Annotated in this window: 100 protein-coding genes and 1 riboswitch (2 of these 101 cut by a window edge); of the genes, 53 read left to right on the plus strand and 47 right to left on the minus strand. The window is 53.2% G+C overall.

From position 1 onward, the window contains the following. A protein-coding gene (hrpB, locus tag FCH32_RS07620; protein ID WP_174360712.1) for an ATP-dependent helicase HrpB crosses the window boundary here: on the minus strand, positions 1-1,519 show its 5' portion. It extends 911 nt beyond the left edge of the window; 1,519 of the gene's 2,430 nt are visible here — the first part of the coding sequence; its start codon is at positions 1,517-1,519; the stop codon falls past the left edge of the window. A 73-nt stretch (positions 1,520-1,592) separates the two neighbouring features. Here hrpB and thpR point away from each other — a divergent pair, with 73 nt between their 5' ends. The 16 genes from thpR (at position 1,593) to FCH32_RS07700 (ending at position 15,953) form a co-directional block, all read left to right on the plus strand. After that, positions 1,593-2,126 (plus strand): RNA 2',3'-cyclic phosphodiesterase, encoded by a 534-nt coding sequence (thpR, locus tag FCH32_RS07625; protein WP_096758260.1) that lies wholly within the window; start codon positions 1,593-1,595, stop codon positions 2,124-2,126. Between the two features lie 12 nt (positions 2,127-2,138). Beyond that, positions 2,139-2,843, plus strand: a complete 705-nt coding sequence (sfsA, locus tag FCH32_RS07630) for a DNA/RNA nuclease SfsA (protein ID WP_117342293.1) — start codon at positions 2,139-2,141, stop codon at positions 2,841-2,843. Between the two features lie 178 nt (positions 2,844-3,021). Then, positions 3,022-3,477, plus strand: a complete 456-nt coding sequence (gene dksA, locus FCH32_RS07635) for an RNA polymerase-binding protein DksA (RefSeq protein ID WP_003829221.1) — start codon at positions 3,022-3,024, stop codon at positions 3,475-3,477. Between the two features lie 72 nt (positions 3,478-3,549). Continuing rightward, a complete protein-coding gene (gluQRS, locus tag FCH32_RS07640) occupies positions 3,550-4,446 on the plus strand; it encodes a tRNA glutamyl-Q(34) synthetase GluQRS (RefSeq protein WP_117342439.1) in 897 nt (298 codons plus the stop codon). A gap of 71 nt (positions 4,447-4,517) precedes the next feature. After that, positions 4,518-5,915, plus strand: a complete 1,398-nt coding sequence (gene pcnB, locus FCH32_RS07645; protein WP_207119307.1) for a polynucleotide adenylyltransferase PcnB — start codon at positions 4,518-4,520, stop codon at positions 5,913-5,915. A gap of 110 nt (positions 5,916-6,025) precedes the next feature. Continuing rightward, complete coding sequence (gene folK, locus FCH32_RS07650) at positions 6,026-6,517, plus strand: 2-amino-4-hydroxy-6-hydroxymethyldihydropteridine diphosphokinase (protein WP_174360816.1); 492 nt, start codon at positions 6,026-6,028, stop codon at positions 6,515-6,517. Between the two features lie 120 nt (positions 6,518-6,637). Further along, positions 6,638-7,429 carry a 3-methyl-2-oxobutanoate hydroxymethyltransferase gene (panB, locus tag FCH32_RS07655; protein WP_117342296.1) on the plus strand — a complete coding sequence of 264 codons (792 nt, stop codon included), beginning with the start codon at positions 6,638-6,640 and terminating at the stop codon, positions 7,427-7,429. 11 nt (positions 7,430-7,440) lie between these two features. Continuing rightward, entirely contained in the window at positions 7,441-8,295 is an 855-nt protein-coding gene (gene panC / locus FCH32_RS07660) for a pantoate--beta-alanine ligase (RefSeq protein ID WP_115259425.1), read from the plus strand. Between the two features lie 95 nt (positions 8,296-8,390). Continuing rightward, a complete protein-coding gene (gene panD / locus FCH32_RS07665; RefSeq protein WP_023178331.1) occupies positions 8,391-8,771 on the plus strand; it encodes an aspartate 1-decarboxylase in 381 nt (126 codons plus the stop codon). Between the two features lie 291 nt (positions 8,772-9,062). Continuing rightward, complete coding sequence (locus FCH32_RS07670; protein WP_137361987.1) at positions 9,063-9,647, plus strand: fimbrial protein; 585 nt, start codon at positions 9,063-9,065, stop codon at positions 9,645-9,647. 59 nt (positions 9,648-9,706) lie between these two features. Beyond that, a complete protein-coding gene (locus FCH32_RS07675; protein ID WP_135912571.1) occupies positions 9,707-10,429 on the plus strand; it encodes a fimbrial chaperone in 723 nt (240 codons plus the stop codon). A gap of 45 nt (positions 10,430-10,474) precedes the next feature. Further along, positions 10,475-13,030 carry an outer membrane usher protein gene (locus FCH32_RS07680; protein WP_174360713.1) on the plus strand — a complete coding sequence of 852 codons (2,556 nt, stop codon included), beginning with the start codon at positions 10,475-10,477 and terminating at the stop codon, positions 13,028-13,030. Positions 13,031-13,052: 22 nt separating this feature from the next. Continuing rightward, positions 13,053-13,634 (plus strand): fimbrial protein, encoded by a 582-nt coding sequence (locus FCH32_RS07685; RefSeq protein ID WP_135912573.1) that lies wholly within the window; start codon positions 13,053-13,055, stop codon positions 13,632-13,634. A gap of 22 nt (positions 13,635-13,656) precedes the next feature. Next, on the plus strand, positions 13,657-14,214 hold the full coding sequence (locus tag FCH32_RS07690; protein WP_115259430.1) for a fimbrial protein: 558 nt from the start codon (positions 13,657-13,659) through the stop codon (positions 14,212-14,214). Between the two features lie 21 nt (positions 14,215-14,235). After that, positions 14,236-14,853: a fimbrial-like protein gene (locus FCH32_RS07695; protein WP_228758163.1), complete on the plus strand. Its 618-nt coding sequence runs from the start codon at positions 14,236-14,238 to the stop codon at positions 14,851-14,853. A 14-nt stretch (positions 14,854-14,867) separates the two neighbouring features. Next, positions 14,868-15,953 (plus strand): fimbrial protein, encoded by a 1,086-nt coding sequence (locus tag FCH32_RS07700; RefSeq protein ID WP_137399700.1) that lies wholly within the window; start codon positions 14,868-14,870, stop codon positions 15,951-15,953. 2 nt (positions 15,954-15,955) lie between these two features. On the opposite strand, the gene FCH32_RS07705 is transcribed toward FCH32_RS07700, so the two are convergent. The 4 genes from FCH32_RS07705 to FCH32_RS07720 form a co-directional block, all read right to left on the minus strand. Next, on the minus strand, positions 15,956-17,185 hold the full coding sequence (locus FCH32_RS07705; protein WP_135912575.1) for a polysaccharide deacetylase family protein: 1,230 nt from the start codon (positions 17,183-17,185) through the stop codon (positions 15,956-15,958). Between the two features lie 61 nt (positions 17,186-17,246). After that, a complete protein-coding gene (locus FCH32_RS07710; RefSeq protein WP_115259434.1) occupies positions 17,247-17,687 on the minus strand; it encodes a PTS sugar transporter subunit IIA in 441 nt (146 codons plus the stop codon). Positions 17,688-17,790: 103 nt separating this feature from the next. Continuing rightward, on the minus strand, positions 17,791-18,561 hold the full coding sequence (locus FCH32_RS07715) for an ABC transporter permease (protein ID WP_096758268.1): 771 nt from the start codon (positions 18,559-18,561) through the stop codon (positions 17,791-17,793). Beyond that, on the minus strand, positions 18,558-19,484 hold the full coding sequence (locus tag FCH32_RS07720; protein ID WP_096758269.1) for an ABC transporter ATP-binding protein: 927 nt from the start codon (positions 19,482-19,484) through the stop codon (positions 18,558-18,560). Before FCH32_RS07720 ends, FCH32_RS07715 begins: the two co-directional genes overlap by 4 nt. A gap of 101 nt (positions 19,485-19,585) precedes the next feature. Here FCH32_RS07720 and can point away from each other — a divergent pair, with 101 nt between their 5' ends. Continuing rightward, positions 19,586-20,248, plus strand: a complete 663-nt coding sequence (can, locus tag FCH32_RS07725; RefSeq protein ID WP_096758270.1) for a carbonate dehydratase — start codon at positions 19,586-19,588, stop codon at positions 20,246-20,248. A gap of 72 nt (positions 20,249-20,320) precedes the next feature. On the opposite strand, the gene hpt is transcribed toward can, so the two are convergent. From hpt to cueO, 3 genes are all read right to left on the minus strand, one after another. After that, positions 20,321-20,857, minus strand: a complete 537-nt coding sequence (gene hpt / locus FCH32_RS07730; protein WP_003018658.1) for a hypoxanthine phosphoribosyltransferase — start codon at positions 20,855-20,857, stop codon at positions 20,321-20,323. 247 nt (positions 20,858-21,104) lie between these two features. Continuing rightward, the gene (locus FCH32_RS07735) at positions 21,105-21,629 is read right to left on the minus strand and encodes a hypothetical protein (RefSeq protein WP_096758271.1); all 525 of its coding nucleotides are present in this window, start codon (positions 21,627-21,629) and stop codon (positions 21,105-21,107) included. Positions 21,630-21,754: 125 nt separating this feature from the next. Then, positions 21,755-23,365 (minus strand): multicopper oxidase CueO, encoded by a 1,611-nt coding sequence (gene cueO, locus FCH32_RS07740; protein ID WP_117342305.1) that lies wholly within the window; start codon positions 23,363-23,365, stop codon positions 21,755-21,757. Between the two features lie 153 nt (positions 23,366-23,518). Here cueO and FCH32_RS07745 point away from each other — a divergent pair, with 153 nt between their 5' ends. Continuing rightward, complete coding sequence (locus FCH32_RS07745) at positions 23,519-23,866, plus strand: YacC family pilotin-like protein (RefSeq protein WP_096758273.1); 348 nt, start codon at positions 23,519-23,521, stop codon at positions 23,864-23,866. On the opposite strand, the gene FCH32_RS07750 is transcribed toward FCH32_RS07745, so the two are convergent. Then, positions 23,859-24,872 carry a LacI family DNA-binding transcriptional regulator gene (locus FCH32_RS07750; protein WP_115259437.1) on the minus strand — a complete coding sequence of 338 codons (1,014 nt, stop codon included), beginning with the start codon at positions 24,870-24,872 and terminating at the stop codon, positions 23,859-23,861. The genes FCH32_RS07745 and FCH32_RS07750 overlap by 8 nt on opposite strands. Before the next feature lie 233 nt (positions 24,873-25,105). On the opposite strand from FCH32_RS07750, the gene FCH32_RS07755 reads away from it, so the two are divergent. Further along, positions 25,106-26,509 carry a sugar porter family MFS transporter gene (locus tag FCH32_RS07755; protein WP_115259438.1) on the plus strand — a complete coding sequence of 468 codons (1,404 nt, stop codon included), beginning with the start codon at positions 25,106-25,108 and terminating at the stop codon, positions 26,507-26,509. A gap of 18 nt (positions 26,510-26,527) precedes the next feature. Then, positions 26,528-28,579 carry a glycoside hydrolase family 36 protein gene (locus FCH32_RS07760; RefSeq protein WP_174360714.1) on the plus strand — a complete coding sequence of 684 codons (2,052 nt, stop codon included), beginning with the start codon at positions 26,528-26,530 and terminating at the stop codon, positions 28,577-28,579. A gap of 32 nt (positions 28,580-28,611) precedes the next feature. Here FCH32_RS07760 and yacL read toward each other — a convergent pair whose 3' ends face one another. Both yacL and acnB read right to left on the minus strand, forming a co-directional pair. Next, complete coding sequence (gene yacL, locus FCH32_RS07765) at positions 28,612-28,974, minus strand: protein YacL (protein ID WP_096758276.1); 363 nt, start codon at positions 28,972-28,974, stop codon at positions 28,612-28,614. Positions 28,975-29,148: 174 nt separating this feature from the next. Further along, positions 29,149-31,746, minus strand: coding sequence for a bifunctional aconitate hydratase 2/2-methylisocitrate dehydratase (acnB, locus tag FCH32_RS07770; protein ID WP_174360715.1), 2,598 nt, complete (start codon positions 31,744-31,746; stop codon positions 29,149-29,151). Positions 31,747-32,179: 433 nt separating this feature from the next. Between acnB and FCH32_RS07775 the strand changes: the two genes are divergently transcribed. Together FCH32_RS07775 and FCH32_RS07780 are read left to right on the plus strand one after the other, a co-directional pair. Beyond that, positions 32,180-33,784: a DUF3300 domain-containing protein gene (locus FCH32_RS07775; protein WP_174360716.1), complete on the plus strand. Its 1,605-nt coding sequence runs from the start codon at positions 32,180-32,182 to the stop codon at positions 33,782-33,784. A 10-nt stretch (positions 33,785-33,794) separates the two neighbouring features. Beyond that, positions 33,795-34,589 (plus strand): DUF2950 family protein, encoded by a 795-nt coding sequence (locus FCH32_RS07780; RefSeq protein ID WP_174360717.1) that lies wholly within the window; start codon positions 33,795-33,797, stop codon positions 34,587-34,589. 119 nt (positions 34,590-34,708) lie between these two features. Here the strand turns inward: FCH32_RS07780 and lpdA are convergent, their stop codons facing one another. From lpdA to pdhR, 4 genes are all read right to left on the minus strand, one after another. Further along, on the minus strand, positions 34,709-36,133 hold the full coding sequence (gene lpdA / locus FCH32_RS07785; protein ID WP_096758280.1) for a dihydrolipoyl dehydrogenase: 1,425 nt from the start codon (positions 36,131-36,133) through the stop codon (positions 34,709-34,711). Positions 36,134-36,308: 175 nt separating this feature from the next. Further along, positions 36,309-38,198, minus strand: coding sequence for a pyruvate dehydrogenase complex dihydrolipoyllysine-residue acetyltransferase (gene aceF / locus FCH32_RS07790; RefSeq protein WP_174360718.1), 1,890 nt, complete (start codon positions 38,196-38,198; stop codon positions 36,309-36,311). Between the two features lie 14 nt (positions 38,199-38,212). Further along, on the minus strand, positions 38,213-40,876 hold the full coding sequence (aceE, locus tag FCH32_RS07795) for a pyruvate dehydrogenase (acetyl-transferring), homodimeric type (RefSeq protein ID WP_096758282.1): 2,664 nt from the start codon (positions 40,874-40,876) through the stop codon (positions 38,213-38,215). Positions 40,877-41,039: 163 nt separating this feature from the next. Continuing rightward, on the minus strand, positions 41,040-41,804 hold the full coding sequence (gene pdhR, locus FCH32_RS07800; RefSeq protein WP_096758283.1) for a pyruvate dehydrogenase complex transcriptional repressor PdhR: 765 nt from the start codon (positions 41,802-41,804) through the stop codon (positions 41,040-41,042). Between the two features lie 564 nt (positions 41,805-42,368). Here pdhR and aroP point away from each other — a divergent pair. The 3 genes from aroP to FCH32_RS07815 all read left to right on the plus strand — a co-directional run bounded on the left by aroP (position 42,369) and on the right by FCH32_RS07815 (position 46,254). Continuing rightward, the gene (gene aroP, locus FCH32_RS07805; protein ID WP_115259442.1) at positions 42,369-43,742 is read left to right on the plus strand and encodes an aromatic amino acid transporter AroP; all 1,374 of its coding nucleotides are present in this window, start codon (positions 42,369-42,371) and stop codon (positions 43,740-43,742) included. A gap of 155 nt (positions 43,743-43,897) precedes the next feature. After that, positions 43,898-45,304, plus strand: coding sequence for a glycoside-pentoside-hexuronide (GPH):cation symporter (locus FCH32_RS07810; protein ID WP_115259443.1), 1,407 nt, complete (start codon positions 43,898-43,900; stop codon positions 45,302-45,304). After that, the gene (locus FCH32_RS07815; RefSeq protein WP_115259444.1) at positions 45,304-46,254 is read left to right on the plus strand and encodes a glycoside hydrolase family 43 protein; all 951 of its coding nucleotides are present in this window, start codon (positions 45,304-45,306) and stop codon (positions 46,252-46,254) included. The genes FCH32_RS07810 and FCH32_RS07815 overlap by 1 nt, the downstream gene beginning before the upstream one ends. Before the next feature lie 81 nt (positions 46,255-46,335). Here the strand turns inward: FCH32_RS07815 and ampE are convergent, their stop codons facing one another. Both ampE and ampD read right to left on the minus strand, forming a co-directional pair. Continuing rightward, on the minus strand, positions 46,336-47,190 hold the full coding sequence (ampE, locus tag FCH32_RS07820) for a beta-lactamase regulator AmpE (RefSeq protein ID WP_096758287.1): 855 nt from the start codon (positions 47,188-47,190) through the stop codon (positions 46,336-46,338). Then, entirely contained in the window at positions 47,187-47,750 is a 564-nt protein-coding gene (gene ampD, locus FCH32_RS07825) for a 1,6-anhydro-N-acetylmuramyl-L-alanine amidase AmpD (RefSeq protein WP_096758288.1), read from the minus strand. Before ampD ends, ampE begins: the two co-directional genes overlap by 4 nt. Before the next feature lie 87 nt (positions 47,751-47,837). Between ampD and nadC the strand changes: the two genes are divergently transcribed. The 4 genes from nadC (at position 47,838) to hofC (ending at position 51,987) form a co-directional block, all read left to right on the plus strand. Next, positions 47,838-48,731, plus strand: a complete 894-nt coding sequence (nadC, locus tag FCH32_RS07830) for a carboxylating nicotinate-nucleotide diphosphorylase (RefSeq protein ID WP_115259996.1) — start codon at positions 47,838-47,840, stop codon at positions 48,729-48,731. Positions 48,732-48,962: 231 nt separating this feature from the next. Further along, the gene (ppdD, locus tag FCH32_RS07835; protein ID WP_115259446.1) at positions 48,963-49,400 is read left to right on the plus strand and encodes a prepilin peptidase-dependent pilin; all 438 of its coding nucleotides are present in this window, start codon (positions 48,963-48,965) and stop codon (positions 49,398-49,400) included. 9 nt (positions 49,401-49,409) lie between these two features. Continuing rightward, positions 49,410-50,795 carry a type II secretion system protein GspE gene (gene gspE, locus FCH32_RS07840; RefSeq protein WP_137362002.1) on the plus strand — a complete coding sequence of 462 codons (1,386 nt, stop codon included), beginning with the start codon at positions 49,410-49,412 and terminating at the stop codon, positions 50,793-50,795. Then, a complete protein-coding gene (gene hofC / locus FCH32_RS07845; protein ID WP_174360719.1) occupies positions 50,785-51,987 on the plus strand; it encodes a protein transport protein HofC in 1,203 nt (400 codons plus the stop codon). The genes gspE and hofC overlap by 11 nt, the downstream gene beginning before the upstream one ends. Positions 51,988-52,096: 109 nt before the next feature. On the opposite strand, the gene FCH32_RS07850 is transcribed toward hofC, so the two are convergent. Next, positions 52,097-53,140 carry a GMP reductase gene (locus tag FCH32_RS07850; protein ID WP_115259449.1) on the minus strand — a complete coding sequence of 348 codons (1,044 nt, stop codon included), beginning with the start codon at positions 53,138-53,140 and terminating at the stop codon, positions 52,097-52,099. A gap of 225 nt (positions 53,141-53,365) precedes the next feature. On the opposite strand from FCH32_RS07850, the gene coaE reads away from it, so the two are divergent. From coaE to yacG, 3 genes are read left to right on the plus strand one after another with little or no spacing between them, the layout of a single operon-like run. After that, the gene (coaE, locus tag FCH32_RS07855; protein WP_135912586.1) at positions 53,366-53,986 is read left to right on the plus strand and encodes a dephospho-CoA kinase; all 621 of its coding nucleotides are present in this window, start codon (positions 53,366-53,368) and stop codon (positions 53,984-53,986) included. Continuing rightward, a complete protein-coding gene (zapD, locus tag FCH32_RS07860; RefSeq protein WP_115259451.1) occupies positions 53,986-54,729 on the plus strand; it encodes a cell division protein ZapD in 744 nt (247 codons plus the stop codon). Before coaE ends, zapD begins: the two co-directional genes overlap by 1 nt. A 9-nt stretch (positions 54,730-54,738) precedes the next feature. Continuing rightward, on the plus strand, positions 54,739-54,933 hold the full coding sequence (yacG, locus tag FCH32_RS07865; protein ID WP_115259452.1) for a DNA gyrase inhibitor YacG: 195 nt from the start codon (positions 54,739-54,741) through the stop codon (positions 54,931-54,933). A gap of 101 nt (positions 54,934-55,034) precedes the next feature. On the opposite strand, the gene mutT is transcribed toward yacG, so the two are convergent. The 23 genes from mutT to leuO all read right to left on the minus strand — a co-directional run bounded on the left by mutT (position 55,035) and on the right by leuO (position 82,288). Further along, entirely contained in the window at positions 55,035-55,424 is a 390-nt protein-coding gene (gene mutT / locus FCH32_RS07870) for an 8-oxo-dGTP diphosphatase MutT (RefSeq protein ID WP_115259453.1), read from the minus strand. Between the two features lie 56 nt (positions 55,425-55,480). Further along, a complete protein-coding gene (secA, locus tag FCH32_RS07875; protein ID WP_137399712.1) occupies positions 55,481-58,186 on the minus strand; it encodes a preprotein translocase subunit SecA in 2,706 nt (901 codons plus the stop codon). A 60-nt stretch (positions 58,187-58,246) separates the two neighbouring features. Further along, a complete protein-coding gene (secM, locus tag FCH32_RS07880; protein WP_115259455.1) occupies positions 58,247-58,753 on the minus strand; it encodes a secA translation cis-regulator SecM in 507 nt (168 codons plus the stop codon). 281 nt (positions 58,754-59,034) lie between these two features. After that, positions 59,035-59,952 carry a UDP-3-O-acyl-N-acetylglucosamine deacetylase gene (gene lpxC, locus FCH32_RS07885; protein ID WP_045439825.1) on the minus strand — a complete coding sequence of 306 codons (918 nt, stop codon included), beginning with the start codon at positions 59,950-59,952 and terminating at the stop codon, positions 59,035-59,037. A gap of 100 nt (positions 59,953-60,052) precedes the next feature. Continuing rightward, positions 60,053-61,204 carry a cell division protein FtsZ gene (gene ftsZ / locus FCH32_RS07890; RefSeq protein WP_003018753.1) on the minus strand — a complete coding sequence of 384 codons (1,152 nt, stop codon included), beginning with the start codon at positions 61,202-61,204 and terminating at the stop codon, positions 60,053-60,055. A 185-nt stretch (positions 61,205-61,389) separates the two neighbouring features. Then, on the minus strand, positions 61,390-62,652 hold the full coding sequence (gene ftsA / locus FCH32_RS07895) for a cell division protein FtsA (RefSeq protein WP_003018755.1): 1,263 nt from the start codon (positions 62,650-62,652) through the stop codon (positions 61,390-61,392). After that, positions 62,649-63,485 (minus strand): cell division protein FtsQ, encoded by an 837-nt coding sequence (gene ftsQ / locus FCH32_RS07900; protein ID WP_096758299.1) that lies wholly within the window; start codon positions 63,483-63,485, stop codon positions 62,649-62,651. Before ftsQ ends, ftsA begins: the two co-directional genes overlap by 4 nt. A gap of 1 nt (position 63,486) precedes the next feature. After that, positions 63,487-64,407 (minus strand): D-alanine--D-alanine ligase, encoded by a 921-nt coding sequence (locus FCH32_RS07905; RefSeq protein ID WP_117342314.1) that lies wholly within the window; start codon positions 64,405-64,407, stop codon positions 63,487-63,489. Continuing rightward, on the minus strand, positions 64,400-65,875 hold the full coding sequence (gene murC, locus FCH32_RS07910) for a UDP-N-acetylmuramate--L-alanine ligase (protein WP_115259457.1): 1,476 nt from the start codon (positions 65,873-65,875) through the stop codon (positions 64,400-64,402). The genes FCH32_RS07905 and murC overlap by 8 nt, the downstream gene beginning before the upstream one ends. A gap of 51 nt (positions 65,876-65,926) precedes the next feature. Then, positions 65,927-66,994, minus strand: coding sequence for an undecaprenyldiphospho-muramoylpentapeptide beta-N-acetylglucosaminyltransferase (murG, locus tag FCH32_RS07915; protein WP_174360720.1), 1,068 nt, complete (start codon positions 66,992-66,994; stop codon positions 65,927-65,929). Next, the gene (ftsW, locus tag FCH32_RS07920) at positions 66,991-68,235 is read right to left on the minus strand and encodes a cell division protein FtsW (protein WP_135912587.1); all 1,245 of its coding nucleotides are present in this window, start codon (positions 68,233-68,235) and stop codon (positions 66,991-66,993) included. Before ftsW ends, murG begins: the two co-directional genes overlap by 4 nt. After that, positions 68,235-69,551 (minus strand): UDP-N-acetylmuramoyl-L-alanine--D-glutamate ligase, encoded by a 1,317-nt coding sequence (murD, locus tag FCH32_RS07925; RefSeq protein WP_115259459.1) that lies wholly within the window; start codon positions 69,549-69,551, stop codon positions 68,235-68,237. Before murD ends, ftsW begins: the two co-directional genes overlap by 1 nt. Positions 69,552-69,553: 2 nt before the next feature. Continuing rightward, positions 69,554-70,636, minus strand: a complete 1,083-nt coding sequence (mraY, locus tag FCH32_RS07930) for a phospho-N-acetylmuramoyl-pentapeptide-transferase (protein ID WP_096758305.1) — start codon at positions 70,634-70,636, stop codon at positions 69,554-69,556. Continuing rightward, entirely contained in the window at positions 70,630-71,988 is a 1,359-nt protein-coding gene (gene murF, locus FCH32_RS07935) for a UDP-N-acetylmuramoyl-tripeptide--D-alanyl-D-alanine ligase (RefSeq protein ID WP_115259460.1), read from the minus strand. The genes mraY and murF overlap by 7 nt, the downstream gene beginning before the upstream one ends. After that, entirely contained in the window at positions 71,985-73,472 is a 1,488-nt protein-coding gene (murE, locus tag FCH32_RS07940) for a UDP-N-acetylmuramoyl-L-alanyl-D-glutamate--2,6-diaminopimelate ligase (protein ID WP_174360721.1), read from the minus strand. The genes murF and murE overlap by 4 nt, the downstream gene beginning before the upstream one ends. Next, positions 73,459-75,225, minus strand: a complete 1,767-nt coding sequence (gene ftsI / locus FCH32_RS07945; RefSeq protein ID WP_096758308.1) for a peptidoglycan glycosyltransferase FtsI — start codon at positions 75,223-75,225, stop codon at positions 73,459-73,461. Before ftsI ends, murE begins: the two co-directional genes overlap by 14 nt. Positions 75,226-75,240: 15 nt before the next feature. After that, positions 75,241-75,606 (minus strand): cell division protein FtsL, encoded by a 366-nt coding sequence (ftsL, locus tag FCH32_RS07950; protein WP_115259462.1) that lies wholly within the window; start codon positions 75,604-75,606, stop codon positions 75,241-75,243. After that, positions 75,603-76,544, minus strand: coding sequence for a 16S rRNA (cytosine(1402)-N(4))-methyltransferase RsmH (rsmH, locus tag FCH32_RS07955; protein WP_115259463.1), 942 nt, complete (start codon positions 76,542-76,544; stop codon positions 75,603-75,605). The genes ftsL and rsmH overlap by 4 nt, the downstream gene beginning before the upstream one ends. 1 nt (position 76,545) lies before the next feature. Continuing rightward, entirely contained in the window at positions 76,546-77,004 is a 459-nt protein-coding gene (gene mraZ / locus FCH32_RS07960; RefSeq protein ID WP_005124560.1) for a division/cell wall cluster transcriptional repressor MraZ, read from the minus strand. Positions 77,005-77,618: 614 nt separating this feature from the next. Further along, the gene (gene cra, locus FCH32_RS07965) at positions 77,619-78,623 is read right to left on the minus strand and encodes a catabolite repressor/activator (RefSeq protein WP_096758311.1); all 1,005 of its coding nucleotides are present in this window, start codon (positions 78,621-78,623) and stop codon (positions 77,619-77,621) included. A 179-nt stretch (positions 78,624-78,802) separates the two neighbouring features. Beyond that, positions 78,803-79,294, minus strand: a complete 492-nt coding sequence (ilvN, locus tag FCH32_RS07970) for an acetolactate synthase small subunit (RefSeq protein ID WP_096758312.1) — start codon at positions 79,292-79,294, stop codon at positions 78,803-78,805. A gap of 2 nt (positions 79,295-79,296) precedes the next feature. After that, positions 79,297-81,021, minus strand: coding sequence for an acetolactate synthase 3 large subunit (gene ilvI / locus FCH32_RS07975; RefSeq protein WP_096758313.1), 1,725 nt, complete (start codon positions 81,019-81,021; stop codon positions 79,297-79,299). A gap of 319 nt (positions 81,022-81,340) precedes the next feature. Continuing rightward, positions 81,341-82,288, minus strand: coding sequence for a transcriptional regulator LeuO (gene leuO / locus FCH32_RS07980; protein ID WP_115259465.1), 948 nt, complete (start codon positions 82,286-82,288; stop codon positions 81,341-81,343). Positions 82,289-82,941: 653 nt separating this feature from the next. On the opposite strand from leuO, the gene leuL reads away from it, so the two are divergent. The 5 genes from leuL to leuD all read left to right on the plus strand — a co-directional run bounded on the left by leuL (position 82,942) and on the right by leuD (position 87,800). Next, positions 82,942-83,022: a leu operon leader peptide gene (gene leuL, locus FCH32_RS07985; RefSeq protein WP_115259466.1), complete on the plus strand. Its 81-nt coding sequence runs from the start codon at positions 82,942-82,944 to the stop codon at positions 83,020-83,022. Between the two features lie 96 nt (positions 83,023-83,118). Continuing rightward, positions 83,119-84,690: a 2-isopropylmalate synthase gene (leuA, locus tag FCH32_RS07990; protein ID WP_117342317.1), complete on the plus strand. Its 1,572-nt coding sequence runs from the start codon at positions 83,119-83,121 to the stop codon at positions 84,688-84,690. After that, on the plus strand, positions 84,690-85,781 hold the full coding sequence (leuB, locus tag FCH32_RS07995; RefSeq protein WP_115259468.1) for a 3-isopropylmalate dehydrogenase: 1,092 nt from the start codon (positions 84,690-84,692) through the stop codon (positions 85,779-85,781). The genes leuA and leuB overlap by 1 nt, the downstream gene beginning before the upstream one ends. 2 nt (positions 85,782-85,783) lie before the next feature. Beyond that, complete coding sequence (gene leuC / locus FCH32_RS08000; protein WP_137362013.1) at positions 85,784-87,184, plus strand: 3-isopropylmalate dehydratase large subunit; 1,401 nt, start codon at positions 85,784-85,786, stop codon at positions 87,182-87,184. 10 nt (positions 87,185-87,194) lie between these two features. Further along, a complete protein-coding gene (gene leuD / locus FCH32_RS08005; protein ID WP_096758318.1) occupies positions 87,195-87,800 on the plus strand; it encodes a 3-isopropylmalate dehydratase small subunit in 606 nt (201 codons plus the stop codon). Positions 87,801-87,907: 107 nt separating this feature from the next. Here leuD and FCH32_RS08010 read toward each other — a convergent pair whose 3' ends face one another. Both FCH32_RS08010 and sgrT read right to left on the minus strand, forming a co-directional pair. After that, positions 87,908-89,086, minus strand: coding sequence for a sugar efflux transporter (locus tag FCH32_RS08010; RefSeq protein WP_096758319.1), 1,179 nt, complete (start codon positions 89,084-89,086; stop codon positions 87,908-87,910). Between the two features lie 115 nt (positions 89,087-89,201). After that, a complete protein-coding gene (gene sgrT, locus FCH32_RS08015; protein WP_096758320.1) occupies positions 89,202-89,324 on the minus strand; it encodes a glucose uptake inhibitor SgrT in 123 nt (40 codons plus the stop codon). Positions 89,325-89,423: 99 nt separating this feature from the next. Here sgrT and sgrR point away from each other — a divergent pair, with 99 nt between their 5' ends. The 4 genes from sgrR to thiQ all read left to right on the plus strand — a co-directional run bounded on the left by sgrR (position 89,424) and on the right by thiQ (position 94,846). Beyond that, a complete protein-coding gene (sgrR, locus tag FCH32_RS08020; RefSeq protein ID WP_174360722.1) occupies positions 89,424-91,079 on the plus strand; it encodes an HTH-type transcriptional regulator SgrR in 1,656 nt (551 codons plus the stop codon). A 180-nt stretch (positions 91,080-91,259) separates the two neighbouring features. Continuing rightward, positions 91,260-91,437: riboswitch (TPP riboswitch) on the plus strand. A 157-nt stretch (positions 91,438-91,594) separates the two neighbouring features. Then, positions 91,595-92,578: a thiamine ABC transporter substrate binding subunit gene (gene thiB / locus FCH32_RS08025; protein ID WP_174360723.1), complete on the plus strand. Its 984-nt coding sequence runs from the start codon at positions 91,595-91,597 to the stop codon at positions 92,576-92,578. After that, positions 92,554-94,164, plus strand: a complete 1,611-nt coding sequence (gene thiP, locus FCH32_RS08030) for a thiamine/thiamine pyrophosphate ABC transporter permease ThiP (protein ID WP_174360724.1) — start codon at positions 92,554-92,556, stop codon at positions 94,162-94,164. Before thiB ends, thiP begins: the two co-directional genes overlap by 25 nt. Continuing rightward, a complete protein-coding gene (gene thiQ, locus FCH32_RS08035) occupies positions 94,148-94,846 on the plus strand; it encodes a thiamine ABC transporter ATP-binding protein ThiQ (RefSeq protein ID WP_115259473.1) in 699 nt (232 codons plus the stop codon). The genes thiP and thiQ overlap by 17 nt, the downstream gene beginning before the upstream one ends. A gap of 59 nt (positions 94,847-94,905) precedes the next feature. Here the strand turns inward: thiQ and FCH32_RS08040 are convergent, their stop codons facing one another. Both FCH32_RS08040 and araC read right to left on the minus strand, forming a co-directional pair. Continuing rightward, the gene (locus FCH32_RS08040) at positions 94,906-95,673 is read right to left on the minus strand and encodes a DedA family protein (protein ID WP_096758325.1); all 768 of its coding nucleotides are present in this window, start codon (positions 95,671-95,673) and stop codon (positions 94,906-94,908) included. Positions 95,674-95,792: 119 nt separating this feature from the next. Further along, positions 95,793-96,638: an arabinose operon transcriptional regulator AraC gene (gene araC / locus FCH32_RS08045; protein WP_117342325.1), complete on the minus strand. Its 846-nt coding sequence runs from the start codon at positions 96,636-96,638 to the stop codon at positions 95,793-95,795. A gap of 339 nt (positions 96,639-96,977) precedes the next feature. On the opposite strand from araC, the gene araB reads away from it, so the two are divergent. The 3 genes from araB (at position 96,978) to araD (ending at position 100,992) form a co-directional block, all read left to right on the plus strand. Continuing rightward, entirely contained in the window at positions 96,978-98,687 is a 1,710-nt protein-coding gene (gene araB, locus FCH32_RS08050; RefSeq protein ID WP_115259475.1) for a ribulokinase, read from the plus strand. 10 nt (positions 98,688-98,697) lie between these two features. Beyond that, entirely contained in the window at positions 98,698-100,200 is a 1,503-nt protein-coding gene (araA, locus tag FCH32_RS08055) for an L-arabinose isomerase (RefSeq protein WP_115259476.1), read from the plus strand. A gap of 96 nt (positions 100,201-100,296) precedes the next feature. After that, positions 100,297-100,992 carry an L-ribulose-5-phosphate 4-epimerase gene (gene araD, locus FCH32_RS08060; RefSeq protein ID WP_115259477.1) on the plus strand — a complete coding sequence of 232 codons (696 nt, stop codon included), beginning with the start codon at positions 100,297-100,299 and terminating at the stop codon, positions 100,990-100,992. A gap of 43 nt (positions 100,993-101,035) precedes the next feature. Here araD and FCH32_RS08065 read toward each other — a convergent pair whose 3' ends face one another. Beyond that, the gene (locus FCH32_RS08065) at positions 101,036-101,422 is read right to left on the minus strand and encodes a DUF4751 family protein (protein ID WP_174360725.1); all 387 of its coding nucleotides are present in this window, start codon (positions 101,420-101,422) and stop codon (positions 101,036-101,038) included. A 527-nt stretch (positions 101,423-101,949) separates the two neighbouring features. Here FCH32_RS08065 and polB point away from each other — a divergent pair. The 3 genes from polB to rluA all read left to right on the plus strand — a co-directional run bounded on the left by polB (position 101,950) and on the right by rluA (position 108,054). Beyond that, a complete protein-coding gene (gene polB / locus FCH32_RS08070) occupies positions 101,950-104,301 on the plus strand; it encodes a DNA polymerase II (RefSeq protein ID WP_174360726.1) in 2,352 nt (783 codons plus the stop codon). 175 nt (positions 104,302-104,476) lie between these two features. Further along, positions 104,477-107,383: an RNA polymerase-associated protein RapA gene (rapA, locus tag FCH32_RS08075; protein WP_115259479.1), complete on the plus strand. Its 2,907-nt coding sequence runs from the start codon at positions 104,477-104,479 to the stop codon at positions 107,381-107,383. Between the two features lie 11 nt (positions 107,384-107,394). After that, positions 107,395-108,054: a bifunctional tRNA pseudouridine(32) synthase/23S rRNA pseudouridine(746) synthase RluA gene (gene rluA, locus FCH32_RS08080; RefSeq protein WP_115259480.1), complete on the plus strand. Its 660-nt coding sequence runs from the start codon at positions 107,395-107,397 to the stop codon at positions 108,052-108,054. Between the two features lie 104 nt (positions 108,055-108,158). Here the strand turns inward: rluA and djlA are convergent, their stop codons facing one another. Then, a complete protein-coding gene (gene djlA / locus FCH32_RS08085) occupies positions 108,159-108,971 on the minus strand; it encodes a co-chaperone DjlA (RefSeq protein WP_096758333.1) in 813 nt (270 codons plus the stop codon). A gap of 255 nt (positions 108,972-109,226) precedes the next feature. On the opposite strand from djlA, the gene lptD reads away from it, so the two are divergent. The 6 genes in view from lptD to apaH are tightly spaced (at most 54 nt apart) and all read left to right on the plus strand, a layout consistent with a single transcriptional unit that may run on beyond the window. Then, on the plus strand, positions 109,227-111,587 hold the full coding sequence (gene lptD / locus FCH32_RS08090) for an LPS assembly protein LptD (RefSeq protein WP_174360727.1): 2,361 nt from the start codon (positions 109,227-109,229) through the stop codon (positions 111,585-111,587). Between the two features lie 54 nt (positions 111,588-111,641). Continuing rightward, positions 111,642-112,928: a peptidylprolyl isomerase SurA gene (gene surA / locus FCH32_RS08095; RefSeq protein ID WP_096758335.1), complete on the plus strand. Its 1,287-nt coding sequence runs from the start codon at positions 111,642-111,644 to the stop codon at positions 112,926-112,928. Beyond that, complete coding sequence (gene pdxA / locus FCH32_RS08100) at positions 112,928-113,920, plus strand: 4-hydroxythreonine-4-phosphate dehydrogenase PdxA (RefSeq protein ID WP_115259483.1); 993 nt, start codon at positions 112,928-112,930, stop codon at positions 113,918-113,920. Before surA ends, pdxA begins: the two co-directional genes overlap by 1 nt. After that, positions 113,913-114,734 carry a 16S rRNA (adenine(1518)-N(6)/adenine(1519)-N(6))-dimethyltransferase RsmA gene (gene rsmA / locus FCH32_RS08105; protein ID WP_096758337.1) on the plus strand — a complete coding sequence of 274 codons (822 nt, stop codon included), beginning with the start codon at positions 113,913-113,915 and terminating at the stop codon, positions 114,732-114,734. Before pdxA ends, rsmA begins: the two co-directional genes overlap by 8 nt. A 2-nt stretch (positions 114,735-114,736) precedes the next feature. Then, the gene (gene apaG, locus FCH32_RS08110) at positions 114,737-115,114 is read left to right on the plus strand and encodes a Co2+/Mg2+ efflux protein ApaG (RefSeq protein WP_096758338.1); all 378 of its coding nucleotides are present in this window, start codon (positions 114,737-114,739) and stop codon (positions 115,112-115,114) included. 10 nt (positions 115,115-115,124) lie between these two features. Further along, positions 115,125-115,343, plus strand: partial view of a bis(5'-nucleosyl)-tetraphosphatase (symmetrical) ApaH gene (apaH, locus tag FCH32_RS08115; RefSeq protein ID WP_115259484.1) — the 5' end (the start) only. The gene runs 630 nt beyond the window's last position; 219 of the gene's 849 nt are visible here — the first part of the coding sequence; the start codon lies at positions 115,125-115,127; its stop codon lies beyond the right edge, outside the window.

Consider the following 115,343-nt stretch of genomic DNA (forward strand, 5'->3'; position numbering starts at 1 on the left):
CCTGACCACGACGTCGGGCAATGCGATCGGCGAAAGCCGAAGCCAGTAACGGGGCGATCAGCGCGCTATCAGACTGCCCACCTCGAATGTTCAGGCGCTTCAGCAATTGCTGGCTACGCTGCTGCCAATTCGGCTGATTGCGTGAAAACGCCACCGTCAGATCGGTACTGCCACCGCGCGGGGGCTCTTCGAGAATCGCCGCCAGTTTTGCTGCCGTTGCCGCTTCATTGTCATCTGTGGCACGGACCAGCATCGCCGCCAGACGCGGATCGTTGCCGAGCGCCGCCATTTTCTGCCCCGCCGCACTGAGCCTGTCGCCCTCAAGTGCGCCCAGCATGTGTAGCAGCCGTTTTGCCGCCTGCAAATTGACCGTCGGCGGCCTATCCAGCCAGCTTAACTGCGCTGGGTCAGTGCATCCCCATTGCAGCAACTCCATTAGCAAGCCGGACAAGTCGCTTTGCAGCATCTCCGGCTCGCCCTGCGCCGCCGCTCTTTCGGCCTGCTCTTTCGCCAGCAGATGCAGGCAAATACCGGGTTCCAGACGGCCTGCTCGCCCGGCTCGCTGGGTCATCGACGCCTGGCTAATACGCTGGGTAATCAGGCGCGTCAAACCGGTGCGCGGGTCGTAACGCGCCACGCGCTCCTGCGCACAGTCCACCACCAGCCGGATACCTTCGATAGTTAAACTGGTCTCGGCAATATTGGTGGCCAGCACCACTTTGCGCGAGCCTGGCGGCGCGGGCAAAATCGCCTGACGCTGTTCGGTAAGCGATAACGCACCGTATAGCGGGCAAAGCAGAACATCATTACCTACGCGCGAGGTCAGCTGTTCCTGCACTCGCTGAATCTCCCCCACGCCCGGTAAAAAAAGCAGCAACGAGCCGCTTTCCTGGCGCAATAGCTCCGCCGTTGCCACCGCCACAGCTTCATCAAAGCGCTGATGCGCCGCCAGCGGCTGATAGCGTCGTTCTACGGGAAAGGCGCGGCCTTCAGAGACAATCGTCGGCGCATCGGGCAACAGCTGCTGTAAACGCCCGTTATCCAGCGTTGCCGACATGATCAGCAGTTTTAAATCATCCCGCAGCCCTTGCTGTACATCCAGCAATAGCGCCAGCGCCAGGTCAGCCTGCAAGCTGCGCTCATGAAATTCGTCGAGGATCACAAGGCTAACGCCGTTTAGCTCGGGATCGCGTTGGATCATGCGCGTGAGCACACCTTCTGTTACCACTTCGAGCCGGGTATGCGGTCCAACGCAGTGTTGAGCACGCATGCGGTAGCCCACGGTCTCACCGGTTTTTTCGTTCAGCAACTCGGCCAGACGCTGCGCCACGTTGCGGGCCGCCAGACGACGCGGCTCCAGCAGAATAATCCGCCCCTGAATGCCGTTGTGCGCAAGAAGCTGCAACGGCAGCCAGGTCGATTTCCCGGCGCCGGTCGGTGCGGTCAGCAGAACCTGCGGTGAGGTATCAAGGGCGGTAAGCAGTTCAGGCACTACGGCGGCAACGGGCAACGTCGTCACAAATGGCTCCAGAGGGTTAACATTCTTCGCGCTGCATTGTAGCATCGCGTTAATTCATAACCGAGTATCCATCATGTCTGAGCCAAAAAGGCTGTTCTTTGCCATTGAATTGCCAGCCGAGGTTCGGGAGCAGCTTATCCACTGGCGAGCCGCACAGTTCCCGCCTGAAGCGGGTCGCCCCGTCGCGGCTGACAATCTGCACCTGACACTGGCCTTTTTAGGCGAGGTCAGCGCTGAGAAGCAGCAGGCGCTGTCACAACTTGCCGGGCGTATTCGCCAGCCGGGTTTTACGCTAACACTGGATGACGCCGGACAATGGCTGCGCTCACGCGTGGTCTGGCTAGGAATGCGCCAGCCGCCACGCGGGCTGTTGCAATTGGCGAGTATGCTGCGGGCGCAGGCCGCGCGCAGCGGGTGTTACCAAAGCCCACAGCCGTTTCATCCGCATATCACACTGTTGCGCGATGCCGGCCATGCGGTCACGATCCCGCCGCCGGGTTTTTGCTGGTCATTTCCGGTCACCGAGTTTGCGCTTTACGCCTCTTCATTTGCACGCGGTCGCACACGCTACACGCCACTACAGCGCTGGACGCTTGGCGAAAAATAAAAGGACATTTCCATGGAATTTTCTCCGCCACTTCAGCGCGCGACTTTAATTCAGCGCTACAAGCGTTTTTTAGCGGATGTGATCACACCCGACGGTACAACCTTAACGCTACACTGCCCGAATACCGGCGCGATGACCGGATGCGCTACACCGGGTGACACCGTCTGGTATTCAACATCAGAAAATACTAAACGGAAATACCCGCATACCTGGGAATTAACGCAAACCCAATCCGGTGCGTTTATTTGTGTTAACACCCTGTGGGCTAACAGATTAACGAAAGAAGCTATTCAGAATGCGTTAATTTCAGAACTTTCGAACTACAGCATATTGAAAAGTGAAGTAAAATACGGCGCCGAAGGCAGCCGCATTGATTTTTTGTTACAGGCGGATTCCCGCCCTGACTGCTATATTGAAGTGAAATCAGTCACGTTGGCGGAAAAAAATCAGGGTTATTTTCCCGATGCCATCACTGAACGAGGTCAGAAACATCTTCGGGAATTGATGAGCGTAGCGGCCGAAGGCAAGCGAGCGGTGATATTTTTCGCAGTGCTGCATTCAGCCATTACACATTTTTCACCCGCGCGCCATATCGATGCAAAATATGCGCAATTATTAGTCGAAGCACGGCTTAAGGGGGTAGAAATTCTGGTATATAAAGCGGAACTTTCTGCCCACGGAATGACTCTTAAAGAGCCATTAGCCATTACGTTGTAATGGCATATACAAACGGGTTAATTAGTATTCTGGCCGCGTGCGCAAATACGCTTTTCCTCACAGGGTTGTCAAGTGTAACGTTTAGATAATTGCTATCCGGAAAAGCATCTGCTATTTATAGCGACCTGATTTTTCCCCCGAACATGGGGATCGATAGTGCGTGTTAAGGAGAAGCAACATGCAAGAAGGGCAAAACCGTAAAACATCGTCCCTGAGTATTCTCGCCATCGCTGGGGTGGAGCCGTACCAGGAGAAACCGGGCGAAGAGTATATGAACGAAGCCCAGCTGTCGCACTTCAGGCGTATTCTTGAAGCATGGCGTAATCAACTCAGGGATGAAGTCGATCGCACTGTGACTCATATGCAGGATGAAGCAGCTAACTTCCCCGATCCGGTTGACCGTGCCGCACAGGAAGAAGAGTTCAGCCTTGAGCTGCGTAACCGTGACCGTGAGCGCAAACTGATCAAAAAGATCGAGAAGACGCTGAAGAAAGTAGAAGACGAAGATTTCGGCTACTGCGAATCATGCGGCGTAGAAATTGGTATTCGCCGTCTGGAAGCGCGTCCGACAGCCGATCTGTGCATCGACTGCAAAACGCTGGCTGAGATTCGCGAAAAACAGATGGCAGGTTAATCCCGTCATTTGTACCACGTTGACTACAGGCGGGAGTTTCTCCCGCCTTCTTCTTTTATGCTATCCACCGACATGACTGACAAACGCTATATTGGCCGTTTCGCCCCATCCCCTTCCGGCGAACTGCATTTTGGTTCATTGATTGCCGCTCTCGGCAGCTACCTACAGGCTCGCGCACAGCACGGGATCTGGTGGGTGCGCATTGAAGATATCGATCCCCCTCGTGAAGTTCCCGGTGCTGCAGATACGATTCTGCGTCAGCTGGAACATTACGGACTGCACTGGGATGGCGAGGTACTGTGGCAATCTCAGCGCCATGACGCGTACCGTGAAGCGCTGGCCTGGTTACAAGAGCAGGATCTGAGCTATTACTGCACCTGCACCCGTGCCCGTATTCAGAGTATTGGCGGCATTTACGACGGTCACTGTCGCACATTACGCCACGGACCGGACCACGCGGCGGTGCGTATCAAGCAACGCCACCCGGTCATGCAGTTTAACGACCGACTGCGCGGCGAGATTCAGGCCAACCCTCAGCTTGCTCGGGAAGATTTTGTCATCCACCGACGCGATGGGCTGTTTGCCTATAACCTGGCGGTGGTGGTTGATGACCATTTTCAGGGCGTGACGGAAATCGTGCGTGGCGCGGATCTTATCGAGCCCACAGTGCGCCAAATTTCGCTGTATCAGCAGTTTGGCTGGCCGGTACCGGACTATATTCATCTCCCGCTGGCGCTCAATGAACACGGGGCTAAACTTTCTAAGCAGAATCATGCGCCTGCCCTGCCGCAAGGCGATCCGCGCCCTGTTCTCATCGACGCGTTGCGCTTCCTCGGACAAGACATAGCAATACCGTGGCAAGCGCTAAGCGTGGAAGAATTACTGCAAACTGCGGTGCAAAATTGGGTGCTTACGACGGTGCCGGGTTCAGTGAATGTAAATCCGGCATTCTCAAATGCCTCTTGCTGAGCTATGATTAGCCGCTATTTTTACACAGCAACACTTGTTCTGACTGAAGTTTGACACTACCGAGGTGTACTATTTTTACCCGAGTCGCTAATTTTTGCCGCAAGGTGCTAAGCCGCGAGGAGCGCGAGGCCGAGCTTGCCGTCGCCCGTCCACATATGACGGTAATCCCGCGTGAGCAGCACTCTATCTCCCGCAAAGATATCAGTGAAAATGCCCTGAAGGTAATGTACAGGCTTAATAAGGCTGGATACGAGGCATGGCTGGTCGGCGGGGGCGTACGCGATCTTTTGCTGGGCAAAAAGCCGAAAGACTTTGATGTCACGACCAACGCGACCCCCGATCAGGTTCGGAAACTGTTCCGTAACTGCCGTCTGGTAGGACGTCGTTTCCGTCTGGCCCATGTGATGTTTGGCCCGGAAATTATCGAAGTGGCAACCTTTCGCGGACACCATGAAGGCAGCGAAGCCGACCGTGCAACCTCACAGCGCGGTCAAAATGGTATGCTGCTGCGTGACAACATCTTCGGTTCCATCGAAGAAGATGCGCAACGCCGCGATTTCACCATTAACAGCCTTTACTATAGCGTAGCGGATTTTACCGTTCGCGATTACGTCGGCGGGATGCAGGATCTGGAAGACGGCGTCATTCGCCTGATCGGTAATCCTGAAACTCGCTATCGTGAAGATCCCGTGCGTATGCTACGCGCCGTCCGCTTTGCAGCAAAACTCGACATGCGTATCAGCCCGGAAACCGCCGAGCCGATCCCACGTCTGGCAACCTTGCTGAACGATATTCCGCCGGCACGCCTGTTTGAAGAAGCCCTTAAACTGTTACAGGCGGGCTACGGCTACGAAACTTATAAGAAACTGCGCGAGTACAGCCTGTTCCAGCCGCTGTTCCCGACCATTACCCGCTATTTCACCGAAGAAGGTGACAGCGCAATGGAACGCATTATTGCCCAGGTACTGAAGAACACCGATACCCGTATCCACAACGATATGCGTGTCAATCCGGCGTTCCTGTTTGCCGCCATGTTCTGGTACCCGCTGCTGGAAGCCGCGCAGAAAATTGCTCAGGAAAGCGGTCTGGCCTACTACGATGCTTTCGCTCTGGCGATGAACGACGTGCTGGACGAAGCGTGCCGCTCGCTGGCGATTCCTAAACGCCTGACATCGCTCACCCGCGATATCTGGCAGCTTCAGTTACGCATGTCCCGTCGTCAGGGAAAACGCGCCTGGAAGCTGATGGAGCATCCGAAATTCCGCGCAGCCTACGATTTACTGGCGCTGCGTGCCGAAGTGGAAAACAACGCCGAACTGCAGCGTCTGGCGCAGTGGTGGGGCGAATTCCAGGTTTCCGCGCCACCAGAGCAAAAAGGCATGCTGAACGAGCTGGATGAAGAGCCAGACGCACGCCGTCGCCATCGTCGTCCGCGTAAACGTGCGCCGCGCCGCGAGGGAAGTGCGTGACCCATCGCGTATACCCAACGGATTTCGGGTTGCATCAAGACGGCGACACAGCGAATGCCCTGGAGCGTACATCAGTACGTGACAGGGATGAGCGAGGAAAGCCAACACAGATGCAGCCAGAAAGACGACGGGTATATATCGCACTCGGCAGCAATTTAGCCTCTCCGCTGGAACAGGTTAATGCTGCCGTACAGGCACTGGGAGAAATCCCGGACAGCCGGATCGTCGCCGTATCCTCCTTCTACCGCACGCCACCATTGGGTCCTCAGGATCAACCTGATTACCTGAACGCTGCCGTTGCGCTGGAAACCACGCTCGCGCCTGAAGAGTTGCTCAACCACACGCAGCGTATCGAGTTGCAGCAAGGGCGAGTACGGAAAGCCGAACGCTGGGGTCCGCGCACGTTGGATCTCGACATCATGTTGTTTGGCAACGACGTGATTAATACCGACCGTCTGACCGTTCCGCATTACGATATGAAAAACCGGGGCTTTATGCTGTGGCCGCTGTTTGAAATCGCGCCGGAACTGACTTTCCCGGACGGTACCCGTCTGCATCAGCACCTCACCCTCCTTGGCGCAGAAAAACCTGCCCACTGGTAAATTTTCCCCTCCCCTTTAGCGTTTACTGCTTTCGCGCCAAACGGTTGCTTAAAACCATTGCCCCCCTGAATGTGACTGCTAGAATGCCGGTAAATATGACTTTCACACTCAGGAAATGTTATGAAACCGACGACCATTTCCTTGCTGCAAAAATGCAAGCAAGAGAAAAAGCGCTTCGCGACGATTACGGCCTACGACTACAGCTTCGCTAAACTCTTTGCCGACGAAGGCATCAATGTGATGCTGGTCGGCGACTCACTGGGAATGACAATACAAGGGCACGATTCCACCCTACCGGTCACCGTTGAAGACATCGCCTATCACACCCGGGCAGTGCGTCACGGTGCGCCAAATTGCCTGCTGCTTGCCGATCTACCGTTCATGGCCTACGCCACGCCGGAGCAAGCCTTTGCTAACGCGGCGGTGGTGATGCGCGCTGGCGCAAACATGGTCAAGATTGAAGGTGGCGCGTGGCTGGTTGATACGGTGAAAATGCTGACCGAACGTGCGGTCCCGGTGTGCGGCCATCTGGGCTTAACACCCCAGTCGGTGAATATCTTTGGCGGTTATAAAGTGCAGGGCCGTGGCGATGCTGGCCAAACGCTGCTCGACGATGCGCTGGCATTAGAAGCCGCAGGTGCGCAGCTGCTGGTGCTGGAGTGTGTTCCGGTTGAGCTGGCAAAACGCGTGACCGAAGCGCTGTCCATCCCGGTCATCGGCATCGGCGCAGGCAATGTCACCGACGGTCAGATCCTGGTGATGCATGATGCGTTTGGTATTACCGGCGGTCATATTCCGAAATTTGCCAAAAATTTCCTCAATGAAGCGGGCGACATGCGCGCCGCGGTGCGGCAGTATATTACCGAGGTTGAATCCGGCGTTTACCCGGGTGAAGAACACAGTTTCCATTAAGGAGTCAAGGTGTGCTAATTATTGAAACCCTACCGCTGCTGCGCCAGCACGTTCGTCGTCTGCGTCAGGAAGGTAAGCGCGTCGCGTTAGTTCCCACCATGGGCAACCTGCACGATGGTCATATGAAGCTGGTCGATGAAGCTCGGGCTCGAGCGGATGTAGTGATCGCCAGCATTTTCGTTAACCCGATGCAGTTTGACCGCCCGGACGATCTGGTGCGCTACCCGCGTACGCTGCAAGAAGATTGCGAAAAGCTGAACAAACGTAAAGTCGATTACGTCTTTGCTCCAGCCGTAGAAGAAATCTACCCTCAGGGTCTGGAAGGCCACACTTTCGTTGATGTTCCCGGCCTCTCCACCATGCTGGAAGGTGCAAGTCGTCCAGGTCACTTCCGCGGTGTTGCCACCATCGTTAGCAAGCTGTTCAACCTGATCCAGCCTGATATCGCCTGCTTTGGCGAGAAAGACTTTCAGCAGCTGGCGCTAATTCGCAAAATGGTGGCCGATCTGGGTTACGACATTGAGATCGTCGGTGTGCCGATTATTCGCGCCAAAGACGGTTTAGCCCTCAGCTCACGCAACGGCTACCTGACGGCTGAGCAGCGTAAAATCGCCCCAGGCTTGTACAAAGTGATGAGCCGCATTGGGGAAAAATTACAGGCCGGTGAGCGCGATCAGGAAGAGATCATTGCCATTGCAGAGCAGGAGCTGAACGAAAAAGGCTTCCGTGCCGATGACATTCAGATTCGCGATGCCGATACTTTGCTGGCGCTAAGCGAAACCAGTAAACGTGCAGTAATTCTGGTCGCTGCATGGCTGGGCCAGGCGCGTCTCATCGACAATCAAAGCGTTACATTAGCCCAGTAGACAGGGGCTAAAAATCGGGCAATACTGCCTAAAAATTTCTCAAAGCAGGTCGTTTTTGCCTGCTTTGCCAAGGTAAACGACAGGGTATAGACGTTATGATTCGCACCATGCTGCAAGGCAAGCTTCACCGCGTGAAGGTCACTCAGGCGGACCTGCATTACGAAGGCTCCTGCGCTATTGACCAGGACTTCCTCGATGCTTCCGGTATTCTGGAAAACGAAGCGATTGATATCTGGAACGTGACCAACGGTAAACGTTTCTCTACGTATGCCATTGCGGCTGAACGCGGCTCGAAGATCATCTCCGTGAACGGTGCTGCGGCGCATTGCGCTGAAGTTGGCGACATCGTGATTATCGCCAGCTTCGTGACGATGTCTGATGAAGAAGCGCGAACCTGGCGCCCGAAAGTTGCCTACTTCGAAGGCGATAACGAAATGAAACGTACTGCGAAAGCGATTCCGGTACAGGTTGCCTGATAATATAATAGCCTTGAAATATTTTTCAGGGCTATTATTCATAAAATATATAAAAAGCGCAGAATAATAAATATCACAAAATATATTATATTTTATTAATTAATCCTGTAAAACTTATTTTCGATTTTAACATATTCACCTAAGTCATTCAAACGCTCAATTCTACATTCATTATCAACAATTCTTAATTCCCCCTACAGTCCTTTCAAGAATAAAATGCCCAGACCTAAAATTCTTTAGGCTCCCTCCATTTATTGCCGGGAATATTTAATTTTATATGGATGTTAACAAATGAATAAGTTGAGCATTGCTGCGGCAGCAATTGTTTTCGCACTGGGTTCAGCATCTGCATTCGCAGATGATGTAGGTCTGATCACTTTTGATGGTGCCGTTACTGACACCACCTGCACCATCACCACTAACAACGGTGTTGACGCCAACAACGTCACCATCACCATGCCAGTGGTAAAAGTCAGCGAAGTTGAAGGGGCGACCACTGACACTGGCGGCGTTGGTTCCAAAGAATTCGAACTGCATCTGAGCGGTTGCCCGACAACGCTGACCAAAGCGTCAGCCACCTTCACCTCTCAGCAGTTCGCTGAACTGTCTAACGGTACCCTGAAAACCGATCCGAGCGTTTCTGGGCATGCCGATAACGTAAGCCTGGCGCTGTATAACAACGGTTCCAGCAACACTGACCGCATCGAGGTTGGCCTGCCGGCGAACAACACTCAGACAGCAACGCTGGACGAAGGTGTTGGCGTACTGGCTTACCGCGTGGCTTACGTTCCAAGCGCAGACTGGGTGAAAGGGACGACTGATATCACCGCCGGTAAAGTCAGCAGCAACGCTACCTTTACTATGTCCTACGAGTAATCACGCCGTAGTTGGATTATGCGCCTGCCTTTTCCGCAGGCGCATCGCAGGGAGCATATATGCATCGTTACACCCAATTGACCCTCGCTGCTCTGGTATGCGCCAGCGCTGCGTTAAGCACATTTAGCGCCAGTGCGGACATCGTTATCTCCGGCACTCGCGTTGTGTATCCACAGTCATCCAAAGACGTTACCGTCAAGATGGAAAACCGTGGCAACAAACCGCTGCTGGTGCAGTCCTGGCTGGACGACGGTCGTGATACGGTTAATCCACAAGAGCTGAAATTACCGTTTATCGTCACGCCACCGGTCTCGCGCGTTGATCCGTCAAAAGGCCAGACCGTCCGTATTACGTGGACCGGGCAGGCCCTGCCTCAGGATCGGGAATCTCTGTTCTGGTTTAACGTGCTGGAAGTTCCGCCAAAGGCAAAAGACGCCAATGCCCAGAACGTCCTGCAGCTCGCGTTCCGTACTCGTATTAAGATGTTTTTTCGCCCGGACGGTTTACAGGGCGATCCGGCCACCGCGGCGGGAAATCTGAAATGGTCACAGCAGGGCGGAACACTGGTTGCCAATAATAGCAGTCCTTATTACGTATCGATGGCAAGCGCCACTATTACGGCAAGCGGTAAGAAAATAAATGTCGATTCCCATACGATCTCACCGCTATCAAGTGAAGTTATTCCGCTAAAAAACACGCCTAATATATCAGGTGGAAAAATAGAATATGCCGCAATTAATGATTTCGGTGGGATAGAGAAGCACCAGGCCAGCATTAATTAATTACCGCGCTGAAGGATATCAGCATCCAGAAGAGATAAGGGAACTATGCTTTTTCGTCGATCATTATTGTGTACAGCTATTTATATTGCACTCCAGTCTCCAGTAATGGCAGAAGAAGCATCTCCAGTTTTAGCGGATGATGTTGAATTTAACGATCAATTTCTCTTCAATACTGGCTCAAACATCGACGTAAGTCGTTATTCAAAAGGCAACCCAGTCCCACCGGGTACCTATAAAACGCAGATCCTGCTGAATGGTCAGCGTAAATTGCTGGGCGATTTTACCTTCAACGATAATGGCACGCCACGCGCTACGCCCTGCTTCACTAGCAAGTTATTGACGCAAATTGGCGTCAAAACAGCAGGGATGGATCTCGAGTCTGCTGAATGTGTCGATCTTGCCAAACAGTTCCCGCAGTCCTCATGGAATTATGATATCGGCACTCAGGAACTGTCACTCTCCATGCCGCAGATTTACGTCCTCAAAAACCCTAACGGATACGTCGATCCTTCGTTATGGCAGGATGGTATTCCGGTGGCAATGTTTTCTTATGATCTCAACAGCTGGCATTCGGAAAACAGCGGTAGCAGCTCTGACTCGGCCTATGCCGGATTAAAATACGGTGCCAATTTTGGCGCATGGCATCTGCGTGCCAGAGGTAACGCGAACTGGGACAAAGACAACGGCAGCGAATACTCTAGCCAGGATATTTATCTACAGCGTGATATCACGGCATTGCGCTCGCAGTTTCTGGTTGGCGACTCCTTTACCCGCGGTGATGCCTTTGATTCCTTCAGCCTGCGCGGCGTTCGTTTTTATAACGATGACCGTATGCTCCCCGGCGGGGCGTCAACCTTCGCCCCGGAAATTCGCGGCGTGGCAAAAAGCAACGCCAAGGTCACGATTAAGCAAAGCGGCAGTAAAATTTATGAAACCACGGTGCCGCCCGGCCCCTTCGCTATCAACGATCTCAGTACCACCGGCTATGGCAGCAATCTGGATGTTTCTATTGAAGAAGCCGACGGCAGCGTGCGCACCTTCTCGGTGCCCTACTCCTCCGTCACACAGATGCTGCGTCCTGGCTATGGTCGCTGGGACGTTGGCGCAGGCGAACTGCACGACAATGGCTTAAAAGAGAAGCCTCGACTGGGCTACGCCAGCGGCTACTACGGCCTGAATAATACCTTCACTGTTTACACCGGTGCTCAGTACATGGACGTCGGCTATTACGCTGGCTTGCTGGGTATCGCCACCAATACGCCAGTGGGTGCCTTCGCTTTTGACGTTACGCACTCAAATACATCGGTCGACGATCTGGACACCCTCACCGGGCAGAGCTATCGCATCACCTGGAGTAAGCTGATTGAAGATTCGCAAACGTCTTTCAACATTGCCGCCTACCGTTTCTCGACTGAAAACTACATGTCGCTGCGCGATGCCGCCACGCTAAACGATAACGTGAAGCACAACGGATCGGATGCAAACAATGAGTTCAGCAATTTCCAACGCATGAAAAACCAGTTCCAAATCAATATCAGCCAGCCGGTCTCTCTGTGGGATTCCAGCAGCGGGAACCTGTATGTGAACGGGAGTTGGGAGGACTACTGGAACAAGTCGTCATCGACCTCGCAATACAGCATCGGCTACAGCGATTCCTTCTCATGGGCCAGCTACAGCCTTTCCGTTCAGCGCACCTATAACGAATACGGTGATAAAGACGACAGCGTTTACTTAAGTCTGAGTATTCCGCTGGAAAACCTGTTCGGTCGTAACAAAAGGCCGCTCGGTTTTTCCACCGTCAACATGAGCGTCAACAGTGATCTGAAGTCGAACAATAACTTCGCCACCAGCGCCAACGGTAACACTGACGACTATCGCTTTAACTATAGCGTTAACACCAGCGCCAGCCGTAGTGACAGCGGCTCAATTAACCAGGTTGGCGGCTACGGTAGCTACAACAGCTCACTGGGGCCACTCAGCGTGTCGGCTTCCGCATCCGACGATAACAGCCGTCAATATTCATTAAGTTACAGCGGCGGCATGTTGCTGCACTCCGGCGGCCTGACGCTGGCGCCGAACAGCATCGGCGATACCGACACGCTGGCACTGGTTCACGCTTCGGGTGCCAAAGGCGCGCGCTTAACCAATGGCGACGGCGAAATTAACCGCTTTGGCTATGCCATCCAGCCTTATCTGTCCGCTTACCGGGAAAATAATGTAGGCATCAATATCGACAAAATGGAACACGACGTCGAGGTGAAAAACACCAGCTCCGTGGTGATTCCGCGCAGCGGCGCCGTGGTACGGGTGGATTTCGAAACCGATGAAGGACGTTCACTGCTGCTGGAGTTGCAACGTACCGATAACGGCTTTATCCCGCTCGGCTCGGATGTGCAAAACGAAAAAGGTGAATCTATCGGGACCGTCGGGCAGGCCGGTATGGCGTACGTTCGCGGTGTCGTTGACAGCGGCAAACTGCTTGTCATCTGGGGCAGCGGCAGCGACGGACGCTGCACCGTCAACTATCAGCTCGATAGCGAGAAAGCTGAACAGAAAGTTGGCCTTACCCGTCTACTGAGTAACCAACGTTGCCAGATGTAATGGCATTATTTTTACAGGGATTATGAAGATAATGAGACTGAAAAAACTCTACCTACTGGGCTGTAGCGGACTGCTGTTCGCAACCGCATACCCAACCCAGGCGACATCACTGGATGTCACCTTTACCGCAACGCTACGCGAAACCACCTGTGATATGGCTATCGAAGGCGGCAGTGGTACTGGTCTAGACAACACCATTCCCATTGGCTCGGGAGGAACCGTCAGCCTCGATAAAATCGTCAACGGCGACAGTGCAGCACAGGCAACTTTTAAGCTGAAAATCAACGAATGCCCGGACAGCTTACAAGGGCTAAAAACCACCATAACGGGCACCAAGTCTGGCTATTCCGACTACATCATAGTTAACGGAGCAGGAACGGCTGATGCCGCAAGCTACCTCGGTCTTACTATCGCCAGGGGTTCCGCAACCGATGCGCCTTTCATCATTAACGCCACTACTGATACGGGCCGGATAGTCTGGAGCAGCGCGGAAATCAGCGCTAAAGAAGTGTCGTTAGTCGCCGCATTAGCGGAAACCAGCAAAGGCAAAGGCACCACAGGTGACTTTAGCGCCGTGGCGACCTTCAACTTCACCTACGAATAATCATCAGAAAAGGGATCTCTTGATGAAAAAATTATCATTTCTGGGCGGCGTTGCCGGTGCAGTGCTTTTTTCTGCTCACTCTTTTGCCGCAATAACCGGTACCGCCAGCGTTTCGGCAACCTTTACCACGACCGTCTCGGCAGGCACCTGTACGGCACAAATTCAGAACACCGGTGGTCAGGCTATCAGTACATTGGATTTCGGCGAGGTCTTTAAGTCAGATCTGGTCAATCAAAGCCGCAGCGAGCCGTTCAAAGTGGCCTTTACCGACTGCGCGGGCGTCAAAACCGCCAGCTATCAGGTCGTCTCCGGTACCGGGGGCGGGTGTTCAGGGCCAAGCACTAACGGAGATTCATTCTCTGCTGGTAACGCCACCGGTTTTGAAGTCTGGCAAGGCGTAGCCGGAACAGGAACGCTGCTAAGCTGCAATACCAAGCCCGCGCAAACGCTCACCATGAGCGGCAGTACGCTCGATGTTGCTTTTGCCTCCCGTATTGTTATCGCCAAGGATAGAACGATTTCCAACGTCACGGCAGGCAGCGTCAGCGCGCCGGTCACGTTTGTTGTCACCTATCAGTAAACCTAGAGGAGTAGAGCCGTCATGCCATTCAACATCCAAATACTCTCTTCACTAGGGAGAGCACTACTGATAATGGGAGTGACTGGCGGACTCTACACTGCCCCCTGCTTTGCGGATGAGGACGCGGGAGGTCTGGACGTCACTCTCACGGCTAACGTCGTGGAGAACACTTGCCAGATCTCCCTCTCAGATAACGGATTGGTTCATTTACCGATCGTTTCACGGGGTTGGTTTTACAACGGCGACGGCACAACACGTCTGCAGCCGGGCGATGCCGACAGCGGCACGCAGTTTAGTGTCAACGTTGAAAGCTGCACTAATGATACGGCAACGGTTAACGCAATGGTGTTCCGCTTTCAGCCGCAAAACGGCACCTGGCCTGCCGAGAGCCAGCAGGTATTTATCAACGACACACCCGCGGCCACTGGCGGGGCGGAAAACGTCGGCATCGTGATTTTCTCCAGCAGCGATAACCGTAACGTCGTCAATAGCGACGGCAGTTCATCCGTCGCCATTGATGTTTCAACATCAGCCAACTATCTGACCCGTTACGACTTTTACGCCCGCTACCAGAATACCGGCATCGTGAGCGCCGGAAAGATCACCAGCCATGTGCTGGTTGATGCTATTTATCAATAATCAAGGAAGATGACATGATTAAATATCTACTACTCCCGGTAGCGCTATTGGCCCTGAGTTTTAATGCCAGCGCAAGCACAGAATGCCGCCTCTCACAGAGTGGCAAAAGTGGCACTATGGCGCTGAATGGCGGAGGGACAAACCCGATTTCATTTCACTATGTGAGCGACGACGTCTCAGGCTCCATCTATGAACTCACCTATTTTGATCCCTCGCTTGACCGTGATCTCTGGACCTATTGCAATAACGGAAAGGACGGCGTGGCATTTTATATGAATACCACCGAAGCCTCGAGGGTCAATATGACCGATGGCAGAGCGCTTTATCCTACCAATGTCGACGGTATTTACTATGCGGTAAAAATGTATAGCACCGGCGGAGGCGGCGGTTATTTTCCGTCGTCTAGTGGAGGCTCGTGGGTCATGGTCGACAGCGGTAGCATAGACTACTGGGACAGCAAGCAAATGAAAGCTACCGTAACGCTATATCAGGGTAGCGGGTTTGCTGGAAATGTTAACAACGTCAGCGCGATTACACCAAAAGATTCACGCACGCTGGGGCAAATTCGCATCGGCACCGCAGATTCTGATGATAACAACCCGTGGACCATCAACGTTACGCCGACCAGCTTTAGCGTGCCGGTTTACGCAGCAACCTGCACCGCGGTATCGGCCAATAACGGCACCAATAACGTTGATTTTGGCGAGATCATGATGTCATCGCTCAGAGATGGCTACTGGCCATATCAGAATTTTACGTTGCAGATGAAGTACTGTACCAACACCGTGTGGATGCGTTTTAAACTGACTTCAACGGCCAGCACCACCAATGGCACTGGTTATATGCTCCTCAAAAACACGCTGAGTGGCAGCAATGCGGCGAAAGGGATTGGCGTTTACGTGCAAACCAATGTGATAACTCGCGAGGGAGACGGAGGCTTTAAACCCGGAGCTGAAATCTGGAGTCCAATGACGAGCGTCGCGAATAGCCTCTCCCTCGACCTGCCTTTTTATGCACGTATTTACGAGCTCGATGATGGTAGTACAGTGACCGCCGGTGAATTTAAGGCCATTGGCACCTTCACCATCGACTACTTTTGATTTTACCCCTGCGGCTGGTTACTGATCAGCCGCGACATCGTCTCTAGCGAATCCGTTCTTAAAATATAAAGCCTTTTCAATAAGAACGGATTATCCCCCGGTTTCACCTTCCCTTTCACCGTCGTCACCGCTAAGTGAAACCCCGCCTCTCCTGCCGCTGTCACCGCCGTAGCGTTATAACTGCCAAAGGGGTATGAGAGGTACAGCACATGCGGATTAAACTGCGCCAGCGCGCGCCGCGAACGGGCAAAATCAAACAGGATATTATGGTGGCTACGACTCAGCAGGATCGGCCGACGGTAACCATCTACCCGATGTAAAAAATGGGTATGTGACTGAAAGTCAAACACATCCCTGATGCCATTCAATTCAGAGACGCTCATAAACTGCAGCGATTTTGGATCCCACTTTTGCGGATGCCGCTTAATACGCGATGAGATAATAAACGCCGTTGCTTTCATGCCGTATTGTTTCAACACCGGATACGCATAGCGGCTGACCGACTTCAGGCCATCGTCAAAGGTTACCACCACCGCGCGCGCGGGCAGATTAGCGCGGTTACGCACGTAGTCTTCTAACTGGTACATCGTCAGCGTGGTGTAGCCCATATCACGCAGCCAGGTCATCTGGTTGCTGAAAGCACGTACGGAAGTGGTCGTCGAGGTATGGCGAAAACGGGTGTTCTCTTCATCACGCAGAATGTGATGGTAAGTCAGCACCGGGATCCCATTATCGGTCTGAGCATCTAAGGCGCTGATATAAGCCAGCCGGTCGCCGATACGGATTTGAAACCACGTCTGGTTCAGCCTGTCTTTCAGCTTGTTTATTATGGGATAGCGCAGATTGTCCGCCAGCACGCCAAACGGCGCACTCCCGGCGTCGGGGGCGTTATAAACCGGCGTATCTTTCCAGGTGATCAGGTTCTGATTGCTCAGGGGCTTATTGAGATCGCCCAATCCATCTTCGACCTTCTGTCGCCCCTGAACGCGCTCCAGATGGCCTTTATCGATAAATCCCTTACCGAAGCCAAAGGTAAACGCGTAATAGTCTTCGCCACCGGGAATGACCGAGAGGATCTGGCCCGCACGAATATTCCCTACCGTCACCATTTTATTGCCAACCTGCGCCCAGACAGCAGCATCTTCAGTGGTTTGCATATAGCGCGCAGGCAACGCCGCAACCGCAAAACCAGAAAACAGGAACATCAGAATAAGCAGAGCACGCATAACCATATGGGATAACCGAGGCGAAAAACCTCGGTTATTGTAGCAAAAGCATCATCAATACCAATGCTTAATACTCATACAAATCATGCTTCAACACAAAGGGGGGATTTTTCTGTTGCTGATGCCACAGGCTGGTGACATCAGGACCGCCGAGGGAAACAATTTGATTGCGAAACGCCGCGCTGCTCATCGATTCTCGCGACAAAAGCATTCGCTCAAGCAATGGATACGTCACGCCTGAGATCACTTCACACTGGGAATGTTTATGGCTCATCAATGCCGCCGCGCGATAAGGCGCAGCACCTGGAATATCCGTCAGGAATATCACACCCTCGCCAGAATCTGTGTCATGCAGGGCATCGCACATCATCCGACTTAACATATTTGAACTCAGTCCACGCCAAAACCCTACCGCCCGGCATTGCGCCTGCGAGCCGAACTTTTTTTCCAGACGATGCAGCATATCCTGTGCCGTATCGTCATGACAGGTAATCACCCAACCTAACATTGCCTACCTCCTTAGCAGACAAGTAGTTTATCAGGGTGATAAATACATAACGGTGATAAACATCAAAAGTCTTCCTCTCCCGGTCCGGGAGAGGAAGAAAGAATCAGCTACGTAACCCACGTCCGCGTTGAATCAGATACCAGCAGAGTAAATAAAAGGCGGCAATAAACACCACCAGCACGCCAAAGGTCGTGACCAGCGGTACATCATGAATGCCGAGGAAACCGTAGCGGAAACCACTGATCATGTAGACAATCGGGTTCAGGTGCGACAGTCCCTGCCAGAACGGCGGCAGCAGCGTTAGCGAGTAGAACACGCCGCCCAGGTAGGTCAGCGGTGTCAGCACAAAGGTCGGGATCAGACTGATATCGTCAAAGGTTTTGGCAAAAACCGCATTCAGCAATCCGGCCAGCGAGAACAGGACCGCCGTCAGGACGAGCGTAAGCGCCACAAAGACCCACGAATGTACCTGAAACGGCACAAAGAACAGGGAGATAGCGGTCACCAGAATACCTACGCACAGCCCGCGCGCCACGCCACCACCGACAAAACCGGTAATAATGACGTGCGTCGGTACCGGCGCGACCAGCAGTTCTTCAATGTTGCGTTGAAACTTGGCGCTGAAAAATGACGACGCGACGTTGGCGTACGAATTGGTAATGACCGCCATCATAATCAGCCCCGGTACGATGAACTGCATATAGCTAAAGCCGTGCATTTCGCCGATGCGTGAGCCAATCAAATTACCGAAGATAATAAAATACAGCGTCATGGTAATGACCGGTGGGACCAGCGTCTGGATCCAGATCCGCATAAAACGGTGGATCTCTTTCGCCCAGATGCTTTTCAGTGCGACCCAGTAAAGCTGCATCATGTGCGATCTCCTTGTTTGTCATGCACCAGAGAAACAAACAGTTCCTCCAGTCGGTTCGCCTTGTTACGCATACTCAATACCTGAACGCCCTGGGCGCTCAGCTGGGAAAACACGCTGTTTACCCCCTGCTCTCTCAGCACTTCGACTTCCAGCGTGGAAGTATCAACCAGACGGTATTGATAGCCCTCCAGTTTGGGCAACGGGCTTTTCGCTGCTAAATCGAGAATAAAGGTCTCGGATTTCAGTTTGGAAAGCAGGTTTTTCATCGACGTATTCTCCACCAGCTCACCATGCTGAATAATACCGATATTACGGCACAGCATTTCCGCCTCTTCGAGGTAGTGGGTGGTCAGAATAATCGTCGTGCCTTTGTCGTTTAAATCTTTTAAAAATCCCCACATTGAACGACGCAGTTCGATATCAACGCCCGCCGTCGGTTCATCGAGGATCAGTAGCTTCGGCTCATGCATCAAGGCACGGGCGATCATCAAACGTCGCTTCATACCGCCGGACAACATACGCGCCCGTTCGTTACGTTTTTCCCACAGATCGAGCTGTTTTAGATAAATTTCGCTGCGTTTTACCGCCTCTTTATACTCAACGCCGTAATAGCCCGCCTGGTTCACCACGATCTGCTGCACGGTTTCAAACGGGTTAAAGTTAAACTCCTGCGGCACGAGCCCAAGCTGGCGTTTAGCGTTAACCGTATCTTTTTCAAGATCGTAGCCAAAGACGCTCACCCGCCCTGAGGATTTGTTCACCAGCGAGCTGATAATCCCGATGGTGGTGGACTTTCCTGCGCCGTTAGGACCTAAAAGCGCATAAAAATCACCCGCTTCGACTTGCAAATCTATGCCGCGTAGCGCCTGAACGCCACCGGGATAAGTCTTTTTAAGTTGTTGAAGTTCCAGAGCAATGGTCATGGTTTTTTACTTACCTTACATTCTAATACTTGATATTTGGTTTTAATAAATCAGGAGTTACCCTATATTAGCGCAACGCAATTTACTGGGTTACAGCCTCCATGAAAGACATAGATACACTTATCAGCAACAATGCACTATGGTCAAAGATGCTGATAGAAGAGGACCCCGGATTTTTTGAAACGCTGACGCATGCGCAGAATCCGCGCTTTCTATGGATTGGATGCTCCGATAGCCGCGTTCCCGCGGAACGTTTAACCGGTCTTGAACCGGGCGAATTATTTGTTCACCGTAATGTTGCCAATCTGGTAATTCATACCGATCTGAACTGCCTCTCAGTGGTTCAGTATGCGGTTGATGTGCTGGAAGTGGAACACATTATTATTTGTGGGCACTACGGTTGCGGTGGCGTACAGGCCGCCATTGAAAATACAGAATTGGGACTGATTGATAACTGGTTGCTGCATATCCGCGATATCTGGTTTAAACACAGCTCACTGCTCGGGGAAATGCCGCCGGAGCGTCGTATTGATACACTGTGCGAGCTGAATGTCATGGAGCAGGTCTACAACCTGGGCCACTCCACCATCATGCGTTCAGCCTGGAAGCGTGGTCAGAAGGTCACTATTCACGGATGGGCCTACGGTATTCATGATGGCCTACTTCGCGATCTGGACGTGACCGCCACCAGCCGTGAATCCCTGGAACAGCGCTACCGACAGGGGCTGTCGAACCTCAGCCAAAAGCACAGTAACCATAAGTAACGCAACATTGCCGGGGGGCGGCTACGCCTTACCCGGCCTACAAAACGCTCACCATCAGGCACGTTCGCAGTTTTACTCGTCCAGCAGTACCACTTTGCCAACATACGGCAGATGGCGATAACGCTGGGCGTAGTCAATGCCATAACCGACAACAAACTCATCCGGAATGGAAAAGCCGATAAATTCGACTGGAACATTCACTTCACGACGGGAGGGTTTGTCCAGCAGCGTACAAATAGCCAGAGATTTCGGCTCGCGCAGGCTGAGGATTTCACGCACTTTTGACAGCGTGTTACCGGAGTCGATGATATCTTCGACAATCAGTACATCTTTACCACGAATGTCTTCATCCAGGTCTTTGAGGATTTTAACATCACGGGTAGTCGACATGCCGCTGCCGTAGCTTGAGGCGGTCATGAAGTCGACTTCGTGGGAGACATGCACTTCACGGCACAGGTCTGCCATAAACATAAATGAGCCGCGTAACAGACCAACCAGCACCATGTCACTGCCGCTGTCCTTGTAACGTTCGTTAATCTGACGCCCGAGTTCAGCAATGCGCGCTTTGATCTCCGCTTCCGGGATCATGACTTCTACAGTATGTTTCATATCTCTAACCATATGATTTAAAAACAAATCACTCAATGCTCACTCTTAATAAGACAGCATCTAAGCGCAAGGTACGAAGTATACCAGTAAAAGCCTTTATTCGCGGCATCTGTTGTCCTATGACGGTATCTTTACCCCACATCAGAACAGAGAACATGGGTCTTCCCTGGCCGCCCTGGGCAAGACTCAATAAAAATACCCGCTATTTACTGCGGGTATTTTATTGCTCTCAGATTTTTGACAACAATCACTTATCAAATTTAAGCGACATTAACGATGCTTTCGCCACATCCTGATATTGTTCAACCAAATCTTTGGTCATATTAAAAGCGACCTGCACGGCTTTATCTTTTTCCGACGTTACCAGCATCATATTCAGGATTTCGGTATCCGGCGCCTGGGAGCGGAAGGTAATTAGCCAGGCTTTATGCCCATCCACGGTCACGGCTTCCGCCTGCGGTTTGAAGTTAGTCAGCATTTTTAGCATCGCATCTTTCGCTTGATCCAACTGTGATGCGGGCAACGCGCTGCGCCCGGCGGTCATCCCTAAAGAGGCCTTGCCACGCTCGTCGCCATAAATAACCTGCGGACGATTTTCCGAAGGGTATTTAATTTTCGCCATTTCGTCGGACATTGGCGTCAGCGTTTGCGGAATTTCGATACTCAAATTGAGCTGCGGGATATTCTGGCGTTGCATTTTCATTTCGGCATGCGCTGAAATCGCCACCATCATGACAAAAGATGCGGTGAGTACCTTGCGGAAAAGATCCATTCTAACCTCATGATTTATTATTAATCATATCAGTATATCCGCCGCGCTAATGAATGGAACGGTAAATGCCCATTTTAAGAACATCCTGTTTTACCGGATGGCAAAAATGCCATCCGGTCATTTTGTTACACGGTAAAGCCGAGCATCATGCCGGTGTCTTCATGCTCTAACAGATGGCAGTGCGCCATATAGGCATGCTCTTTCGGTGCATCGTGATCAAACTTCACTAACACTTCGCTGACGCCGCCTTCAACACGAACAGTATCCTTCCAGCCCGCACGATGCGCGGCCGGTGCTTTACCGTTCTCAGACAGAATGCGGAATTGGGTGCCGTGAATATGGAACGGATGCAGCATCATGTCGCCCTGCCCGGAAATCACCCAGCGTTCGTGCTGACCTTTCGTCGCGGCAAACATCGGTTTATTCATATCAAATGCCTGGCCATTAATGCGGTTGGCATTATGGAAATCGAACGTCCCGCCGTGGTCCATGCTGCCCATATTGCCGTGATTCATATTACCGTGATTCATGTTGCCATGATTCATTTTACCGTGGCCCATCTCGCCATTATTCATATGCCCCATCATCTGCCCATGCCCCATGCCTGCCATGGCCTGGTCGCCATATTTCTGCATCAGCATCTGCATGCCCATCATGTCGAGCATCGGGTCCATAGACAGCTGCAGCCTGCGCACCGTCAGTCCTTCCAGTGAAGGCAAGGCTGGCAGGGTGGTCAACGTGTCCGGCAGCGTACCGGAAGCGGTGATACGCAATGGCTGGATGCGCATCACCGGATGCGGCTTATCAAAGGGTGCAATCGCCATCCCCATCTGACTCACCGGCAGCGTGACCAGATCAAAAGCTTTGCCATCGCTGATATCCACCAGCACTTCAAACCGTTCGCCCATCAGCATGGGCAGCTCGGAGACTTTCACCGGCTCTGCCAACAGTCCGCCGTCGCTGGCAATGACGTAAAGTGGACGGTTGTCGCTGGCCGCCACGTTAAGTGAGCGGGCGTTACAGCCATTCAGCAAACGCAGACGCAGCCAACCGCGCGGCGCGGCATGCTGCGGATACATCGCCCCGTTAGTCAGCAGCGTATCGCCAAACCACCCGACGGCGGCGGTCATCATATCCAGCTGATAGTTAATTTGTCCGTCTGCGGAGAACTGTTTGTCCTGAATAATCACCGGAACATCATCAATGCCCCACTGTTTCGGCAACAGCAGTTTGTGGATGTCCTCATCTTCAATCAGCACCAGTCCGGCCAGCCCCATCGCCACCTGACGACCGGTTTTGCCGTGCTGATGTGGGTGGAACCAGCAGGTCGCTGCCCGTTGTTCGGGCGTGAAGGTCACAGAACGTTTCCCGCCCGCCTGAATAACCCCTTGCGGTCCGCCATCGACGTCACCGGGAATTTCCAGGCCGTGCCAGTGCAGCGTCGTCTCTTCGGCCAGCTGATTATGGATATCAACGGTGACCGCTTTACCTTTCTGCAGTTTCAGCGCCGGTCCCAGTAAATTACCGTTATATCCCCAGGTGGTCGCGGTTTTACCGGCAAAGGTCGACTGCCCGGCTTGAACGATCAACTGTATACGATCGGCAGCATCTGTCGTTAACAGGTCAGGGATAGGTAACGCAGGACGCTCAGCAGCGAAAACCGAACGGCTCCAGAGAGGTAACGCTGACGCGACGCCCAGCGCCACGGAGTACTTTAAAAAGTCACGACGTTGCATAATCACTTCCTTATATTCAGCAGCTTAAGCAGGCTATCTTTTAAGCATAAGCCTTCCCCTTACGGGAAGGTCAAGTGAACCGCTGATAATAAAGGTCGTCGCTTCGCTCGCAGTGTGCTAACGTTTAAATTCCGTGATGCAGTGGTAGAAGCAATGAAGACGTTTTTCAGAACAATTTTGTTCGGCAGCCTGATGGCCGTATGCGCAAACAGCTACGCGCTCAGCGAGTCCGAAGCCGAAGATATGGCCGATTTAACGGCAGTGTTTGTCTTTCTGAAAAATGACTGTGGATACCAGAATTTGCCCAATGGGCAGATCCGTCGCGCACTGGTCTTTTTTGCCCAGCAGAACCAGTGGGACCTCAGTAATTACGACACCTTCGACATGAAATCACTCGGTGAAGACAGCTATCGCGATTTAAGCGGTATCGGGATCCCGGTTGCCAAAAAGTGCAAAGCGCTGGCGCGTGACTCCCTGAGCCTGTTGGCCTACGTTAAATAATGTGATGCCGGATGGCGTTGACCGGCAGCGTCAGCAAAACCGACTTCACCGCGTTATCCCCCTGTGTCACCCGTAGTACCGCTTCGCCCAACTGTCGCCCGACCTCTTCGTGATCGACGGTAAACAGGCAGGCGGACGACATCACCCGTGACGAAAAGTCGCTGCTCGCCGTGGCGCACAGCATCGACTTTTCATCCAGACCGCAATCAGGCAATCCAGCCAGATAATGGCAGGCGCCCATCAGCAGAAAGTCGTTAATAAAAATAATAAAGTCAGGCTTTGCATTTTGCTGCATAAACTTCTGCATGGCCTCCTCACCAGATGACTCAGCAACGGCACCAAAGAAAATCAGCCCGTCGTTCGGCGTTTGTCCACTTTCACGCATTTCCTCCAGACAGCCGTCAAGAAACTGCAGCCCATGCATGCTGTCAGCACCTAGCGTCGCAACAGCAATACGCTTTGCCCCCTGACGCAGCGCAAAACGCACGCACTGCCGCCCCATCTCTTCATGGTGGAAATCGACCCAGTTAAAATGCCCTTTCAGCACCCGACTTTGTCCCATCGTGACGAAAGGAAACCGTCGATCGTTCAGCAATAAAATCCGCTCATCATCAATACGCGTATCCGTCAGGATGACCGCATCCGCACGGTTTTGCTCAATGATTTTTTGCAACAGTTGCTGCTCCCCCTGCCGATCTGTGGTGATGTGGATGACAGGATCGATACCGCTGGCTTTCAAGCTGGACTGTAGCCCTCTGGCAATACGCATAAAAAATGATGCGGTATGAACGTTGCCGCCGTCTGCGGCAGGCAGCAGCAGCGCCACGGCCCCCACCTTACCGCTGCGCAGATGCCGGGCGGAAGCATTCGGCCGATAGCCCAGTTTTTCCGCCGCCTCCAGCACTTTTTTCCGCGTATGGTTACTGATATCGCTTTTGTTATTCAACGCCTTCGAGACCGTCGCCGTAGAAAGATTCAGAAACTCAGCAAGTTCTTTAATATTCATTTTTCCGCATGGACTAAATTGCTTCAGACAAGGATATTTCTGCAATCTAAACCATTAATTTCCCGATGACAATAAAAAATCATTTTAACACAACATGATTATGTTGAAGAGATCACAATTACGTAGGAAAAGCCATTGCTATCGTTATTTTTCAGATCTAGCATAAAATAATACGAAATCGATTAAGTATTTTTTTAAGACACCTACAAACAAAACTAACAAAGGTAATCCCTATGCAATTAGATAGCCCGCTTCCTGTTGCGGCATCCGTCAATAAAACACGGCCACAGGTGATTTGGATTTGTCTGTTAGCGGCTCTCGCCGGTTTGTTATTCGGCCTGGATATTGGCGTCATCTCCGGCGCACTCCCGCTTATCGCCAAAGAATATCATCTACTTGATAACCAACAAGAATGGATCGTCAGCTCAATGATGGTCGGTGCCGCAGCTGCAACCCTGTGCAGCGGCTTTCTGGCGTATCGATTAGGGCGTAAATATGCCCTGCTCATTGCCGCTGGCTCATTCTGTATCGGTGCCATTATCTGTACCTGTGCCGTCAGCGCGGATATGTTGATCGCCGGTCGCTTAATTCTCGGTGTTGGCCTCGGCGTCGCCTCTTACGCAACGCCGCTTTATCTTTCTGAAATCACGCCAAAAAATATCCGCGGTGCGATGATTTCCGCTTATCAGTTAATGATTGCTCTCGGAATTTTAATCGTCTTTCTGACCAATACCGCCTTCAGCTACAGCGGCAACTGGCGTGGAATGCTGCTGGTTGTGGCTATCCCATCACTGGTTTTCCTGTTTGGCGCTTTGTTCCTGCCTCGTAGCCCACGCTGGCTGATGATGCATGGCAGAGAAGAGGATGCCAGAGCCGTATTGCTGCGCCTGCGCAACAGCCGCGAAGAGGTTGAAAGCGAGCTGCAGGAAATTAAAGAACAGCTTAAAGTTAAACAACACGGCTGGCATTTATTTAAAGAAAATAAACACTTTCGCCGTAGTGTCGGATTAGGGATCGTCCTGCAAGTCATGCAACAGTTCTCCGGCGTCAATGTGATGATGTACTACGCGCCGCGTATCTTCCACGAAATTGGCTTTAGTTCTACAGCAGACCAAATGTGGGGAACGGTAATCGTTGGCCTGGTGATGACGGTGGCGACCTTTATCGCCGTCGGTTTTGTCGACCGTTGGGGACGTAAGCCTATGCTGTATGTTGGTTTTATCACCATGGGCATTGCGATGAGCGTGGTAGGCTCACTACTGGGTGGTGATGCGTTATCGGTGATGGAGAAAGGCGTCACCGTGGCGATGCTGCTACTGTTTATCGTCGGTTTTTCTATGTCAGCAGGCCCGCTAATCTGGTTATTATGCTCCGAAATTCAGCCATTAAAAGGGCGTGAATTTGGCATTACCTGTTCCACATTTACCTGCCATATCGCCGGGATGATTGTCAGTGCAACCTTCCTGTCGCTACTCAATACATTAGGTAGCGCCCACACGTTCTATCTATATGCCTTATTAAACCTTACTGCCATTATCATTATTTATTTCTTTGTTCCTGAAACAAAAAACATTTCACTAGAAAAAATTGAACAGAATCTAATGGCAGGAAAAAAATTACGCAACATTGGCCGATGATAAAATGGAGTATCGGACATGAGTTTTATAGAATTTACTGAAGATAATTTGTATATTTCTTTTTCGCTTAATGAAAAACAGCAAATTTATATTAGCCGGTTTTCAACAACCAGAGATTGCGCGGTGCACGGGGAGTTTCCGCTGGTACAGGTACATGCCAGCGGCTACAACCAAAACGATCACCATGCCCGCAAACATACCGGCAGCGAGCCGGGTTCATCGTTACGCTACCAGTCCCATTGTTTTAGCGAAAATGAGCGGGGAAAGAAGCTTGAAATCAGCCTTAACGGTGATGCGATAGCCGTAAGCTGGCACCTTCAGCATTTTCGCGACACGCGTACGGTGCGAGTCTGGTGCGAGGTACGCAATGATTCCCCTGAGCACCTCGGACTGGAATATGTCAGCTCCTTAACGCTGTTTGCCATCAATAGCCAGCAATGGGAAAAAACAGCACTTCTGCACTTGCCGCATAATAACTGGTACGGCGAGGCACAGTGGAAGAGTCGCTCACTGCCGGACCTCGGACTGGATAAAGTGAACCATTTTTCACTCGATCGTCTCTCGGTTGAGAGTACCGGAACCTGGTCCAGCATTGGCTATTTGCCCTGCGCCGCTTTTGAGGATACCGCAGCTGGCACCACGCTACTATGGCAGATTGAACACAGCGGCTCATGGCAGTGGGAAATTGGCGATTTCCGCGACCATCTCTATTTGCAAGTCAGCGGCCCCACCGAGAATGAAAGTCATTGGTGGAAAAATCTCGCTCCGGGAGAAACCTTTACTTCCGTACCGGTCGCCGTTGCGCTGGTTCAGGGAGGGTTGCAAGAAGCGCTACGGGAAATTACCCGTTATCGACGAAAAATACTACGCCCGTCGGCGGATAACCAGTGGCTCCCGGTGATATTCAATGACTATATGAACTGTCTTTCCGGCGATCCAACCACCGCGAAGCTGCTGCCACTCATTGACGCCGCCGCAAATGCGGGATGTGAGTACTTTTGTATCGACTGCGGCTGGTACTCTGATGGTGAATGGTGGGACGGGGTCGGCGAATGGCTTCCCGCACCAACACGCTTTCCCGGAGGGATCCGTGAACCGCTCGATTATATTACCGCCAAAGGCATGAAATCGGGGTTGTGGCTGGAACTGGAAGTGATGGGGATTGCCTGCCCGCTGGCGCAATCCTTACCTGATGCGTGTTTTTTCCTGCGCCACGGCAAACGGGTTATTGACCATCAGCGCTATCAGCTGGATTTTCGCCATCCTTTAGTGCTGGAGCATGCCGATCGGGTTATTTCCCGTCTGGTCGAGGAATATGGCATCAGCTATATCAAAATGGATTACAACATTAATGCGGGTATCGGGACAGAGTACGCAGCCGACAGCCCCGGCGACGGATTGCTACAGCACAATAGGGCTTATCTTAGCTGGCTGAAAAACATCATGGCTCGCTACCCGCAACTGGTGATTGAAAACTGCGGCAGTGGCGGCTTGCGCATGGACTATGCGCTTTTGCAGCAGCACAGCATTCAATCCGTTACCGATCAGACCGACTATCGCTTAATGGCCTCGATTGCCGCCGCTGCGGCCTCGGCGGTAACGCCTGAACAGGCCGCCATTTGGTCTTATCCCTTACGTGAAGGCGACCGTGAAGAAGTGGTGATGAACATGGTGAATAGCCTGCTGCTGCGGGTTCATCAAAGCGGGCATCTGGCGGAACTGAGCGAAGAGCGTTTCGAACTGGTTCAGGAAGGGATCGCACTGTATAAATCGTTTCGCCAGCAGATCCCTCACCTCGAGCCGTTCTGGCCTCTTGGCATTCCCTCTTTCGCGTCACCGTGGCTGGCATTTGGTCTGCGTAACGAAAATGAAGCCTGGCTGGCGGTCTGGCGTATGGAAAGTGAGCAGAGTTCAATCACGCTACCACTCGGTGGCGTCACGCAGGCAAGTTGCGTTTACCCGCACTTCGCCAAAGTGCTCTGTCAGCCAACGATCAACAAACATGAATTAATGATTTCACTACCGGAGAAACTGACCGCCAGATTGTTTCATCTCACTTTTGCCCACTAAATGAAAACCGCCTCCCGACAGGGAGGCAGTCATTATTTCTGCTGAACAAACTCGCGGTATGCCGCCACCACCTGCAGGAAATCTTCGACGCCGCACAGAGACAAACTCTCTTCGTCGTAGTAGTTCATCCCTTCTTCCATTTCGTCGCCCGTAAACTCCAGTTGATTGGCACGCACCATGACTTCTTCGCCATCCAGCCAGAGCGTGTACTCATGCCCTGCCCGCTGCCAGGAACGCTCACTGCCTTTTACCGCACGCGCTGCCTGTTCCACTTCATCCAGTAAGGCCAGGTTCTCTTTCACTTCTTCATTAAACCAGTGCCCTACCACTTCGTGGCCCATGGACATTCGCACTTTTACCACTCCGGTAATATCGCGCAGAAATTCGTAATCCATAATGTGTTCCTCTGCTCCCGGCAGTGCGCCAATACCGCACTGCACCTTGCTGTAATTATCGCAGCAGCGCGGCAGAAAAAAAGCGTAACGGGTATAAGGAATAGAAATAAAAATGCCCGAAGAAGCTGACCTCTCCGGGCATTGATGCGTTTTTGTGCAAAATCCGCTAGCGAATTATACCGCCGTCTGGAAAATCACGCTGTCCGCTTTCTCGGTGTACTGAGAGAGCTGGTCAAAGTTCAGATAACGGTAGGTATCCACGGCGGTTTTATCCACCTGGGCAACATAGGTCTGATACTCTTCCGCCGTTGGCAGCTTACCAATCAGCGCCGCCACGGCCGCCAGTTCCGCAGAAGCCAGATAAACGTTCGCGCCGGTACCTAAACGGTTCGGGAAGTTACGCGTTGACGTTGACACCACGGTCGCACCGTCGGCCACACGCGCCTGGTTACCCATGCACAGTGAACAGCCCGGGATCTCAATACGCGCCCCGCTCTTACCAAAGACGCTGTAATAGCCCTCTTCGGTCAGCTGTGCGGCATCCATACGGGTTGGCGGTGCCACCCACAGACGGGTCGGCAGCTGGCCTTTATGCGCATCCAGCAGCTTACCTGCGGCACGGAAGTGACCAATGTTGGTCATGCAGGAACCGATGAACACTTCGTCGATCTTCTCACCCTGCACGTCAGACAGCAGACGCGCGTCGTCAGGATCGTTCGGCGCACACAGGATTGGCTCTTTGATATCCGCCAGATCGATGTCGATCACTGCCGCATAGTCTGCGTCAGCGTCGGCTTCCAGCAGCTGTGGATCCGCCAGCCATTTTTCCATGCCCTGGATACGACGTTCCAGCGTACGGCGGTCACCGTAACCTTCGGCGATCATCCACTTCAGCAGGACGATGTTAGATGTCAGGTACTCAACGATCGGCTCTTTGTTCAGCTTAATGGTACAGCCAGCAGCAGAACGCTCAGCGGACGCATCGGTCAGTTCAAATGCCTGCTCGACTTTCAGATCCGGCAGGCCTTCGATTTCCAGGATGCGGCCGGAGAAGATGTTTTTCTTACCTTTCTTCTCAACGGTCAGCAGGCCCTGCTTGATCGCGTACAGCGGGATCGCGTGGACCAGATCGCGCAGGGTGATACCCGGCTGCATTTTGCCTTTGAAGCGCACCAGCACTGACTCCGGCATATCCAGTGGCATCACGCCAGTTGCAGCGGCAAACGCTACCAGACCAGAACCCGCCGGGAAGGAAATACCGATCGGGAAACGGGTATGCGAGTCACCACCGGTACCGACGGTATCCGGCAGCAGCATGCGGTTCAGCCACGAGTGAATAACACCATCGCCCGGACGCAGCGAGACGCCGCCACGGTTCATGATGAAGTCAGGCAGCGTGTGGTGCGTGGTCACGTCAACCGGCTTCGGATAGGCGGCGGTATGACAGAACGACTGCATCACCAGGTCTGCGGAGAAGCCCAGGCACGCCAGGTCTTTCAGTTCATCACGGGTCATTGGACCGGTGGTGTCCTGAGAACCTACAGAGGTCATTTTCGGTTCGCAGTAAGCACCCGGACGAATACCGGTAACACCGCAGGCACGCCCGACCATTTTCTGTGCCAGCGAGTAGCCGCGGTTGCTTTCCGCCACGTCTTTCGCCTGACGGAATACGTCGCTGTGCGGCAGACCCAGCGCTTCACGCGCTTTGGTGGTCAGGCCGCGACCGATGATCAGCGGAATACGGCCACCGGCGCGTACCTCGTCAATCAGCACATCGGTTTTCAGCTCAAAGGTCGCCAGCAGTTCATTGGTTTCATGGTTACGCACTTCACCTTTGAGTGGGTAAACGTCAATCACGTCGCCCATGTTCAGGTTGTTTACGTCCACTTCAATCGGCAGCGCGCCTGCATCTTCCATGGTGTTGAAGAAGATTGGCGCAATTTTACCACCGAGGCACAGACCACCGCCGCGCTTGTTCGGCACGTTCGGGATGTCATCGCCCATGAACCACAGTACGGAGTTGGTCGCAGATTTACGTGAAGAACCGGTGCCGACAACGTCGCCAACGTAGGCCAGTGGGTAGCCTTTCTTCTGCAGTTCTTCAATCTGTTTGATCGGACCAACGGCACCCGGTTGATCCGGCTCAATGCCTTCGCGGGCGTTTTTCAACATCGCCAGCGCGTGCAGCGGGATATCCGGACGCGACCATGCATCCGGAGCCGGAGACAGGTCGTCGGTATTGGTTTCGCCGGTCACTTTGAACACGGTAACGGTCATTTTCTCAGCGAGTGCTGGACGGTTCAGGAACCATTCGGCATCGGCCCAGGACTGCATTACCTGCTTCGCGTAGGCGTTGCCCGCTTTGGCTTTTTCTTCTACGTCATAGAAGTTATCGAACATCAGCAGCGTATGGGACAGTGCTTTAGCGGCAATCGGCGCCAGTTTCGCATCGTCCAGCGCGTCAATCAGCGGATGAATGTTGTATCCGCCTTGCATGGTGCCCAGCAGTTCAATGGCTTTCTCTGGTGTCACCAGCGGGGACATAGTGTCGCCTTTCGCGACGGCAGCAAGAAAACCCGCTTTAACATAAGCGGCTTCATCTACGCCAGGAGGAACGCGGTTGTTCAACAGGTCTAACAGGAATTCTTCTTCGCCCACAGGCGGGGTCTTCAGCAGCTCGACAAGTGCGGCCATTTGGGTTGCGTCTAACGGTTTTGGCACAATCCCTAAGGCGGCACGCTCAGCTACGTGCTTACGGTATTCTTCTAGCACGACGGTATCTCCTCGCTCTCATTGTCATATGCGGTAGGCGATTCTCTTCACGCTCCTGTGAGACAGCAGTTTGTAGGGTAAATGCCCGGTACCGCATAAGGCACAATAACAGGATTTTCACTAAGTGTTAATCCGTTTACAAAAAAGCAACATAAAAAATTGGCTGAATCGTTAAGAATGGTATAGCAAGGAGGCGAGGCAAATTTGTGTCCCCTCCCACTCTCTTAAAGCGATTGATTTAAAACGGCCGCATCAGAATATTTCAACGCGTTTTCAGGCATCAGATATAATTGTGTAATAAATGTTCACACTCTTTTTCCGGACATACCGGGCGGTTACCCAATAAAAGTCAAAACTGTAAAACACGGGTGAATAATACTCGCGGCAACAGAAACGCCTTACGGCACAGCGCTTGTCTCGTTGGAGTCATTTTATGAAGTTGCCCTTTAAGCCACATCTGCTCGTCCTTCTGTGCAGTGCCGGGCTGTTTGCCGCCTCTGGCGTGATGTTCGTCAAAAGCCGCACAACGGAACCCGTTGCACCGGCCCCTGTCGCACAACAACCTTCAGCACCTGCTCCAGCGCCCGTAGCTGCACCTGCCGTGCAATCCGCGCCTGCTGTCGCACCAACATACACTGCCGCACAAATCGATCAGTGGGTTGCGCCAGTCGCGCTGTACCCGGATGCATTGCTGTCGCAAATTTTGATGGCGGCGACCTATCCGGCCAACGTTATCCAGGCCGCGCAGTGGTCTAAAGACAATCCTAAAATGCAGGGTGACGCCGCTATTCAGGCCGTTGCCGGGCAGCCCTGGGACCCTAGCGTAAAATCACTGGTCGCGTTTCCTCAGTTGATGTCACTGTTAGGTGAAAATCCTCCGTGGGTACAAAGCCTGGGGGATGCTTTCCTCGCGCAACCACAGGACGTGATGGATTCGGTTCAACGCCTGCGCGCACTGGCGCAGCAAACCGGGGCATTACAATCCACACCACAGCAGACGGTCACAACTAGTGTGAAAAATGTGCCCCCACCTCGTACCCAAACTCAAGAAGGTGTAACAGTTCAATCGACGGCCCCACCGGCTCCAACGGTTATTAAAATTGAATCTGCCGATCCACAGGTGGTTTACGTTCCGACCTATAACCCGAATACGGTGTACGGCACCTGGCCAAATACCGCCTATCCTCCCACCTATCTGCCGCCATCGCCCGGTGAGCAATTTGGCAGCAGCTTCGTTAACGGTTTAGGCTTCAGTCTGGGGGTAGCGACAACCTATGCCATCTTCAGCAACATCGACTGGGATGACGACGACGACTGGGACCACCACCATAATAATGATGACTGGGATAATCATGGCGGTTATAACCGCAACGGCGATAACAACATCAATATCAACGTTGATAACTTCAATAAAATCAGTGGTCAACGGCTGACTGACGCCAACCGTACCTGGCAGCATAACCCGGCCTATCGTGAGGGTGTGCCCTATGCAAATAACCAGCTCAATAACCGCTTCCACGCCACAAACACGGCAACCGGGCTCAGTGCGACCCAGCAAAACCCGCAAAGAGCGGTCAACCGCGATAGCCAGCGTCAGGCAGCCATGAGTCAGATGGAGAAATCGACGGGTAAAACGCTTTCTCAGACCGCGCGTCCGGGAACGAAAGATGCTCAGCGCCAGGCATCAAATCAACAGTTGAAGCAGATTTCTCAGCGCAACAACTACCGTGGCTATGACACAAAACCACAAACCGCGAAGCGGACAAGCACGCAACAACGAGAGACTCGCCAGACGACCGCGCAGAGACAGGAGAAACGGGTTTCGCAACCTGCACAGCAACGCAACGTGCAACAGCGAAATACTCAACAGCGCACCAGTCAGCCGCGCGCCAATGCGCTGAGCGGTAACGATAGTCGCTCAGGCAGCTGGCAAGCACAGCAGCAGCGAGGCGCTCAGAGCAGGGAAATATCCCGCAACCAACCATCGCGCCAGGCATCCGGCGGGCGCGCTGAACACCGTGAACTCCGTCATCGTTAAGGGAACCGACATGAAAATGAAATTACTCAGTGGAATGGTGTTGTTCATGGTTTCGGCCACCGCGATGGCACAGCAATCTTTCAGTACACCAGACCAGGCAACCGACGCACTGGCCAGCGCGATAGGTGAACAAAATGAAAGTGCGATGAACAACCTGCTTGGAGAAGACTGGCGCGATTTTCTGCCGCCAGAAGGTGTCGATCCTGATGCCGTTGATCGCTTCTTGCGTGACTGGAAGGTCCATCATAATACCGTCGTCGAGGGCAATACCGCGCACCTTGTTGTCGGGGACAGCGGCTGGCAGTTGCCAATCCCGGCGATCAAAACCACATCCGGCTGGCAATTTGATATGCAGCAGGCCGCCGAAGAGATCCAGACTCGCGAAATTGGCCGCAACGAACTCGCCGCCATCGAGGCATTACACGCCTATGTGGATGCTCAGCAGACCTATTTTGCGATGAACCAGAAGTATGCGCAGAAGGTTGTCAGCACGGAAGGGAAAAAGGATGGCCTGTACTGGCCCGTTGCACCAGGCGAAGCGCCAAGCCCTCTGGGACCGGCCTTCAGCCCGCAAGAGCCTGGCACGGGTTATCACGGTTATCGTTTCCGCATCCTTCCCGACAAAACCAGCGGCTTTGCGATGGTGGCCTGGCCCGTCAGCTACGGTCATACGGGCGTGATGAGCTTTATGATTAACGGCGATGACACCGTCTACCAGGCAGATCTTGGTGAAGCATCACAAGAAAAAGCGCAGGCGTTGACCACCTACGCCCCGGATAAAAGCTGGCAACCCGTCACGCAGTAAAACCGAGTAAACCGTAGGCCGGGTCAGCGCGAGTGCTACCCGGCAGGTTATCTGAAATTACAGCTCGTTACAGGCAAAAAAAACGCCTCCGAAGAGGCGTTTCTTACAAAGTCAGAAGATTACTTCTTCTTCGCTTTCGGGTTCGGCAGGTCGGTAATGCTACCTTCAAAGATTTCTGCCGCCAGGCCCACGGACTCGTGCAGAGTCGGGTGTGCGTGGATGGTCAGCGCGATGTCTTCCGCATCACAACCCATTTCGATCGCCAGACCGATTTCGCCCAGCAGCTCGCCGCCGTTGGTACCGACAATCGCACCACCGATAACACGGTGAGATTCTTTGTCGAAAATCAGTTTAGTCATACCGTCTGCACAGTCAGAAGCGATAGCACGGCCAGAAGCAGCCCACGGGAAGGTGGCGGTTTCGTAGCTGATGCCTTTTTCTTTCGCTTCTTTCTCGGTCAGACCGACCCAGGCAACTTCTGGTTCAGTGTAGGCAATGGACGGAATCACTTTCGGATCGAAGTAGTGTTTCTTACCAGCGATAACTTCAGCGGCAACGTGGCCTTCATGAACACCTTTGTGCGCCAGCATCGGCTGACCGACGATATCGCCGATAGCAAAGATGTGCGGTACGTTGGTACGCAGCTGTTTGTCCACGCGGATAAAGCCACGGTCATCAACTTCAACGCCCGCTTTGCCTGCATCGAGGTTTTTACCGTTCGGTACACGACCAATAGCAACCAGTACGGCATCGTAACGCTGTGCTTCAGCAGGTGCTTTTTTGCCTTCCATGGAAACGTAAATACCGTCTTCTTTCGCTTCAACGGCAGTCACTTTGGTTTCCAGCATCAGGTTGAATTTCTTGCTGATACGTTTGGTGAAGACTTTTACCACGTCTTTATCGGCAGCAGGGATAACCTGGTCGAACATTTCAACCACGTCAATCTCTGAACCCAGCGCATGGTAAACGGTCCCCATTTCCAGACCGATGATACCGCCACCCATAACCAGCAGGCGTTTTGGTACGGTTTTCAGTTCCAGTGCGTCGGTGGAGTCCCACACACGCGGGTCTTCGTGCGGAATAAATGGCAGTTCAATCGGACGGGAACCCGCCGCGATGATAGCGTTGTCGAAGTTGATCACGGTTTTACCGTTTTCGCCTTCAACTTCCAGGGTGTTAGCCCCAGTAAATTTACCCAGACCGTTTACCACTTTCACTTTACGGCCTTTAGCCATACCAGCCAGACCGCCGGTCAGTTGAGTGATAACTTTTTCTTTCCAGGTACGAATCTTGTCGATATCGGTTTTCGGCTCACCGAAGACGATACCGTGATCGGCCAGTGCTTTCGCTTCTTCGATAACTTTTGCTACGTGCAACAGCGCTTTAGAAGGGATACAGCCGACGTTCAGACAAACACCACCAAGGGTGCTGTAACGTTCTACGATGACGGTCTCCAGACCTAAATCTGCGCAACGGAAGGCAGCAGAGTAACCTGCCGGGCCTGCCCCAAGTACCACGACTTGAGTTTTGATTTCAGTGCTCATCATGACCTCTTAATTTATACCCGTCGTCCACCGGGTCGTTCTATCCGCCGGTATTTTACAAAATTGTTAACAATTTTGAAACAACAAACGGCAACCGATTTGTCTTTCGCACAATAACCTCACTGACTTCATGAGATTACCAGAAAAAAGCCGGCCGTCGGGCCGGCTTTTTCGCTTACATCACCAGACGGCGAATGTCAGACAGCGTGTTGTTGATGATGGTAATGAAACGAGCACCATCAGCACCGTCAATCACGCGGTGGTCAAAGGAGAGAGAAATCGGCATCATCAGACGCGGAGTAAACTCTTTACCATTCCACACCGGTTCAATAGCCGACTTGGACACGCCAAGGATAGCCACTTCAGGCGCGTTCACAATCGGTGCGAAGTGGGTAGTCCCCAGGCCGCCGATGCTGGAGATAGTGAAGCAACCGCCCTGCATTTCGCCAGCCGTCAGCTTACCATCACGCGCTTTCTTAGAGATCACCGTCAGTTCACGAGACAGCTCGGTAATGCTCTTCTTGTTCACATCTTTAAAGACCGGAACAACCAGACCATTTGGCGTATCGACCGCAACACCGATGTTGATGTATTTCTTCAGCGTCAGCTTCTGCCCATCTTCGGACAGGGAGCTGTTGAAGCGTGGCATCTGCTCAAGAGCCGCTGCGACCGCTTTCATGATGAAGACTACTGGGGTGAATTTCACATCCAGTTTACGCTTCTCAGCTTCGGCGTTCTGCTGTTTACGGAACGCTTCCAGATCGGTGATATCGGTTTTATCGAAGTGGGTAACGTGCGGGATCATCACCCAGTTACGGCTCAGGTTAGCGCCAGAGATTTTCTGGATGCGACCCAGTTCCACTTCTTCGATTTCACCAAACTTGCTGAAGTCCACTTTCGGCCAAGGCAGCATGCCCGGGATACCGCCGCCAGCCGCAGCTGCCGGTGCAGATTCAGCGCGTTTAACCGCGTCTTTCACGTAAGCCTGAACGTCTTCGCGCAGGATACGACCTTTACGGCCAGACCCTTTCACTTTCGCCAGATTCACACCGAATTCGCGCGCCAGGCGACGAATCAGCGGCGTTGCATGGACGTAAGCGTCGTTTTCTGCGAAGTCAGATTTGCCTTCAGCTTTTGCGGCCTGAGCCGGAGCTGCGGCAGGTGCAGGTGCTGCGGCCTGAGCCGGAGCAGCCGCTTGCGCAGGGGCAGCAGCCGGTGCCGCGCCTTCAACTTCGAAGACCATAATCAGAGAACCGGTTTTCACTTTATCGCCGGTGCTGATTTTGATTTCTTTCACGGTACCCGCGAACGGTGCCGGCACTTCCATCGACGCTTTGTCACCTTCAACGGTGATCAGTGACTGCTCAGCGGCAATTTTATCGCCCACTTTGACCATCACTTCAGTGACTTCAACTTCATCACCACCGATGTCCGGTACGTTAACTTCTTTAGAGCCAGACGCTGCCGGAGCCGCTGCGGCTGCCGGTGCAGCAGCCTGAGCTGGTGCCGCGGCTGGCGCGCTACCAGCGACTTCGAAGACCATAATCAGGGAGCCAGTAGACACTTTGTCGCCGGTGTTGATTTTGATCTCTTTCACGGTACCCGCGAACGGTGCCGGGACTTCCATAGAGGCTTTGTCGCCTTCTACGGTGATCAGAGACTGCTCAGCCGCAACGGTGTCGCCGACTTTGACCATAATCTCGGTGACTTCAACTTCGTCGCCGCCGATGTCCGGTACGTGTACGTCTTTCGCTGCTGCCGCAGCAGGTGCAGCTGCCGGAGCGGCTGCTTGCTTCTCTTCTGCCGGAGCAGGTGCAGCAGCTGCTGCACCGTCGGCGGAATCGAAAATCATGATCAGTTTGCCGGTCTCAGTTTTGTCGCCAACAGAGACTTTGATCTCTTTAACGATACCCGCATGAGGGGACGGAACTTCCATAGAGGCTTTATCGCCTTCTACGGTGATCAGCGACTGTTCAGCTTCAACTTTGTCGCCTACTTTGACCAGGATCTCGGTGATTTCAACTTCATCAGCCCCGATGTCCGGTACATTGATTTCGATAGCCATGTTTCTTTTACCTCTTACGCCAGACGCGGGTTAACTTTATCTGCATCGATATTGAATTTGGTGATAGCGTCAGCAACCACTTTCTTATCGATTTCGCCACGTTTAGCCAGTTCGCCCAGTGCCGCTACAACCACATAGGAAGCATCAACTTCGAAGTGGTGACGCAGGTTTTCACGGCTGTCAGAGCGACCGAAGCCGTCAGTACCCAGTACGCGATAATCATCAGCCGGTACATAAGTACGAACCTGTTCGGCAAACAGTTTCATATAGTCAGTAGATGCTACAGCCGGTGCGTCGTTCATCACCTGAGCGATGTACGGAACGCGCGGAGTTTCCAGCGGATGCAGCATGTTCCAGCGCTCACAATCCTGGCCATCACGCGCCAGTTCAGTGAAGGACGTGACGCTATACACGTCAGAACCTACGCCGTAGTCGTTCGCCAGGATCTGCGCTGCTTCACGGACGTGACGCAGGATAGAACCAGAGCCCAACAGCTGAACTTTACCTTTCTTACCTTCGAGGGTTTCGAGTTTGTAGATACCTTTACGGATACCTTCCTCAGCACCTTCCGGCATTGCCGGCATGTGGTAGTTTTCGTTCAGCGTGGTGATGTAGTAGTAAACGTTCTCTTGTTTCTCACCGTACATACGCTCCAGACCATCGTGCATGATGACCGCAACTTCGTACGCGTAAGACGGATCGTAAGAGATACAGTTCGGAATAGTCAGAGACTGAATATGGCTGTGACCATCTTCGTGCTGCAGACCCTCACCGTTCAGCGTCGTACGACCAGAAGTCCCGCCGATCAGGAAGCCGCGCGCCTGCTGGTCACCCGCCTGCCAGCACAGGTCACCGATACGCTGGAACCCGAACATGGAGTAGTAGATGTAGAACGGGATCATCGGCAGATCGTTGGTGCTGTAAGAGGTCGCAGCCGCCAGCCAGGATGCACCAGCACCCAGTTCGTTGATACCTTCCTGCAGGATCTGACCTTTTTCGTCTTCTTTATAGTAAGCAACCTGCTCACGGTCCTGCGGGGTGTACTGCTGGCCGTTCGGGCTGTAGATACCAATCTGACGGAACAGACCTTCCATACCGAAAGTACGTGCTTCATCGGCGATGATCGGCACCAGACGATCTTTGATCGACTTGTTCTTCAGCATCACGTTCAGGGCACGAACGAAAGCGATAGTGGTGGAGATTTCTTTGTTCTGCTCTTCCAGCAGCGCACCGAAGTCTTCCAGCGCCGGCAGCTCCAGCTTCTCAGTGAAGTTAGGCTGACGAGCCGGCAGGTAGCCGTGCAGTTTCTGACGCTGAGCGTGCAGATAGGTATGCTCTTCAGAACCTTCCGGGAAGGTAATGTAAGACAGGTTTTCAACCTGCTCATCGGTAACTGGAACGTTGAAACGGTCGCGGATGTAACGCACGCCGTCCATGTTCATTTTCTTAACCTGGTGAGCGATGTTTTTACCTTCGGCGGTGTCACCCATGCCGTAACCTTTGATGGTATGGGCGAGGATTACAGTTGCTTTGCCTTTGGTTTCCTGCGCTTTTTTCAGTGCAGCGTAAACTTTCTTCGGATCGTGACCGCCACGGTTCAGCGCCCAAATCTGCTCGTCAGTCCAGTCAGCAACCAGTGCTGCGGTTTCCGGGTATTTACCGAAGAAGTGCTCACGAACATACGCGCCGTCTTTGGATTTGAAGGTCTGGTAGTCGCCGTCAACGGTTTCGTTCATCAGCTGGATCAGTTTACCGCTTGTGTCTTTACGCAGCAGCTCATCCCAACGACCGCCCCACATGACTTTGATAACGTTCCAGCCAGCACCTGCGAAGATGCCTTCCAGTTCGTTAACTATCTTGCCGTTACCGGTGACCGGGCCGTCAAGACGCTGCAGGTTACAGTTGATAACAAAGACCAGGTTGTCCAGTTTTTCACGGGTCGCGATGGTGATAGCGCCTTTAGATTCTGGCTCATCCATCTCGCCATCGCCCAGGAAGGCATAAACGGTCTGCTTAGAGGTATCTTTCAGGCCACGGTGTTCCAGATACTTCAGGAATTTAGCCTGGTAGATAGCACCGATTGGACCCAGACCCATGGATACGGTCGGGAACTGCCAGAATTCCGGCATCAGTTTCGGGTGCGGATAGGAAGACAGGCCTTTGCCATGAACTTCCTGACGGAAGTTGTTCATCTGCTCTTCAGTCAGACGACCTTCCAGGAATGCACGTGCATAGATGCCCGGAGAGATGTGGCCCTGGAAGTAAATCAGGTCGCCGCCATCCTGCTCGTTGCGTGCACGGAAGAAATGGTTGAAGCACACATCATATACCGTTGCGGAGGACTGGAAGGATGCCATGTGGCCACCCAGCTCGAGGTCCTTTTTAGACGCACGCAGTACGGTCATGATGGCGTTCCAGCGGATAGCAGAACGAATACGACGTTCCAGCTCCAGATTGCCCGGGTATTCCGGCTCATCTTCAACGGCAATAGTGTTTACATAATTGCTGGCCCCTGTACCTGCCGCTACTTTCACGCCGCCTTTGCGGGCTTCTGAAAGCAGTTGGTCGATCAGATACTGAGCACGCTCAACACCTTCTTCACGGATGACCGATTCGATCGCCTGTAGCCAGTCGCGAGTTTCGATCGGATCCACGTCATTTGGGAAACGTTCTGACATGGGGGTATTCCTTATCTATCTAATACGTTGAGTTATCTGGAACCTGTCCCATTACGTTCTCGCCAGAGAGCGTAATAAGACAGGTTCTGCGTTTAGTTGCCGCGCACTTTAAATGGCGCTTGATTTACAACATCTTCTGGTTAACTTGCTGCCAGAAAAATCACTAATTCTTTCGTTGCTCCAGGCGGCGTAAGGCGCGTTCACGACGGCTTTCCTCACGGCTTCTGTCCAGGAGAATTTCTTCGATAAACGCCAGGTGACGGTGGGACGCTTCGCGCGCCTCTTCCGGCTTCCCGGCGATAATCGCTTCAAAAATACGCGTACGGTGACTGCTTACCAACGGCAGCATATCCCGACGCGAATACAGCAATTCAAAGTTTTGACGAACGTTCTGGGCCAGCATCGGCTCCATACAACGGAGCAAATGGAGCAGTACCACATTGTGCGCCGCTTCGGTGACAGCAATTTGATACTGGAGAACGGCATCAGATTCGCCGTCAAGATCGCCGGACTGTTGGGCAAGCTCGATCGCATGGTGGAGTTCACGGATACGCGTTTTATCTTCATCCGTGCTGCGTAGTGCGGCGTAATAAGCAGCAATACCTTCCAGCGCATGGCGCGTCTCAAGCAGGTCAAACTGGGATTCAGGATGGTCGGAGAGCAACTCTACCAGTGGGTCGCTAAAGCTCTGCCACAGGCTGCTCTGAACAAAAGTGCCACCGCCCTGACGACGAAGCAGCAAACCCTTCGCTTCGAGACGTTGGATCGCCTCGCGCAAGGAGGGACGGGAGACGTCGAACTGTTTTGCCAGTTCACGTTCCGGTGGGAGTTTTTCTCCGGGGCGAAGTGTCCCCTCAAGAATTAAAAACTCCAGCTGCTGCTCAATCACATCGGAGAGTTTTGGTTGGCGGATTTTGCTGTAGGCCATGATTTCCTGTCTTAAGCCATTTGCCCGGAGTTAATTGGTCTTACCAATTTCATGTTCTTGACGCTAAAGTAACAAAGTATTCACCTTCTGTCCATACAGGTTTTGATTGAAATCAGTAAAGGAGGCATATTTTAACAACATTACAGAAATAACGTTTCAAACATGTAACTATGCACAAATGTTAAATTTACCCACCACGAGGTAGTTTTAACGTAATTGAAACGAAAAATTATCCCATCTGAACCGATTCACCTGCTTAAATATCGATTTAAAAAGCAAAATTAACGAATAAAAATTCAAAATGGAAATTTTGTGGTAGATAAACTCGCGCTTACAAATGGTTTCTTTTTATTCAACTCGTCATCCTCCCTTCATAAAGCAGGTGCATTCGCGCTCGCATAACATTATTCTGATCAAGACAAAAGTATTTAGGCAACATTTTACTAAGCATCACCGTAAACAAATTAATACAACAAACGGAATTGCAAACTTACACACGCGTCACTGCGTGGTTCAAAATATAAGTACTCGAAAGATGAAGAGTAAAACCACACACGAGGTTTCATGATGGAAAGTCAACAGCATGGCGATCAGCTAAAGCGCGGTCTTAAAAACCGCCATATACAGCTTATCGCGCTGGGTGGCGCGATAGGCACCGGGTTATTCCTCGGTAGCGCGTCCGTTATCCAGTCTGCAGGGCCAGGGATTATCCTGGGTTACGCTATCGCCGGTTTTATCGCCTTTTTAATTATGCGCCAGCTAGGTGAAATGGTGGTTGAAGAGCCGGTAGCCGGTTCCTTCAGCCACTTTGCCTATAAGTATTGGGGCGGGTTCGCTGGATTCTCCTCCGGCTGGAACTACTGGGTGCTGTACGTTCTGGTTGCCATGGCTGAGCTGACTGCCGTCGGAAAATACATCCAGTTCTGGTACCCGGAGATCCCTACCTGGGCCTCTGCCGCCGTCTTTTTCGTGGCCATCAACGCTATCAACCTGACCAACGTAAAAGTATTCGGTGAGATGGAGTTCTGGTTTGCCATTATTAAGGTTATTGCGGTCGTGGCGATGATCCTGTTCGGTGGCTGGCTGCTATTTAGCGGCAACGGTGGCCCGCAGGCCAGCGTCAGCAACCTGTGGGATCAAGGTGGCTTCCTGCCACATGGCTTCACCGGTCTGGTGATGATGATGGCCATTATCATGTTCTCCTTCGGCGGGCTGGAGCTGGTCGGAATCACTGCGGCTGAAGCGGATAACCCGGAGCAAAGCATTCCAAAAGCGACCAACCAGGTTATTTACCGTATCCTGATTTTCTATGTAGGTTCATTGGCCGTCCTGCTCTCCCTGATGCCGTGGACGCGCGTAACGGCAGATACCAGCCCATTTGTCCTTATCTTCCACGAACTGGGCGACACGTTTGTGGCTAACGCACTGAACGTCGTGGTGCTGACCGCCGCCCTGTCTGTCTATAACAGCTGTGTGTATTGCAACAGTCGTATGCTGTTCGGTCTGGCTCAACAGGGCAACGCGCCAAAAGCGCTGATGAACGTGGATAAACGTGGCGTTCCGGTGAATACCATCCTCGTCTCCGCGCTGGTCACCGCCCTGTGCGTCCTGATCAACTACCTGGCACCGGAATCTGCCTTTGGCTTACTGATGGCACTGGTGGTCTCTGCGCTGGTGATCAACTGGGCGATGATCAGCCTTGCACACATCAAGTTCCGCAAAGCGAAACAACAGCAGGGCGTCGCCAGTCGCTTTCCGGCGCTGTTCTATCCGCTGGGTAACTGGGTTTGCCTGATTTTCATGGCGGCAGTGCTGGTGATTATGCTGATGACGCCGGGCATGGCAATCTCCGTTTACCTGATCCCGGTGTGGATTGCTATTCTTGGCGTCGGTTATCTGTGTAAGCAGAAAACAGCCAGAGCGGTTAAAGCACATTAATTTTCACCCCCTGCCTGCAAAGGCAGGGGGTGTTACCTGCCTCACACTTTCCCACAGACGACTATTTCATCCATATCAGCGGCGCTATCCTGCAACGCAAAAACACGTTCACCAGACAATAATTCTCTCCATATCTTATTTATGGAGCGCAGTTGATGGAAACCAGTAAACTGTCGGTGAAAGAAAAAATCGGCTATGGTATGGGCGATGCCGGATGCAACATCATATTTGGCGCTATCATGCTGTTTGTTAACTATTTTTATACTGACATATTTGGCCTCGCCCCTGCATTGGTCGGCGTTTTATTACTCTCAGTTCGCGTTATTGATGCCGTAACTGACCCTATAATGGGCGCAATGGCCGATCGCACACGCAGTAAATATGGTCGGTTTCGTCCATGGCTTTTATGGATGGCTTTCCCCTACGCATTATTCAGCGTACTGATGTTTACCACCCCAGAGTGGACGTACAACAGCAAAGTTATCTATGCGTTTGTCACTTACTTCCTGCTGTCTATCACCTACACGGCGATCAATATTCCCTACTGCTCACTCGGCAGCGTCATCACCAACGACCCGAAAGAGCGTGTCGCCTGCCAATCTTATCGCTTTGTGCTGGTGGGCATTGCCACTCTGCTACTTTCTCTCACTTTGCTGCCGATGGCTGACTGGTTCGGTGGAGAAGACAAAGCGAAGGGCTATCAGATGGCGATGGCCGTGCTGGCCTTTATTGGCATGTGCATGTTCCTGTTTTGCTTTGCGACAGTACGCGAGCGCGTGCGTCCTGCCGTCCAGACCAACGACGATTTAAAAGCCGATCTGAAAGATGTCTGGAAGAACGATCAGTGGGTAAAAATCCTGTTGTTAACCCTGTGCAACGTCTGCCCGGGCTTTATTCGCATGGCTGCCACCATGTACTACGTCACCTGGGTTATGCAACAAAGCACGCACTTTGCCACCTTGTTTATTAGCCTCGGCGTTGTCGGCATGATGATCGGCAGTATCCTGGCGAAGGTGTTAACCGACCGCTGGTGCAAACTGAAAGTGTTCTTCTGGACCAATATCGTACTGGCGATTTTCTCTGGCGCGTTTTACTTCTTCGATCCAAAAGCTACCGTGATGATTATGGTGCTCTACTTCCTGCTCAACATCCTGCATCAGATCCCTTCTCCGCTGCACTGGTCGTTGATGGCCGATGTCGATGACTACGGCGAGTGGAAGACCGGAAAACGCATCACCGGTATCAGCTTCTCCGGCAACCTGTTCTTCCTGAAACTGGGTCTGGCGATTGCCGGGGCAATGGTCGGATTCCTGCTCTCCTGGTACGGTTACGACGCAGGTGCTAAAGCACAAAGCGAGTCCGCCATTAACGGTATCATGCTGCTGTTCACCCTTATTCCGGGCGTGGGCTATCTGATTACTGCTGGCGTAGTTCGTCTGCTGAAAGTTGACCGCGAGTTTATGCAGCAAATCCAGTCAGACCTGGAAAAGCGTCGCGCCAACTACCGTGAATTGAATGAGTATCACGACATTAAATCTCCTGAAAATGCAAGGAAAGCCTGATGAATCAGTGGCCTAACCCCTTTATCGAACAGCGTGCCGATCCGTTTATTCTCCGTGACGGCAGCCACTATTATTTCATTGCTTCTGTACCGGAATACGATCGTCTGGAGATCCGGCGGGCTGACTCCCTGGAAGGACTACGCACCGCCGCTGCGGTGGTTGTCTGGCGCAAACCAGACAGCGGCCCGATGAGCGAACTGATCTGGGCACCGGAGATCCATCATATTGCTGGCAAGTGGTACATCTATTTTGCCGCTACGCACACTCAGGCACTCGACAAGCTGGGAATGTTCCAGCACCGCATGTTCGCCCTCGAGTGTGCTGATGCCGACCCGCTAACCGGCACCTGGACAGAGAAAGGCCAGATTAAAACGCAGTTTGATACCTTCGCCCTGGACGCCACCACTTTTAACCACCAGGGAAAGCAGTGGTATCTGTGGGCGCAAAAATCCCCCGATATTGCCGGGAATTCCAATATTTATCTCGCGGAGCTGGAAAATCCGTGGACGATTAAAGGCGAGCCGGTAATGCTCAGTCATCCAGAGTACGACTGGGAGTGCCGTGGCTTTTGGGTCAACGAAGGCCCTGCCGTGATGGTGCACGGCGACAAACTGTTCATCAGCTATTCCGCCAGCGCCACCGACGAAAACTACTGCATGGGGTTACTGTGGATTGATCTCAGTGCCGATCCACTGAACCCGGATAACTGGCACAAATCTCCGCGTCCTGTCTTTACCACCAGCTACGAGAATCGTCAGTTCGGACCGGGACATAATAGCTTTACGCAAACGCCGGAAGGGGAAGATGTACTGGTGTACCATGCGAGGAACTACACCGAGATTGAGGGCGACCCGCTATACGATCCCAACCGCCATACACGTTTGAAACTCGTACGCTGGGACGAAAACGGCATGCCGGATTTCGGCATCCCGCCTGCTGATACATTCTAAAACCATTGCCCGGTGGCGCTGCGCTTACCGGGCCTACATATGGTGTAGGCCGGATAAGCGTTAGCGCCATCCGGCATAACGCTATACTAATGTCCCATAAATGGTCAGTAACGCAATAATCACCACCACCACAAACGATGTCTTTTTCGCCAGCGCCACGGCGGCTTTTGGCGTTTCGACTTTATCGGTGTGCGGTTCGCGCGCCAACGAGAACTGCGCCAGACGTGTTAACACCTGATACTGCGAAGTATGCAAATCCGCCAGAGAAGCAAACCACGCAGGCAGCGCCTTCTCACCATGCCCCAACAGCGCATAAACCACACCCGCCAACCGCACGGGGATCCAGTCCAGCACATGCAGGATCGCATCAATTCCTGACTGCAAACGCTGATGCGGTGTCTGATAGCGTGCCAGCCAGGACTGCCATGCACGTAAAAAGGCATAACCGACCAGCGTCACCGGACCCCACGCGCCGCCGACAATCAGCCAGAACAGCGGTGCCAGATAAAAGCGAAAGTTATTCCACAACAGCGCATTTTGCAGCTCGCGTAAATACTCACGCTCATTGCACTCCGGCGGGACGCCATGGATCAGCGTTAACTCACTGGCCATCGCCTCACGGGCATGGGCATCATTGCGCAACGCCGCATTCAGGTACGCATGATAATGCAGACGCACCTTACCCGCGCCGATGCACAGCACGCCAATTAAGATCCACACCACCAGCAGCGGAACGTTAAACAGCAGCCCGTACAGCGCACGCAGCAGCAGGAATGTCACCCCCATCGCTATCATTGTCATGCCAAGGGTTCGGGCCATAGAAAAATGCTTAATCCGGCGAAAAAAGGCTTCCGTTCGGTGATCGAGCTGCCAGTGTTCACCCAGCTTAAACAAGCGCTCAACGATCAGCACCAGTAATGTTGTAAACAGCGTCATGTCATCTCCTTGTGTGACGAGGGGGTGACCAGAGCGCGAAACCTTTCCCAGTCAAAAGACGCGCCAGGATCGGTCTTACGCTCGGGCGCAATATTGCAATGCCCAGTTATGTTATTGGCAATCGCCGGATAACGCTGAATCAGGACATGCGTTACAGCCGCCAACTGCTGGTACTGCGCATCGGTATAGGCCAGCGTATCCGTCCCTTCCAGCTCAATACCGATCGAAAAATCATTACAACGCTCACGTCCCTGATAGTTCGACACGCCCGCATGCCAGGCACGTTTATCAAAAGGGACATACTGGACGATTTCACCATCGCGGCGAATCAGACAATGGGCCGAAACGCGCAAATGGGCGATTTCAGCAAAAAAAGGATGGGCGTTAGGATCAATTGTTCCCGTGAATAACGCGTCGATCCACGGACCACCAAATTCACCCGGCGGCAGGCTAATATTATGCACTACCAGCAAAGAAGGGTTTTCGTCATCCGGGCGGCAATCATAATGAGGAGAAGGAACGCGTCGCGCCTCCGCCAGCCAACCCTTATCTAACAACATGCAGAATCTCCTTATTGGTGGTGCTCATATCGGGTTCAGGGTAGCATGTTTCTCTCTTATGATTCGTTAGCTATTTGGAGTTTTATCATGCCGCCTCGCCGCTATAACCCTGACTCCCGACGTGACGCGCTGTTGGAACGCATCAACCTGGATATCCCTGCCGCTGTCGCTCAGGCGCTGCGTGAAGATTTAGGCGGCGACGTTGATGCCAGGAACGATATCACTGCACAACTTTTGCCAGAGGATATGCGCTCCCACGCCACCGTGATTACCCGCGAAGAGGGCGTTTTTTGTGGAAAACGTTGGGTGGAAGAGGTCTTTATTCAACTTGCTGGCGATGATGTAAAAATCAGCTGGCACGTTGAAGATGGCGACAGCATTAAAGCGAATCAGCCATTGTTTGAACTGGACGGCCCCTCCCGCGTATTGCTGACCGGCGAACGCACTGCCCTTAACTTTGTGCAGACGTTGTCCGGCGTCGCCAGTGAAGTACGCCGCTACGTCGACCTGCTGACAGGGACAAAGACGCAGCTACTGGATACGCGTAAAACCCTGCCAGGGCTACGTACCGCGCTAAAATATGCCGTGCTGTGCGGCGGTGGCGCGAATCACCGTCTGGGACTTTCTGACGCTTTCCTGATTAAAGAAAATCACATTATTGCCTCTGGCTCGGTGCGTCAGGCCGTAGAGAAAGCCTTCTGGCTGCATCCGGACGTTCCTGTTGAAGTGGAAGTGGAAAGTCTGGATGAACTGGACGACGCGCTGAAAGCCGGGGCGGACATCATCATGCTCGACAATTTCGAGACCGACCAAATGCGCGAAGCGGTAAAACGGACCAACGGCCAGGCGCGTCTGGAGGTTTCAGGAAACGTCACCTATGAAACGCTGCGTGAATTTGCCGAAACCGGCGTGGATTTCATCTCCGTCGGTGCTCTGACCAAGCATGTGCGCGCGCTCGATCTCTCCATGCGTTTTCGTTAATTGCTCATGGTAATGCCCGATGGCGCTTCGCTTATCGGGCCTACAACCCCAGCCGGATAAAGCATTTACGCTGCCATCCGGCAGTTTCTTCGCATTCCCTCGCAAATACGTTGTCTGCTTGTGTAATTTCGTAAAAACCCTCTGAACCTGCCTTCCCGTTCTATTTTTTGCCCCTCGCCTAAGTACCTTCCGGTTTGCCACAGTAGCGTCAGCTAACTCAAGGAGCGAACTATGGACAAGCAACGAGGCTTCACGCTTATCGAACTGATGGTGGTCATTGGCATCATTGCCATTCTCAGCGCCATCGGTATTCCGGCTTATCAGAACTATCTACGTAAGGCGGCACTGACCGACATGCTGCAAACCTTTGTCCCCTATCGTACTGCTGTCGAGCTCTGCGCGCTGGAGCATGGTGGTACGGATACCTGTGATGCCGGGGCCAATGGTATTCCCTCTCCTGCCACCACGCGCTATGTCTCCGGCATGAGCGTCGAAAAAGGCGTCGTCAGCCTCACCGGGCAGGAAAGCCTCAACGGTCTGAGCGTCACCCTGACACCCAACTGGGACAATGCCAACGGTATTACCGGCTGGAGCCGTAATTGCAACATCCAAAATGACGGTGCTTTGCAGCAGGCCTGTGAAGACGTTTTCCGTTTTGATGCCAACTAAGGAACAAAGATGAATACCACGCAACTGACGGCACTATGCCAACGCTATCAAGGAATATTACTGGATGCAGACAATGACGTGGTTCACATCGCCGTCGTGGATGCGCCTTCCCACGAACTGCTGGATGCACTGCATTTTGCCACGACCAGACGCATCGACATCGTGTGCTGGACGCGCCAGCAAATGGAAGGTCATGCGCACAAACCGCGGCAAATGCTGCCAGCGGTCATCCCTGAAAGCAGCGCGACAGCAGCAGAATTACTCACACAGACGCTACAATCCGCGCTGGTAAAACGGGCATCTGATATTCACATTGAGCCCGCACAACATCACTATCGGATACGGCTACGCGTAGATGGCGTGCTGCACACGTTACCGGAGGTGTTGACGGAGAGGGGTATTGCGCTTACCGCAAGGTTAAAAGTGCTGGCCAGTCTGGACATTGCCGAGCACCGACTACCGCAGGATGGGCAATTTACCGTTGAGATTTCAGGTGCCCCCATCTCATTTCGCATTGCGACACTCCCCTGTCGCTACGGAGAAAAAGTGGTGTTACGCCTGCTGCATCAGGTTGAGCAGGCGTTGGAAATTAACGCGCTGGGTATGCAGGACGCGCAGATGGTCGCCTTTGCGCAAGCCTTACAGCAGCCTCAAGGGTTGATTCTGGTCACCGGTCCGACCGGAAGTGGCAAAACGGTCACGCTTTACAGCGCGCTACAAACCCGAAATACCCCGGAGGTGAATCTGTGTAGTGTAGAAGATCCGGTTGAGATCCCGATTGACGGGGTAAACCAGACGCAAATTCACCCACGCGCAGGCCTGACGTTTCAGGGTGTATTACGTGCACTGCTGCGCCAGGATCCCGACATTATTATGGTGGGTGAAATCCGCGACGGTGAAACAGCAGAGATCGCCCTTAAAGCCGCGCAAACCGGTCATCTGGTTCTTTCAACGCTGCATACTAACTCCACCAGTGAAACACTGGTACGCCTGCAGCAAATGGGCGTCGCCCGATGGATGATCGCCTCCGCGCTGACGCTGGTTATCGCCCAGCGATTAGTCAGAAAGCTGTGCCCCCATTGTCGGCAGCGCCTTGATGTCCCGGTCACGCTGCCAGCATCGCTCTGGCCCACGCCGCTTCCGCGCTGGCAGGCTCCAGGCTGCGAACACTGCTATCAGGGATTTTATGGCCGCACGGCGCTGTTTGAAGTTCTGCCCATCACACCCACAGTGCGCCAGCTCATCGCTAACGGTACCACTGCTGACATAGTGGAATCCGGCGCCCATCAGGCGGGAATGAATTCACTTTTCGAGAACGGATGTCAGGCGGTTGAAAGAGGGTTAACGACGTTTGAAGAGCTCATCCGTGTACTGGGCATGCCCCATGCCCGTTAAGCAACTCTGGCGATGGCAAGGCATAAACGCTCAGGGTCAGCCAGCAGAAGGGGCGCTATGGTCGGACGATCGCCCCTCGCTGGTCTATGCGCTGCAACAACTGCACATTACGCCAACTCGTATTAAGAGTATGCGTGTTAAAACCTCGCACTGGCGTAGAGAACAAAGCACGGAAGTCATACACCAGTTAGCCACATTACTGAAAGCAGGGTTGACGCTTTGCGACGGATTAACACTGCTTGCCGACCAGCATCCCAGCAATCAGTGGCAGGCACTACTGCGCTCGCTGGCTTACGACATGGAACAAGGTATGTCACTGTCCGCCTCGCTGTCGCGTTGGCAACACGTTTTTCCGCCACTTTACCAGGCGATGATTCGCACCGGAGAGCTTACCGGCAAACTGGACGTCTGCTGTTTTGAACTGGCCCGCCAGCAGACACAACAGCAGCAGCTGACCGATAAAGTTAAAAAAGCACTGCGTTACCCAGTCATCATTCTCACCATGGCGGTAATGGTCGTCATCGCGATGCTGCACTTTGTACTACCTGAATTTGCCGCCATCTATCGTACGTTCAACACCCCGCTACCGGCGTTAACGCAGGGGATTATGACCCTTGCCCATTACAGCAGTCGATGGGGATGGATGATCGGATTACTCGGCCTGGTGCTGGGGGTGACATATAGCCTGATACAGCAAAAACCGTCCTGGCTTATTCTGCGTCAGCGTTTTTTGCTGCGCTGTCCGGTTATGGGACCGCTGGTCAGGGGCCAAAAACTCACGCAGATCTTCACCGTTCTGGCGTTGACGCAAAACGCGGGAATTCCCTTTCTACAAGGTCTGGAGAGCGTAGCGGAAACCCTCGCCTGCCCTTTCTGGTCACAACGATTAGCGCAGGTACACCGAGACATCAGTGCCGGAAAACCGGTCTGGCAAGGGCTGAAAAATGCAGGAGAATTTAGTCCACTGTGTTTACAGCTGGTGAGAACCGGTGAAGCTTCCGGCTCGCTGGATGCGATGTTGCATAATTTGGCCCGGCATCATAGCGAAAACACAATGTCTCAGGCCGAGAATCTGGCTGCGCTGCTTGAGCCTGCATTGCTTGTGATTACGGGATTAATTATCGGCACGCTGGTAGTGGCGATGTATTTACCGATTTTTCATCTGGGAGATGCGATGAGCGGAATGGGGTAAATTCAGATGCCGGATGGCGGCGTAAACGCCTTATCCGGCCTACGAAAATCATGAACGTAGGCCTGATAAGCTGAGCGCCATCAGGCATTTTACAGCGTGCTATGTGTTCTTACAGGCTATTGAAAATACGGTTTTCTTGTTCCTGCACACGAATAAAGGTTGTACGTTTGGTCAACTCTTTCAGACGAGACGCGCCGACGTAAGTGCAGGCAGAACGCAGGCCGCCGAGGATATCACGGGCGGTATTCTCAACCGGACCGCGCAGTGGCAGCTTAACGGTTTTACCTTCTGCTGCACGGTACTGGGCAACACCACCCACGTGACGCGTCATGGCGGACTCAGAGCTCATACCGTAGAACAGCATAAATTTCTCACCGTTCTCTTCCACCACTTTACCGCCGCTTTCTTCGTGACCGGCCAGCATACCACCCAGCATGACGAAGTCTGCACCGCCGCCAAACGCTTTTGCCACGTCACCCGGCATCGTGCAACCGCCATCGCTGACAATCATACCGCCCAGACCGTGTGCAGCATCCGCACATTCGATAACCGCTGACAGCTGCGGATAGCCCACGCCGGTTTTTACTCGTGTGGTACAAACAGAACCAGGACCAATACCGACTTTGACGATATCCGCGCCAGAAAGCACCAGCTCTTCACACATTTCACCGGTCACCACATTACCGGCACAGATTGTTTTCGTCGGCCATGCTTCGCGTGCTTTCGACACAAACTGAACGAAATGCTCTGAGTAGCCATTTGCCACATCAATGCAAATGAAGTTCAGCGCAGGATTCAGCGCCAGAATTTGTTTGGTTTTTTCGAAATCGGTGTCAGATGTCCCAGTCGAAACCATCACGTGTTTGATGACATCAGCAGATGCATTCGCAACGAAAGCAGACCAGTCTTCTACGGAATAGTGTTTATGTACAGCAGTCAGAATGTCGAAAGAGGCAAGCGCGGTTGCCATAGCAAACGTTCCGACAGTGTCCATATTTGCGGCGATGATTGGCACGCCGGACCATTTCTGACCTGAATGTTTAAAGGTAAATTGACGTTCCAGCTCAACATCGGAACGGCTTTTGAGAGTAGAACGCTTAGGGCGGATAAGAACGTCTTTGAAACCTAACTTCAGATCTTCTTCGATACGCATGTGCGGATTCCTGGGGTTAATGGCGAAAAATCGAAACTCACAACTCCAGTGACGCTATCATACGCACTAATCAATACCGCGCAAGACTGCGAAATTCTCTTTTTTTACGCTACAATCCCATAAATTTACCTGGCGCAGAGTAGGTCAATCCTGCAGCAGCCTCGCCTTCGCATGCTTAACTTTTAACTGTTTGATAATCAAACTTAAACTCCAGGATCCGGATCTATGAGGTATACGGTAGCCTTAACTGGCGGTATTGGCAGTGGTAAAAGTACCGTTGCCAATGCGTTCGCTGACCTCGGAATAAACGTGATTGACGCCGATATTATTGCGCGTCAAGTTGTTGAGCCTGGTACGCCTGCCCTTAACGCGATTGCTGAACATTTTGGCAGTGAACTCATCGCCGCAGATGGCACGTTGCAACGGCGAATTTTACGCGAACGTATTTTTTCCGATCCTGATGAAAAATCCTGGCTGAACGCCCTGCTCCATCCACTGATTCAACAGGAAACTCAGCGCCAGTTTCAGCAAGCGACATCTCCTTATCTGTTATGGGTTGTCCCCCTGCTGGTTGAAAACTCACTGTACAAAAAGGCCAATCGCGTACTCGTGGTGGATGTTACTCCCGAGACCCAGCTCAGACGAACCATGCAGCGTGATGATGTGACACGCGAACATGTTGAACAAATTTTGGCAGCCCAGGCAACACGTGAAGCTCGTCTTGCCGTGGCTGACGATGTTATTGATAATAATGGCGCACCGGATGCCATCACCTCGGATGTCGCCCGCCTGCACGCGCGCTATTTGCACTGCGCGTCGCAGTTTGTCTCACAGGAAAAACCGTAATGCACACCCAGGTCCTTTTTGAACACCCTCTCAATGAGAAGATGCGTACATGGCTGCGCATTGAGTTTCTGACTCAGCAACTCTCCGTTAACTTACCCATTGCCGATTATGCAGGCGCACTGCATTTTTTTAGAAATATTGGGGATTTACTGGATGTATTTGAACGCGGCGAAGTCCGTACCGAACTCCTCAAGGAACTGGAACGACAACAGCGTAAACTTCAGGCCTGGGTTGAAGTTCCCGGCGTCGATCAAAGCAGAATAGATGCCCTGCGCCAGCAGTTAAAAAGCGCAGGCAGCGTTTTAATTTCAGCACCGCGTATTGGACAAACACTACGTGAAGATCGCCTGATTGGTCTTGTACGCCAGCGTTTAAGTATTCCTGGTGGATGCTGCAGTTTTGATTTGCCAACTCTGCATATCTGGCTGCATCTGCCTCAGTCGCAGCGAGATGTGCAGGTTGAAAACTGGCTTGCCAGCCTGAATCCACTGACTCAGGCGCTGACGCTGGTTCTGGATCTAATCCGTAATTCGGCACCGTTCCGTAAGCAAACTAGCCTGAACGGTTTTTACCAGGATAACGGTGACGATGCGGATTTGCTACGTTTGCATCTGCCGCTTGATTCACAGCTCTACCCGCAGATATCCGGTCATAAAAGCCGTTTTGCCATTCGTTTTATGCCGCTGGATAGCGAAAATGGCCAGGTACCAGAACGCCTCGATTTTGACCTGGCGTGCTGTTAAGGAGTAAACATGTCTGAACAAACCATCGTCAACTGCCCAACCTGTGGTAAACCCGTCGTCTGGGGGGACGTGAGTCCGTTTCGCCCATTTTGCTGTAAACGCTGTCAGTTAATCGATTTGGGCGAATGGGCCGCAGAAGAGAAGCGTATTCCCAGCTCCGGCGACTTATCAGAAAGCGATGACTGGAGTGAAGAGCAGAAGTAATTCTGCTAAAGCGTAGGCCGGATAAGGCAACGCCGCATCCGGCATTTTTATGCCATTCTGCCGGATGACGCTGCGCTTATCAGGCCTACGAATACCGTTCATTATCCCGCAATCAGCTTGTTAATCACCGGTTCATTGGCCGGCGGAAAATCCTCTGCATTCAGTGCAGACTGCGCAACCCACTGCGCCGGTTGCCCCTCTTTACCCCATGGCTCACCTTCCCAGCTGTCGACCAGCCAGAACCACAGCGTGATGTGTCGGTCCGGGAACGCGTACTCCAGCTTTTCGAACAGCGTACTATGAACGGGTGTAATCCCGACTTCTTCCTGTAGCTCTCGAATCAGCGCCTGCTCAGGGGTTTCGCCTGCTTCAATTTTGCCACCGGGGAATTCCAGCTTATTCGCCATGTGGGCATCCGCGGCACGCTGAGTAATAAAAATCTCTTTTTGCTGATTACGAATAATCCCAACGGCAATTTGCAGTATTTTCATTTTGTTTATCCATAAAAAAGGCGCAGAATTCTGCGCCTTTTCAGTGAGTTATTTGCTTAGCTCAATCGACCATGGCACTGCTTGAATTTTTTACCGGAACCGCAAGGGCACGGATCGTTACGACCGACTTTACGATCGCCGGTCTGCGCAGCAAGTTCTTCTGCTACAGCAGATTCATCATCTTTGTGGCTCAGTTGCTGCATCTGCGCTAAACGCTCAGCATCTTCGCGACGCTGCTGCTCCATTGCTTCGACTTCTTCAGGCATACGCACCTGAACTTTGCTCAGAGTACTGATCACTTCATATTTCAGCGACTCCAGCATCGATGCAAACATAGAGAAGGATTCACGCTTGTATTCCTGCTTCGGATCTTTCTGCGCATAACCACGCAGGTGAATACCCTGACGCAGGTAGTCCATTGCTGCCAGGTGCTCTTTCCACAGGGAATCGAGGGTTTGCAGCATCACGCCTTTTTCGAAGTGGCGCATCATTTCTGCGCCCACAACCTCTTCTTTACGCTGATACACTTCAATGGCGTTAGCCAGAATACGTTCACGCAGCGTCTCTTCATGCAGCTCAGGTTCTTTATCCAGCCACTCTGAAATCGGCATCTCGAGGTCGAAATCGTTTTTCAAACGTTCTTGCAGGCCCGGAATATCCCACATTTCTTCCAGCGACTGAGGCGGAATATAGGCATCAATAGTGACTTTGAAGACGTCTTCACGGATGCTGTTAATCGTTTCGCTAACGTCAGTCACATCCAGCAGTTCGTTACGCTGGGTGTAGATGGCGCGACGCTGATCGTTGGCAACGTCATCGTATTCCAGCAGCTGTTTACGAATATCGAAGTTGCGGCTTTCTACTTTACGCTGCGCGTTGGCGATGGCTTTGGTTACCCACGGGTGCTCGATCGCTTCGCCCGGCTTCATACCCAGTTTACGCATCATTCCTGACACACGGTCAGAGGCAAAAATACGCATCAACGCATCTTCCATCGACAGGTAGAAACGAGAAGAACCCGCATCCCCCTGACGGCCAGAACGACCACGCAGCTGGTTATCGATACGACGAGATTCGTGACGTTCGGTACCAATGATGTGTAAACCACCGGAGGCTAATACCGCGTCGTGACGCACCTGCCAGTCGGCTTTAATCTGCGCGATTTGCTCTTCGGTCGGGTTCTCCAGCTCGGCAACTTCTGCCTGCCAGCTCCCGCCCAGCACGATATCCGTACCACGACCCGCCATGTTGGTGGCGATGGTCACGGCTGACGGATAACCCGCCTGTGCAACGATCGCCGCTTCGTTGGCGTGGAACTTGGCATTCAGCACGTTGTGCTTAATACCGGCTTTGGTTAGCTCGTTAGAAACCACTTCAGATTTTTCGATGGAGATAGTCCCCACCAGCACCGGCTGACCGTTAGCGGTACGCTCTTTAATATCTTCAATAATAGCCTGAATTTTTTCCGCTTCAGTCATGTACACCAGATCCGGTAAATCCTTACGGATCATCGGACGGTTGGTCGGCACGACAACGGTATCCAGTTTGTAGATAGAGCTGAACTCAAACGCTTCGGTATCCGCTGTACCGGTCATACCGGCCAGTTTTTCGTACAAACGGAAGTAGTTCTGGAAGGTGATGGATGCCAGCGTCTGGTTTTCATTCTGGATATCCACGCCTTCTTTCGCTTCAACGGCCTGGTGCAGGCCATCGGACCAGCGACGGCCCTGCATGGTACGTCCGGTGTGTTCGTCGACAATGATAACTTCGCCGTCTTTCACAATGTAATCAACATCGCGAGTAAACAGGACGTGCGCGCGCAGCGCGGCGGTTACGTGATGCATCAGCATAATGTTGCCCGGAGAGTACAGTGACTCGCCTTCATCCATAATGCCTTCATTCACCAGCAGTTCTTCGATCAGTACCAGACCTCGTTCGGTCAGGTTCACCTGACGCGCCTTCTCATCGACAGAGAAGTGGCCTTCGCCCTGGAAGGTGTCAGAATCGTCTTTCTCCTGACGCACCAGATGCGGGATGATTTTGTTCACTTTTTTATACATTTCCGAGCTGTCTTCAGCCGGGCCGGAAATGATCAGCGGCGTACGCGCTTCATCGATCAGGATGGAGTCAACTTCATCCACCAGCGCATAGTGCAGTTTACGTTGAACGCGCTCTTCCGGGCTAAACGCCATGTTGTCGCGCAGGTAGTCAAAACCGTATTCGTTGTTGGTACCGTAGGTGATATCGGCGGCATAGGCTTCACGCTTAGCAGGCGCGGGCAGGCCAGACATGTTGATCCCTACGGTCATACCGAGGAACTCGAACAGTGGGCGGTTATTCTCGGCATCACGCTGTGCCAGATAGTCGTTGACGGTCACCACGTGTACGCCTTTACCGCTTAACGCGTTCAGGTATGCCGGCAGCGTCGCGGTCAACGTTTTACCTTCACCGGTACGCATCTCTGCGATGCAGCGCTCGTTGAGCACCATACCGCCCAGCAGCTGCACGTCGAAGTGGCGCATACCAAATACGCGTTTACTCGCTTCACGTACCACCGCGAATGCTTCAGGGATCAGGCTCTCAACGGTCGCGCCTTTTTCCAGACGCGCGCGGAACTCAGCGGTCTTCGCTTTCAGTTCATCATCGGAGAGTTTTTCCATCTCCGGTTCCATGGCATTGATGACGTTGACCACTTTGCGCATACGACGCAGTGTACGTTCGTTACGACTACCGAATACTTTTGTTAATAATTTGATTAGCATAATAAAATCTCAAACGCCCCGCAGCGCGGAGTCAAAAATTATAGTTGGAAGGTTCTTTTTTTAGCTGAGGCGTTGAGGACCGGCGCGGATCCCCTGCAGCTGGCTTATCCAGACAGGAACGCTAAACGCGGCTTGAGAAGTAAAATGGGCATACGTCACGCGACTTACGGTCGCCGGCGGGTTGCCTTCCTGCGTCAGCATCGCGCTGAGCGTATTCAGTAAAGCAAGATGATGCGCCTGATTCGGCAATGGATCTTCGGCAACGGGTAACGCCTGAGGAGCCATGGCAAAAGAAAGGTGGCGGATAACCGTACGAATAGCATGCTGATGCCAGTAATCGACGGTAAAATTCGGGCGACGATTGCTCGCCTCCAGCAACGCCAATTGGCTAAAATTGACCTTAGCTGATTGATCGTGATTACGGGTGGTCGCCTTGGCGGGGGTATTCGGTTCAGCGGCATTACCAATCGCGGGCAGGCCAAAACTCGCCGCGACCATCCCCAATAAGAGATGCGGCCAGAAGTACCGTCTGCCTAACTGTCGCCAGCGCGTCAGTATTCCACTCACGTTTTTGCCACCTGATATACCCTGCATTTGGGGTTATAAATTCAAAACGATTTTTGCGCACGGATCTTATCATTAAAGCGACCGCTCCACAGCAGTAATGACAACCCGCCATGGGAAAATATGCTCAACAAAGCAGCGATCGCACACTATTTTAACGTTACGGCAGGGAAAAGTTTGCGTTGAGAAAGGCTACGTTAGTGAGTATATAAAAAAAACGACTGGCTTACCTGGCCGGAGAGAGTACCAGATTTACCAGTCGAATTTTGCGACAACGGGTGTCGTTACGCCAGTACGGTCGAAGGTGCTTTGAACGCCAGCGGCAGTTCTGCATCGTCCTGGAAGGTCACAAATTCCCAAGCTTCCTGTTTTGCCAGGACAGCCTGCAACAATTTATTATTCAATGCATGACCGGATTTATACGCGGTGAATGCACCAATAATGTTGTGACCACACATGAACAAGTCACCAATCGCGTCGAGCATTTTGTGACGAACGAATTCATCTTCAAAACGCAGGCCGTCTTCGTTCAATACGCGATAATCGTCAACAACGATGGCACAATCGAAGCTACCGCCCAGGCACAGGCCACGGGACTGCAGATATTCGATATCACGCATGAAGCCGAAAGTACGCGCACGGCTAATCTGGCGCATAAACGCATCCGCAGAGAAGTTCATCGCATAGCGCTGGGTGCTGGAATCAATCGCCGGATGGTTAAAGTCGATGGTAAAGTCCAACGAGAAACCATTGTACGGTTTGAATTCAGCCCACTTGTCGCCATCTTCGACACGAACGGTCTCTTTGATGCGTACAAATTTTTTGGCGCAGTTCAGTTCTTCAATACCTGCGTCAAGCAGCAGGTAAACGAACGGAGCAGCACTGCCATCCATGATCGGGATTTCCGGGGCATTAACCTCAATAACGATGTTATCGATGCCTAAGCCCGCCAGAGCAGCGTTGAGGTGCTCAACGGTTGAAATCCGTACATCATGCTCATTGACCAGACACGTACAGAGCATGGTATCACGCACAGATTTGGCATCGGCCGGGAAATCTACCGGAGGATTCAAGTCGGTGCGACGATAGATGACCCCGGTGTTGGCCGGCGCAGGGCGTAATGTCAGGGTGACTTTTTTGCCGGTATGCAAACCGACGCCAGTCGCCTGAACGATACGTTTAAGAGTCCTTTGTTTGATCATCGTATAATCTCGCCAAATTACCTATCCAACCGAAGTGTACTATACATTCGGTGGGCCAGTTTAGCACAAAGAGGCACAATTCCCAAATTCCAGCTAATTCTTAATCAGCTTGCTTACGCAGGAATGCGGGGATATCCAGATAATCCGGCTCTTTGGTGGTCTGCGGCGTATTGTCGTTGACCACTTTTGCTACCGGTTTCTGCTCTTGCGTCAACGGCGCCATACCGTGCTGCTGGTAACGATCCATTACCGGCTGCTGTACCTGCTTGTTGGTCACCAGAGTGATTTCCGGACGCTTGTCCATACCAATTCCAGTGGCCACCACGGTGACGCGCAGTTCGTCGTTCATATCCGGGTCCAGAGAGGTACCGATAACCACGGTCGCGTTATCCGAAGCAAATGCACGGATGGTGTTGCCGACGGTTTCGAACTCATCCAGACGCAGGTCGAAGCCCGCAGTGATGTTGACCAGCACGCCGCGTGCGCCAGACAGATCGATGTCTTCCAGCAGCGGAGAAGAGATCGCCATTTCAGCGGCTTCTTCTGCACGGTCTTCACCGCTCGCCACGCCAGAGCCCATCATCGCGTAGCCCATTTCGGACATCACGGTGCGTACGTCTGCAAAGTCAACGTTCATCAGACCCGGACGGGTGATCAGCTCAGCGATACCCTGAACCGCGCCTTTCAGCACGTCGTTCGCTGCGCCAAACGCGTCCAGCAGTGAAATACCGCGACCCAATACTTTCAGCAGTTTGTCGTTCGGGATAGTGATCAGAGAGTCCACATGTTTGGACAGCTCGGTGATACCCTGCTCCGCGAATGCCATACGCTTCTTGCCTTCAAAGTTGAAAGGCTTAGTCACGACAGCAACGGTCAGAATACCTAAATCTTTTGCTACTTCAGCAACCACTGGCGCTGCACCGGTACCGGTACCGCCGCCCATACCTGCTGCGATGAACACCATGTCTGCGCCGTCAAGCGCTGCACGCAGAGCTTCACGATCTTCATCAGCCGCATTGCGACCGACTTCCGGGTTTGCACCCGCGCCCAGACCTTTGGTAATACCGCTACCAATCTGAATGGTCTGTCCAACCGCAGTCTTACGCAACGCCTGAGCGTCGGTATTCACCGCGAAGAATTCAACACCTTCGATGCGCTCGCGCACCATGTGTTCAACGGCATTACCGCCGCCGCCACCGACGCCGATGACTTTAATCACCGCGTCGTTGGTTAGTTCCATAGGTTCAAACATAGTTTCTCTCTCCGTTTTACACTTCATCCTTCAAGCCGCCTCTTTGTTGGCTGCCTTCACTCACTCCCGTCACATAGTAAACTATGCTCCAGGTGATTCGCTCAGTTGCCGCCGCGATGCAACTTGAATGATGTTGTGTATGTGCCTGTCGCCTGAGACCGTAATTGTTGCCGGTCTCATAAAAATTAAAACTCTTTTCGCAGCCAACTGTTGAGTCGTTTGATCCACGATCCAACCGATGCTGTTACACGTTTTTCAACTTCAGCCTCACCACTCAAATGGGATTCTTTCCCGTAGTGAAGCAACCCCACTGCCGTTGAATAATACGGCTCTTGGGCATAATCTGTCAGACCGGTAATGTTCAGCGGTGCACCAATTCGCACCTGCGTGTGGAACACGCGTTGAGCGCAGGCCGCAAGGCCTTCAATTTGTGCCGCACCACCGGTTAATACAATCCCCGCCGCCAGATGATGTTTCACACCCTGCTGGCGAAGCTGTTCCTGTAATTGCAAAATCTCTTCGTTGACCAGGTTGAGCAGCTCGGTATAACGCGGCTCAATCACCTCTGCCAGGGTCTGACGCTGCAGACTGCGCGGCGGACGACCGCCCACGCTTGGCACCTCAACGCTTTCATCTTTACCGACGATAGATCCCAGCGCGCAGCCATGGCGCACTTTGATGGCTTCGGCATCGCTCGGCGGCGTACCAAAGGCATACGCGATATCGCTGGTTACCACATTCCCTGCGTAAGGGATCACTTTGGTGTGGCGCAACGCGCCGCCAGTATAAACGGCGATATCCATTGTACCACCACCAATATCGACTACGCAGACACCCAGCTCACGTTCGTCTTCCGTCAAGACAGAATAACTGGCTGCCAACCCGGCAAATATGAGTTGGTCAACTTTCAGGCCACAACGTTCAACAGCTTTAACAATATTCTTCGCCATGTCGTTGTGGCAGGTAATCAGATGCACTTTAGCCTGCATGCGTACGCCGGAAAGCCCTACCGGATTTTTAATGCCTTCCTGGTAGTCAATGGCGTATTCCTGCGGAATGACATGCAGAACACGATGCTCATCGCGTACGCGTACGGATTTCGCCGTATGCACCACGTTCTCTACGTCTTCCTGTGTCACTTCCTCTTCGGAAATGGGCACCATACCAATTTCATTCTGACAGCTAATATGTTTACCAGAAAGCGCCAGATACACCGAGGAAATCTGGCAATCCGCCATCAGTTCAGCCTGGTCAATGGCGCGCTGTACGCATTTCACCACTGACTCAAGGTCATTCACCCCGCCTTTATCCATACCTCGCGATGGGCAACTGCCCACGCCAATGATATTGACCATACCGTCGGGCAGAACTTCCCCTACTAAAGCGGCTACCTTCGCGGTGCCTATCTCCAGTCCAACTACCAGTTTTCTGTCCGTCGCCTTGATCATTGTTGTTCTGCCTGTGCCTGATTCTGTTGCTGATTAGATTCCTCAGGAGGCAAGGGAACCCAGCCTACTGCCGCTCCTGAGTCATAACGCAAATCAACGTAGCTAATCCTTTTGCCATCGGTTTGCGCCTGCTGCTGTAAAACCGGGTAGAGTTCCACAAAGCGAGCCAAACGTTTTATCGTGTCGCCCCTGCCCAGATTCAGCTTAATATCGTTATTCAGCGTCAACTGCCAGGAACGACGCGCGGTCATTGCCGCTTCCTTCAGGGTGAATCTGTCCTTAGCCAGCACCTGCCCCATATCGCGGAACCCTTGCAGCACTTCACTTGCGCTACCTTCCGGGCCATACAACATCGGTAATACCTGCTTGTTGGAGCGACCCGTCGGTATGCTGAACGTATTTCCGTCTGCATCGACCATATGCTGATCATTCCAACGCGCTATTGGCACATATTCAACCAGATGAATCTTCAATTCATCAGGCCATTGCTTCCTGACGCTCGCCTGTTTAATCCATGGCAGGCGTTCAATCTGGCTCTGGATGATGTTGACATCCTGAGTCATAAAGGTTCCTGGTGCGCCCAGCGCCAGGATGGACTGACGAATATCATCGTTGCGCGTGTAGTGACGCTCGCCGGTCAAAACCAGTTTTGACAACGGCAAACGCTGCGCATCTTCCATCCATCCCAACACTACCCAGCCGCTGACAAACACGGTGCACAGCACTGTCAGCAGGAAAATAATTCCTGCAAGACGCGTTCCATTGTTGCGGCGTGAGGAGAGAGCTTCTTCTTCATCATCACCGTTTCGCGTGTTCAGCGCAGCCTGCGACATATCAGTCCGCCAACTCCAAAATTCGTACCACCAACTGCGAGAAGCTCAGGCCCGCCTGACGTGCCGCCATCGGCACCAGGCTGTGGCTGGTCATACCCGGAGAGGTATTCGCTTCCAGCAGATAAAACTGGTCATCACTGTCCAGCATGACGTCAATGCGACCCCACCCCTTACAGCCCAGCGCGGTCCATGCTTTCAGGACTAACGCCTGTAAAGCAGCCTCTTGTTCAACTTCCAGACCAGCAGGGCAGAAATATTGTGTCTCATCAGACAGATACTTCGCCTCATAATCATAGAAGGTTCCGGCCGGTTGGATACGTATTGACGGTAAAATTTCTTCGCCAAGTATTGCAACGGTAAATTCCGGGCCACTCAGCCATTTTTCAATCAGTACTTCTTCATCATGCTGAAAAGCCAATGCTAATGCAGCCTGCAAAGCATTTTCTTCTTCAACTTTTGACATCCCAACGCTGGAGCCTTCGCGGCTTGGCTTCACAATCAGCGGCAAGCCTAACGCAGAAATCTGCGTAACCACTTCATCGCTAAGCCCTTTTTCAAACTCAGCGCGGGTCAACGCCACCCATGGTGCAACGGGTAACCCTGCCCCCTGCCACAGCAGCTTGCTGCGCAGTTTATCCATTGAGATAGCGGAAGCCATCACACCACTACCGGTATAGGGCAAGCCTATCAACTCCAGCATGCCCTGCAAGGTACCATCTTCCCCACCACGGCCGTGCAGCGCAATAAACACCTTCTGAAAACCCATTGATTTCAGAAGAGTGACATCGACCTCTTTCGGGTCAACCGGGTGCGCATCCACGCCGCCTTCGCGTAAACCGGCCAGCACCGCTGCGCCTGAATTCAACGACACTTCTCGTTCTGCAGAGGTTCCGCCCAACAGGACCGCGATTTTATCAGCCATGTTGCTCTTCCTCCGGGTTTTGCGGCTTCAGTTTGATTTCAGCTAAGGAACGCGCGATTTTGCCGATATTTCCAGCGCCCTGCACCAAAATCAGATCGTTACCCGTTAACACCGATGCCAGCATTTCAGCCACCTGTGCCGGATCGGACACCAGGATCGGGTCAACCTTGCCGCGGCCACGAATGGTACGGCACAGCGAACGGCTGTCAGCCCCCGGGATCGGCGTTTCACCTGCGGCATACACGTCCAGCATCAACAGCGCGTCAACCTGTGTCAGGACGTTAGCAAAGTCATCGTACAGATCGCGGGTACGCGTATAGCGGTGCGGCTGGAACAACATCACCAGATTTTTGTCCGGCCAGCCCGCACGTGCGGCTTTGATCGTGGCATCCACTTCCGTCGGGTGATGCCCGTAGTCATCCACCAACATTGCGCTACCGGCTTTACCGTTGACGGGCTCCAGCGGGAATTCACCAAGGAAGTCAAAACGACGCCCAGTACCCTGGAAACTTTCCAGCGCGCGCAGAATAGCGTCGTCTTCAATACCCTCTTCGGTCGCTACCGCAACCGCGGCTGCCGCGTTCAGCGCATTGTGACGGCCTGGCGCATTTAACGTAACGCGCAGATCGGCCATCCCCTGACGCAACAGCGTAAAGTGACCCTGCGGGCCAATCTGCTGGTAATCTTCTATGCGTACGTCAGCATCATCGCTGAAACCATAGGTTGTGGTCTGACGACCGACGCGCGGTAGCAATTCACGGATCACCGGATCGTCAACGCACATCACTGCACGACCATAAAACGGCAGGTTATGCAGGAAATTAATAAACGTCTGCTTTAAATTTTCGAAGTCGCCCTGGTAGGTATCCATGTGGTCAGCTTCGATATTGGTGACAATCGCCACCATCGGCTGCAAATGCAGGAACGACGCATCGCTCTCATCCGCTTCCGCAATTAAATAACGGCTATGGCCTAAGCGCGCATGTACGCCCGCCGCCTTCACCAGCCCACCGTTGACAAACGTCGGATCCAGCCCTGCTTCTGCGTAAATGCTGGAGACCATCGCGGTGGTCGTGGTTTTACCGTGCGTCCCGGCAATGGCGATACCATGACGAAAACGCATTAACTCAGCCAGCATCTCTGCGCGACGAATTACCGGAATACGCGCTTCATGCGCCGCCACAATTTCCGGGTTATCCGCAGAAATGGCGCTGGACACCACCACCACGCTCGCATCACGCACGTTTTCCGGGCGATGGTTGAAGAAAATCGTCGCGCCCAGATTACTCAGCTGTTGCGTGACCGGATTCGGCGCTAAGTCAGAACCGCTGATCTGATACCCTTCATTGGCCAAAACTTCGGCAATACCACCCATACCAGCACCACCGATGCCGACAAAGTGAATGTGCCGAACGCGACGCATTTCGGGCACGATGGAACGCAGTTTTGCCAATTGTTGTGTATTCATTCTTTAGCCATTAACTTCTCAGTTCATGCGATGCAAAAGGCATCGCCACAATTACGCCCGGGCAGCCCGGCTCACTGCATTTGCAACCCATTCGGTGGAATTCGGTATGGATGCATTGCGAGCACGTTCTGCCATGGTTAATAAGGTTTCTCGCGACCACCCTTCAAGGGTGCTGGCGACGGCATCCACAGTAAACTGCGGCTGCTCTAAAATTTTGGCGGCGCCCGCTTTTTCCAGCGGCAACGCATTCCAGTACTGCTGTCGGTCTTTATGCTGGAACGGCACAAAAATCGCTGGCAGGCCCGCTGCTGCGATCTCGCTCACCGTTAGCGCGCCTGAGCGACAAACCACCACATCTGCCCACGCATAGGCGGCGGCCATATCATCAATAAATTCGGTGACCTTATGCTGCGCCTGTCCGGCATCAACATAGGCCTGTTCCACGGTCTGCTGTGCGCCTTTACCGCTCTGATGCCAGATAGTCACCGCGTCGCCAAGCTTTGCAGCAACCTGCGGCAGCGTTTGGTTCAGCACGCGCGCGCCCTGAGACCCCCCGACCACCAGCACGCGAACCGGACCTTCACGTCCAGCCAGGCGTTCTTCAGGTAATGGCAGCGCCAGCACATCGGTACGTACCGGGTTGCCCACCACTTCCGCATCCGGGAAGGCGCCGGGAAACGCCTGCATCACCGTCGTGGCAATCTTTGACAGCCATTTATTGGTTAAGCCTGCGATGCCGTTCTGCTCGTGCAGCACGACCGGAATGCCTAACGACCAGGCCGCCAGACCACCGGGGCCCGAGACATAACCGCCCATCCCCAGCACCACGTCAGGTTTAAACTGCTTCATGATGGCGCGAGCCTGGCGCCAGGCATTAAAAATACGCACGGGTGCGGCCAGCAGTGCGTTGAGGCCCTTGCCACGCAAACCAGAGATACGAATAAAATCAATGTCAATGCCATGCTTCGGCACTAAGTCCGCTTCCATACGATCGGCGGTGCCCAGCCAACGAACCTGCCAGCCCTGGGCCATTAAATGGTGCGCAACCGCCAGTCCCGGGAACACATGCCCACCGGTACCGCCTGCCATCACCATTAACCGCTTCGGTTGACCACTCATCGTGCACCTCGTGTAAACGCCTGTGCTTTTTCCAGACGCGTTTCATAATCAATACGTAACAAAAACATGATGGCCGTCGACATGATCAACAGACTTGAACCACCATAACTAATCAGCGGCAGCGTCAGACCTTTCGTGGGCAGCATACCTGCCGCAGCCCCAACGTTAACCAGTGCCTGAAAACTAAACCAAACCCCAATCGAGCAGGCTAAAAAGCCTGAAAAACGGTGGTCAATTTCCAGCGCTTTACGGCCAATCGACATCGCGCGAAAAGCGACGAAGAATACCATTAAAAGTGCCAGTACCACACCGATATAACCCAGTTCTTCCCCAATAATGGCGAAGATAAAGTCAGTGTGCGCTTCCGGCAAATACTCCAGTTTTTGTACCGAATTCCCCAGCCCCTGCCCCCAAATCTCACCACGACCAAAGGCCATCAGGGATTGCGTCAGCTGGTAGCCGCTACCAAACGGATCCTCCCAGGGGTTCCAGAAAGAGGTTACGCGACGGATACGATACGGTTCGGCGAGGATCAGCAGCACCACCGCCGAGATCCCCATGCCGATGATAGCGATGAACTGCCACAATTTTGCACCAGCCAGAAACAGCATCGCCAGCGTGGTAACAAACAGCACCACCACCGTACCGAGGTCAGGCTGCGCCAGCAGTAGCACCGCCAGCACCAGGATTACGCCCATCGGTTTTAAGAAGCCGCGCAGGTTGTTACGCACCTCATCCACCTTACGTACCAGGTAGTTGGCGAGATAACAGAACAGCGACAGCTTGGTAAATTCCGCCGGCTGAATACGCAGCGGGCCCAGTGCAATCCAACGTGATGCCCCGTTAACCGAGCTGCCTACCACCAGTACGATCAGCAACATGATGATCGAGGCGATCAACATGGTGGTGCTGTACTTTTGCCAGAATTCCATCGGCAGACGTAGCGTGACCATCGCCAGACAGAACGCCAGGAAGATATACAGCGCATCACGTTTGGCGAACAGGAAAGGATCGCCCGCCAGACGTTGCCCAACGGGCATTGACGCCGATGTCACCATCACAAAACCAATCGCTGCCAGACCAAACGTCAGCCACAGCAACATGCGGTCATACATGATCAGGCTGTCCGCGTCTTTATCACGCGACGCCATCACCCAGCCTTTAAGCGCCGCGAAGATCCACGCCAGGACACCCCATCCCGGTATGCGCGGCATTCTCAGACGAGGGAGAGATAAACGCATCAACCCAACTCCTTCGCCAGGCGGGTAAAGACATCGCCACGCTGCTCAAAGTTTTTAAACTGGTCGAGGCTGGCGCAGGCCGGCGACAGCAACACCATATCGCCCGGTTTAACGCGCGGCGCGAGCAGACGCATCGCCTGCTCCATGGTTTCAGTTTGCTCGGCAACGTCTGGTCGCAGAGCGGCAAGCTGCGCCCCATCGCGACCAAAACAGTACAGACGAATACGATCGCCAACCAGATAACGACTGAGCGGAGAAAAATCAGCGGATTTCCCGTCCCCGCCCAGCAGCAGATGCAGCGTGCCGTCAACGTGCAGGCCATTCAGCGCCGCTTCAGTACTGCCGACGTTGGTGGCTTTAGAATCGTTAATCCAGCGTACGCCGTTATGTTCCAGCACAACCTGAAAACGATGCGCCAGTCCGGTAAAGGTGGTTAGCGCTTTCAGACTGGATGCCCGCGGCAGGCCCGCAGCATCCGCCAGCGCCAGCGCTGCCAGAGCGTTGGTATAGTTATGCTGACCGGAAAGCGTCATCTCTTTCACGTTCAGCACTTTTTCGCCCTTCACCCGCAGCCAGGTTTCGCCCTGCTGACGATTCAGGTGATAGTCACCCATATTGATGCCAAAGCTCACGCAGCGTTCATCAGCCCCGCGAACCGGCATCGTCAGCGCATCATCGGCGTTAACCACGCACACTTTCGCGTTCTCATAGACGCGCAGTTTCGCTGCACGGTACTGCTGCAACCCAAACGGGTAGCGATCCATATGATCTTCAGTCACGTTCAGAATAGTGGCCGCCACAGCCTGCAGGCTGGAGGTGGTTTCCAGCTGGAAGCTGGAGAGCTCCAGAACGTACAGCTCGCGTTCAGCATCCAGCAGCATCAACGCAGGCAAACCAATATTACCGCCGACGCCGACATTCACCCCGGCCGCTTTCGCCATTTCACCGACCAGCGTGGTGACGGTGCTTTTACCGTTAGAACCGGTAATCGCCACGATCGGCGCCTGCGCTTCGCGACAGAACAGCTCAATGTCACCCACAATTTCAATACCAGCATCAGCGGCCGCACTCAGCGCTGGATGCGCCAGGGCAATACCTGGGCTGGCGACGATGAGATCGGCGGCCAGCAGCCAGTCATCATTCAGGCTGCCAACATGGCGCTCAACCGCTTCCGGTAATTTATCCAGCCCCGGTGGCGTCGTGCGGGTATCCATCACCCGCGGCGTAACGCCACGCGCGAGGAAAAAATCCACGCAGGACAGCCCAGTCAGCCCCAGACCGATAATGACGATTTTTTTACCCTGGTAATCAGCCATGATTAACGTACCTTCAGCGTTGCCAGGCCAATCAGCACCAGCATCAGCGAAATAATCCAGAAGCGCACGATCACGCGCGGCTCCGGCCAGCCTTTCAATTCATAGTGGTGGTGGATCGGCGCCATACGGAAGATGCGCTGTCCGCGCAGCTTGAAGGAGCCAACCTGCAGAATCACCGACAGGGTTTCCACCACAAACACACCGCCCATAATCACCAGCAGGAATTCCTGGCGCAACAGCACGGCAATAATGCCCAGTGCGCCACCCAGTGCCAGCGAACCGACGTCGCCCATAAAGACCTGCGCCGGATAAGTGTTAAACCACAGGAAGCCTAATCCTGCCCCGACAATCGCCGTGCAGACGATCACCAACTCCCCCGCATGGCGTAAATACGGAATATGCAGATAGTTGGCAAAGTTCATGTTCCCGGTCGCCCACGCCACCAGCGCAAAGCCAGCAGCAACAAACACGGTCGGCATAATAGCCAGGCCATCAAGGCCGTCGGTCAGGTTGACCGCATTGCCGGTACCGACAATCACGAAGTAGGCCAGCAGAACGTAGAACAGGCCCAACTGCGGCATGACGTCTTTAAAGAACGGCACCACCAGCTGCGTGGCGGGCGTATCTTTGCCCACCAGATACAGCGCGAAGGCCACACCTAGTGCAATCACCGACATCCAGAAGTACTTCCAGCGGGCGATCAGGCCTTTGGTGTCTTTACGCACCACTTTGCGGTAGTCATCGACAAAACCGATAATGCCGTAACCCACCAGCACCACCAGCACGCACCAGACGTACGGGTTAGACGGGTAGGCCCACAGCAGAACGGAGATAACAATCGCGGTGAGGATCATAATGCCGCCCATGGTCGGCGTACCGCGCTTGCTGAAATGCGATTCTGGGCCGTCGTTACGCACAACCTGACCAAAAGACATTTTTTGCAGGCGGGCGATCATGCGCGGGCCCATCCACAACGAGATGAACAGCGCGGTCAGCAGGCTGACGATGGCGCGAAACGTCAGATAAGAGAAGACGTTAAAGCCGGAATAATATTTGACCAAATGTTCGGCCAGCCAAACTAACATGTTGCATTCTCCTGTAATGCGCGTACTACCTCTTCCATAGCGGCACTACGTGAACCTTTCACTAAAATCGTCATCACCTGATGCTCGGCAATCAATGTCTTAAGATGCGCGGCCAGCGCGGGTTTATCCGCAAAATGTTCGCCAACACCGCTGGCATCGCTGATTGCCTGACTCAGTTTCCCTGTACTCAATACGCGGTCGATACCCGCCGCCTTCGCAGCCTCTCCTACCTGTATGTGACAGGCTTCGCTTTCCGCGCCAAGTTCTGCCATATCGCCCACCACCAGCACGCGATAGCCCGGCATTTCAGACAACACCTGTACCGCGGCGGTCATCGAACCGACGTTGGCGTTATAGGAGTCATCCAGCAGCAGCTGATTTTCGGCGAGCGGGATAGGGAACAGGCGTCCCGGCACTGCGTGTAAATCTTTCAGGCCGGTTTTAACCGCCTCATGCGTCGCGCCAACCGCCATAGAGAGCGCGGTGGCAGCCAGGGCATTGGCAATGTTGTGACGCCCCGGTAACGGCAGCAAAACATCAATGCTGCCCGTCGGCGTGTGCAGCGTAAACTCGGTGCCGTGTGACGTAACATGAATGTTGGTAGCAGAAAAGTCGCTGTTGGCCGCATTCGGCGAGAAGCGCCAGACGGTGCGATCGCCAATAATGCTCTGCCAGTTCAGCCAGTCGTTGTTATCGGCATTCATAATGGCGATACCGTTTTCCGCCAGGCCGGTAAAGATTTCGCCTTTTGCTTTGGCGACACCCGCCAGAGAACCAAAACCTTCCAGGTGAGCCGCCGCCAGGTTATTCACCAGCGCCGCTTCCGGTCGAGTTAATCCGACGGTCCAGGCAATCTCGCCCTGGTGGTTGGCACCAAGCTCAATCACCGCATAGTCATAATCGTTGTTCAGTCGCAGCAGCGTCATTGGTACGCCGATGTCGTTGTTCAGATTGCCCGCAGTGTATAACGTGTTCCCACACTGGCTGAGAATCGCGGCTGTCATCTCTTTGACAGAGGTTTTACCGGATGAACCGGTCAGTGCCACCACACGGGCCGGAACCTGAGCGCGCACCCACGCCGCCAGCTCGCCAAACGCCAGGCGTGTGTCCTTCACAATCACCTGCGGCAGAGAAACATCCAGCGGACGACTGACCAGCAGCGCTCCCGCCCCGTTCTCCTTCGCCGTTTCGGCAAAATCATGGGCATCGAAGCGTTCGCCTTTCAGCGCCACAAACAGGCAACCCGGCGTGACTTTACGCGTATCGGTGGTCACCGCATCAAGGGTCAGATCGCCCCCTTTCAGTTCGCCACCGAGGATCTCCGCCAACTGGCTGAGCGTTACGCTAATCATGCGATCACCCCCAGCAAACGAGCGGCCGTCACGCGGTCAGAATAGTCGAGGCGATGCGCGCCGACGATCTGGTAATCTTCGTGGCCTTTACCGGCCAACAGTACAACGTCGTTTTCTTTCGCCTGCATAATGGCGTTGGTGACCGCTTCAGCACGACCTTCCATCACCTTCGCGTGCCCGGCATCCAGCATACCTGCCAGAATGTCGTTAATGATGGCGCGCGGCTCTTCAGTGCGCGGGTTGTCATCAGTGACCACCACAATATCCGCGAACTCTTCCGCGATGGCGCCCATCAGCGGACGCTTGCCTTTGTCACGATCGCCGCCGCAGCCAAAGACGCACCACAGCTTACCGTTGCAGTGCAGACGTGCCGCCTGCAGCGCTTTTTCCAGCGCATCCGGCGTGTGGGCATAATCCACCACCACCGTTGTTTTGCCCGGCGCACTGAACACTTCCATACGCCCACAAACTGGCTGCAAAAGTGCCGCCGTTTTCAGTAAATCCGCCAACGGATACCCTAATGCCAGCAGCGTTGCCAGTGCCAGCAGCAGATTACTGACGTTGAAGGCGCCCATCAGGCGGCTTTCAATTTCACCGTCGCCCCAGGATGAGGTAAAGCGGATCGTCGCGCCGCTGTCGTGATAATTCACCTCAACCGCTTTCAGCCAACGACCGTGGCAGTTCGGGTTAATATGGTCTTCCATCGAAACGGCGACCGCATCCGGCAATTTTGCCAGCCAGCGACGGCCGACTTCATCATCTGCATTGACGATGGCCTGACCGCAATGGTGCGTGGAGTACAGCAGCCACTTCGCGGCTTCGTAATGTTCCATATCACCGTGATAGTCGAGATGGTCACGGCTTAAGTTGGTAAATACCGACGCGGCAAACTTCAACGCTGCCACGCGATGCTGAACCAGACCGTGGGATGACACTTCCATCGCGCCTAACGTGGCGCCCTGCTCAACCAGCCCCGCCAGCACATGCTGGACGTCAACGGCTGAACCGGTGGTATTTTCGGTCGGGATCACTTTGCCCAGCAGGCCATTGCCAACGGTCCCCATTACGGCGCTGGTTTCGCCCAACAGCTGGCTCCACTGCGCCAGCAGTTGGGTGGTCGTGGTTTTCCCGTTGGTGCCGGTGACCCCCACCAGACGCATAGTGTCAGAAGGCTCGTGGTAAAAGCGGCCCGCCAGTGCTGATAAACGTTCGTTAAGCTGGCTCAGATAGATAACCGGTACGCCGTGCATTTCACGGATTTCACCGTCGGTTGCCTCATCTTTTGCCTCTGCAATAATGGCAGCCACACCTTGCGCTATCGCCTGCGGGATATATCGACGCCCGTCCGCCTGATGACCTACCACTGCCACAAAGAGATCGCCCGATGCAGCCACACGGCTGTCGAGCGTCATCTCCCGCAGTGCTCGCTCCGGTGCACCCGGCACCCATGGAGCAAGAAGGTCGCGCAAATTACGATCTGCCACCTGTCGCCTCGCCTTGATTATTCACAAAATCACTTTTATCGCTCGTTGTCAGCGCATCCGGCTCGATGTTCATGGTGCGCAGTACGCCGCCCATGATGGCACCGAAGACCGGCGCGGAAACGGCGCCACCGTAGTATTTACCCGCCTGCGGATCGTTGATAACAACCACCAGCGCGAAGCGCGGCTGACTCGCAGGCGCAACGCCTGCGGTATAAGCAATGTATTTGTTGATGTAGCGACCATCCGGCCCTACTTTTTTCGCCGTACCGGTTTTAATGGCGATGCGATAGCCTTTAATCGCCGCCTTCACGCCGCCGCCGCCGGGCAGCGCCACGCTTTCCATCATATGAACGACGGTACGTACGGTAGATTCCGGGAAGATACGCTCACCCGGAACAGGAGGATCAACTTTGGTAATCGACAGCGGGCGATAAACGCCATAGCTGCCGATCGTTGCGTAGACTCGCGCTAACTGTAACGGGGTTACCATTAGCCCATAGCCGAAAGAGAAGGTGGCCCTCTCTATGTCAGACCACCGTTGTTTTTGAGGATATAAGCCACTGCGTTCTCCGACCAACCCCAAATTGGTCGCTTTTCCCAGCCCAAAACGTGAGTAAGTATCTACTAACGCTGAGGACGGCATCGCTAACGCCAGTTTGGAAACACCGACGTTACTCGACTTCTGTAGTACCCCGGTCAGGGTCAATTCGCTATAACGCGCCACGTCTTTGATTTCGTGGCCATTAATTCGATAGGGAATGGTGTTCAGCACGGTATTTTCACGCACCACGCCGCGCTGCAGTGCCGTCATCACCACCATCGGTTTAACCGTTGAGCCCGGTTCAAATACGTCAGTGATGGTACGGTTACGCATGACATCTTTTTGCGTACCGGAGAGATTGTTTGGGTTGTAGGATGGGCTATTCGCCATCGCCAGCACTTCGCCGGTGTTGACGTCTACCAACACGGCGCTACCTGATTCCGCTTTGTTAAACGCGACGGCGTTGTTCAGTTCGCGATAGACCAGTGCCTGCAAGCGCTCATCAATACTCAGCGCCAGGTTATGTGCCGCCTGACTGTCTGTTGAAGAAATATCTTCAATCACGCGGCCATAGCGGTCTTTACGCACCACGCGCTCGCCCGGCTGACCGGTGAGCCATTTATCAAAACTCTTCTCAACGCCTTCAATGCCCTGGCTGTCGACGTTGGTAAAACCGATGAGGTGAGCGGTCACTTCCCCGGAAGGATAGTAACGGCGGGATTCTTCGCGCAGATGAATCCCCGGCAGCTTGAGTTTTTTGATGTAGTCGGCCATGTCAGGGTTGACCTGGCGTGCGAGATAGATAAAACGCCCTTTCGGGTTGGCATTGATGCGAGAAGCCAGTTGGTCGAGCGGGATGTTCAGCGCAGTCGACAGCGCTCGCCAGCGTTCGCCAACGCTTACGCCACCCGCATCATGCACTTCTTTCGGATCGGCCCAGATGGCCTTCACCGGCACGCTCACCGCCAGCGGACGGCCGGAACGGTCGGTAATCATGCCACGTGACGTGGAGACTTCCTGGACGCGCAAGGAGCGCATGTCGCCCTGACGCACCAGCATGTCAGGCGCAATAATTTGCAGCCACGCAACGCGTCCCAGCAGGAAGCACAGCGCCAGCAAAATACAGCCGCACAGTAACGCAAAACGCCAACTGATAAAGTTGGCTTGTTCTTCCTGGCGTTTTGGTTTGAGCGTCTTTGCCGCTGCTTTCATGCGTCGCGTTTATCCTTATTTTTGTACAACGATATTTTCTTGTGAGGGATCGACATGCTGCAACTGCAGCTTTTCCGTTGCGATCCGTTCAACACGGCTATGGTCACCGAGAGCGTTCTCTTCGAGGATCAGGTTACGCCATTCGATATCCAGTGCATCGCGTTCCAGAACTAACTGTTCACGCTGTGCGGTCAGTAACCGCGTATGGTGCGCGGTCGTCACGACGGTGACCGCCGTCAAAATAATGCAAATGAACAGGCAGAGTGGCAGCTTCCCGAACCGCAAAAGATCGTCACCGATCACGCCAGGCAAAGCATGGCGCTCGTTACTTCCTATCGATCCTTTAACTTTGCTGAGGGCTTCTGTCACTCTGCTGATCATGCGTTCGTCCTCTCTGCAATGCGCAGAACTGAACTACGGGCACGAGGATTTTCTGCGACCTCTTCTTCACCCGGCATCAACTTGCCTAATGCTCTCAACTCACGGCCGCCCAGCTTTTGGATCTGCGCTTCGGTCATCGGGATCCCCGCCGGAACCTGAGGACCACGACTTTGTTCGCGCATAAAGCGCTTCACAATACGGTCTTCAAGCGAGTGGAAACTGATGACAGAAAGGCGACCACCTGGAGCCAGCACGCTGAGCGAGCTTTTTAGCGCCTGCTCTATCTCCTCCAGTTCACTGTTCACCCAAATGCGCACCGCCTGGAAGGTACGGGTCGCGGGATGTTTGAATTTGTCTTTTACCGGCATGGCCGCCGCAATGACTTCCGCCAGTTGTTTGGTGCGGGTCATCGGTTCAACGCGGTTACGCTCGACAATGGCGCGAGCAATGCGTTTGCCAAAGCGTTCTTCGCCAAAGGTTTTAATGACCCAGGCAATATCCGCTTCATCTGCAGTTTGCAGCCACTCGGCGGCTGACTGGCCGCGCGTTGGGTCCATACGCATGTCCAACGGACCGTCACGCATAAACGAAAAGCCGCGCTCCGCATCGTCTAATTGCGGAGAAGAGACGCCAAGATCGAGAAGGATGCCATCGATCTTACCGGTTAGCCCGCGCTCACTCACGTACTCAGCCAGCGCGGAGAAAGGTCCATGAATGATGGAGAAGCGGGGGTCGTTAATGCTCTGAGCCACCGCAATGGCCTGCGGATCGCGATCGATAGCCAGCAAACGCCCCTCTTCGCCAAGCTGCGAGAGGATCAGTCGTGAGTGACCGCCGCGACCAAATGTCCCGTCAATGTAGATGCCGTCCGGACGAATATTCAGACCGTTTACGGCCTCATCCAGCAACACCGTTGTATGTTTAAAATTTTCCATCATCTTATAGAGACAAATCCTGCAATCGTTCCGACAGCGCGCCGGTAACAGATTGCTCAGCGTCGATATCTTCCTTGACCTGTTGATACCAGGTCGTTTCATCCCACAGCTCAAATTTGTTGAACTGCCCAACCAGCATCACTTCTTTTGTTAACCCTGCATGTTGCCGCAAAATGGGTGCTATCAGTAATCGACCGGCGCTATCCATCTGACATTCACTGGCATGCCCCAACAGCAGGCGCTGTACGCGGCGCTCGACCGGATTCATGCTGGACAGACGAGATAGCTTCTGCTCGATAATTTCCCATTCAGGCAGGGGGTAAAGCAGCAGGCACGGGTGATGGATGTCAATGGTGCAAACCATTTGACCGGTAGCACTCTCGAGCAGTTGATCCCGATACCGGGTAGGCACTGATAAGCGCCCTTTACTGTCGAGATTAACTAACGTCGCTCCCCGGAACATGCCAGTCTCACCCCCGATTACCACTTTGTCCCACAAAATCCCACTTATAAGGAGTTTACGGAGCGGAGGAAAACCTTGTCAAGCAAGTCACGGCGCTTAGCGGAGCAAAAAACCCAATGTTTACGGCCAATATCAGCGTTGAACAAATTCCGTACAGCTAACGAAGCAAATTAACGTCATGAATATTTGTAAGAAAAAAATCCAACAACTCATCATTGTTTAAAACAACTCAATATCATCTCGAGAAAATATAAAGTGTCAGTTTGCGACGCGAGCGGCATTTTAGGACAATATGCAGCGAGATAACAGTACCAGTTAATCGGTCTGTATGCCTTGTACGACCAAGGCAGGCGAGAAAAATCTGCAATACAGAAGCAAAGTGTTTGTTAATTCGGCAATTCCCTACAACGATGTAACAAATTAATACAATCGTAACGCGTCGTTACGTATCAATAACGTAAAAATGGTGGGTTGCGTTTTTAATCACGATATATAGAAATTGAATTTCAGACAATTCTAAAGAATATTCTTAAATATAATGAGGTTATTTCTGATAATTGAATAAATGACCGCGCCAGAAGGTTATCGCCTTCCAGCGCGTCCAGCAGAACACCTTAACTCCGACTGAGAATACCGCGGCGATACAGGTTACGCTTGATGCGCGTTAAGCCTGGTTTTGGCTTACGCGGCTCATCCAGACTGGCCAACACGATTTCCAGTACGCGCTCTGCAACGTCGCGATGACGTTGCGCCACCGCCAGTACCGGGCACTGTAGGAAGTCGAGCAATTCATGATCGCCAAAGGTAGCAATCGCTAAATCAGACGGTAGCTGCCCGTCACGACGTAATGTCACATCCATCACGCCCTGTAAAAGCGCAAAGGAAGTGGTAAACAACGCCTGTGGCATCGGGTGCGTTTCCAGCCATTTATCAAACAGCTGCGCGGCGGCTTCCCGCTCATAACTGTTGGCATACAGGAAATTCACTTCACGCGGATCGTCCTTCCACGCGGTACGAAAACCCTGCTCGCGCAGGAAACTCACAGATAATTCCGGCAACGCACCGAGATAAAGGACGGTATCAGCCGGGAACTTACGCAATTCTTCCGCCAGCATTTCTGCATCGTCCTGATCGGCCCCGACAACGCTGGTGAAATGTTCACGATCCAGCGCGCGGTCTAACGCCACAATCGGGAATGCGCTGTTAGCCCAGCGCTGGTAAAACGGATGCTCTGGCGGCAAAGAGGTCGACACAATAATGGCATCAACCTGGCGTTGTAATAGATGTTCAATACAACGCATTTCGTTATCTGGCTGATCTTCAGAGCAGGCAATCAGCAGCTGATAGCCACGCTGACGCGCCTGGCGCTCCAGGTAGTTGGCTATCCGGGTATAACTTGTATTCTCCAGATCCGGGATCACCAGCCCGATAGAACGTGTGCGTCCAGCACGTAGCCCGGCTGCCACAGCATTTGGGTGGTAATTATGCTCGCGCACCACCGCCATGACTTTTTCAACCGTTTTGTCGCTTACGCGATATTGCTTTGCTTTGCCATTAATAACGTAGCTTGCAGTCGTTCGCGAAACGCCGGCCAGCCGAGCGATTTCATCCAGTTTCACAATTGCCCCTTGCGTAAAATGTACCAACCATAACCTTTGAGATGGCATGGGTTAAACTCTTAACATCTAAGCGCAGAATAATGACCGCGGCAACCGCTTTTGTCTCTGGTTACCGCTGATTTCTCAAAAAAAAGCCCAACCGGTAGCATTGGGCTCACGAATTAATAACTGGGCCATGATTAGCGCATGATTTTATCACCGCGAGAAAGCCCCACCACGCCGGAGCGCGCAACCTCGACGATTTTCGCCACTTCACGCAATGTAGCCAGGAAAGCATCGAGCTTATCGCTGGTACCTGCCAATTGTACGGTGTAGATGGACGGCGTGACGTCAATGATTTGCCCGCGGAATATTTCCGTATTGCGCACCACTTCTTCACGACCGTAACCGCTGGCCTGAATTTTCACCAGCATGATCTCTCGTTCAACATGAGCCCCCTGTCCCAACTCGCTTACGCGCAGGACATCCACCAGTTTGTGCAGCTGCTTTTCGATCTGCTCAAGGACCTTTTCATCACCCACCGTCTGGATCGTCATTCGCGATAACGTCGGATCGTCCGTCGGTGCGACGGTCAGGCTTTCAATGTTGTAACCGCGCTGAGCGAAGAGACCAATCACTCGTGACAATGCACCCGACTCGTTTTCCAGTAATACTGATAATATCCGGCGCATAATCAGGTCCTCTCCGTTTTGCTTAACCACATTTCATCCATACCGCCTCCGCGAATCTGCATCGGGTAGACATGTTCACTGCCATCAACGGTGACATCGACAAACACCAGACGATGGTTACGCACGTGTTCCAGCGCCTCACCCAATTTGCTCTCGAGTTCATCCGGATGGTTTATCTGGATACCAATATGACCATATGCCTCGGCAAGACGTACAAAGTCGGGCAGCGACTGCATGTAAGACTGCGAGTGACGCCCGGAGTAAATCATGTCCTGCCACTGTTTAACCATGCCGAGGTAACGGTTGTTAAGATTGAGTACCAGCACCGGCAGCTCATATTGCAACGCCGTCGACAGCTCCTGGATATTCATCTGAATACTGCCATCGCCGGTGACGCACACCACCGTTTCATTCGGTAGCGCCATCTTTACGCCTAATGCTGCAGGTAAACCGAATCCCATGGTGCCGAGGCCACCGGAGTTAATCCAACGACGCGGCTTATCAAACGGGTAGTACAGCGCGGCAAACATCTGGTGCTGACCAACGTCCGAGGTTACATACGCATCCCCTTTCGTCAGACGCCAGAGGGTTTCAATGACAGCCTGCGGCTTAATGCTCTCACTTTGCGTGTCATATTTCAGACACTGGCGCGCACGCCACTGTTCTATCTGCTGCCACCAGTCGCGGTTATCATCAAGCGGTTGCTGCGATTTCTCCTGCGGTAGCAGTTCCAGCATCTGATCCAGCACCAGTCGGGCGTCGCCGACAATCGGAATATCCGCAGTGACGGTTTTCGAAATAGAGGTCGGATCGATGTCGATATGCAGTACGGTCGCATTTGGGCAATATTTTGCCAGGTTATTGGTTGTGCGATCGTCAAAGCGAACACCAACGGCAAAGATCACGTCGGAATGATGCATGGTCATATTGGCTTCGTAGGTGCCATGCATCCCCAGCATGCCCAGCGCCTGACGATGCGTGGCCGGAAACGCGCCCAATCCCATCAACGAAGAAACAACCGGCAGGTTAAGCGCTTGTGCAATCTGGCCAAGTTGTTCATGACAGGCCGCATTGACCGCACCGCCGCCAACATATACCACCGGTTTTTTAGCCGCGACCAGCGTTTGTAGCGCGCGCTTTATTTGCCCCTTATGTCCGGTTGTCGTCGGATTATACGAGCGCATACTGACCGACTCCGGCCAGCTATACGGCAGTTTCTTTGCCGGATTCAGAATATCCTTTGGCAAATCCACGACCACAGGGCCTGGGCGACCGCTTGCCGCCAGCCAGAAGGCCTTTTTCAGGACCTGAGGAATATCTTCCGTTTGCTTAACGAGGAAGCTGTGCTTCACCACCGGACGAGAGATACCGACCATGTCGCACTCCTGAAAGGCATCGTAGCCAATCAGCGACGTCGCCACCTGCCCGGAGAGGATCACCAGCGGAATGGAATCCATATACGCCGTAGCAATACCGGTAATCGCATTGGTTGCGCCCGGCCCGGAGGTCACCAGAACTACGCCGACGTCACCCGTGGCACGCGCCAGACCATCGGCCATATGTACGGCGGCTTGTTCATGACGGACCAACACATGATCGATTCCCCCGACCGTATGCAGCGCATCATAAATATCGAGGACCGCGCCCCCAGGATAACCAAATACCTGCTTCACACCCTGATCGATGAGCGATCGCACGACCATCTCGGCTCCAGACAACATCTCCATGGCTTGCCTCCACTCTTATAATGAATAACGGTTTAACAACACATTAACCGCTGAGGATGACGCATGGCAATTGACACCTAAGAGGGGGAATTCGCATGAATAAGAATAAAAAGGAGGTAAGCGCAGAATAAATGGAGATTTAAACCAGCATCCGCTAATGAAATGAGAAATAATCGCTTAAAAATGGAGACTTACAGCGATTAGTCTATTTTTTTACACTTTTGGACAGATGCAGAAAGACAAGTTCAGCACAAAATCTTAGATAAAAAGCCAAAAGCAGAATAAACCAGACGTCTTGCCCGATTTATTCTGTCGAATACTACTGCTTACAGACGGAGACTAATAATTCTTCCATCCATTGGTGGCCTTTATCCCTGCCCGCAGCTTCATGCCAGGAAAGATAGCATGTACGGCTATTCAATTTTAATGGTAAAGGCAATATCTGTAGATCTAACTGCTCAGAGAATTCTTCCGCTAACCAACGTGGTGCAATAGACACCAGATGCGTTTGCGAAACAATATTCAACACGCTGATTAACGCCATACCTTGATAAGCGACACAAGATTGTTTATCCGCAGTGTCATACCAGGGTTGGCTAAATGATGCAAAGCGATCGAGAGATACCACCGCATGCTGTTCATTATAAACATCGTTTTCCAATAATGGGCCACTAATACGGGGGTGTTTTCTGCTCGCGACTAACACCATCTCATCATTGAACAAGGGAATACTGGTGAATTCAGGGCGACGGAACTCTTCATAACTAATAACGAACTCAGTCTCCTGATAGCGTAATTGATGTTCGGTATTTTGATTGAGTGAAGATTTAAATACGACATTAATGTTTGGCGCAACTTGCTCAACCCGATTATAAATCAAGGAAGTCAGAATATTATCCAATGGGCTGCATACGCAGAGGTTGAATACGCGCTCGCTGCTGGCAGGCTCAAACCCCGAACCCGGCAGTTCATTCTGTACCAGTTGCAATGCCTGACGGACGGAGCCAAAGAGTTGGAAGGCCCGCGCTGTCGGCTGGATCCCACGGCCATAACGAACAAAAAGTTCATCATTGAACATAATTTTCAAACGCGCCACAGCATTACTGACTGCAGGTTGCGACATCCCCAGAGTATGCGCAGCGCGGGTAATATTTTGTTCCTGCATTACCGCGTCAAAGACGGTTAATAAATTAAGATCAACCATGCGAAGCTGCGGCTTTCCCATTGTTATAGGATTTGGTTTATCTATTATTTTCACTTCTGGCATATTTAACTCCACTGTCACTCTAAACTCCCTTTTCCCAGACGGAGTGAAGAAATAACCTCCGTTAATATGATTTACCATGCATATAAAATAAGAAAAAGGAAAAACATTAAAATTAGGAAAACATAAAGGTACGAACCTAAATGAACAGAAACCCAATGCGAGCGCAGTGTGGCGGATGTCACTGCACGATGATTCATATGTTTAAATTTCACGAACAATATAACCATAAGCACGACGAATACACAATCATACGTACGGTGAATATATATTTAAAATTTGATTAAATTTTTATATTATTAATACATTAAAAGTTAACATTAATTTATCAATCATTGATAAGCGTGCCCCCTGTACTCATTCATGGTCACTATAAAAACTGATAAATCATAAAGATAAAAAGTGTATCTACACCCCATCTCATCAGCATGCTGTCACAATAGTTGCAAACAAATATGCTCAAATATGTCAAAGCATGAAAAGTATGTACGAACGCACACTGATTTATTTTATGCTCCTCTAAAAATTCAGCACAATTCGCTTAGATTGCAGAGGTGTTTTTCTTCTGAATACGGACGTTTACCGGGAGCGGGGTTGACATCAGCTTTCATATCCAGTACCACTAAAGCATATCGCATTCGCCTGGAGCCTGATTGATGACTTACATTGTTCGTTTTAACGGTCTACTACTACTAAACGCATCTTCGTTGCGCGGTAGACTGGTGAACGACATTTAGCATTACGTCAGCTCCAGTTAAGACAAAAACCCGCGCCGCTGCGCGGGTTTTTTTATGCTCGAAGCAAGGCGCCAAAAAAGACAAAGGACCTAAACCATGAGCCAGCAAGTCATTATTTTCGATACCACCTTACGCGATGGTGAACAGGCGTTACAGGCAAGCCTGAGTGTGAAAGAAAAACTGCAGATTGCTCTGGCTCTCGAGCGTATGGGCGTTGACGTGATGGAAGTCGGTTTCCCTGTGTCTTCGCCAGGTGATTTTGAGTCGGTACAGACCATTGCCCGACAAGTTAAAAACAGCCGCGTCTGCGCCTTAGCCCGCTGTGTGGAAAAAGATATCGATGTGGCCGCTGAATCCCTGAAGGTGGCTGAGGCTTTCCGCATTCATACGTTTATCGCCACCTCGCCGATGCATATCGCCACCAAATTACGTAGTACGCTGGATGAGGTTATCGAGCGGGCTGTCTATATGGTTAAGCGTGCGCGTAATTACACGGATGACGTGGAATTCTCATGCGAAGACGCCGGCCGTACCCCTATTGCCGATCTGGCTCGCGTGGTAGAAGCGGCGATTAATGCCGGTGCCAAAACCATTAATATCCCCGATACCGTCGGGTACACCATGCCCTTCGAATTTGGCGCAATCATTTCCGGCCTGTATGAACGAGTGCCGAATATCGACAAAGCGATCATTTCCGTGCACACCCACGACGATTTAGGTCTGGGCGTCGGTAACGCGCTGGCCGCTGTTCATGCCGGTGCGCGTCAGGTCGAAGGGGCGATGAACGGGATTGGTGAACGCGCCGGTAACTGCTCGCTGGAAGAAGTGATCATGGCGATCAAAGTCCGCAAAGATATTCTGAACGTACAGACCCGCATTAATCATCAGGAAATCTGGCGTACCAGCCAGTTAGTCAGCCAAATCTGCAATATGCCGATTCCGGCCAACAAAGCGATTGTCGGTAGCGGCGCCTTTGCCCACTCCTCCGGTATTCATCAGGACGGCGTACTGAAAAACCGTGAAAACTACGAAATCATGACCCCGGAGTCCATCGGTCTGAACCAGGTGCAACTGAACCTGACGTCCCGTTCCGGACGTGCTGCGGTCAAACACCGTATGGATGAGATGGGCTATAAAGAGAGTGAATACAGTCTGGACAACCTGTACGACGCCTTCCTGAAGCTGGCGGATAAAAAAGGTCAGGTATTTGATTACGACCTGGAAGCGCTGGCCTTTATTAACAAACAGCAAGAAGAACCCGAACATTTCCGCCTGGATTACTTCAGCGTGCAGTCTGGCTCCAATGATATTGCCACCGCCTCCGTCAAGCTGGCCTGTGGCGAGAATGTGAAAGCCGAAGCCGCCAACGGTAACGGCCCGGTCGATGCTATTTATCAGGCCATCAACCGTATTACCGACTACGACATCGAACTGGTGAAATACAGCCTGACCGCAAAAGGCCACGGTAAAGATGCGCTGGGTCAGGTGGATATCGTCGCCAACTTTAACGGCCGTCGCTTCCACGGCGTAGGCCTGGCAACGGATATTGTCGAGTCCTCCGCGAAAGCCATGGTGCATGTACTGAATAACATCTGGCGCGCCGAAGAAGTCGAAAAAGAATTGCAACGCAAAGCTCAAAACAACGAGAACAACAAGGAAACCGTGTGATGTCGAAGAATTATCATATTGCTGTTTTGCCGGGTGACGGTATTGGCCCGGAAGTGATGGCGCAGGCTCTGAAAGTACTGGACGCGATTCGCACCCGTTTCGCTATGCGCATTACCACCAGCCACTATGACGTGGGCGGCGTTGCCATCGACAACCACGGTCAGCCGCTGCCACCTGCAACAGTTGACGGCTGTGAGCAGGCCGATGCCATTCTGTTTGGCTCCGTGGGCGGCCCGAAATGGGAAAACCTGCCGCCAAACCAGCAGCCGGAGCGTGGTGCACTGTTGCCGTTGCGTAAACACTTCAAATTATTCAGCAACCTGCGCCCGGCTAAGCTGTACCAGGGGCTGGAAGATTTTTGCCCGCTGCGCGCCGATATTGCCGCCAACGGTTTCGACATCCTGTGCGTACGCGAACTGACGGGTGGGATCTACTTCGGTCAGCCAAAAGGCCGTGAAGGTAGCGGTCAACATGAAAAAGCCTTTGATACCGAGGTCTATCACCGTTTCGAGATCGAACGTATTGCGCGCATTGCATTTGAATCTGCCCGCAAGCGTCGCTGTAAAGTGACGTCGATTGATAAAGCCAACGTGCTGCAAACCTCGATTCTGTGGCGTGAAGTGGTCAATGAAATAGCCAATGAATACCCGGACGTTGTCCTGACGCATATGTATATCGACAACGCCACCATGCAGTTGATTAAAGATCCGTCTCAGTTTGACGTGCTGCTGTGCTCCAACCTGTTTGGTGACATCCTGTCCGATGAATGCGCGATGATCACCGGCTCCATGGGCATGCTGCCGTCTGCCAGCCTGAATGAGCAGGACTTTGGCCTGTACGAGCCCGCCGGCGGCTCAGCACCGGATATCGCCGGTAAAAACATTGCCAACCCGATTGCCCAGATTTTGTCACTGGCTCTGTTGCTGCGCTACAGCCTGGACGCCAATGATGCAGCAGCAGCCATTGAAAGCGCCGTTAACCGCGCATTAGCAGAAGGTATTCGCACCGGTGATTTAGCCCGTGGCACAGCCGCAGTCAGTACCGATGAGATGGGCGATATCATTGCTCGCTACGTCGCAGAAGGGGTGTAATCATGGCTAAAACGTTGTATGAAAAGTTGTTCGATGCGCACGTCGTGTATGAAGCGCAGGACGAAACGCCGCTGCTGTATATCGACCGCCATCTGGTGCACGAAGTGACCTCACCGCAGGCATTCGACGGCCTGCGGGCGCATAACCGTCCGGTTCGCCAGCCGGGTAAAACCTTCGCCACCATGGATCATAACGTCTCGACGCAAACCAAAGACATTAACGCCTCCGGTGAAATGGCGCGCATCCAGATGCAGGAGCTGATCAAAAACTGCAATGAGTTCGGCGTCGAACTGTACGATCTGAACCACCCTTTTCAGGGTATCGTCCACGTGATGGGACCCGAGCAAGGTGTGACCTTACCGGGTATGACCATCGTCTGCGGTGACTCCCACACCGCCACACACGGTGCGTTCGGCGCGCTGGCGTTTGGTATCGGGACCTCAGAAGTCGAACACGTGCTGGCCACGCAAACCCTGAAGCAAGGGCGCGCCAAAACCATGAAGATCGAAGTCAATGGCACGGCAGCACCAGGAATTACTGCCAAAGATATCGTGCTGGCGATTATCGGTAAAACCGGTAGTGCAGGCGGTACCGGGCACGTGGTTGAGTTTTGCGGCGATGCCATCCGCGCCCTGAGCATGGAAGGTCGTATGACCCTGTGTAATATGGCAATCGAAATGGGGGCCAAAGCGGGTCTGGTCGCACCGGATGAAACCACCTTCAACTATGTACAGGGACGTTTGCATGCCCCTAAAGGTCAGGATTTTGCCGATGCCGTCGCCTGGTGGAAAACGCTGAAAACCGACGACGGAGCGACGTTTGATACCACCGTCACCCTGCAGGCAGAAGAGATTGCTCCGCAGGTCACCTGGGGCACTAACCCAGGCCAGGTAATCTCCGTAAACGATAACATTCCCGACCCCGCGTCGTTTAGCGATCCGGTTGAACGCGCATCAGCGGAAAAAGCGCTGGCCTATATGGGGCTGAAGCCGGGCATTCCGTTGACGGAAGTGGCTATTGATAAAGTGTTTATCGGCTCCTGCACCAACTCGCGTATTGAAGATTTACGTGCCGCAGCTGAAATCGCCAAAGGCCGCAAGGTCGCGCCGGGCGTGCAGGCACTGGTGGTACCGGGTTCAGGTCCGGTTAAAGCCCAGGCTGAAGCAGAAGGCCTGGATAAGATTTTCATTGAAGCCGGTTTTGAATGGCGCTTACCGGGTTGCTCAATGTGCCTGGCGATGAACAACGACCGTCTGAATCCGGGCGAACGCTGTGCTTCCACCAGCAACCGTAACTTTGAAGGTCGTCAGGGCCGCGGAGGGCGTACGCACTTAGTCAGCCCGGCCATGGCCGCCGCAGCCGCCGTTACCGGTCATTTTGCCGACATTCGCCGCATCAAATAAGGAAACTACCATGGCAGAGAAATTTACCCAGCATACCGGCCTGGTTGTCCCCCTGGATGCCGCCAACGTCGATACGGATGCAATCATTCCCAAACAGTTTTTGCAGAAGGTGACGCGTACCGGTTTTGGCGCACACCTGTTTAACGACTGGCGCTTTCTCGATGAGAATGGTCAGCAGCCTAATCCGGAATTCGTACTGAACTTCCCGGAATATCAAGGCGCGTCGATTCTGCTCGCGCGCGAAAACTTTGGCTGCGGATCCTCGCGCGAACATGCGCCGTGGGCGCTGACCGATTACGGTTTCAAAGTGGTGATCGCCCCAAGCTTCGCCGACATTTTCTACGGCAACAGCTTTAATAACCAACTGCTGCCGGTGAAATTAAGCGACGACGAAGTGGATGAACTGTTCACGTTGGTACAGGCCAATCCGGGGATCCGTTTTGAGGTGGATCTGCAGGCACAGGTGGTGAAGGCTGGCGATAAAGCGTATCCGTTTGAAATCGACACCTTCCGCCGCCACTGCATGCTGAACGGTCTCGACAGTATTGGGCTGACGTTGCAGCACGAAGACGCGATCTCGACTTACGAGAACAAACAGCCCGCGTTTATGCGCTAGTGCTTGTTGTTGCCGGATAAGCATGCCGGATGACGACGCAAAAGCGTCTTATCCGGCCTACGGAAAGATTTGTAGGCCGGATAAGCGCAGCGTATCCGGCACACCCACTACACATCCTTCACTCGTCCGGTCATCACCAGCGTAACCACCGAAATTCCTGCAATCACCCAGTAGACGGCATAATGCCCATAACTTTGCGCCACCGCCCCCTGAATGACCCCCGCCAGAATCACCCCCGTGGAGATACTATTGGTAAATAAGGTGGTAGCTGAACCCGCCCTGCCCGGCATCAGATCCTGAAACCACAGCATGCCTATTCCGGCAACAATCCCGATGAATACCGCATTAAACAGCTGCAGGACCAGTAGCGCCGTATGGCTATGGAAGAAGATAAGCCCAAGGTAAAACAGCACGCCTGCCGCCACGGCGGTTATCATCATCCGCCGCTTACCAAAACGCTTCACGTAGTAACCCGCCAGAATCATTGCCGGAATTTCCAACCCGGCGGCGGTGCCCATCAGGATCCCTGCCAGTTTGTCCGGTAGTCCCAGTTCAAGGCTAATCCACAGCGGCATATCGATAATGTACATGGTGTTGCAGGTCCACATCAGCGTGGAGGCAATAAACAACATGCGCACATTTTTGTCCTGCCAGCCGCCGGTCTGCTCAAGCGGGACATCGACAGGCTGCTCGACCCGCGCCACCGACGGCAGTATCAGCGCGATCAGCACCAGGCTAATGGCAAATATCCCGGCAGCAATCGAAAACATCATCGTGAAGCCGTAATTTAACGCCAGCATAAACGCCAGCGGCGGCCCAATCACCCACGCCAGCGAAAGCTGCGCACGCATCACCGAGCTGAACATCACCACTTCTCGCGCCGAGTTATCGGCATACTCCCGCGCCAGCGCAAACAGCTGCGGCATGGCGGTATTTGCCAGCGAAGCCAGCAGCACCCCGCAGGTGATCAGCGTTAAATAGTGGCGGTTAAAGGCAAACAGCAACGCGTTGCCAATCGCCATCAGACAGCAGAACATGATCAGCTTACGCCGATCGCCCCGACTGTCGGATCGTTTCGCCAGACCAAGGCTGACCGCGATCCCGGCGATCGCATTGACGGTGTAAAACAGCCCAACCCAAAATGGCTGTGCCCCCACCTCGCGACTCAGAAACAGGCTCAGCGTGGGTGCCTGTAACGCGCCCGCCACGCCCATCATAAAGGCAACCAGCATAAACGCCGCATACACGCCGTTGAGGCGCCGTCCCATGGTCATAATCCAGAGCATATCTTTCCTTTTAAGCGCAGCGGAAACGAAAAAAGCCAGCAGATAATACCTGCTGGCGCGGCGATTAACACCAATACTCAGTCACACATGATGTCTGCAATTCCCAATTCAGAGGTCAGTCTTGCAACTCCCACTGCATCAGTTCATCGAGCATCTTTAAGCGCTGCGGCGCACTCAGGCAAGCCAACCAGGACAAACGCGCTGTCGAGGTAAAGTACTTTAAATAGAACTGACGCATAGATGACCCCTTCGTTGTCTCATCGCTTCATCGGAATTCATTATTGGCTTAATATGGGGATAATAAAATTGCTGAGTTTTCCGTGGGAGTTCCCCTTTTATGTCTTCTGGTCGTTTGCAACAACAGTTTATCCGCCTGTGGCAATGCTGCGACGGCAAAACGCAAGACACCACGCTGAACGAGTTGGCAGAGTTACTCAGTTGCTCGCGCCGCCATATGCGCACCCTGCTCAACACCATGCAGGAACGCGGCTGGCTAACGTGGGAAGCCGAGGTCGGTCGCGGCAAACGTTCACGCCTGACCTTTCTCTACACCGGGCTGGCGCTCCAGCAGCAGCGGGCGGAAGACCTGCTGGAACAGGATCGCATTGATCAACTGGTGCAACTGGTCGGCGATAAAACAGCCGTGCGACAAATGCTGGTTTCTCATCTGGGCCGCAGCTTTCGCCAGGGGCGGCACATCATGCGCGTCCTTTACTATCGCCCGATGCGCAATCTGCTCCCCGGTACGGCGCTGCGCCGTTCCGAAACCCATATCGCCAGGCAAATCTTCAGCGCCTTAACCCGCGTAAATGAGGAAAATGGGGAACTGGAAGCCGACATTGCCCACCACTGGCAACAAATTTCGCCGCTGCACTGGCGCTTCTTCCTGCGTCCTGGGATCCATTTTCATCATGGTCGCGAGCTGGAAATGGAGGATGTGATCGCCTCACTGAGGCGGATCAACAGCCTGCCGCTGTACTCGCACATTACGCAAATTGCCTCTCCCACGGCCTGGACGCTGGATATCCATCTGGCGCAATCTGATCGCTGGTTGCCGTGGCTACTGGGACAGGTCCCCGCCATGATCCTGCCGCGCGAATGGGAAACGCTGAATAACTTTTCCAGCCACCCGATTGGCACCGGTCCCTATGCGGTCGTCCGCAATACGAGTAACCAGCTAAAAATTCACGCTTTTGATGATTACTTTGGTTACCGGGCGCTGATTGACGAAGTGAATGTGTGGGTGTTACCGGACATCGCCGAAGAGCCTGGCGGCGGACTCACGCTCAAAGGCCCGACGGAAGATGAAAAGGCTATCGAAAGCCGGCTGGAGGAAGGGTGTTATTACATGCTGTTTGATTCCCGCGCCCATCGCGGAGCCAATCAGGAGGTGCGCGAATGGGTAAGCCGCATACTCTCGCCGACGAATTTAATTTTTCAGGCTGACGAGCAGTATCAACGACACTGGTTCCCCGCATACGGATTACTGCCTCGCTGGCATCACGCCAGGCCAGGACTCGGTGAAAAACCGGCGGGACTGGAAACACTGACGCTCACCTACTATCGCGATCATATCGAGCATCGGGTGATTGCGCAGATCATGAAAACATTGCTGGCGGAGCATCAGGTACAGCTGAATATTCAGGAGATCGACTACGATCAATGGCACGCAGGCGAGACCGTCAGCGATATCTGGCTCAACAGCGCCAACTTTACCTTACCGCTGGACTTCTCGCTGTTCGCCCATTTGTGCGAAGTCCCGCTGCTGCAAAACTGTCTTTCTCTGGACTGGGAAAGCGACGCCGCCCGCTGGCGCACCGGCGAGATGAGCCTCGCAGCATGGTGTCAGCAACTGCTTGCCAGTAAAGCCATTGTACCGCTGATCCATCACTGGCTGATCATTCAGGGGCAGCGCAGTATGCGTGGGTTACGCATGAATACGCTTGGCTGGTTTGATTTTAAATCAGCATGGTTTGCACCACCGGATCCTTAACGCCTTGTTCAGTAGGCGTAATCGGTGAAGACAGTTTGAACACGGACAGCGCGGAAAAACCGGAGCGTACACGTAGTACGTGAGGATTTTGAGCACTGCCCAGGTTCAAACTGGCAAACAAGATAGCCTAATGGACAAGGCTCTTGATTGCCGCATAGCAACAAAATCATTACACTAACGCCGTTCTCAACGGGGTGCCAATAAAAAACATACACAAAATCATTCATGATGCATCAAGGCGGCAAGCAAACGCAGCCAACGCAGAGGCAGCTTGAAGGATGAAGTGTATGAGGCTGAGAGATACCCGTCGAACCTGATCCGGATAATGCCGGCGAAGGGATTTGAGGCTGTAGCTCAAGTCCTTTGCCACCTAACTCGTCATACTTCAAGCTGCAGATGCGTTGGCTTTCCTCGCTCACCCCAGTCACGTACTACCTGTACGCTCCCGGGGATACGCTACGTCGCCGCCTTCCTGCAACTCGAATTATTGAGAGTTTTACTTTATGAGGTGCAAAGTGTTTAAAAAATGTCTTCCGCTTTTACTGCTGTGCGCAGCGCCTGCCTTCGCCAAACCCGTTCTGACCGTCTATACCTACGACTCGTTCGCCGCCGACTGGGGCCCCGGCCCAACCATCAAAAAAGCCTTTGAAGCCGACTGCAACTGCGAGCTAAAGCTGGTGGCGCTGGAAGATGGCGTCTCGCTGCTTAATCGCCTGCGCATGGAAGGAAAAAACAGTAAAGCCGACGTCGTGCTCGGACTGGATAACAACCTGCTCGACGCGGCAATGCAGACCAAACTGTTTGCCAAAAGCGGCGTGGCGAGCGATGCCATCAACGTTCCTGGCGGCTGGAAAAACGACACCTTTGTACCGTTTGATTACGGCTATTTCGCCTTTGTGTATGACAAAAACAAGCTGAAAAACCCACCGAAGAGCCTGAAAGAACTGGTCGAAAGCGACCAGAAATGGCGCGTAATTTATCAGGACCCACGCACCAGCACGCCGGGTCTGGGACTGCTGCTGTGGATGCAGAAAGTGTACGGCGATAAAGCGCCGGAAGCCTGGCAGAAACTGGCGGCTAAAACCGTCACCGTCACCAAGGGCTGGAGTGAAGCCTACGGTCTGTTCCTGAAAGGTGAAAGCGATCTGGTGCTGAGCTATACCACCTCTCCGGCGTATCACATCATCGAAGAGAAGAAAGATAACTACGCCGCCGCCAATTTTAGCGAGGGACACTATTTGCAGGTGGAGGTCGCCGCACGTACCGCCGCCAGCAAACAACCCGAACTGGCGGAAAAATTCCTGACATTTACGGTTTCTCCGGCGTTCCAGAACGCAATCCCCACCGGCAACTGGATGTATCCGGTAACCCAGGTCACGCTTCCTCCTGGCATTGCACAACTGGAAAAACCGTCCACCGCGCTGGAATTCACCCCACAACAGGTGGCAACTCAACGTCAGACATGGATTAACGCATGGCAACGCGCCGTCAGCCGTTAATTCCCGGCTGGCTGCTCCCAGGGCTTTCGGCCGCTACGTTGATAGTGGCCGTCGCCCTGGCGGCGTTTCTGGCGCTGTGGCTGAACGCCCCTCAGGGAGACTGGCTCACGCTGTGGCAGGACAGCTACCTGTGGCACGTGGTGCGTTTTTCCTTCTGGCAGGCATTTTTATCCGCTGCGCTGTCGGTGATCCCGGCAATCTTCCTCGCCCGGGCGCTTTATCGTCGCCGTTTCCCTGGGCGTATAGCGCTGCTGCGCCTGTGCGCAATGACGCTGATCCTGCCGGTGCTGGTCGCCGTCTTTGGCATCCTTAGCGTCTACGGTCGTCAGGGCTGGCTGGCCTCACTTTGGCAGGCTCTCGGCCTGGAGTGGACGTTTTCACCGTACGGTCTGCAGGGCATTCTGCTGGCACACGTCTTTTTCAACCTGCCGATGGCCAGCCGTTTACTGCTGCAGTCGCTGGAGAATATTCCCGGCGAACAGCGGCAGCTCGCCGCGCAGCTAGGTATGCGCGGCTGGCATTTCTTCCGCTTCGTTGAATGGCCGTGGCTGCGCCGCCAGATCCCTCCGGTAGCGGCGCTCATCTTTATGCTGTGCTTCGCCAGTTTTGCTACCGTGCTGTCGCTCGGCGGCGGGCCACAGGCGACCACCATCGAGCTGGCTATCTATCAGGCGCTGAGCTTCGACTACGATCCCGCCCGCGCCGCCATGCTGGCACTGATCCAGATGATTTGCTGCTTAGGACTGGTGCTGCTCAGCCAGCGCATGAGTCGAGCGATAGCCCCCGGCACCACGCTGGTACAAGGCTGGCGCGATCCCGACGACCGCCTGCACAGCCGAGTGACCGACACCCTGCTGATTATTCTGGCGCTGCTGCTGTTACTCCCGCCGCTGCTGGCGGTGATTGTCGATGGTGTTAACCGTCATATTCTGGACGTTCTCGCGCAGCCTGTATTGTGGCAAGCCCTGTGGACTTCGCTGCGTATTGCGCTGGCGGCAGGCCTGCTGTGCGTCATTCTCACCATGATGCTGTTGTGGAGCAGCCGCGAGCTGCGGGCACGGCAGCAAGTTTTAGCCGGTCAGGCGCTGGAACTGAGCGGCATGCTGATCCTCGCAATGCCGGGCATCGTGCTGGCAACCGGGTTCTTCCTGCTGCTCAATAACAGTATTGGACTGCCGGACTCTGCCGACGGCATTGTGATTTTTACCAATGCACTAATGGCCATCCCTTATGCGCTGAAAGTGCTGGAAAACCCGATGCGTGACGTAACGGCGCGCTACAGCATGTTGTGCCAGTCTTTAGGCATTGAAGGATGGTCGCGGTTGAAAGTGATTGAGCTGCGTGCGTTGAAACGCCCGCTGGCGCAAGCCGTGGCCTTCGCCTGCGTCCTGTCGATTGGCGATTTTGGCGTGGTAGCCCTGTTTGGCAACGAGGACTTCCGCACGCTACCGTTTTACCTCTATCAGCAGATTGGCTCCTATCGCAGTCAGGATGGTGCAGTCACCGCATTATTGCTGCTGATCCTGTGCTTTACGCTGTTTACTGTTATTGAGAAATTACCGGGTCGACATGTTAAAACTGATTGATATCACATGGCTGTATCACCATTTACCCATGCGCTTTACGCTGTCGGTCGCGCGCGGTGAACAGATCGCCGTGCTGGGACCCAGCGGCGCCGGGAAAAGTACGCTATTAAACCTGATTGCCGGTTTTCTGGCACCGGCCAGCGGCACAATGATGATTGGTGGTGAGGATCATACCCGCACGCCGCCTTCTCGCCGCCCTGTCTCCATGCTGTTTCAGGAAAACAATCTGTTCAGCCACCTGAGTGTGCAACAGAATATCGCCCTCGGCCTTAACCCTGGGTTGAAACTGAACGCGCAGCAGCAGGAGAAAATGCGCCACATTGCTCAACAAATGGGACTCGACATGTTGCTGGAAAGGCTTCCTGGCGAGCTTTCTGGCGGGCAACGCCAGCGTGTAGCCCTGGCGCGCTGCCTGGTGCGGGAACAACCCGTGTTGCTGCTTGATGAACCGTTCTCTGCACTCGACCCCGCCCTGCGTCAGGAAATGCTCACACTGGTGGCTGACGTGTGTCGTGAAAAGCAGCTGACGCTGCTGATGGTGTCCCACAGCGTAGAAGACGCCGCGCGCATTGCGCCACGTTCAATCGTAGTCGCCGACGGGCGCATTGCGTGGCAAGGTAAAACAGATGAGCTGTTGAGCGGTCACGCCAGCGCCTCGGCGCTGTTGGGTATTAAAGCATAGTGGCGCAATTTGCGGCCCGTAGGCCGGATTAGCGCCAGCGCCATCCGGCAAAATAAGCCCTAATAGCCCACCACTTTGCGCAGGATATCGATATACACCGGCATCAGCGGATGGCGGATCAGTGCGACCAGCGCCACCACGCCGATCCCGAGAACAAGCGGCGCCAGATACAGCAGTCGACCTCGCGGCAAATAAACGGTTAAGCGATCAACAGCCGCTTTGCCGCTACGCCATAGCCGCCAGCACAGCCATCCCCCGACCCACAGCAATAGTGCGGTCGCCAGCAATAGCCATTTGAAATCGCCGCTCTGTACATCTGAGGGAATATCAATTGCCGCGCCCGCCAGGATACCCGGCAGAAAATAAAACGGCGGCCACAGTACGCAGCCAATGATATTAGGCACAATAAATTTAGCGACAGGCAGATCAAGCATCCCCGCCACCATTGGCACCAGCGGACGCGTCGGACCAACAAAACGACCTACCAGAATAGTAAACATGCTGTGCTGATGAAGCGCATGTTCAGTTTTATCCAGTAACGCCTTGTTCTTTTTCATAAAAGACCAGCGGTGCAGCGGCTTTTTAAAACGCCAGCCCAGCCAGAAGGAGATCCAGTCACCCATCAGGCAGCCGACAATGCCCGCAAGCCAGGCATGCCAGAAGTTCAGTTCACCGCTACCAATCAGCGCACCCAGTCCGGCCATCAGCACGGTACCGGGTAAAATTAAGCCCACCAGCGCCAGCGACTCCAGAAAAGCCACCAGCAGTACGGCTATCAAAGAGTATACGGCGGACTGGAGAATAAAATGTTCCAGCAATGCTTGCATAATGTGTCCGTCAGATTTACGAAGCAAGGATTCTGATAACCCTTCTCAACTTCGTCAAGCCATCATTCGTATGAATAGTTTGCGAGATATGACAACTTTTCGGACACATCATTCACTTTTTATTCACAGCCAGCGCGAAACTCGCTCGGGCTGGCGCCGGTACATTTTTTGAAAACGCGGGAGAAATAGAGCTGATCGTCAAACCCGACGTTGCGCCCGACGGTGGCGATCGGCATGCGCGTGGTGCTCAACAGGAGCTTCGCCTGGCTGATTCGCTGATCCTCACGCCAGCTGAGTACGCTGATGCCGAGCTGCTGGCGGAACAGGTGCGACAAACGAGACGGCGACAGGCAGACATGCTGCGCGACGCTGGCAATATCAAAATTGCTGTCCGCCAGGTGATCGCTGATGTACTGACAGGCATCACGCACGCGGTTATCCATGGGGGGATGCAGCGATTCATTAATTGCTTCCATACGTCTGAGCAGCAGTTGTTCCAGCAAATTGATCGCCAACAGCTCAGAGTAACGACCCTCCCGTTGCCCGGCGCTGATTATCTGGCCGAACAGTTCGTTGAAGTGTGGCTGATGCGCTTCATCCGGGCGGAAAAAACCAGTCTGTGCAAAAATCGCCGGCCAGGTAAGCCACTCCTGCCAGTAGGCGCGAGGTCGAAAGTAGACCCACTGGTGGTACCATTCACTGGCATCGGGATGGCGGCCGTAATGGTGAACTTCACCCGGCGGAAACAGCAAAATATCACCCGGTCGGCAAACAAACTGCTTACCTTGATTGTTGATGACCCCTTCCCCGCGAATGGTCAGGTTCAGGATATAGCCCTTCATTCCCAGCGGTCTGTCGATAAAAAAATCCAGGTATCCGTTCGCCTCAATAGGGGTTAATCCCGCCACTAAATGCGCGTTAAACGAGTAGCCCGGCAACAGGGGATCGTTTTGCGGTTCAGCCATAAATTCAATACTCCCGGTGTTCTGATAAGAAACAAATCGTCCATATTATGCAAGATATCGTCACCGTCGCCCCTGTAGACCGTTATGGTTTCAGTGATGGACCATCAACCCCGCATGCGAAAAGCATTTTGTAAAAAACATGTCCTGCGCCAACGATAAAAACGGCTAACAAAAGTGTCTATAACTACGGCAGAAATGTCCACATTGAATATTTGCACGGCGTCACACTTTGTGATGCCACAGCATTTTAGTCCATAAGATTAGCGGATCCTGCCTGACGGTTTTTACCCCCATTATCTACTGTTTATCCATACCCGTATTTTTGGATGGAGTAAGACGATGGCGATTGCAATTGGCCTCGATTTTGGAAGTGATTCAGTACGCGCTTTGGCGGTGGAATGTGCCACCGGCGAGGAGATTGCCACCAGCGTAGAGTGGTACCCACGTTGGCAGGAAGGGCAATATTGCGATGGCCCAAACAACCAGTTTCGCCATCACCCGCGTGACTACATTGAATCCATGGAAGCCGCACTGAAAACGGTCCTCGGCGAACTGAGCGCAGAACAGCGTGCGGCAGTGGTCGGGATTGGCGTTGACAGCACCGGTTCAACCCCTGCGCCTATTGATGCCAACGGCAACGTCCTCGCACTCAGAGAAGAGTTCGCCGAGAACCCGAACGCGATGTTCGTCCTGTGGAAAGACCACACGTCAGTCGAAGAAGCCGAAGAAATCACCCGCCTGTGCCATACGCCGGGCAAGGTCGATTATTCGCGCTATATCGGCGGCATTTATTCCAGTGAATGGTTCTGGGCGAAAATCCTGCACGTTACCCGCCAGGACAACGCAGTCGCGCAGGCTGCCGTGTCCTGGATTGAGCTGTGCGACTGGATCCCCGCCCTGCTCTCTGACACCACGCGCCCACAGGATATTCGTCGCGGACGCTGCAGCGCCGGTCACAAATCCCTGTGGCATGAAAGCTGGGGTGGCCTGCCGCCAGCCAGTTTCTTTGATGAACTCGACCCCCTCATCAACCAACATCTGCAATACCCGATGTTTACCGATACCTTCACCGCAGACCTGCCAGTGGGCACGCTCTGTGCGGAATGGGCACAGCGCCTGGGTCTGCCGGAAAGCGTGGTCATTTCCGGCGGTGCATTCGACTGCCATATGGGCGCAGTCGGCGCGGGCGCACAGCCAAACACGTTGGTGAAAGTCATTGGCACCTCGACCTGCGACATTCTGATTGCCGACAAAGCCAGCGTCGGCGAGCGCGCAGTGAAAGGCATATGCGGCCAGGTTGATGGCAGCGTGGTGCCGCACTTTATTGGCCTGGAAGCCGGTCAATCCGCCTTCGGCGATATCTATGCCTGGTTTAGCCGCGTGCTGAGCTGGCCGCTGGAGCAGCTTGCTGCGCAGCACCCGGAACTCAAAACGCAGATTAAAGCCAGCCAAAAACAGCTGCTGCCTGCGCTAACCGAAGCATGGGCAAAAAATCCGTCGCTGGATCATCTGCCGGTAGTACTCGACTGGTTCAACGGGCGTCGTACACCCAATGCCAACCAACGTCTGAAAGGGGTCATTACCGACCTTAACCTCGCGACCGACGCACCAGCGCTGTTTGGTGGATTGATTGCCGCAACGGCGTTTGGTGCACGCGCCATTATGGAATGCTTTACCGAACAAGGCATCGCAGTGAATAACGTGATGGCGCTCGGCGGCATCGCACGTAAAAACCCGGTCATCATGCAGGCCTGTTGTGACGTCCTTAATCGTCCGCTGCAGATTGTCGCCTCAGACCAGTGCTGCGCGCTTGGTGCGGCAATTTTTGCCGCCGTTGCCGCAAACGTGCATGCCGATATCCCCGCCGCCCAGCAAAAAATGGCGAGTGCCGTGGAAAACACACTGCACCCTCGTCCTGAGCAGGCTCAACGTTTTGAACAACTGTATCGCCGCTACCAGCAGTGGGCAGTAAGCGCCGAACAACAATACCTTCCGACTGCCGCACCGGCGCACAAAGCCCCGGTAGATCTGGCAACCCTGACACATTAAGGACACGACAATGACGATTTTTGATAACTATGAAGTGTGGTTTGTGATTGGTAGCCAGCACCTGTATGGCCCAGAAACCCTGCGTCAGGTAACCCAGCACGCCGAGCACGTTGTTAACGCACTGAATACTGAAGCTAAACTGCCCTGCAAACTGGTGTTAAAACCGCTGGGAACATCGCCTGACGAAATCACGTCTATTTGCCGCGATGCCAACTATGACGATCGTTGTGCGGGCCTGGTGGTCTGGCTGCATACCTTCTCACCGGCCAAAATGTGGATCAACGGCCTGACCATTCTCAACAAACCGCTGATGCAGTTCCATACCCAGTTCAACGCCGCCCTGCCGTGGGACAGCATTGATATGGACTTTATGAACCTGAACCAAACTGCACACGGCGGCCGTGAGTTTGGCTTCATCGGCGCGCGTATGCGCCAGCAGCATGCCGTGGTCACCGGTCACTGGCAGGATAAGCAAGCGCACGAGCGTATCGGTTCCTGGATGCGCCAGGCCGTGTCCAAACAGGATACCCGCCATCTGAAAGTATGCCGTTTTGGCGACAACATGCGTGAAGTTGCAGTCACTGACGGCGATAAAGTGGCTGCTCAGATCAAATTTGGTTTCTCGGTGAACACCTGGGCCGTGGGCGATCTGGTACAGGTAGTGAACGCGATTAGCGATGGTGAGATCAACGCGCTGATCGACGAATATGAAAGCACCTACACCATGACGGCAGCAACGCAAATCCACGGTGACAAGCGTCAGAACGTGCTGGAAGCCGCCCGTATTGAACTGGGCATGAAGCGTTTCCTCGAACAGGGTGGATTCAATGCCTTTACCACCACGTTTGAAGATTTGCACGGCCTGAAACAACTTCCGGGTCTGGCCGTACAGCGTCTGATGCAGCAGGGCTACGGCTTTGCAGGCGAAGGTGACTGGAAAACTGCCGCGCTGCTTCGCATCATGAAGGTGATGTCAACCGGCCTGCAGGGCGGCACCTCATTTATGGAGGATTACACCTACCACTTCGAGAAGGGCAACGATCTGGTGCTTGGCTCGCACATGCTGGAAGTGTGCCCGTCGATTGCCGTAGAAGAAAAACCGATCCTCGACGTGCAGCACCTGGGCATTGGCGGTAAAGACGACCCTGCTCGTCTGATCTTCAACACCAAAACCGGCCCGGCCGTGGTTGCCAGCCTGATCGATCTCGGCGATCGCTATCGTCTGCTGGTCAACTGCATTGATACAGTACAAACCCCGCACGACCTGCCGAAACTGCCGGTGGCGAACGCGCTGTGGAAAGCCCAGCCGGATCTGCCTACCGCGTCTGAAGCCTGGATCCTGGCCGGTGGCGCACACCACACCGTCTTCAGCCATGCGCTGGATCTGAATGACATGCGTCAGTTCGCTGAAATGCACGATATCGAGATCGCGGTGATCGACAACGATACCCGCCTGCCGGCCTTTAAGGACGCGCTGCGCTGGAACGAAGTGTACTACGGGTTCAAACGTTAATTATCGAAACGGATTGCCCGGTGGCATTTCATTTACCGGCCTACAAATCACCGTAGGCCGGATAAGCGTAACGCCATCCGGCATTCAGGAGTTAACATGCTAGAAGATCTTAAACGTCAGGTCCTGGAAGCGAATCTGGCGCTGCCAAAGCACAACCTGGTGACCCTCACCTGGGGGAATGTCAGCGCCGTCGACCGTGAACATGGCGTGTTCGTGATCAAACCTTCCGGTGTTGATTACAGCGTAATGACCGCGGACGATATGGTAGTGGTCAGTATTGCCACCGGTGAAGTGGTGGAGGGGCAGAAAAAACCGTCTTCCGATACGCCCACTCACCGTCTGCTGTATCAGGCTTTCCCGAGCATTGGCGGTATTGTCCACACCCATTCACGTCACGCGACGATCTGGGCACAGGCGGGTCAGTCGATTCCAGCCACAGGAACGACCCACGCAGACTATTTCTACGGCGCTATTCCCTGCACGCGAAAAATGACCGATGCAGAAATTAACGGTGAATACGAGTGGGAAACCGGGAATGTGATCGTTGAATCCTTTGAAAAACAAGGTATTGATGCGGCACAAATGCCAGGCGTACTGGTACATTCTCACGGCCCGTTTGCATGGGGTAAAAACGCCGAAGATGCCGTTCATAACGCGATTGTGCTGGAAGAGGTTGCCTATATGGGGATCTTCTGCCGCCAGCTCGCACCGCAGCTACCGGATATGCAGCAAACGCTGCTGGACAAGCATTATCTGCGTAAGCACGGTGCTAAAGCCTACTACGGACAATAATCTTCTTTATAAGCGCGTAGATAAACTACGCGCTCCAGTATCATTATTCGCTGAAGTATTCAGCAAAGGAAGCTTGATATACGCAATCATTTGAGCAGAGATAGTCAATTACAGTATCACAATGCCCATTATCTTGATCGCCCTCCACACAATGGAAAAAGACATAATCTGAAATTGTAGTCTGCCACTTCAGACCATTCACCACGTAATTAATAACCGTATCACGATGACCGTTACTTTTATCACTACCCTGCCAATGGAAAAAAGCATTGCCATCATCAATAACTTCAGCATTCCACAGTTGACCGTTCCATGTTTTATATAAAATAAATTTACTCACGGTCTTTACAGCAGGGTTAGCCAGCAATGTATTAACAAACATATAGTTACTGTACTTGACGCTAAGTTGCTGTTTAGAGAAAATATTCATAAAGACTCCATTCTCATATTAATTACATGAAATATAATAAACATTTGAAGTATCCCAGTTAGCGCTAGAAATAAAATTATATTAAAATAAAAATCAAATAACACAGAGAGATAACCCGACGAAATCGAACTGAAATCCGTTTTTATTCAACAATAGAATCCCAGTTAAATATATTATATTTAACCTGCTAGCCCGAACACTTCGAATAAAATTCTTACACCAACCTGTAATAAACACAAATAGAAAAAACATAATTTTCCATTTCCGAGAAATTAGTTGCATAATTAAATAAGCACAATTCCTAAAAATCGACAAAAATCCGGAAATGGACTTGAATTCAACTCGCAATATATAAATCAGATAAGTAATAAAAAATTAAAAAAGTAAGCCTACGAATAAAATAATTCATCCACCCAAATCTTCATCCTCGTATTCATGAATCAAATTCGTCATAAGCTGTATAAAAAAACAGTACAACCAGATAAACCAGGCTATAATCATGCCGGGTTTTTTGATGGGTACGCAGCGTGGCGCAGGCAGGTTTTATTTTAACCCGGCACTGGCGGGATACCCCACAGGGGACAGAGGTTTCATTCTGGCTGGCAACGGACGACGGGCCATTGCTGGTCACGCTTGCGCCGCAGGAGTCAGTTGCCTTCATCCCAACCAGCCAGGTTTCCCGCGTTACTTCACTATTACGCGCAGAAAACGGCTTTCGGCTGGCTCCGCTTAACCTGCAAGATTTTCATCGCCAGCCCGTTTCGGGGCTGTACTGCCAATCCCATCGCCAGTTGATGCGTCTTGAGAAGCTGCTACGCGAAAATAGCGTCACGGTCTATGAGGCCGACGTGCGTCCGCCGGAACGTTATCTGATGGAGCGCTTTATCACCTCCCCCGTTTGGGTGGATGGCGATCGGTATAACGACACGCTGATCAACGCGCGGCTGAAGCCAAACCCGGACTATCGCCCCCCCTTAAAATGGCTATCGCTGGATATCGAAACCACGCGGCACGGCGAGCTTTACTGCATTGGTCTCGAAGGCTGCGGACAGCGTATTGTCTATATGCTCGGCCCGGCCAACGGTGATGCCTCACAGCTTGATTTTGAACTTGAATATGTGGCGAGCCGTCCGCAGTTGCTGGAAAAGCTCAACGCGTGGATAGCCCACCACGATCCTGATGTCATCATCGGCTGGAACGTCGTGCAGTTCGATTTACGTGTCCTGCAAAATCATGCCGAGCGTTACCGAATTCCCCTGCGTTTTGGCCGTGACAACAGCGAACTGGAATGGCGCGAGCACGGTTTCAAAAACGGCGTTTTTTTCGCCCAGGCCAAAGGCCGCCTGATCATTGACGGCATTGAGGCCCTCAAATCCGCGTTCTGGAACTTTTCCTCGTTTTCGCTGGAAACGGTGTCGCAGGAGCTACTGGGTGAAGGGAAATCAATTGATAATCCCTGGGACCGCATGGACGAAATTGACCGCCGATTCGCTCAGGATAAGCCCGCGCTTGCCACTTATAATCTCAAAGACTGTGAACTGGTCACGCGCATCTTTCATAAAACCGAGATCATGCCGTTTCTGTTGGAGCGCTCAACGGTCAACGGTCTGCCGGTCGACAGGCACGGTGGCTCGGTTGCGGCATTTGGTCATCTCTATCTTCCGCGCATGCACCGTGCCGGTTACGTTGCGCCAAATCTCGGGGAAGTCCCCCCCCATGCCAGCCCCGGCGGCTATGTGATGGACTCGCGTCCTGGTTTGTACGACTCGGTGCTGGTTCTGGATTACAAAAGCCTGTACCCGTCTATCATCCGCACCTTTCTGATCGATCCGGTGGGACTTATCGAAGGTATGGCGCAGCCGGATCCTGAACACAGCACTGAAGGATTCCTTGGTGCCTGGTTTTCGCGCGAAAAACACTGCTTACCGGAAATAGTGACCCAGATCTGGCACGGGCGTGACGAAGCAAAACGCCAGGGAAATAAGCCGCTCTCGCAGGCGCTCAAAATCATTATGAACGCCTTTTACGGCGTGCTCGGCACCACGGCATGTCGATTTTTCGATCCCAGACTGGCCTCGTCGATCACCATGCGCGGGCATGCGATCATGCGCCAGACCAAAGCGCTGATTGAAGCGCAGGGTTATGACGTTATCTATGGCGATACCGACTCAACGTTTGTCTGGCTCAAAGGCGCACACGCGGAAGAGGATGCGGCAAGGATTGGTCGGGAGTTGGTCCATCATGTCAACACCTGGTGGGCGCAGTCGCTGCAACAACAAAACCTGACCAGCGCGCTCGAACTGGAGTTTGAAACCCATTTTCGCCGCTTTTTGATGCCGACCATTCGCGGCGCGGATACGGGCAGCAAGAAGCGCTACGCCGGACTCATTCAGGACGGGGACCAGCAGCGCATGGTCTTCAAAGGACTGGAAACCGTACGCACTGACTGGACACCGCTGGCACAACGGTTCCAGCAGGAACTCTATTTGCGGGTCTTTCGCCAGGAGCCGTATCAGGATTTTGTCAGGGAAACCATCGACCGCCTGATGGCCGGTGAACTGGACGATCAGCTGGTTTACCGTAAGCGCCTGCGCCGCCCGTTAAGCGAATACCAGCGTAATGTCCCGCCCCACGTTCGCGCCGCGCGGCTTGCCGATGAACAGAACGTCAAGCGAGGCCGTCCGCCGCAGTATCAAAACCGTGGCACCATAAAATATGTCTGGACGATAAACGGCCCGGAACCTGTGGATTATCAGCTCTCTGCGCTGGATTATGAGCATTATCTCACACGCCAGATACAGCCGGTTGCCGAGGGAATTCTTCCCTTTGTTGATGATAACTTTGCTACACTACTCACAGGGCAACTGGGGTTATTTTGACGCGTGACGAAACCGTCGCCATCCAGTACCATAGCGCCCTTTCCATTCCTGGACCCATTTAACACCACTACCACTGATTCACTAGCCTGGTAGCGGGGTCGTATGCTCTGAAAACTCGGGTTACCCGATACATGACGAGTATTGCCTGCAATTAAAGATATAGAGCCGAACACATATGCCTTTTACACTTGGTCAACGCTGGATCAGCGATACAGAAAGCGAATTGGGACTTGGTACCGTTGTCGCCATGGATGCGCGAACCGTCACCTTACTTTTCTCATCGACGGGTGAAAACCGTCTGTATGCGCGCAGTGACTGCCCTGTGACCCGCGTGATGTTCAATCCTGGTGATACGATCACTAGCCATGAAGGCTGGCAATTGCATGTCGATGAAGTAAAAGAAGAAAACGGACTGCTTGCCTATATCGGAACCCGCCTTGATACCGAAGAAACCGGCGTCGTGCTTCGCGAAGTCCTGCTCGACAGCAAGCTGGTGTTCAGCAAACCTCAGGATCGTCTGTTTGCTGGCCAAATCGACCGTATGGACCGCTTTGCGCTGCGCTATCGTGCGCGTAAATTTCAGAGCGAACAGTATCGTATGCCGTGGAGTGGTCTGCGCGGTCAGCGTACCAGCCTGATCCCCCACCAGCTTAATATTGCCCATGATGTCGGTCGTCGCCATGCCCCTCGCGTTTTGCTCGCAGATGAAGTGGGCCTGGGAAAAACCATTGAAGCCGGGATGATCCTGCATCAGCAACTGCTGTCCGGTGCCGCCGAACGCGTGCTGATCATCGTCCCTGAGACGTTACAGCACCAATGGCTGGTCGAAATGCTGCGCCGTTTCAACCTGCGCTTTGCGCTGTTTGATGATGAGCGCTATGCCGAAGCGCAGCACGATGCCTACAACCCGTTTGAAACCGAGCAGCTTGTCATCTGCTCTCTGGATTTTGCGCGTCGTAGCAAGCAGCGTCTGGAGCATTTGTGTGAAGCAGAATGGGATCTGTTGGTGGTCGATGAAGCTCATCACCTGGTGTGGAGCGAAGATGCGCCAAGCCGCGAGTATATGGCGATCGAACAACTGGCCGAGCGCGTACCGGGCATCTTGCTGCTGACCGCAACGCCGGAACAGCTGGGTATGGAAAGTCACTTTGCGCGTTTACGCCTGCTGGACCCAAGCCGTTTCCACGATTTCGAGCAGTTTGTTGAAGAGCAAAAAAATTACCGTCCGGTAGCCGATGCCGTCGCCATGCTGCTGGCAGGCAACAAACTGAGCAACAATGAGCTGAACATGCTCGGCGATCTGATTGGCGAGCAGGACATCGAGCCGCTGCTGCAAGCTGCTAACAGCGATCGTGAAGATGCCCAGAGCGCGCGGCAGGAACTGGTTTCCATGCTAATGGACCGCCATGGCACCAGCCGCGTACTGTTCCGTAACACCCGTAATGGGGTGAAAGGTTTCCCGAAACGCGAACTGCATACTATTAAGCTGCCGCTGCCGACCCAATACCAGACAGCAATCAAAGTCTCCGGCATTATGGGCGCACGTAAAAGCGCAGAAGAGCGCGCCCGCGACATGCTCTATCCGGAGCAGATTTATCAGGAGTTCGAAGGCGATACCGGCACCTGGTGGAACTTCGACCCACGCGTTGAATGGTTGATGGGCTACCTGACCAGTCATCGTTCGCAGAAAGTACTGGTTATCTGTGCGAAAGCGACCACCGCGTTGCAGCTGGAGCAGGTGCTGCGCGAGCGTGAAGGCATTCGCGCTGCCGTATTCCATGAGGGTATGTCGATCATCGAACGTGACCGTGCTGCCGCCTGGTTTAGCGAAGAGGACAGCGGTGCGCAGGTGATGCTGTGCTCGGAGATCGGCTCTGAAGGCCGTAACTTCCAGTTCGCCAGTAACCTGGTGATGTTTGACCTGCCGTTTAACCCGGATCTGCTGGAACAACGTATTGGACGTCTGGACCGTATTGGTCAAGCGCACGATATTCAGATCCACGTCCCGTACCTGGAAAAAACCGCCCAGTCCGTGCTGGTGCGCTGGTACCACGAAGGTCTGGATGCGTTTGAGCATACCTGTCCGACCGGGCGTACGATTTATGATACGGTCTATAACAACCTGATTGGTTATCTGGCAGAGCCGGAAAACAACGAAGGATTTGATGATCTGATCAAAGCCTGCCGTGAACAGCATGACGCACTGAAAGCGCAGCTGGAACAAGGGCGCGACCGTCTACTCGAGATTCACTCCAACGGCGGCGAAAAAGCGCTGGCGCTGGCTGAGAGCATTGAGGAGCAGGATGACGACACCAGCCTGATCGCCTTCGCCATGAACCTGTTTGATATCGTCGGTATTAATCAGGACGATCGCGGGGACAACTTAATTGTGCTAACGCCGTCCGATCATATGCTGGTCCCGGATTTTCCGGGGTTGCCTGAAGACGGCTGCACCATTACCTTTGAGCGAGATATTGCACTGTCGCGTGAAGACGCCCAGTTTATCACCTGGGAGCATCCGCTGATCCGTAACGGTCTGGATCTTATCCTGTCTGGTGATACCGGCAGCAGCACCATATCTCTGTTGAAAAACAAAGCATTGCCGGTTGGTACCCTGCTGGTTGAACTGGTGTACGTGGTCGAAGCGCAGGCACCGAAGCAACTGCAGCTCAACCGCTTCCTGCCACCGACGCCGGTGCGCATGTTGCTGGATAAAAACGGTAACAACCTCGCCGCTCAGGTGGAGTTTGAAACCTTTAACCGCCAGCTCAGTGCCGTTAATCGCCATACCGGTAGCAAGCTGGTCAACGCCGTGCAGCAAGATGTCCATGCGATTCTGCAGTTGGGTGAAGCGCAGGTTGAGCAATCTGCCCGCGCGCTGATCGACGCCGCGCGTAAAGAAGCGGATGAGAAGCTGTCTGCAGAACTGTCGCGTCTGGAAGCGCTGCGCGCCGTTAACCCGAACATCCGTGATGACGAACTTGCCGCGATTGAAAGCAACCGTCAACAGGTGATGGAAAGCCTGGATCAGGCCGGCTGGCGTCTGGATGCCTTACGCCTGATCGTCGTGACGCATCAGTAACGGAGCCATACATGGGGATGGAAAACTACAATCCGCCGCAGGAACCCTGGCTGGTTATCCTGTATCAGGATGAACACATTATGGTGGTCAACAAGCCGAGCGGCTTGTTGTCCGTGCCGGGTCGCCTTGAAGAGCACAAAGACAGCGTGATGACGCGTATTCAACGCGACTATCCACTGGCAGAATCAGTGCATCGCCTGGACATGGCCACCAGCGGCGTGATTGTAGTGGCGCTGACCAAAGCGGCAGAGCGCGAGCTAAAGCGTCAATTTCGCGAGCGCGAACCGAAGAAGCAATATGTCGCACGCGTGTGGGGGCATCCCTCACCCGCCGAGGGACTGGTGGATTTACCGCTGATTTGCGACTGGCCGAACCGACCAAAACAGAAAGTCTGTTATGAGACGGGCAAAGCCGCGCAGACTGAGTATGAAGTAGTGGAATTCGCGGCGGATAATACCGCGCGGGTGGTGCTGAAACCCATTACCGGGCGTTCTCATCAGCTACGCGTGCATATGCTGGCGTTAGGGCATCCGATTCTGGGTGACCGCTTCTATGCCCCGCCGGAGGCCCTGGCGTTAGCGCCACGCCTGCTGCTGCATGCCGAGATGCTCACCATTACTCATCCCGAGTACGGCAATAGTATGACCTTTAAAGTCCCGGCAGATTTTTAAATTTTGTGCTGCTCTGTGCCGGGGGCGCTACGCTTGCCCGGCCTACATTCTTCAACGTAGGCCGGATAAGGCGCTAGCCGCCATCCGGCAACTTATTCTGCCGCTTACTTGAAGCCTTTCTGTTCTTTAATTAACTCATAGGCCTTTTGAATTTCCTGCGCTTTCTGCTTGGCCATTTCCATCATCTCCGGCGGCAGTCCTTTCGCGACCAGCTTGTCGGGATGGTGCTCGCTCATCAGTTTACGATAAGCGCGCTTAATAGTAGTGGCATCGTCGGTCGCTTTAACACCCAGCACATTACACGCATCTTCCAGCGTCGGGCCACGCTGCGCCTGCTGCCAGCCACCGCCAGACTGTTGCTGATATCCACCACCAAACTGCGCACCACCCTGCATCATGCGCAGATACTGATCAAATTGCGCGCGCGAGATCCCCAGCTCTTCAGCAATCACATACAGCACTTCACGTTCGTTAGGATGCAGCGACCCGTCCGCAAACGCCGCCTGGATCTGGATCTCCAGAAACATACGGATCAGGTCGAAGCGGCCAAAACAGACACTGCGAAACTGGCGCATTTTTTCACGTAATGGGTAATTGTCTGATTTTCCCACCCGGAAGGCATGCTGCGCAGCGGTTCGTGAGTCACCGTGTAAATTCATCCGGTCCATCAGTTGGCTGGCGATATGAATATCGGCTTCCGTGACACGTCCTTTTGATTTGGTCAGGTGTCCCATCACCTCAAAGGTAGTGGCAAAAAACAGCGCCTGACGTTCACGTTGATTGGCAAACCACGCCATTTTGCGCATGCGGGCTTTGTCGAACATATGACCCACAAGCAGGCCTAAAACCACGCCCCAGAAGCCGCCGCCCATCATTAAGGCCACGGCGACACCAATAATCTTTCCCCAATACTGCATAGACTCCCCAAATCTTTACGCTGCCAGCCGGGCTATGTACCACAATATAAGGTGCTTTTACCGTTTTACGGCAGCGGTCAATTGTGGGACATCGCCTATAATTTGCATTATCATACCTGTCATTCAATGCCGTGCCTAACACCACGGATGCCTAAATGGGCAGGATTAACACTAGCGCAGTGAAGATGAGATAAGTTAGGCTGTGACCGTTTGTCACGCGCGACGCTACTGATGATGGAACAATAAATACAACGTATGAAAAAACGTATTCCCACTCTTCTGGCCACCATGATTGCCAGCGCCCTTTATAGTCAACAGGGTCTGGCAGCCGATCTCGCCTCACAGTGCATGTTAGGCGTGCCAAGCTATAACCGTCCTCTGGTGCAGGGCGAGACCAATGAATTACCTGTTACCATCAATGCCGATCACGCGAAAGGGAATTACCCGGATGACGCCGTGTTTACTGGCAACGTGGATATCGCACAGGGTAACAGCCGCCTGCAGGCTGACGAAGTGCAGTTGCACCAGAAGCAGGCCGAGGGTCTGCCGGAGCCGGTCCGTACCGTCGATGCGCTGGGTAACGTCCATTATGATGACAATCAGGTCATTCTGAAGGGGCCGAAGGGTTGGTCAAATCTGAATACCAAAGATACCAACATCTGGGAAGGTGACTATCAGATGGTCGGTCGTCAGGGACGCGGTAAAGCCGACCTGATGAAACAGCGTGGTGAAAACCGCTACACCATTCTGGAAAACGGGAGCTTCACTTCCTGTCTACCGGGTTCCAATACCTGGAGCGTTGTCGGTAGCGAAGTGATCCACGATCGCGAAGAACAGGTCGCGGAAATCTGGAACGCCCGCTTTAAACTGGGTCCGGTTCCGGTCTTTTACAGCCCGTATATGCAGCTGCCCGTCGGCGATAAACGCCGCTCCGGTTTCTTAATCCCGAACGCAAAATACTCCAGCAATAACTATTTTGAGTTCTACCTGCCGTATTACTGGAACATCGCGCCCAATATGGACGCCACCATCACGCCGCATTACATGCACCGTCGTGGCGGCGTGATGTGGGAGAACGAATTCCGCTACCTCAGCCAGGCCGGCACCGGTTTGATGGAGTTCGACTATTTGAACTCCGATAAAGTCTACGACGATGAACATCCGAAGGATGACAACTCACGCCGCTGGTTGTTCTACTGGCAACACGCTGGTGTGATGGACCAGGTATGGCGCTTCAATGTCGACTACACCAAGGTTAGCGACACCAGCTACTTTAATGATTTTGATAATAAATACGGGTCCAGCACCGACGGCTACGCCACGCAGAAATTCAGCGTCGGCTATGCGGTGCAAAACTTTGATGCGACAATATCGACTAAGCAGTTCCAGGTCTTTGATGCGGCAAATAGCAACAGTTACTCTGCGCAACCACAGTTAGACGTCAACTACTATCAGAATGACGTCGGACCGTTCGATACCCGAATTTATGGGCAGGCAGTACATTTCGTCAATACGAATGACAACATGCCGGAAGCGACGCGCGTTCACCTTGAGCCGACCATCAATCTGCCGCTATCGAACAATTGGGGAAGCATCAACACTGAAGCGAAGCTGCTGGCGACGCACTACCAGCAGACAAATGTGGATTGGTACAATAATAATCCTGCGAATGTGAACAAGCTGGATGAGTCAGCCGATCGCGTGATGCCGCAGTTCAAAATCGACGGCAAGATGGTCTTTGAACGCGATATGCAAATGCTGGCACCTGGCTATACCCAGACACTGGAGCCGCGTGCGCAGTATTTGTACGTGCCGTATCGCGACCAAAGCCATATCTATAACTATGACTCCTCTCTGCTGCAAGCTGACTACAGCGGCCTGTTCCGCGACCGCACCTATGGTGGTCTTGACCGTATTGCCTCTGCCAACCAGGTGACGACCGGGGTCACATCTCGCGTATATGATGACGCTGCCGTTGAACGTTTTAACATTTCTGTGGGTCAAATCTACTATTTCACCGAGTCTCGCACCGGCGATGACAACATTAAATGGGAGAATGATGACCAAACCGGCTCACTGGTATGGGCAGGCGATACCTACTGGCGTATCTCCGATCGCTGGGGTTTACGCAGCGGGATCCAGTACGATACCCGTCTGGATAGTGTCGCCACCAGCAGCAGCAGCATCGAATACCGTCGCGACGAAAACCGTATGCTGCAGTTGAACTACCGTTATGCCAGCTCGGAATATATTCAAGCTACCCTGCCGTCGTACTACTCTACGGCAGATCAGTATAAGAACGGGATTTCTCAGGTAGGTGCAGTGGCCAGCCTGCCGATTGCTGACCGTTGGTCAATTGTCGGGGCGTACTACTTCGATACCAATGTGAACAAAGCAGCAGACTCCATGCTGGGCGTACAGTACAACTCCTGCTGTTATGCCATTCGCTTTGGCTACGAGCGTAAGCTGAACGGTTGGGATGATACGCAAAAACACGCGATTTATGACAACACGATCGGCTTTAACATCGAACTGCGCGGTCTGAGCTCTAACTATGGTCTCGGCACCAACCAAATGTTGCGTTCGAACATTTTGCCGTATCAAAGCGCTTTATGATCTGATTGATTTAAAACGTAATCCGCATTGCGGTTAATTAATAATGGAAAAAGTATGAAGAACTGGAAAACGCTGCTTCTCGGTATCGCCATGGTCGCGAATACCAGTTTCGCTGCCCCACAGGTAGTCGATAAAGTCGCAGCCGTCGTCAATAACGGTGTCGTTCTGGAAAGCGACGTTGATGGCTTAATGCAGTCAGTAAAACTTAATGCGGGTCAGGCGGGTCAGCAATTACCCGACGACGCAACGCTGCGCCATCAGATCCTCGAACGTTTGATCATGGATCAAATCGTTCTGCAGATGGGTCAGAAGATGGGGGTGAAAATCACTGATGAGCAGTTGGATCAGGCCATCGCCAACATCGCTAAGCAGAACAATATGACGCTGGACCAGATGCGCAGTCGTCTGGCCCACGATGGTCTGAGCTATTCGACCTATCGTAACCAGATCCGTAAAGAGATGACCATCTCTGAAGTGCGTAACAATGAAGTTCGCCGTCGCGTCACCATTCTGCCGCAGGAAGTGGATGCTCTGGCTCAGCAGGTTGGCAATCAAAATGATGCCAGCACTGAGCTGAACCTGAGCCACATTCTGATTCCGTTACCGGAAAACCCATCCTCCGACCAGGTTAATGAAGCAGAAAGCCAGGCGCGTGCTGTCGTCGAAGAAGCGCGTAACGGTAGCGATTTCGGTAAACTGGCGATCACCTATTCCGCAGACCAGCAGGCGCTGAAAGGCGGCCAGATGGGATGGGGACGTATTCAGGAACTGCCGGGCATCTTTGCACAGGCACTAAGCACTGCGAAAAAAGGCGATATCATCGGCCCGATTCGTTCAGGTGTCGGCTTCCACATTCTGAAAGTCAACGATATGCGTGGCCAGAGCCAGAGCATCTCCGTAACGGAAGTTCATGCCCGCCATATCCTGCTGAAACCGTCTCCGATCATGACCGATCAGCAGGCGCGTCTGAAACTGGAGCAAATCGCGGCTGATATTAAGAGCGGTAAAACGACCTTTGCCGCCGCGGCTAAAGAGTTCTCTCAGGATCCTGGCTCTGCAAACCAGGGCGGCGATCTGGGTTGGGCGGCAGCGGATATTTTCGATCCGGCCTTCCGCGATGCGCTGACCCGACTGAACAAAGGTCAGATGAGCGCTCCGGTGCACTCCTCTTTTGGCTGGCACCTGATCGAACTGCTGGACACGCGTAACGTTGATAAAACTGACGCCGCGCAGAAAGACAGAGCCTACCGCATGCTAATGAACCGTAAGTTCTCAGAAGAAGCGGCGACCTGGATGCAAGAACAGCGTGCCAGCGCGTACGTTAAAATTCTGAGCAACTAATGGTCCGTACTCAACGCGTTGTCATCACTCCCGGCGAACCCGCCGGGATTGGTCCGGACCTGGTGGTCCAGCTTGCGCAGCGTGAGTGGCCGGTTGAACTCGTCGTCTGCGCCGATGCCGCATTACTTTCGAACCGAGCAGCTATGCTCGGTTTACCGCTTTCGCTCCTCCCCTACTCTCCTGATATCCCAGCCAAACCACAAGCAGCGGGCACATTGACGCTGTTACCGATTGCGCTGCGGGCCCCTGTCATTGCGGGGCAACTGGCGGTAGAGAATGGACCGTATGTGGTTGATACGCTGGCTCGCGCATGCGACGGTTGCTTACACGGTGAATTCGCCGCGCTGATTACTGGCCCGGTTCACAAGGGCGTGATCAACGATGCCGGCGTGCCGTTTACCGGACACACTGAGTACTTTGAAGAACGCTCGCAGGCGAAAAAAGTCGTGATGATGCTGGCGACCGAGGAGCTGCGCGTTGCCCTGGCAACCACGCACCTGCCGCTCAGAGACGTTGCCGATGCCATTACGCCCACACTACTGCGGGAAGTGATCGGCATTCTGCACCATGATTTACGCACCAAGTTTGGCCTGAACGATCCGCAGATTTTGGTCTGCGGCCTGAACCCACATGCGGGGGAAGGCGGTCATATGGGGACGGAAGAGATCGATACGCTCATTCCAGTACTGGATGAAATGCGTGGTCAGGGAATGAAATTACGCGGTCCACTGCCCGCAGATACCCTGTTTCAACCTAAATATCTCGATAGCGCGGATGCCGTGCTGGCAATGTACCACGATCAGGGTCTCCCCGTGCTAAAATACCAGGGATTTGGTCGCGGTGTGAATATCACACTGGGCCTGCCCTTTATTCGCACATCCGTTGATCACGGCACCGCACTCGAACTTGCGGGTCGTGGGCAAGCAGATGTCGGCAGTTTTATTACGGCGCTTAACCTCGCCATCAAAATGATTGTTAATACTAATGAATAATCGAGTCCATCAGGGCCATTTAGCCCGTAAACGTTTCGGGCAAAACTTCCTCAACGATCAGTTTGTGATCGAAAGTATTGTCTCTGCGATCAACCCGCAAAAGGGTCAGGCCATGGTCGAAATCGGTCCGGGCCTTGCGGCATTAACCGAGCCGGTAGGTGAACGTCTGGACAAGCTCACGGTCATTGAACTGGACCGCGATCTGGCCGCACGCCTGCAAACGCACCCGTTTTTAGGGCCGAAGCTGACTATCTATCAGCAAGATGCTATGACCATGGACTTCGGCGAGTTGTCGCAAACCCTGGGTCAGCCGCTGCGCGTATTTGGTAACCTGCCATACAACATCTCCACGCCGCTGATGTTCCATCTTTTTACCTATACTGATGCCATTGCCGACATGCATTTCATGTTGCAAAAAGAAGTGGTCAACCGTCTGGTTGCAGGGCCAAACAGTAAAGCGTATGGTCGACTAACCGTTATGGCACAATATTACTGCCAGGTGATCCCGGTACTTGAAGTACCGCCATCCGCGTTCACGCCTGCGCCTAAAGTTGATTCCGCCGTTGTACGCCTGGTCCCTCACGCGACGATGCCGTACCCGGTCAAAGACGTTCGCGTCCTGAGCCGCATTACGACCGAAGCGTTTAACCAGCGCCGTAAAACGGTACGTAACAGCCTCGGTAATCTGTTCAGCGTTGAAGTGCTGACGGAACTGGGTGTTGATCCGGCGCTGCGAGCGGAAAATATCTCTGTCGCCCAATACTGCCGGATGGCTAACTATCTGTCAGAAAAAGCGTCATCGAAGGAGAGTTAAGCATGATCAATTCGCCCCGAGTGTGTATTCAGGTACAAAGCGTCTATATTGAGGCGCAATCCTCACCTGATGATGAACGTTACGTTTTTGCCTATACCGTAACCATCCGCAATTTGGGGCGAGCGCCGGTGCAACTGTTGGGACGTTACTGGTTGATTACCAATGGTCATGGCCGTGAAACCGAAGTTCAGGGTGAAGGTGTGGTTGGCGTTCAGCCCCACATTGATCCCGGTGAAGAGTACCAATATACCAGCGGCGCGGTGATTGAAACCCCGCTGGGCACCATGCAGGGTCATTACGAAATGATCGATGAGAAAGGCGTTGCCTTTACCATCGATATTCCCGTATTCAGGCTCGCCGTTCCAACGCTCATCCACTAAAACAATAGCTATGGCAACATACCTCATTGGCGACGTTCACGGTTGTTACGACGAACTGATCGCATTGCTGCATCAAGTCAATTTTGCCCCTGGGAAAGATACCTTGTGGCTCACAGGCGACCTGGTCGCGCGTGGCCCCGGCTCGCTTGACGTACTGCGTTATGTCAAATCGCTTGGCGACAGCGTAAGGTTAGTCTTAGGTAATCACGATTTGCACCTGCTGGCCGTA

The sequence above is a fragment of the Citrobacter gillenii genome, assembly GCF_013337685.1.
Taxonomy (GTDB): Bacteria; Pseudomonadota; Gammaproteobacteria; order Enterobacterales; family Enterobacteriaceae; genus Citrobacter; species Citrobacter gillenii.

What these genes read in the sequence shown, in the direction of transcription:
- ftsW (WP_135912587.1), bottom strand. Translation starts at nt 68,235, where the DNA reads ATGCGTTTATCTCTCCCTCGTCTGAGAATGCCGCGCATACCGGGATGG.
- ftsQ (WP_096758299.1), bottom strand. Translation starts at nt 63,485, where the DNA reads ATGTCGCAGGCTGCGCTGAACACGCGAAACGGTGATGATGAAGAAGAA.
- ppdD (WP_115259446.1), top strand. Translation starts at nt 48,963, where the DNA reads ATGGACAAGCAACGAGGCTTCACGCTTATCGAACTGATGGTGGTCATT.
- FCH32_RS07670 (WP_137361987.1), top strand. Translation starts at nt 9,063, where the DNA reads ATGAATAAGTTGAGCATTGCTGCGGCAGCAATTGTTTTCGCACTGGGT.
- zapD (WP_115259451.1), top strand. Translation starts at nt 53,986, where the DNA reads ATGCACACCCAGGTCCTTTTTGAACACCCTCTCAATGAGAAGATGCGT.
- can (WP_096758270.1), top strand. Translation starts at nt 19,586, where the DNA reads ATGAAAGACATAGATACACTTATCAGCAACAATGCACTATGGTCAAAG.
- hofC (WP_174360719.1), top strand. Translation starts at nt 50,785, where the DNA reads ATGCCCGTTAAGCAACTCTGGCGATGGCAAGGCATAAACGCTCAGGGT.
- djlA (WP_096758333.1), bottom strand. Translation starts at nt 108,971, where the DNA reads ATGCAGTATTGGGGAAAGATTATTGGTGTCGCCGTGGCCTTAATGATG.
- aroP (WP_115259442.1), top strand. Translation starts at nt 42,369, where the DNA reads ATGATGGAAAGTCAACAGCATGGCGATCAGCTAAAGCGCGGTCTTAAA.
- lptD (WP_174360727.1), top strand. Translation starts at nt 109,227, where the DNA reads ATGAAAAAACGTATTCCCACTCTTCTGGCCACCATGATTGCCAGCGCC.
- thpR (WP_096758260.1), top strand. Translation starts at nt 1,593, where the DNA reads ATGTCTGAGCCAAAAAGGCTGTTCTTTGCCATTGAATTGCCAGCCGAG.
- ilvI (WP_096758313.1), bottom strand. Translation starts at nt 81,021, where the DNA reads ATGGAGATGTTGTCTGGAGCCGAGATGGTCGTGCGATCGCTCATCGAT.
- sfsA (WP_117342293.1), top strand. Translation starts at nt 2,139, where the DNA reads ATGGAATTTTCTCCGCCACTTCAGCGCGCGACTTTAATTCAGCGCTAC.
- apaG (WP_096758338.1), top strand. Translation starts at nt 114,737, where the DNA reads ATGATCAATTCGCCCCGAGTGTGTATTCAGGTACAAAGCGTCTATATT.
- FCH32_RS07690 (WP_115259430.1), top strand. Translation starts at nt 13,657, where the DNA reads ATGAAAAAATTATCATTTCTGGGCGGCGTTGCCGGTGCAGTGCTTTTT.
- pdxA (WP_115259483.1), top strand. Translation starts at nt 112,928, where the DNA reads ATGGTCCGTACTCAACGCGTTGTCATCACTCCCGGCGAACCCGCCGGG.
- FCH32_RS08065 (WP_174360725.1), bottom strand. Translation starts at nt 101,422, where the DNA reads ATGAATATTTTCTCTAAACAGCAACTTAGCGTCAAGTACAGTAACTAT.
- FCH32_RS07780 (WP_174360717.1), top strand. Translation starts at nt 33,795, where the DNA reads ATGAAAATGAAATTACTCAGTGGAATGGTGTTGTTCATGGTTTCGGCC.
- FCH32_RS07905 (WP_117342314.1), bottom strand. Translation starts at nt 64,407, where the DNA reads ATGGCTGATAAAATCGCGGTCCTGTTGGGCGGAACCTCTGCAGAACGA.
- ftsA (WP_003018755.1), bottom strand. Translation starts at nt 62,652, where the DNA reads ATGATCAAGGCGACGGACAGAAAACTGGTAGTTGGACTGGAGATAGGC.
- FCH32_RS07775 (WP_174360716.1), top strand. Translation starts at nt 32,180, where the DNA reads ATGAAGTTGCCCTTTAAGCCACATCTGCTCGTCCTTCTGTGCAGTGCC.
- FCH32_RS08040 (WP_096758325.1), bottom strand. Translation starts at nt 95,673, where the DNA reads ATGCAAGCATTGCTGGAACATTTTATTCTCCAGTCCGCCGTATACTCT.
- leuC (WP_137362013.1), top strand. Translation starts at nt 85,784, where the DNA reads ATGGCTAAAACGTTGTATGAAAAGTTGTTCGATGCGCACGTCGTGTAT.
- panD (WP_023178331.1), top strand. Translation starts at nt 8,391, where the DNA reads ATGATTCGCACCATGCTGCAAGGCAAGCTTCACCGCGTGAAGGTCACT.
- mutT (WP_115259453.1), bottom strand. Translation starts at nt 55,424, where the DNA reads ATGAAAATACTGCAAATTGCCGTTGGGATTATTCGTAATCAGCAAAAA.
- FCH32_RS08010 (WP_096758319.1), bottom strand. Translation starts at nt 89,086, where the DNA reads ATGCTCTGGATTATGACCATGGGACGGCGCCTCAACGGCGTGTATGCG.
- FCH32_RS07745 (WP_096758273.1), top strand. Translation starts at nt 23,519, where the DNA reads ATGAAGACGTTTTTCAGAACAATTTTGTTCGGCAGCCTGATGGCCGTA.
- leuB (WP_115259468.1), top strand. Translation starts at nt 84,690, where the DNA reads ATGTCGAAGAATTATCATATTGCTGTTTTGCCGGGTGACGGTATTGGC.
- ftsL (WP_115259462.1), bottom strand. Translation starts at nt 75,606, where the DNA reads ATGATCAGCAGAGTGACAGAAGCCCTCAGCAAAGTTAAAGGATCGATA.
- yacG (WP_115259452.1), top strand. Translation starts at nt 54,739, where the DNA reads ATGTCTGAACAAACCATCGTCAACTGCCCAACCTGTGGTAAACCCGTC.
- FCH32_RS07750 (WP_115259437.1), bottom strand. Translation starts at nt 24,872, where the DNA reads ATGAATATTAAAGAACTTGCTGAGTTTCTGAATCTTTCTACGGCGACG.
- ampD (WP_096758288.1), bottom strand. Translation starts at nt 47,750, where the DNA reads ATGTTGTTAGATAAGGGTTGGCTGGCGGAGGCGCGACGCGTTCCTTCT.
- gspE (WP_137362002.1), top strand. Translation starts at nt 49,410, where the DNA reads ATGAATACCACGCAACTGACGGCACTATGCCAACGCTATCAAGGAATA.
- murF (WP_115259460.1), bottom strand. Translation starts at nt 71,988, where the DNA reads ATGATTAGCGTAACGCTCAGCCAGTTGGCGGAGATCCTCGGTGGCGAA.
- rluA (WP_115259480.1), top strand. Translation starts at nt 107,395, where the DNA reads ATGGGGATGGAAAACTACAATCCGCCGCAGGAACCCTGGCTGGTTATC.
- araB (WP_115259475.1), top strand. Translation starts at nt 96,978, where the DNA reads ATGGCGATTGCAATTGGCCTCGATTTTGGAAGTGATTCAGTACGCGCT.
- cueO (WP_117342305.1), bottom strand. Translation starts at nt 23,365, where the DNA reads ATGCAACGTCGTGACTTTTTAAAGTACTCCGTGGCGCTGGGCGTCGCG.
- ilvN (WP_096758312.1), bottom strand. Translation starts at nt 79,294, where the DNA reads ATGCGCCGGATATTATCAGTATTACTGGAAAACGAGTCGGGTGCATTG.
- FCH32_RS07705 (WP_135912575.1), bottom strand. Translation starts at nt 17,185, where the DNA reads ATGGTTATGCGTGCTCTGCTTATTCTGATGTTCCTGTTTTCTGGTTTT.
- rsmH (WP_115259463.1), bottom strand. Translation starts at nt 76,544, where the DNA reads ATGATGGAAAATTTTAAACATACAACGGTGTTGCTGGATGAGGCCGTA.
- dksA (WP_003829221.1), top strand. Translation starts at nt 3,022, where the DNA reads ATGCAAGAAGGGCAAAACCGTAAAACATCGTCCCTGAGTATTCTCGCC.
- FCH32_RS07735 (WP_096758271.1), bottom strand. Translation starts at nt 21,629, where the DNA reads ATGGATCTTTTCCGCAAGGTACTCACCGCATCTTTTGTCATGATGGTG.
- surA (WP_096758335.1), top strand. Translation starts at nt 111,642, where the DNA reads ATGAAGAACTGGAAAACGCTGCTTCTCGGTATCGCCATGGTCGCGAAT.
- rsmA (WP_096758337.1), top strand. Translation starts at nt 113,913, where the DNA reads ATGAATAATCGAGTCCATCAGGGCCATTTAGCCCGTAAACGTTTCGGG.
- nadC (WP_115259996.1), top strand. Translation starts at nt 47,838, where the DNA reads ATGCCGCCTCGCCGCTATAACCCTGACTCCCGACGTGACGCGCTGTTG.
- FCH32_RS07715 (WP_096758268.1), bottom strand. Translation starts at nt 18,561, where the DNA reads ATGATGCAGCTTTACTGGGTCGCACTGAAAAGCATCTGGGCGAAAGAG.
- FCH32_RS07760 (WP_174360714.1), top strand. Translation starts at nt 26,528, where the DNA reads ATGAGTTTTATAGAATTTACTGAAGATAATTTGTATATTTCTTTTTCG.
- mraY (WP_096758305.1), bottom strand. Translation starts at nt 70,636, where the DNA reads ATGTTAGTTTGGCTGGCCGAACATTTGGTCAAATATTATTCCGGCTTT.
- ftsI (WP_096758308.1), bottom strand. Translation starts at nt 75,225, where the DNA reads ATGAAAGCAGCGGCAAAGACGCTCAAACCAAAACGCCAGGAAGAACAA.
- thiP (WP_174360724.1), top strand. Translation starts at nt 92,554, where the DNA reads ATGGCAACGCGCCGTCAGCCGTTAATTCCCGGCTGGCTGCTCCCAGGG.
- yacL (WP_096758276.1), bottom strand. Translation starts at nt 28,974, where the DNA reads ATGGATTACGAATTTCTGCGCGATATTACCGGAGTGGTAAAAGTGCGA.
- murC (WP_115259457.1), bottom strand. Translation starts at nt 65,875, where the DNA reads ATGAATACACAACAATTGGCAAAACTGCGTTCCATCGTGCCCGAAATG.
- sgrT (WP_096758320.1), bottom strand. Translation starts at nt 89,324, where the DNA reads ATGCGTCAGTTCTATTTAAAGTACTTTACCTCGACAGCGCGTTTGTCC.
- panB (WP_117342296.1), top strand. Translation starts at nt 6,638, where the DNA reads ATGAAACCGACGACCATTTCCTTGCTGCAAAAATGCAAGCAAGAGAAA.
- FCH32_RS07755 (WP_115259438.1), top strand. Translation starts at nt 25,106, where the DNA reads ATGCAATTAGATAGCCCGCTTCCTGTTGCGGCATCCGTCAATAAAACA.
- coaE (WP_135912586.1), top strand. Translation starts at nt 53,366, where the DNA reads ATGAGGTATACGGTAGCCTTAACTGGCGGTATTGGCAGTGGTAAAAGT.
- araC (WP_117342325.1), bottom strand. Translation starts at nt 96,638, where the DNA reads ATGGCTGAACCGCAAAACGATCCCCTGTTGCCGGGCTACTCGTTTAAC.
- murD (WP_115259459.1), bottom strand. Translation starts at nt 69,551, where the DNA reads ATGGCTGATTACCAGGGTAAAAAAATCGTCATTATCGGTCTGGGGCTG.
- FCH32_RS07680 (WP_174360713.1), top strand. Translation starts at nt 10,475, where the DNA reads ATGCTTTTTCGTCGATCATTATTGTGTACAGCTATTTATATTGCACTC.
- aceF (WP_174360718.1), bottom strand. Translation starts at nt 38,198, where the DNA reads ATGGCTATCGAAATCAATGTACCGGACATCGGGGCTGATGAAGTTGAA.
- ampE (WP_096758287.1), bottom strand. Translation starts at nt 47,190, where the DNA reads ATGACGCTGTTTACAACATTACTGGTGCTGATCGTTGAGCGCTTGTTT.
- rapA (WP_115259479.1), top strand. Translation starts at nt 104,477, where the DNA reads ATGCCTTTTACACTTGGTCAACGCTGGATCAGCGATACAGAAAGCGAA.
- leuL (WP_115259466.1), top strand. Translation starts at nt 82,942, where the DNA reads ATGACTTACATTGTTCGTTTTAACGGTCTACTACTACTAAACGCATCT.
- FCH32_RS07710 (WP_115259434.1), bottom strand. Translation starts at nt 17,687, where the DNA reads ATGTTAGGTTGGGTGATTACCTGTCATGACGATACGGCACAGGATATG.
- secA (WP_137399712.1), bottom strand. Translation starts at nt 58,186, where the DNA reads ATGCTAATCAAATTATTAACAAAAGTATTCGGTAGTCGTAACGAACGT.
- leuA (WP_117342317.1), top strand. Translation starts at nt 83,119, where the DNA reads ATGAGCCAGCAAGTCATTATTTTCGATACCACCTTACGCGATGGTGAA.
- folK (WP_174360816.1), top strand. Translation starts at nt 6,026, where the DNA reads ATGCAGCCAGAAAGACGACGGGTATATATCGCACTCGGCAGCAATTTA.
- araD (WP_115259477.1), top strand. Translation starts at nt 100,297, where the DNA reads ATGCTAGAAGATCTTAAACGTCAGGTCCTGGAAGCGAATCTGGCGCTG.
- FCH32_RS07720 (WP_096758269.1), bottom strand. Translation starts at nt 19,484, where the DNA reads ATGACCATTGCTCTGGAACTTCAACAACTTAAAAAGACTTATCCCGGT.
- gluQRS (WP_117342439.1), top strand. Translation starts at nt 3,550, where the DNA reads ATGACTGACAAACGCTATATTGGCCGTTTCGCCCCATCCCCTTCCGGC.
- FCH32_RS07675 (WP_135912571.1), top strand. Translation starts at nt 9,707, where the DNA reads ATGCATCGTTACACCCAATTGACCCTCGCTGCTCTGGTATGCGCCAGC.
- araA (WP_115259476.1), top strand. Translation starts at nt 98,698, where the DNA reads ATGACGATTTTTGATAACTATGAAGTGTGGTTTGTGATTGGTAGCCAG.
- FCH32_RS07700 (WP_137399700.1), top strand. Translation starts at nt 14,868, where the DNA reads ATGATTAAATATCTACTACTCCCGGTAGCGCTATTGGCCCTGAGTTTT.
- FCH32_RS07850 (WP_115259449.1), bottom strand. Translation starts at nt 53,140, where the DNA reads ATGCGTATCGAAGAAGATCTGAAGTTAGGTTTCAAAGACGTTCTTATC.
- aceE (WP_096758282.1), bottom strand. Translation starts at nt 40,876, where the DNA reads ATGTCAGAACGTTTCCCAAATGACGTGGATCCGATCGAAACTCGCGAC.
- leuD (WP_096758318.1), top strand. Translation starts at nt 87,195, where the DNA reads ATGGCAGAGAAATTTACCCAGCATACCGGCCTGGTTGTCCCCCTGGAT.
- hpt (WP_003018658.1), bottom strand. Translation starts at nt 20,857, where the DNA reads ATGAAACATACTGTAGAAGTCATGATCCCGGAAGCGGAGATCAAAGCG.
- sgrR (WP_174360722.1), top strand. Translation starts at nt 89,424, where the DNA reads ATGTCTTCTGGTCGTTTGCAACAACAGTTTATCCGCCTGTGGCAATGC.
- murG (WP_174360720.1), bottom strand. Translation starts at nt 66,994, where the DNA reads ATGAGTGGTCAACCGAAGCGGTTAATGGTGATGGCAGGCGGTACCGGT.
- FCH32_RS07815 (WP_115259444.1), top strand. Translation starts at nt 45,304, where the DNA reads ATGAATCAGTGGCCTAACCCCTTTATCGAACAGCGTGCCGATCCGTTT.
- mraZ (WP_005124560.1), bottom strand. Translation starts at nt 77,004, where the DNA reads ATGTTCCGGGGAGCGACGTTAGTTAATCTCGACAGTAAAGGGCGCTTA.
- thiQ (WP_115259473.1), top strand. Translation starts at nt 94,148, where the DNA reads ATGTTAAAACTGATTGATATCACATGGCTGTATCACCATTTACCCATG.
- FCH32_RS07810 (WP_115259443.1), top strand. Translation starts at nt 43,898, where the DNA reads ATGGAAACCAGTAAACTGTCGGTGAAAGAAAAAATCGGCTATGGTATG.
- FCH32_RS07685 (WP_135912573.1), top strand. Translation starts at nt 13,053, where the DNA reads ATGAAGATAATGAGACTGAAAAAACTCTACCTACTGGGCTGTAGCGGA.
- lpdA (WP_096758280.1), bottom strand. Translation starts at nt 36,133, where the DNA reads ATGAGCACTGAAATCAAAACTCAAGTCGTGGTACTTGGGGCAGGCCCG.
- pdhR (WP_096758283.1), bottom strand. Translation starts at nt 41,804, where the DNA reads ATGGCCTACAGCAAAATCCGCCAACCAAAACTCTCCGATGTGATTGAG.
- leuO (WP_115259465.1), bottom strand. Translation starts at nt 82,288, where the DNA reads ATGCCAGAAGTGAAAATAATAGATAAACCAAATCCTATAACAATGGGA.
- lpxC (WP_045439825.1), bottom strand. Translation starts at nt 59,952, where the DNA reads ATGATCAAACAAAGGACTCTTAAACGTATCGTTCAGGCGACTGGCGTC.
- ftsZ (WP_003018753.1), bottom strand. Translation starts at nt 61,204, where the DNA reads ATGTTTGAACCTATGGAACTAACCAACGACGCGGTGATTAAAGTCATC.
- FCH32_RS07695 (WP_228758163.1), top strand. Translation starts at nt 14,236, where the DNA reads ATGCCATTCAACATCCAAATACTCTCTTCACTAGGGAGAGCACTACTG.